This window comes from Pseudomonas sp. LS1212, assembly GCF_024741815.1.
Taxonomy (GTDB): Bacteria; Pseudomonadota; Gammaproteobacteria; order Pseudomonadales; family Pseudomonadaceae; genus Aquipseudomonas.
Window position 1 is genome coordinate 4,616,912 of sequence record NZ_CP102951.1, and the last position, 113,933, is coordinate 4,730,844.

Consider the following 113,933-nt stretch of genomic DNA (forward strand, 5'->3'; position numbering starts at 1 on the left):
TCGGTCGACCAGCACGTAATAGGCGTTAAACAAGCCGTCGCCTTTCTCTCGAATGACATCACCGCCGTAGGAAATTTCGATCAGCTCCCCCGGGAGCAAATGTCCGGGCCCTATGGTCAAGCTTCCAACAGGTTGAGCCTCCGTTGAGGTCAGCCCCCAGTAGAATTCGACCCGATCTTGCAGGCGGATATCGTCCCAGCGCGGCACTGTGGCGTCCACCCGATCGAAATGGGCATCCAGATACGCCTGTGTCACCCCTTGGCTGATAACCTCGGGATCGAACTCCAGCACCAGGCCGGGGTTATCGCCATTGGGTGCTCGGTGGTCAATATTGACCTTGATCGCGTGCGAGTCGGTAGGGTTACCGTTGTTCAGCGTCACTCTGTAGTTCAGAGAATGGATGCCGGGGGTATTGAAAAGGGTCGACTCAATGGTGCCGATGAAAGGAAAGTCGACGTCAGGAAGGAATGGCGCGTCCAGGTAATAGGTTTCGACGACTCCCCCTCTCCAGAGAAACTCGATAGTCGTGCGATCGCCTGGATCGTTTTCGTAATTCAGCCATGCTTCTGTGATTTCCACCCGCAAAGGCTGCCCCTGAAACGTCACCGGAATCAGATAGGCGTCTTCTTCGGGTAGTAACTCTAGTGCGTCCGGCACTTTCGGTGCATCCAGCAAATCGTCCGTGGGTCCTGCACTTCGCGATCGGGGTTTTCTCTGTGACATGTCAGCTCTCCGTGAGTAAACCGGCCAATGGCCGTCGACCTTCCGATGTGGTCACTGACCACTGAAAGAGTTACACGAGGTATTAAAAGCTCAAGCCACAGAGGCCGATACTGTCAGAAATGATAGGTCTCCCCTTCAACGCCCCCGCAATCCGACCGGCGGCACGAAGACAAACAGGTAAGCCCTAGAGCGCAGGCAATTTCCAGTCAATCGGCGTCAGCCCATTCTGTTCGAGGAACTTGTTGGCCCGGCTGAAATGCCCGTTACCGATAAAGCCGCGATAGGCCGACAGTGGCGACGGATGCACCGAGGTCAGCACCAGATGCTTGGTCGCATCGATCAGCTTCTGCTTGCTCTGGGCATGTGCCCCCCACAACAGGAAGACCGTACTGGACTGATGCTCACTGACGGTCTCGATGACACGGTCGGTGAAGTGCTGCCAGCCTTTATTGGCATGAGAGGCGGCAGTGGCCCGCTCCACGGTCATGGTGGTATTGAGCAGCAGCACGCCCTGCTCGGCCCAGGACTGCAGGCAACCATGGGTCGCGATGTCGATGTTCAGGTCGCGCTTGAGCTCTTTATAGATATTGAGCAGCGACGGCGGCGTGGCGGTGCCCGGCTGGACCGAGAAGCACAAGCCATGGGCCTGGCCCGGGCCGTGGTAAGGGTCCTGCCCCAGAATCACCACTTTGACCTTATCCAGCGGCGTCGAATTGAGCGCGTTGAAAATCAGCGGTCCCGGCGGGAAGATCTCCTTGCCGGCGGCATACTCCTGGCGCAGGAAGTCACGCAACTCAGTCATGTAGGGTTGGTCGAACTCGGCACGCAGCGCATGTTTCCAGCTCGGTTCAAGTTTGATGCGGTCGTCGTCAGTGGTCATGGGGTCACCCGTAAAACAATGCGCGGACACTAGGAAAGCTCGCGGTGCTTGTCAATTGATCCGACCGATAACCAACATATTCTCTGACAGCGTACATACTTGGTAGCCACTAGCCGATAGGGGGCCACGATGAACCTGGAATTCGAAGAACTCACCGGTGTCGACGGTGCACGCATTGGTGTTGCCACGCTGGATGTCGAAAAATCGCTCAACGCCCTTTCGCTGCCAATGATCGAGGTGCTGAGCGAGCAGCTCCAGGCCTGGGCCCTGAGCCCTGAGATTGTCTGCGTATTGCTGCGCGGCAAAGGCGACAAGGCCTTTTGTGCCGGCGGCGATGTGCGCAGCCTGATCGAAGCCTGCCGCCACCACCCTGGTAACGTCCCGCCGCTGGCCGCCCACTTCTTCGCCGCCGAATATCGCCTCGACTACAGCCTGCACACCTACCCCAAGCCGTTGATCTGCTGGGGCCACGGCTATGTACTGGGCGGCGGCATGGGGTTGTTGCAGGGCGCCAGCATTCGCATCGTCACCCCCAGCAGCCGGCTGGCCATGCCGGAGATCAGCATTGGTTTGTACCCGGATGTCGGGGCCAGCTGGTTTCTGACGCGCATGCCGGGCAAGTTGGGCCTGTTCCTGGGGCTGACCGGTGCCCACATCAATGCCCGCGATGCGCTGGACCTGGGCCTGGCGGATCGATTTCTGCGTGAAGACCAGCAAGCGAACCTGATCGAAGGCTTGTTGCAATTGAACTGGCAGGAACAGACCGCCATGCAACTCAACAGCCTGCTCAAGGCCCTTGCGCAAGAAGCGCAGCCGCTGTTGCCCGAAGCCCAGTGGCTGCCTCGCAGGCAGCAGATCGACAACCTGCTCGATGTCAGCGACCCGGTCTGTGCCTGGCGCGCCATCGCGCGCCTGCAGCAAAACAGCGACGCCACCTTGAGCCGCGCCGCGCGCACCCTCGTCGAAGGCTGTCCGCTGACCGCCCATCTGGTCTGGCAACAGATTGTCCGCGCCCGGTATCTGTCCCTGGCCCAGGTGTTCCAGATGGAATACACCATGAGCCTCAACTGCTGCCGCCACCCGGAATTCAGCGAGGGGGTGCGCGCACGACTGATCGACAAGGACAACAAGCCGCGTTGGCATTGGCCGGACATTGCCAGCATTCCCGAGGCCGTGGTTCAAGCGCACTTCGCCAAAGCCTGGGAGGGCCGCCATCCGTTGGCGGATTTATCGGCGTATTGAGGGTCGAATGCTGGCCGGCACCTGCTTTTACCAGTGCTGGCCGCGGTCCAGACGACCGTCGCGGTTGCGGTCGTAGCTTCGCCGGCCGTGGTCCGGGCGACCATCGTGGTTGCGGTCGTAGCGATGCCGGCCGTAGTCCGGGCGACCATCGTGGTCGCGATCAAAATTATGCCGCGATGGCCCATGGCGGTAACGTGGGTCATACCCTCGCCCCGGGTAATGCTTGTAACCCGGCCCCGGTGCCGGACGGTAATAGTGAGGCGTCGGACGGTAATGCGGCGTATGCCGGTAGTAGTGAGAGGGTGGTGCGTAGTAGTAGCGTGGCTGAGGCGCTACATAATAGCCATGGTTGTAGGGGTAATAAGAGCGATACCCCGGATAGTCATAACGATCGGCGCTATAGACTTCGGCTCGGTAGTAGCCGGAACCTCCATACGGTGCACAAGCAGTCGTCAGCAAACCCAGCAACACTATCAGCAAAAGTCGGCGATACATGGCGGCCTCCTGGACCGCGAAACTGCCCATCCCAGCGGCGCTGGTCGGCGTCGATCAGTAGGTGCTCATCGACATAGGATCAGACATTGAAAAGGGTGTGCGGTGCCCTTTCCGAAATGATTTGATACAAGCAGCCATGGATCCAATTTGAGGGCACCGCTGTCGCCCTCCTCCACAATTCCCTTATAGAAGATGCAGTTATTTTCCAGCCACCCCACTAGAATACCGCCACCAGGAATCTGCCAACGGACTCGCTATGCCGCTTCGTTTCGCGCTGTTCTCGCAACGGTCTCTCGTTATCGCTGTACCTGAACCTGCTGATCTGCGCGCTGGTGACGCTGGTGGTGCTGTGGCTGCTCAATGGCGTGATTGGCCGCTTTCAGTCGCGCCTCGAAGCGCTGGCGACCCAGGACAGCCTCACCGGCCTGCCCAACCGCCGTGGTTTCGATCTGCTTGCCGCACAAGCATTGAACGAAGCACAGCGCGAGCCCAAGCCGCTGATGACGCTCATGCTCGACCTGGACCATTTCAAGGAGCTCAACGATACCTACGGCCACCTGGCCGGCGATGAAGTGTTGCGCAGCTATTCGCGGGTGCTGGAAAATTGCCTGCGCGACTCCGACATCATTTGCCGCTGGGGCGGTGAAGAGTTCATTGTGTTGCTCAAGAATACCGACAGCCACAACGCCCGGATGATCGCCGAAAAAATTCGCCGGCAAACCGAGCAGCAAATCTTTACCCATGCCGGCAAGGACATGCACGTGACCACCAGTATCGGCTTGACCACACTGCAGCCCGGCGACACCCTGGACAACCTGCTCACCCGCGCCGACCATGCGCTGTATCGGGCCAAACAAAGCGGACGCAACTGCGTCTGCGTCAACATGCCGAAGTCTCACTATGAATGACACCGCCCTCTGCCCCGCCTGTGGCGCCAGTAACAGCTGCACCCTGGCCGACCCGCGCACCGCCGCCCAGCCTTGCTGGTGCTATGGCGTGAGCATCGATCCGGATGTCCTGCAAGCCTTGCCCGCCGATCTGCGCGACCAGGCCTGCCTGTGCTCGCGCTGCGCCCGGGTCGAGGCGCAGCTGCAGGCAGCTGCCAAAGGGGCATCGATCCCGTAAGCTAGCGGCCCCATTTTTTGTCAGCCAACGTCCATGCGCGTCGACCGTTTTCTCAGCAACCTGCCCCGCTTCAACCGCAAGCAAGTACGCTTGCTGTTGGTGGCGCGGCGCGTGCGCGTCGACGGCATTGCCATCAGCGACCCTCATCACGAGGTGCGTGAGTTCAGCCGGGTCGAATGCGACGACGAAGTGCTGCAAGAGGGTCGCCCCGCGCGCTACTTCATGCTGCACAAGCCCATGGGCTGTGTCAGCGCCACGGTCGACCCCCAGCACCCGACCGTGCTCGACCTGATCGACGAGCCGGATAAGCAGGACTTGCACATCGCCGGTCGCCTGGATTTCAACACCTCAGGCCTGATGCTGATCACCAACGACGGCCAGTGGTCGCGACGCCTGACCCAGCCGCAGACAAAACTGCCGAAGATTTACTACGTCGAGACCGAGCAGGACATCGGCCTGGAGTACATAAAAAAATTTCGCGAAGGTTTTTATTTCGCCTTCGAAAACCTGACTACCCTGCCCGCCGAACTGACCCTGCTCGGCCCGCGCCGCGCACGCCTGAGCATCGTCGAAGGGCGCTACCACCAGGTCAAAAGAATGTTCGGGTTCTTTAATAACAAGGTCTTACGGCTGCATCGCGAGAGCATGGGCCCGCTGCGTCTGGACAGCGACCTGGCGCCGGGCTCCTACCGCGCCCTGACGCTTGAAGAGGTCGCGCGAATGTGAGCGCCTGACCGCCTGGCAGAAACCTTTGCCCGAATTAACTTGCAGGTTCTGCCCGACCCTGCTTGAATCAAATCGCGAGTCCGGATGTGACTTGCGAGTCACCCATGCATTCTAAGAAACCTTTTGTCGACCATCGGTGCCTTGAAGCTACCGAGGCTCGGCAAATCGCCCGCCTATAACAAAACTCGTCGACCAGACTCCAGCGGATCGACAAGGGCCCTCTCTTCAGGCGTATGCCTACCTGTCATAAAGAACGTGCAAGCTTGGTTGCGCGAATACCCGCTTTCGCCAGGAGTCGATGACATGAGGCCAGAAATTGCTGTGCTTGATATACAAGGTCAGTATCGGGTTTACACGGAGTTCTATCGGGCAGACGCCGCAGAAAAAACCATCATTCTGGTTAACGGCTCAATGGCCACTACCGCATCCTTCGCACAGACCGTGCGCAATCTTCATCCGCAGTTCAATGTGGTGGCCTACGATCAGCCCTACGCTGGCAAGTCCAGAGTGCACAACAGCAACGAACGGTTGCTGACCAAGGAAGAGGAAGGCCAGATCCTGGTGGAACTGATCGACCACTTCGCCGCCGACCACGTCATGTCCTTTTCCTGGGGCGGTGCCTGCACCCTCCTGGCCCTGGCACACAAGCCACGGCGCCTGAAAAAGGCCGTGATCAGCTCGTTCTCGCCGGTGATCAACGAACCGATGCGCGACTACCTCGAAAAAGGCGTGCGCTACCTCAGCGCCTGCGATGGCTATCGAGTCGGCAACCTGGTCAACGACACCATCGGCAAGCACCTGCCGTCGCTGTTCAAGCGCTTCAACTTCCGCCATGTCAGCAGCCTGGCCGACCACGAATACAAGCAGATGCACTTCCACATCAATTCGGTGCTGGAGCATGACTTGGGCAATGCCCTGCATGGCGCCAAGGTCGTCGACATTCCGGTGCTGTTCATGAATGGCGAATGGGACGAATACACCTCCGTCGAGGATGCCCAGCTTTTCGCCAAGCATGTGCGCAACAGCCACTTTTCCACCATCAGGAGTGCCGGCCACTTCCTTGATATGGAAAACAAGTCCGCTTGCCGCGACAGCCGTAACGTACTGCTGGATTTCCTCAAACCCGCTGCCAAGGAAACCCGTGTTCGTTACCAGCACATCCAGGGCCAACATGCACTGGCTATCTGACGTAAATGGTTGCCTGTAGCACAGCTCTCTGCATCGACGCCTGACCGGCACAAGGAAGATGCAGCACCTGGCGCTACCGGCAACCCGCATCATTGTTTGATCGCAACAAGAAACGCTTCAAATCGGGCCTGACATCTGGTACAAAGTCAGCCGTTGCACGCGGGTGTCGTATAATGGCATTACTCCAGCTTCCCAAGCTGATAACGAGGGTTCGATTCCCTTCACCCGCTCCAGCTTCCCCTCCTCTCTCGATGCGATAAAGAACGAATGGCCTGATGGCCTTTTTTTTCGTGTGGAGAAAATCCTGTAACGAATGCAGCCTTGTGCCTTGGTCATGTGGGCGATAGTCTTCGCTGGTCGCTGACTTATTCAGCGATCGGGCGTCGCGGCCCGAACCAATAGGCGCACAAGCGCCCCCATTACGATTGCAGGCGCTTTTTCAATGCCCGCATTTTCGTTCAATGGTGGCTGTGCGTGGGAGACCTTCGGGTCTGCCGGGTTCCTATTGTCCGGTCCGCGAACCTGCGCACAGCTGCCACCCTCCATCGTTTCGCGGCGATCAGTGGTAGCTCCTCATCAATAGGAGATACATCATGATAAAAATCGTTCCAGATCCACCTCCAACCGATAGCAACACTTCTGCGTCCAAGCCCGCTGGCACCCTCATCAAAACCGTCAACACCCCTTTCGGCACCTGCGATGCCGGCCACGAGCCGCTGTTCGCCGTATGCGCCGGAATCAATGCCGAAGATGCACTGGTGCATGCCTCACTGCTGCTCAAATCTGCAGGTGATTGCGCCTCCAAAGCGTTGGACAGTGAGGGTGGTACTGAAGAAGGACTGCTCTGGTCCACGATGCATTCCATCGAAGCGGCCAAGGCTTTGGTAGATGCAGTGGTGGATGGTGCTGAGGTTCACAAAACCTAAACCAACCCCCTCGTTCCCGCGTGCCGTAAAGGAAAAGCGTGGGAACGAGGAATGAGATTTAGCCAATGAACCAACATATCGATTCAGACTTCGACGACTAGCTGATCGCTACGCTAAATGTTTCCGGATTGAGCCTCACCAGCTCATCCAGAGCACCATTAGTGTCGAAGCCCGCACGGATGAGTCCCGCGAATTGCTCCATCGCCCAAAATGAAACATTCCTGCTCAGTGCGCCCTGCATGAAGTTGTTGGCTACCCCGTGAACCTCCCCGGTACTCGCTTGCACGCTTAGCTGGGCAAATATGGCCAGTGCCTGCTTCCCTTCTGTGGATTCGTCAATTTCAAATAGCGTCAGAAACGCCACTCCCAGCGAGCCGGCTATGTGAAGCTCGGGGCGCTCCCAATATCTGTCTATACCGCCTTGCTTTTCGGCCCTTTCGATCTGCTTACGAATTTTGTTCGGAATCGTCGCTGCCGCCTTGTACCGGTTGTAATACTCTCGGTTCGCGAGACTCGCAGCATCCCGGACGACCTTCCACATGATGAACCACAGCTGGGAAACACTGTACGTGTGCAACCCGAAACGCACGGTGGCCCGGATTTTTTCAATATCCTCATAGTCGAGGTCGTGGCTGTAAACCCTGCACTGCTCCATCAGATATCGAAGCACGTCTCCCACTGCATAATCGAGCCAGAGATTGGTCATTGCTTCGGAGTCTGTGAGCTGTCGCTCGGTGATGGTCTCCAGAGCCTCAGCGCCTCTGCCCAGCGACTCATCAGCAGGGAGGAAGAATTGGAGTGAGCTCGGTATAGCTTGCAGTTTTTCATCTTGGAGATAGTAGGTGCCCGATCTCGCTGCTTCCGGATCGTCGAAAATGACACCTCCCCTGAAGAGGCGCGTCAGATATGACGTGCCCTCCCAAGGTGCCAGCGCCTCGCAGTCGTCTTCAGTAAACGTGCCATGAGCGAGCCGCGGTGTGATCAGAGCGTCGATGGCAAGGAGGATAAAGCATTGATCATCTGTTAGATCAGCATATGAGATCGACGCGGTGCGCATGTAGTCGATCCGGGTAGCCAGCTGATTCTGCAGCTCAACCTCCGCCACCCGACGCCGTTCAAGCTCCTCTAGCCGCAGGATCTCTGAGCACGCCTCACAGGGTGCCTCTGAAAGCTGGAACTGCTTTTTGACGTCAGTCCGACTGGTAATTAATATCGGGCCTTCACACTTGCGGCAGGCTTGATTCTCATCGAATGCATGGCAAAACGTCCAGACATACTTGGCAATCAGGCCGGACTGTGTGACTTCGCGAAATGGGACAAGCTCGCTCACTTTTTCCAAATACCCACCATCTTCATTCATCGCCCAGTAGCGCGTAGCCAGCGCTATTTCTTCCGGGTCTTGAGTCTGAAACTCCAGCCTAACTGTCATTTACGACACCTCTCAATATGCTGCGCCCACCCACAGGACTGGGCTGGGCTTCTTCGGGAAAACGGACAATGCAAGCGAAGCCAGGCCGGTCGCGATACCCTACCGCGCCGTAAGCGGCCATCGAGTTGATCAAGAGAAGTGGCAGAAACCATGGCGTCGACTGTGCCCGATTAGTAGTTCGGGGTAAGCCAGCCATTTCCTTTAAAGCATGCGGATAATTCTGTCAGGCCCTAGTCGCTGCCAGGGAAGATCGATCAGCAGCGCTCGAAGCAGCGCGGGACTCAACTGCGTACCCTGTTGGTGGCCGGGCCAGACGAATCGGCCTTTGTGCAGGCGGCGTGCAGCCAGCCAAATTCCTAGGCCGTCGTGAACCAGCACTTTCATACGGTTATCACGGCGATGGGCAAAGAGGTAAGCGCAGTGCGGCTGCCCCGCACCAAAGACCGCCACGACGCGGGCCAGCGCCGTTTCAGTGCCAATGCGCATGCCAGTTGGCTCGGTGGCGATCCAGATGGAGTCGATGCGGAATCATTGCGTCAATCCGTGAACGAATCACCACAACGATCATCACGTCTGGTGTTTAGATCTTGACGCTGCCAGCCCTGCATGCTAACGAGTGCTATACTTCTTTCGGATTGCATGAAGTGTGCAACGTTCCCCACGGGCACAGATACCGACTGCAAATCCAAGTGAACAGCTGCAAGACATGGGAGGTCTACAGCAAACACGAGATGGGAGGTGTGGCATGAATCGACACTATTACATCAGTGACAATCTCGACGATCTTGAAGCCCTTGAAAATGAATTGGAAGCCAACGGCATCAATAGCGAACAAATTCATGTGCTCAGTGAACAAGTTGCTGATGTTGAAGAACATCACCTCCACGAAGTTAACTCGTTAATGAAACAAGATGTTGTTCACTCTGGCGAGATTGGTGCGGTGGTCGGTGTGCCACTCGCGGCGTTGGTCCTTGGCGGCGCCTATTGGCTGGGCTGGACCGAATCCGCCGCAGGCTGGGTGCCTTTTATCTTCCTTGCCATTATTATATTTGGCTTCTGCATCTGGGAAGGCGGTTTTTTGGGTATCCAGATACCGAACGCTCACTTCCGCAATTTCAAAAAGATTGTAGAAGAAGGCAAACATATCTTCTTCGTGGATGTTGAGCCGAATCAGGAATCGGTATTGGACCGGGTAATCGAACATCATCCAATGCTGAAGATCGCCGGCACGGGAACGGCAGCCCCCCACTGGACTGTAGCCTGGCTGCACAAATGGCATCAGTTCAAGCGAACGATATAAAGCCATTGATTGCGGGTTAGCCCCTGGAGGCTTTAGGCCATCTGGAAGTTTATTATTGGCCGAAGAAAATTACCCGACTGAGGAACACATAGTCCGCCTCGGTGGCCATCAGTCCGACGAGCACCAGTAAACACAAAGGTGGCACCAATATGGCGTAGACCATGGCCAACCGTTCCCAGGCCATATGCATGAAGATAGAGACAATCAAACCTGCCTTCAACAACATGAACGTGATAATCAGGGACCACCTGAGGTAGCCTTGGAAGTGAAAATAGTCGACAAGATACGAAAGCGTGCTGAGGACGAATAACAGCCCCCAAATTTTAAGGTACAAACTGATTGGATGTTGCTGACCCTGAGCATGCGCCATCATCAGTGTTCCTCTTCAGCTCAGACCTACCACAAATAGAAGAAAGCAAAAATAAACACCCACACCAAATCCACGAAGTGCCAGTAAAGCCCGGCTATCTCGACGTTCTGATAATTTCCGGAGCGCTCATAATCTCCCCGCAATACTTTCAGCGCCACAATTCCGAGGTAGATGACGCCGAGTGACACATGCAGTCCGTGGAAACCGGTAATCATGAAAAAGCTGGCACCAAATTGTGCCGCCCCCATGGGGTTCCCCCAGGGACGCACCCCTTCTGAGATGAGCTTGCTCCATTCAAATGCCTGCATACCGACGAAGGTTGCACCCAAGGCAGCGGTCGCCAGCATCAGGGCAGCGGTTTTCGCGCGATCACGGCGATAGGCGAAATTGACTGCCATGGCCATGGTGCCGCTGCTACTGATCAGCACAAAGGTCATGATGGCGATCAGAATAAGTGGAATTTCACTGCCGCCGATCGTCAATGCGAACACTTCACTGGGGTTCGGCCAGGAGGCGGTGATGGTCATGCGTACCGACATGTAGCCGGTTAAAAAACAGGTGAATATAAAAGTATCGCTGAGCAGGAATATCCACATCATCGCCTTGCCCCAGGGGACCTGCTTGAAAACCTCTCTATCCGAGGCCCAGTCGCTGGCGATGCCCTGCCATCCCGGTGCAGGGGGCGAGCTTGGTGGATTGGATGAACTGGGCTCGCCTGGGGCTGATGGGTGCGATGCCATGGCTTTTCACCTCAGGCCGCAGAATCTGGCGATGGCTTCATAGGTTTCCGGCGTGCTGGTCAGCAGAGCGAATAGCACGAACCAAAGACCCAGTAGGTAATGCCAATAGATTGCACAAAGCTCTACGCTGCCACTGAGTTGCGGCAACGGCACGCGATGCAGGAATTTAGCGACGGTTCTGCTCCAGGCTATCAGCCCGCCCAGCAGGTGGAGCCCATGCAGGCCGGTCAACAGGTAGAAGAAACTGTTGGCCGGATTGCCGGCGACAAAGTAGCCCCAGGCGACAAATTGCTGCCAGATCCAGAGTTGCCCCGTCAGAAAGGCAATTGCAAATAGGCCCCCCAATGCAAAGCCAATGACAGTTGCGCCCAGTCGACCTTGTCGGGCGGCCATACGCGACCACTGCAGTGCGATGCAACTGAATACCAGAAAAGCCGAATTCAGCCATAGCTGCCAAAGATTGGCTAACGGCGCCAAGGGCTCTGTCAGGGGTTGCCAGTCGGCCATTTGTGAGCGGGCGATAAAGGCGATCAGGAAGAGAAAGAATAACGAGCTCACCACAACCAGAAACAAGCGCAGGCCCAATCTTGCGGTTTGGCTTCTATCGGCAGCCTGAATACCCTCAGGGTAGCGACTCCAACTGCCGCCTGGGTCATTGCCGTCGGCGTTTCTCAATAGCAGCCTGTTCATGTTTTAACGTCCGCTATCCTGGTTCCGGCGCTGAGTTGCCGCATTTGCTCCAGCTCCTCGGCGGAGACCGTTTGCGGAACGAAATCCTGTTCTATCCCCGGCACACTGTAGTCATAGGCCCAGCGATGCACGACCGGCAGCTTCGCTCCCCAGTTACCGTGTATCGGCGGGGTGTTCGGCGTTTGCCATTCCAGACTGGCCGCGCCCCAGGGGTTACTGCCTGCGGGCTTGCCTTTAAATACACTCCAGGCCAGGTTGAACAGGAACAGCAGTTGGGAAACGCCGACGGTCAATGCGACCACCGTAATGAAGGCATTCAACTCTTGCGCCGACTGCGGGATGAACTCGTAGCCTTGATAGGCGTAGTAGCGACGGGGCATGCCCAGGAAACCCAGGTAATGCATAGGGAAGTAGATGAGGTAAGTGCCCAGAAACGTAATCCAGAAATGCAACTTGCCCAGCGTGTCGTTCAGCATGCGTCCGGTTACTTTCGGGAACCAATGATAAATGGCGCCGAACACCACCAGTATCGGTGCAACGCCCATGACCATATGAAAATGGGCTACGACGAAATAGGTGTCCGATAGCGGAATATCCACGATCACATTGCCGAGAAACAACCCGGTCAGACCGCCGACCAGGAAGGTGACGATAAAGGCCAGGGCAAACAGCATCGGCACGGTCAGATGGATGTCGCCCCGCCACAGGGTCAGCACCCAGTTGTAGACTTTCAGTGCGGTCGGCACCGCGATGATCAAGGTGGTGATGGCGAAGAAGAAGCCAAAGTACGGGTTCATTCCGCTGACATACATATGGTGTGCCCAGACCACAAAGCTGAGTACGCCAATCGCAATAATGGCCCACACCATCATTCGGTAGCCGAAGATATTTTTACGAGCATGCGTGCTGATCAAGTCGGAGACCAGACCAAACGCGGGGAGAGCAACGATGTAGACTTCCGGGTGGCCGAAGAACCAGAATAGATGCTGGAATAATATTGGGCTGCCACCTTGGTGATCGAGCTGCTGCCCCAGCGAGATGATCGCCGGCATAAAGAAGCTGGTGCCCAACAGTTTGTCAAACAGCATCATGACCGCACTGACAAACAACGCCGGGAAGGCCAGCAAGGCCATAATCGAGGCCATGAAGATTCCCCATACGGAGAGCGGCATGCGAAACAATGTCATGCCGTGCGTGCGCGCCTGCAACACCGTGGTAACGTAGTTCAACCCGCCCATGGTGGTTGCGACAATAAAAATCGCCAGTGAGACGAGCATCAGTACGATGCCCCACTCGGTCCCCGGTGTCCCCTGAGTAATGGACTGTGGCGGATAGAGCGTCCAGCCCGAACCGGTGGGGCCGCCAGGGACAAAGAAACTGGCGAGCAACACCAGTACCGATAGCAGGTAGAACCAGTAACTCAGCATGTTCACATAGGGGAAGACCATGTCGCGGGCGCCCACCATCAGTGGGATCAGATAGTTGCCGAAGCCACCCAGAAACAAGGCCGTCAGCAAATAAATGACCATGATCATGCCGTGCATGGTCATCGCCTGATAGTAAGTACTGGCGTCCATGAACTCCAAACTACCGGGGAAGCCTATCTGCATGCGCATCAAGCCGGACAGCACCACGGCTATAAGACCCACGAATATAGCCGTCAAGGAATATTGAATGGCTATAACCTTGTGGTCCTGACTCCAGATATATTTGGTCAGGAAACTTTTGGGTTCGTGCAGTGCTTCTGTTTCGGCTTGCTCCGCATAGGCCATCACGTCATCCTCCTGCTGAAGTTTCGGTGTATTTCTGGCTGCTTTACGGCTACTTTCCTGGCTCCCCCTTGTTCGCATCAGCGTCGGCATTGGCTTTGGATTTAATAAAAGCGATCAGTGCGTTCAACTCCTTCTCGCTCGGAGCATAGGCCGGCATGACAGCTGCATAGCCCTTGACGATTACGGCACTGGGATTAAGAACCGAATCTTTTATATAGCCCTCATCGACCTTTATGCTCGTACCGTCGGCAAGGGTTTCTGTCGTGCCATACAGGCCCTGCCAGGTGGGGCCGACACCCTTGCTGCCATCGACACTGTGGCAGGCCAGACAGCCGAGCGACTCGGCCAACCGCTGTCCCTGCGCCGCCAGGTCGTCCGACGCTTGGCTGGCAGAAAGCTCATCCTCTTGCCGCGCGGCACCCAGTGATTTGATCAGGGCGACGATCGCACCCAGTTCATCTTCAGTGAGAGTATAGGCCACCATGACCGGCGGGTAGCCCTGTACCAGTCGGGCCTTCGGATCGAGGATCGACTCTTTCAGGTAGGCGTCATCGACCAGCACACTGGTGCCATCGGCAAGCGGTTCAGTGCGGCCGTACAGCCCCTTCCATCCCGGGCCGAGACTGGCACTGCCATCCTGGCTATGGCAGGCATTGCAGCCGAGGTTTTCGACCAACAGGCGGCCTTTTTCCAGCACGCTGTCCCCACTGGGCTTGGCAGCTGTCGTTAATGTCTGCGCAAAAGTCGGTTGGCTGTTCAGCCATTGATTGAAGGCGCCCTGTTCTTCCACGATCATATGGCCGCGCATGTTGTAATGACCTACGCCACAATATTCAGCGCAAAGGACTTCATATTTTCCGGTTTTAGTTGGCGTGAACCAAAAGTACGACACCATCCCTGGCACCATATCCATCTTGCTGCGAATTTGCGGCACATAGAAATTGTGCAGCACATCTTTAGAACGCAGTAATACTTTCACCGGCTGATCGAGCGGAAGGCGAATTTCATTGTTTTTTATAAGCACATCGTCCTGGCCAGCAGGATCCTTGGGATCAAGGCCCAGGGGGTTGGCGGAATCAACAAACCTGATATCCGATTTGCCCAGCTTCCCGTCCTGGCCAGGAAAACGAAAGGCCCATTGCCACTGCTGGGCGATCACTTCAAGCTCATAAGCATTATTCGGCACCCGGATGAAATCACTGTAGACAACCAGACCTGGCGCCAACATCCCGACGATACCTACCGAGGTAACGATAATTAACCATAATTCCAATTTTTTGTTTTCTGGTTGGTAGGCCGCCCTGGCACCCTCCTTGTGACGATAACGCATCACGGCGACCGCCATAAATACCGTGATGGCGATGAAAAATATTCCGCTAATGATCAGGGAGATGAACAGAGTGGTGTCTATTGACCCCCAGTTGGAAGCTGCCGGTGTCGCATGCCAGGGCGCTAATATATGGAACAGCACTGATGCAATAACGATTAGTATTAAGATAATTGCTATTGCCATTTTCTCTTCATCCTATTCCTGTTACTCATTGGCTATGCAAAAGCATCGCCACTAAACAGCATAGATTGAGAAGGCCAAGGCGCAGGGGCGGGCCGCCGAGCAAGGGAGGAAGGTTGGCAAGCGAGGCCCGGTTGCCAGCTATACTCAATTTCTGATTACGGACGGCAGAGATCGGCCAGAAGCGGCCCCAAAAGACGAACCCTGCCCATGCGTACTGGTCAGATAAGTGATGGCATTGAGAAGAGACAAGAGCTACAAAATCCAGCAGTCCACAACGGAGGTTTCGTCATGAGTACCTTGACGATCGAAGGCTGGTGCAAAGTCAGCGGCGCTCAAAAGTCCACCCCGGTGGGTGAAATCCATTTTTTCGTCGATGGCCCCCTCCAGCTGCGTCTGGAGCAGGCTGAAGAACGCCTACAGAAGACCCATGAGCGTGAGGCCATGGTCGATGTCGACATGAGCTCTTTGGATTTGATCATGCCAGAGGGATACGGCCCCTTGTCCGACTGCCAAATGCGCGTCTATTTGCACGACGAGCGCGGTCAGTTCCATTTGGTCGGGCATCGAGCGAGCGATGGAAGCTTGATCTATAGCAACGCGGTTTTGATTGATCAGCTGCTTCAGTAGCTACTAGGTGATTCTCGCCCCCTCGTTCCCACGCGTGGGAACGAGGGGCGGGCAAGGTCGATCAGGCAATCAGATCGGCAGTTTTCAGGCTGCTCACCCCGAGCAACTGGATTTCGAACTCAGCGGCCACGTCGGCGTCGGTGCTTCCGTACAGCATGCCGTTGGCGAACCGCAATTGCCCTGCCGCATTGCCGCTGAACACACTCGAACCGATAAACTTGAAGGCGTCGTTGAGTGTGGTCGCCAGGTTGGCGTCCAGGGTCGACAGATCGATCTTGTCGCTTTCGCCGGTTTTGAAATCGCCCAGCACATCGCGCAGGGCGCCAATAGGCTACCTTTACGCGATCTTCAACGCGAGAGGGCAGAACGCGTATTTTCGCCGGGGATGTGTTCTGCCGGGGAGATCGGCACAGGCGCCTTCAAACCTACAGGTCGCGCGTTTTCTGGAACGGGCTTGCCCGGTCTTCAGCCTTGCACTACTTCGCCCATTCGCGAATCTGCTCCAGACTCGCCGTCATCCCGCCACACACCACCACCAGCACATTCCGGTACCCAGCCAATTCCGGATTACGCTCATAAACCAGCGACAAACTCGCCCCACACGCCGGCTCGACCAATACACGGTGGTCCGCCAGAAACTGTTCACAGGCTGACAACGCCTCCCGGTCCGACACAACCGCACACTTGATCGGACAGGTTTGAGTGAGGTTGAACGCCTGTTCACAAACCTGCTTGGCCCCCAGTGAAGTTGCCACACTGGTGATCGCCGCCAGTTCGATCCGCTGCCCCGCCTTTACCGACTGAGCGAGTGAGGAGGCCCCTTCGGTCTCGACCGCAATCACCGGCACATGCCCCCAGCCATTGCGTTTGAGCCCTTCGACCATGCCTGCCAGCAAGCCACCACCACCCACCGAGAGCACCACCGCATCAGGTACGAACAGACCGGCCTGTGCCACCTCATCGATCAGTGTGGCATGGCCTTCCCACAGCAGGGGATTATCGAAGGGATGAAGAAAGGCATCGTCGGCCGTCAGCAACGATTGCGCATGGGCATTGGCTTCCATCCAGCTTGCGCCATGCACGATGACCTCGGCGTTTTCCTGGCGTATCAGCTCTTTGGCGCGCTCTGTCGTGGTATGCGGCACGACTACCGTGACAGGTATGAACAAGCGTCGCCCGGCATAGGCAACAGCGATACCGGCATTGCCTCCCGAAGAGGAAACGAAGCGCTTCTTGCCTTGCCTGGCGTAGACCTCGCAAGCCGCCCCTATGCCGCGGATCTTGAACGACCCGCAGGGTTGCAAGGCATCGAATTTGAGCCAGATGTTCTGCCCCGTGTGAAGACCGAGCGGGCGAGATTCGAGCAGCGGTGTATCGATGTGCAGTGGCATTGGATTTCCATATTCCGAGGGTGTGGCCTGACTGTGAACCATAAGCTGACAGGCCCGGCTTGGCTACAACTGCGTAGTGCTACGCCGCAGCAACCCCGGCAGTGCGTGATCGGATCTACTTTTTTCATAGGCCACCATACGGTTGTTTTTGTGATTCGCAGGCGCCGCAAAACGCTCGGCCCGTGGGGTCCCAAGCTAAGGGACCAGGGGTTGGGTTGGCTTGTCGTGGGAGGTACTGTTTATTGTGTATGGGCGTACCGGGCGGGCAAGAAAACGCAACAACTCGTCCGGACGGTTGGTGAATATCCCGTCTACTCCGGCGGCCATGACCTTCTGGAAATCCACTGGATCGTCCACGGTGTACACATGCACCAACAAACCCTTGTCATGGCTGAGTCGGTTCATCCACGGTTGCGCCAGGTCCGCGTAGCTTTGCTCGCCGCCGTGCACCAATGCAGCCGAGGGTCCGGTGCCGATCGCACCGATAGCTTTTGCAGCGTCGAGCCAGCCCTCGAACTGGAGGCGGTCGACCGGTTGGCTGTTACCCACACTGGCTTCCCTTTATCCGCATGCCGCAATCCTCGTCAGCGTCGTACCGAAACCCAGCATAGTCACCAGCGAAGATGACATACCGGTTGCATGGTAAAGTCGCGCCCTGCCCACTGACCCGATCGCGACTGACGAAAAAACCATGGAACTCGACCCATTCGATGCTGGCCTGTGTGCCTGGCCTGAGCTGAAAACCACCTGCAATTGCACGGGGCTGCTGGTGGGTAACGGCGCCAGCCGTGCAGTGTGGCGCAATTTCGCCTACGACTCGCTGTTCGAACGAGCCCAGCGGGTGCGCAACAAGCCCCTGGGCCAGACTGACCTGGCGCTGTTCAAGTCCATGGGCACGAACAATTTCGAGCAGGTGCTCAGCGCCCTCAACACCACGGTCAAGGTCAACGCCGCGCTGGCGATCAGTTCGTCCTCGCCGCTCAATCGTTACTACGCGATCAAGGAAGCACTGATCCATGCGGTGCGCAGCGTGCACATCCCCTGGAAGCTGGTGCAGCCGACCACCCTGCAAACGCTCAATGATGAACTGCGCAATTACCGCAGCATCTACTCGACCAACTACGACCTGCTCAACTACTGGGCGATCATGCACAACCCGGAGGGGTTCAAGGACCTGTTCTGGGCCGACAACGGTTTCGATGTCAGCAACACCGTCACCCAGGGGACTCGCATCCTGTACCTGCACGGTGGCCTGCACCTGATCAAGAACCTCGACGGCAGCACCCGCAGACGCAGCGCGACGGGCAGTCCCTTGCTCGACGGTTTCGCCATCAACACCCCGGGCGACGTGCCATTGTTTGTCAGCGAAGGCAATGCGCAAGACAAGCTCAGTGCTATCCGCGATTCGGACTACCTGACCTGGTGCTACGGCGAACTGGCCAGCCATGACGGTGCCTTGTGCATCTTCGGCCACAGCCTGGGTGCCGAGGATCAGCACATCATCCACGCGATCGAGCAAGCCGGTATCAAGACCCTGGCGATTTCGGTCTTCCCGCTCAGCGAAGCATCGATCATCAGCCAGAAGCAGCACTATGCACGGCTCTTCATCGGCCAGGGTGTACGACTGGAGTTCTTTGACTCAACGACCCACCCGCTGGGGGCGGCCGAATTGAATGTGCCGGTGGAGTTGCTGGGGCCGAGCAAGCGCAAGCGCTCGCGATGACTCGCTCTTAGCGATCTCCACTCTGCGTGGGAACGAGTTGTATCAAGCCGTAGGTGGGGTAATCCGATAGGCGCAGCGGCGCGAATTGCTGAGCATGTGCTCGACCCGCTCCACCCGCGCCTGCAGTGCTTGCTCGAACACTGACAGTTCCGCGCGACAGAATCCCTGGCACGCCGTGGCAGCGGCACAGATCGGGCAATGGTTTTCGACCAACAGCAGGCTGCCATCGGGCTGCTCGCTGAACTCGGCCATATACCCTTCGCGCGTGCGTATGGCCACCAGGCGGGCGACACGCTCGCGCAGGTCTGTGGCATCCTCGAGTTCGCGCACATAAAGATCGCGACTCTGTTGTTCACGCACATCGATCAAACGGTCGATGGCCTGCGGACCGAACGTCAACCGTACCGTCTCCAGCAGTTGCACGGTCAATTCCGAATGGCTGTCTGGAAATCGCGCATGCCCGGCCGGCGTAAGCTGCCAGAGTTGCACGGGGCGCCCTACCCCTCGCGTTTGCGAGTGCGCCTGGACCAGGCCGCTGGCGGCCAGTTTGATAAACTGCTGACGTGCAGCTTCGGCCGTGGTACCCAATACCCCAGCGGCATCGGCGGCCTGCTGTGGGCCACGGGTCTTGAGCAAGTGCAGAAGGCGCTCGGAAGTCGACTGGGCGGACTCCCTGGAGTTTTCCAAGTTGTTTGTTGACAAAATATTCGGCCCTGGATTCGCGCTCTGCTACTCGATGATCCAGTTGGTCTTTGCCCAGCACCTTTGGCCCCGCGCCATGGCGCTGGTTTCCGCCATGTGGGGGGTTGCGACCCTGGTTGGCCCTGCCGTGGGTGGCGTCTTCGCCGAAATGGAGGCCTGGCGGGCAGCGTTCGGCAGCCTGGTCCCGGTCACCCTGGCCTATCTGCTGTTGACCTGGTCAATCCTGCCAGACCGTGACCCGGCACTGGAGCAAACCGGCAAGCTACCGATCGTGCAGCTTTTTTTGCTGGCCGCGGCCGTGTTGGCCATCTGCGCCGGCAGCGTCTCGTCGCAGCCGGTCTGGAACGGTGCCGGTATCGCTGTCGCAGGTCTGTTGGTGTACCTGCTGATTCGCTGTGAATCGGCCAGCGAAATCCGCCTGCTGCCACGCGATGCCTTGCGCCCAGGCGCACCGCTTTTTACGCTGTACGCCACCATCGGCTTGCTGATCATTGGCATGACCGGCGAAATTTTCGTGCCCTACTTCCTCCAGACCCTGCACGGGCAGACACCGTTGATCTCCGGCTACCTGGCCGCGCTGATGGCGGCGGGCTGGACCTTCTCGGAAGTCATCAGCTCCGGCTGGAGGGAAAACGGCATGCGTCGGGCGATCATCAGCGGCCCGCTGATCGTGTTGATCGGCCTGCTGCTGTTGATGTTCACCACACCCCTCAACAGCGCTGGCGACTGGCTGATCCTCGGCCCGCTGTGCCTTGGCCTGACCCTGGTTGGCTTCGGTATCGGCCTCGGTTGGCCGCACCTGCTGACCCGTGTGCTGGAGGTTGCCCCGCCACAGGATCAGGATGCCGCTGCCTCCTCGATCACCACCGTGCAGTTGTTCGCCACTGCCGTAGGCGCCGCACTGGCCGGCATGATCGCCAACCTCGCCGGGCTTAACGACCCCGCCGGCCTGGAAGGCACCGCCAATGCCGCGCGCTGGTTGTTCGCCGCCTTCGCCCTGGCGCCGTTGCTGGCGATCCTCACCGCCCTGCGCGCAGCGACGATTACAGCGCACAACACCTGAGCGATACAAACTGTACGGATCACTCTGTCGCCAGCTGTAACAGCGCAAATGCCGGGGCTGTGGCTCAATGAGGACTCTTCTCTGTTTTTGCCAAGGCTTCTGGTATGTCTACCCGCGAAAACACCGGCATGGCCCTGGGCCTGCTCGGCGTGATCATTTTCAGCCTGACCCTGCCCATGACCCGCATCGTGGTGCAGGAACTCCATCCCCTGCTCAACGGCCTTGGCCGGGCCTTGCTCGCGGCGATTCCGGCCGCCGCCCTGTTGCTCTGGCGCCGGGAAAAGTGGCCGACCTGGGCGCAGATCAAAGGCCTGAGCCTGGTCGCTCTCGGGGTAATCCTGGGCTTTCCGGTTCTGTCGGCCTGGGCCATGCAGACCCTGCCGGCCTCCCATGGCGCGCTGGTCAACGGCCTGCAGCCGCTGTGCGTGGCGATCTATGCCGCCTGGTTGTCCCATGAACGCCCATCCAGGGCCTTTTGGGCCTGCGCCGCCCTGGGCAGTGCACTGGTGTTGGCCTATGCCATGATCAGCGGGGCCGGCAGTATCCAGGCCGGAGACCTGTTGATGCTGGCGGCCATTGCCGTAGGCGGTCTGGGTTATGCCGAGGGCGGTCGGCTGGCGCGGGAGATGGGCGGCTGGCAGGTCATCTGTTGGGCGCTGGTGCTGTCCACCCCCTTGCTGATCGGCCCGGTGATCTACCTGGCCCTGCAACATCAAGGCCCGGTGTCCATGCGTACCTGGTGGGCGTTCGGCTATGTCTCGATGTTTTCGCAGTTCATTGGCTTCTTCGCTTGGTACGCCGGTCTGGCCTTGGGTGGAATTGCTCGCGTCAGTCAGGTCCAGTTGCTGCAGATCTTTTTCACCATCGCCTTTTCAGCCCTGTTCTTTGGCGAACACGTTGAACCGATTACCTGGTTATTCGCCGCCGGCGTCATCATGACCGTGGTGCTGGGGCGCAAGACCGGCGTGCGGCCCGCGCACGGCAGGACCTTGCTGCCCAAGGCCTGAACAAGCGCAGGCGACAGCCGGCCGGACCTTCATGATGCAAGTTCCGCCTCAACCGCCGGGCGCTGAATCACCGGTTTGAGTGCAGCTCGGCGCAAATCGGAACCGGCACTCGGTAACTTGACCTCAGGGTTTGGCATGCCACTGGGAGACAATTCATGGGTCATCTCGAATTCAGCCCGCACCGACCAGCCACAGGCTTCATTGGTGCATTGCAAGTAGGCAATGCGCAAAAAAATATGCCGCCCTTCACTGGTACGAATGCGCATGCGACTCAGGCAATGTGGGCAAACCAACTTATAGGTACTCACGCCTGCACCTCTTTACTTAAGCTGTCGTGCAAGAACATCGCTTCTCTACAATTCGTATATCCCTGGCAACTTTTCATCCGCTGGGTGCTCTCCTGTAAGCTAATGAACGACACAAAGAAGGAAATTTCCTTCCCTCGTTTAAGAAAAAACAACATTGCGATATATGTACCGATTGGTAGTGTTCAATATTGCAAAAAGTATCTACGCGAATCGAGTAAATATTTGCGACAAAGTACATCAATACATACGGGTAATACTCATTATGAGTAGCAAAGGATCTGCTGCAGTGCTGGCTCGATTGAAGCTAATCACCGACTCAAAGACCGATATGGCCTTGTCCATAATCCTTGGAATCAGCCCACAGACATTGAGTAGCTGGAAAGGACGCGAAAGCATTCCTTATGCAATTTGCATAGACATCGCTGAACAACACGGCATTTCTCTTGATTGGCTGTTGACCGGAACGGGCCCAAGGCTGCGCGAAGATCATCAAGCCTCATCGCCCATTGCTCCCGACAATGCATCCTGGGAAATCGAACTGTTGAACCAGCTGCGCGCCTTGAGCGAAGTCGACAAGCATTCGATCCAGCTGGCGGTTCAGGAGAAAAAGCGCATCCTCGACCTTGAACGCCGGCTGGAAGCCTTGACCAGCGCCTTGGCCCTGCGCACCCCATCGGCCTGAATGACTTGCTCATCGCCCGCCTCTCAAGCGCTGGAAAACTTCCCGCAGATCGGCACCGTCCAGCCAGACCATGACTTTGATGCTGATGGGAATGACCACCACGGCGCCGACAAAGGCCGCTACACCGCTGGAAAGAAACGACGCCATCGATAGCACCAGCGGCGTGAACAGATATCCCACCCCCGCTGATAACAGCAGCGATCCCATGCGCTGCCAGGCTTTGAGGCTTTGTCGGGTACTGGCCACCAACCAGGCGCCAAGCAAGGCACCAAACAATGCATCGCCATTGATCAACGGAATGAAGGAAGCCAACCCCAACCCAAGATAAAGGCTGGAGATACTGGTAGAGGCAGGCTCAGTCACGACCACACACTCCTGAGATTGCCGTAGTCGATCGGACCCGGCGACGCACCCCGTTCGGCTGGCAGTCGACAACCCGCAGATGCTGCTCAAGCTCCCTGCGAACCGAAGCGTCGATTGCTTTGCTATAGCAACTGAACAAAGAAGAACTCCGGTTTTCAGACCCACCGGACAGATCTTCCAGGCGTGCGTAGCCTTTGCCTCGCAATACGGCACGCCATTTACCAAACTCCCGGTTGACCCGCTCAGCAGCACCGATGGCGGCGACCGCCAGCCGGGCATCACTGATGTCGTCGATACTGCCTAACCTTGCGCGCAGTTCGTCGAGATCAATCCGTGGCCAAAAAGGATCTGGATTGATCGCTCGAAGCTGACCGTAGGCAGGATCGGGATAATTGTCATGCAGCGATTCCATGCGCGAGTTTCCTATCTTCAAGGCACAGTGGTTGGAGAAAACGGCCTTCGATGTGGGCCGCAAAGTGTCCCTTCAGGCATGGGGCAACACCCCTTGCTCAAACGCTTTGAGCAAGGCCGCGGAACGTGTAGACACGGAGAATTTTTGACGGATGTTGCCGAAGTGAAAGTTCACGGTCGCTTCTGTGCAACCGAGAATTCGGCCAATTTCCCAAGAGGTTTTGCCTTGGGCGTACCAGCGCAATACTTCTTGCTCTCGCAGCGTTAAACGAACGGTCGTTAGGTGACCATCGTCCCTGATTGGTTGTGACATCGTTTCCGGCTCCCTGTGAATCGCTCACAGGGAAAGTACTCAGGGCGCGGCGAGCGGACAACGAGAGCGGGTTGTAGGCAGTGAGGCGACAATTGCGCCCCATCCGCAGGTGTTCAGCCGAGCAAACCATCAGCCTTGAGCAGGGTTTCCAGGCAATGCTCCTCAATGGCGTAGAAGTCCTTGAGTGCCTGGATCTTCACCAACAGGGCCGATGGATCCTGTGGCTCGGCGCGCTTGACCGCCAGGATCATCTTGTTCTTGTTGGTATGTTCCAGCGAGATGAACTCGAATACCTTGGTCTCATAGCCACAGGCTTCCAGGTACAGCGCACGGAGGCTGTCGGTCACCATTTCCGCCTGCTGGCCCAGGTGCAGGCCATACTGCAGCATCGGCTTGAGCAGGCCCGGGCTCTGGATCTGCTGGCGAATCTGTTTGTGGCAGCACGGCGAACACATGATGATTGCCGCGCCGCAGCGAATACCGGTATGGATGGCATAGTCGGTGGCAATGTCGCACGCATGCAGGGCGATCATCACGTCGATTTCGGCTGGCACCACCGTGCGCACATCCCCGTGCTCGAACACCAGGCCTGGGTGTTCCAGCCGGGCCGCAGCGTTGTTGCACAGGGTGACCATGTCTTCACGCAACTCGACCCCGGTAACCTGCGCCTCGCGCTGCAGGCTGTTGCGCAGGTAGTCATGAATGGCAAAGGTCAGGTAGCCCTTGCCCGATCCGAAGTCGGCCACGCGCACCGGCTGCCCCTGGGCCAGCGCCGAAGTGCTCAGAGCGTGGGAAAACACCTCGATGAATTTGTTGATCTGCTTCCACTTGCGCGACATGGCCGGGATCAGTTCGTGCTGCTTGTTGGTCACGCCCAGATCGGTCAGAAACGGTCGACTCAGTTCCAGGTAACGCTTTTTCTCCCGATCATGCCCGGCCGCCGGTGCTTCAGGGGTCTGCTGCGGCACATTGCGGTGCAGCATCGGCTTGCCCTTCTTGCTGAATTCCAGTTGCACCTCGTCGGTCAGGGTCAACAAATGGGCGTTGCGAAATGACTCGGGCAATAGCTCGGCAATCAACGCCTGCGCCTCGGGCACCGGCAGGTTGCGCGTTATATCGCGGGTCTTGTAGCGGTACACGAAGGACAGACACGCCTGGTCCTTCACAGTGAGCGGCTTGATAATCACCCGCTGCAGCTCCGCCTCACTACCGATATGGCGGGCCAGCACCAGCTTGATGAAGGCGTTCTGTTGCAGGCTGGTCTCGAGCAGCGCCAGAAACTGCACGCGGTGATCCGGTGCAGGTTTGGCAGAGATGGCGGTAGCGGACATGCGAAGGGTGCCTCAGGAATGCGGGGCGATCGCGGGGATCGCAATGGGCGCCATTTTAAGGGGTATGAAGGCCGAGGGCACGGGCAATTTCGCATACACACCTACTCCGCCTCGCTGACGAAGATCAGCATGCCGGTGCTGCCAACGGTGTGGTGCAGGTTCTGTTCGAGAAATTGTCGGCGGGCCAGGTTGGATGCACTCCCTCGATTCCCGTGACAACGGTGGTGGAGAGGCCCGTACGACCCCTAATGCCCGGCACTTGAGGCATAATCGGTCGCCGCCGCTGGACCATGTCGGCCCAATCCGCTAAAAGACTGCCCCAGCAAATTACAACAATAGCCGCCCCCCCAACTTCGGCTGAACAGTATTGACCGTAGGTACTGTTGCAAGCCTTGAGAGTCGAATTCATGAATAAGCTGTGTTTGCTGGGCCTGCTCGTCGGCCTGGCCAGTCACCCGGCCTTGGCCGACACCCCTGCCGAGCTGTTGAAGAACAAGAACGCATTCATCAGCGACCTGATGCAGCAGATGACGCTCGATGAAAAGATCGGGCAACTGCGCTTGATCAGCATCGGCCCGGAAATGCCCCAGCCGCAGATTCTGAAGGAAATCGCTGCCGGCCGGATCGGTGGCACGTTCAACTCCATCACACGTGCTGAAAACCGTCCGCTGCAGGACGCCGCGATCAAGAACAGCCGCCTGAAGATCCCGATGTTCTTCGCCTACGACGTGATCCACGGCCACCGGACCATCTTCCCGATCCCCCTGGCGCTGGCTTCGAGCTGGGACATGGACGCCATTGCCCTGACCGGCCGCACCTCGGCAATCGAAGCCAGTGCCGATGGCATCGACATGACCTTCGCGCCCATGGTCGACATTTCCCGCGACCCACGCTGGGGCCGCACCAGCGAAGGCTTCGGCGAAGACACCTACATGGTTTCGCGCATCGCCAAAGTCATGGTCAATGCCCTCCAGGATCAGACCGCCAGCTCGCCGACCAGTCTGATGGCCAGCGTCAAGCACTTTGCCTTGTACGGCGGCGTCGAAGGCGGCCGCGACTACAACACGGTCGACATGAGCCCCACGCGCATGTATCAGGTCTACCTGCCGCCCTACCGCGCCGCCATCGACGCCGGTGCCGGCGGGGTGATGGTCGCGTTGAACTCGGTCAACGGGGTGCCGGCCACCTCCAATACCTGGCTGATGCAGGACCTGCTGCGCAAGGACTGGGGCTTCAAGGGTGTGACCGTGAGCGACCACGGTGCGATCACCGAGCTGGTCCGTCATGGTGTTGCCCGCGATGGCCGCGAGGCGGCGAAACTGGCGATCAAGGCCGGCATCGACCTGAGCATGAACGACTCGTTGTATGGCCAGGAGCTGCCCGGCCTGCTGAAGTCTGGCGAGATCAGTCAGAGCGATATCGACAATGCCGTGCGTGAGGTCCTGGGCGCCAAGTACGACATGGGCCTGTTCGAGAACCCCTACCGACGCATCGGCATCGCCAGCGAAGACCCTGCCGACACCAATGCCGAAGGTCGCCTGCACCGTGATGCGGCCCGCGCCGTGGCGCGCAAGAGCCTGGTGTTGTTGAAGAACGAGAACCAGACCCTGCCGCTGAAGAAGCAGGGCACCATTGCCGTGGTCGGCCCGCTGGCCGATGCCCAGATCGATATGATGGGCAGCTGGGCCGCTGCGGGCGTTCCTGCCCAGTCCGTGACCTTGAACGACGGCATTCGCAAGGCAGTCGGCGAAAGGGCACGGGTCATCTATGCCAAAGGCGCCAACCTCACCCACGATAAGGCCATCATCGAGTACCTGAACTTCCTCAACTTCGATCGCCCCGAGGTGGTGATTGACCCACGCCCGGCCAAGGTGATGATCGACGAAGCTGTCGCGGCCGCCAAACAGGCGGACGTCATCGTGGCGGCGGTCGGCGAATCGCGCGGCATGTCCCATGAGTCGTCGAGTCGTACCACGCTGGAGATCCCGGCCAGCCAGCGTGACCTGATCACGGCGCTGAAAGCCACGGGCAAGCCGCTGGTGGTGGTGTTGATGAACGGTCGTCCGCTGTCGCTGAGTTGGGAGCAGGAACAGGCCGATGCCATGCTGGAAACCTGGTTCAGTGGCACCGAAGGTGGCAACGCGATTGCCGACGTTCTGTTCGGCGACTACAACCCGTCCGGCAAACTGGCGATTACCTTCCCGCGTTCGGTCGGGCAAATTCCGACCTACTACAACCATCTGAGCATCGGTCGGCCGTTTACCCCGGGCAAGCCGGGCAACTACACCTCGCAGTACTTCGAGGAGCCCAATGGCCCGCTGTATCCGTTCGGCTACGGCTTGAGTTACACCGACTTCAGCCTGTCGGAGCTGACGCTGTCGAGCCGATCGTTGAAAATGGGCGATAAACTCGACGCCAGCATCCGGGTGAAAAACACCGGCAAGCGTGAAGGCGAAACCGTGGTGCAGTTGTACATTCAGGACGTGACGGCCTCCATGAGCCGCCCGGTCAAGGAGTTGAAGAACTTCCAGAAAATCATGCTCAAGCCCGGTGAAGAGAAAATTGTTCACTTCACCATCGATGAGGAAGATTTGAAGTTCTACAACACCCAGCTCAAGTTCGCTGCCGAGCCAGGTGAATTCAATGTACAGGTGGGCCTGGATTCCCAGGCAGTGAAGCAGCAGAGTTTCGAGTTGCTTTAATTGAATGCTGCTGGCAAACCCGCTCCTTCCGTCCACTGTGGGAGCTGGCTTGCCAGCGATGCTGGCGACGCGGTCTGTCTACACCAGCGAGGTGATGCCATCGCTGGCAAGCCAGCTCCCACAATTACAAAGTGCTATGGTATCCGCCCCGAACTTCTCCGACCCTGTGCCCATGCACCTCCCCACCCGCCCCCTGCGCCTGACCCTGATCGTTCTGCTGATCCTTGCCGGCACCCTGGTCGCAGCCGGCTGGGCGATGCGCCAGGCCGAACACCGGGCAATGATCGAGGATGCCGCACGGGCCAATGAACAATTGGCGCTGTACGCCAATTCCCTGCACACCCTGATCGAACGCTACCGCGCCCTGCCTGCGGTCCTGGCACTGGACCCGGAACTGGTCGAGGCCTTGCGCGGTCCGGTCAGCCCTGTCACCCAGAATGCGTTGAACCGCAAGCTGGAACGCATCAACGGCGCGGCCAAGTCATCGACCCTGGAGCTGCTCGACCGCACCGGGCTTGCGGTGGCTGCCAGCAACTGGCAATCGCCCAGCAGCTATGTGGGGCAGAACTACGGCTTTCGCCCCTACTTCAAGCAAACCCAAAGCCAGGGCACCGGCCGTTTCTACGCCGTGGGGGTGACCAGTGGCATCCCTGGCTACTTTCTCTCGAGCGCCGTGAGCGATGAGAAAGGTGCGTTTCTCGGAGCCATGGTGGTCAAGCTGGAGTTCCCGGAACTGGAGCGTGAATGGCGTCAGGGCAGTGATGTGCTGCTGGTCAGCGATGCTCGCGGCATTGTTTTCATCGCCAACCGGGATGGCTGGCGTTATCGCGAACTGCAGCCATTGTCGGCCAAGGACCGCGCCGAACTGGCCGCCACCCGGCAATACGACAAACAGCCGCTGACGCCCTTGCAGCACCAGTCCTTGAAGCCGTTCGCCGACAATAGTCACCTGGTTCGCGTGCAGGCTCCCGAGGGCGAGGCAGAGTATTTGTGGGAGTCGCTCCCACTCGCGACCGAAGGCTGGACGCTGCACCTGCTGCGCCGTCCGTTAATGGCCGCTGAAGATGGCCGCAATGCTGCAATGGCGGCGGCCGCCATCTGGCTGAGCCTGGTGTTCCTGTTGCTGTTTCTCAACCAGCGCTGGCGCCTGGCCCGCCTGCGTCAGCGCAGTCGTGAGGAACTTGAACGCCTGGTCGAAGAGCGCACCCGGGATCTGCGAACCGCTCAGGAAGGCCTGGTGCAGTCTGCCAAGCTCGCCGCATTGGGACAGATGTCCGCCGCGCTGGCCCATGAAATCAACCAACCCCTGACCACCCAGCGCATGCAACTGGCGACCCTGCGCCTGCTGCTCGATCATGGCCGGCTCGAGGAAGCCCGCCAGGCGTTGATTCCGCTGGAACAGATGCTGACCCGCATGGCGGCCCTGACCGGCCATCTCAAGACCTTCGCCCGCAAAAGCCCGAGTGGCCTGCGCGAACGGTTGGACCTGGCCTCGGTGGTCGATCAGGCCCTGCAGCTGCTCGACCCGCGCATTCGCAGTGAAGTCGTCAGCACCGCCCTGCACCTGACCCGGCCGGCCTGGGTTCGCGGCGATGCCATTCGCCTGGAGCAAGTGCTGATCAACCTGCTGCGCAATGCCCTGGATGCCATGCGCGAAAAACCGCTCAAACGCCTGGTCATCCACCTCGATGCCGATCAGGCGCAATGGCGTCTGAGCGTGGCCGATACCGGCGGCGGGATCGCCGAAGAACACCTGGCCAACGTCTTCGACCCGTTTTTTACCACCAAACCTGTGGGTGACGGCCTGGGCCTTGGCTTGGCCGTATCCTATGGGATCGTCCAAGAGCTGGGCGGCCGACTGCTTGCCGACAATTGCGCCGATGGCGCTCTCTTTACCTTGATCCTGCCCGTCGACTCGGAGACCTCATGTTGAACACCGTAATAGTCGTCGATGATGAAGCCAGTATCCGCAGCGCCGTGGAGCAATGGCTGAGCCTGTCGGGTTTCGAGGTGCAATTGTTCAGCCGCGCCGAAGATTGCCTGGCGCAGTTGCCCCGGCATTTTCCCGGTGTGGTTATCAGCGATGTACGCATGCCCGGCATGGACGGGCTGGAGCTGCTGCAAAAACTGCAGCACGATGACCCCGACCTGCCAGTCATCCTGCTCACCGGCCATGGCGACGTGCCAATGGCCGTGGAGGCCATGCGCATCGGCGCCTATGACTTTCTCGAGAAGCCCTTCAGCCCGGAAAGCCTGCTGAGCAGCCTGCGCCGCGCCCTGGAAAAGCGCCGGCTGATCCTGGAAAACCGAAGCTTGCATGAGCAGGCCGATATCAAGGCCAAGCTCGATGCGACCTTGCTCGGCGTCTCGCCAAGCCTGCAAACCTTGCGCCGTCAGGTACAAGAGCTGGCGCCGCTGCCGGTCAATGTGCTGATTCGTGGTGAAACCGGCAGCGGCAAGGAACGGGTCGCCCGTTGCCTGCATGATTTCGGCCCGCGCGCCGACAAGCCATTCGTTGCGCTCAATTGCGCGGCCATTCCGGAGCAATTGTTCGAGGCCGAGTTGTTCGGCCATGAAAGCGGCGCCTTCACCGGTGCCCAGGGCAAACGCATCGGCAAGCTGGAATACGCCGATGGCGGCACTGTGTTTCTCGATGAGATCGAAAGTATGCCACTGGCCCAGCAAGCCAAGTTGCTGCGCGTGCTGCAGGAAAAGAAGCTCGAACGCCTGGGCGCCAACCAGAGCATTTCGGTCGACTTGCGGATCATCGCCGCAACCAAGCCCGACCTGCTGGAACTGGCCCGTGTCGGGCGGTTTCGCGAAGACCTGGCCTATCGCCTGAACGTTGCCGAATTGCGCCTGCCACCCCTGCGTGAACGGCGCGAAGACATCGCCCAGTTGTTCGAGCACTTTGCCCGCAGCGCCGCCGAGCGCCTGGGTCGCAGCGCCCCGCCGCTCAGTGGCGCGCAGTTGGGGCACCTGCTCAGTCACGACTGGCCGGGCAATGTTCGTGAACTGGCCAATGCCGCCGAGCGCCATGCGCTGGGCCTGGGCGAACCTGCGCCGGAACTGGCCGAAGTCGGCCATTCCCTGGCGGCCCAGCAGGAAGCCTTCGAGGCCCAATGCCTGCGCTCGGCGCTGAGCCGGCACAACGGCGACATCAAGGCGGTGCTCAATGAACTGCAGTTGCCCAGGCGCACCCTGAACGAAAAGATGCAACGCCATGGCTTGTTGCGCGAAGACTTCCTGAAAGACGCCTGAAACTCACCGCCATCGGCAACTTTCCGCTTATCAATACCCTGCTGATAAGCGGATTTCCGCTCATGCTTTCCGTAAAACCCCTCTAGTACGGGCGTTTCAGTTCTGGCACAGGTCCTGCTATAGCCCTGTCAGGCTGCGTTTCGACGCGCTCCACAAAAACAACTAGAAGGATCCATCATGGATAACTCCACTACCCTGCCTGCCGGGGCGGCGGCTACACCTGCCGTTGAAAGAACCACATCGAGTCGACTCAAATCGATTTTCAGCGGTTCAGTCGGCAACATGGTCGAATGGTACGACTGGTACGTCTACGCAGCATTCTCCCTTTACTTCGCCAAAGTCTTCTTCCCCAAAGGCGACACCACCGCGCAGTTGCTCAATACCGCCGCGATTTTCGCCGTGGGTTTCCTGATGCGCCCGATCGGTGGCTGGCTGATGGGCCTGTACGCCGACCGCAAGGGGCGCAAGGCCGCGCTGATGGTCTCGGTACTGATGATGTGCTTCGGCTCGTTGATCATCGCCCTGACTCCGGGCTATGAAACCATTGGCGTCGGCGCACCGATCATGCTGGTCCTGGCCCGCTTGCTCCAGGGCTTGTCGGTAGGCGGCGAATACGGCACCTCGGCCACCTACCTCAGCGAGATGGCAACCAAGGAACGCCGCGGCTTCTTCTCCAGTTTCCAGTACGTGACGCTGATCTCCGGCCAGCTCATCGCCCTGGGCGTGTTGATCGTCCTGCAACAGACCCTGACCACCGAACAGCTGCATTCCTGGGGCTGGCGTATCCCGTTCGCCATCGGCGCACTGTGTGCCGTGGTCGCGCTGTACCTGCGTCGCGGCATGGAAGAAACCGAGTCCTTTACCAAGAAAAAGGAAAAGCCCAAAGAGAGCCTGATGCGCACCCTGATGCGTCATCCCAAGGAACTGATGACCGTGGTCGGCCTGACCATGGGCGGCACCCTGGCCTTCTACACCTACACCACCTATATGCAGAAGTACCTGGTGAACACGGTCGGCATGAGCATTTCCGACTCCACCACCATTTCGGCGGCCACCCTGTTCCTGTTCATGTGCCTGCAACCGGTCATCGGCACGCTTTCGGACAAGATCGGCCGGCGTCCGATCCTGATCGCCTTCGGCGTGCTCGGCACGATTTGCACCGTACCGATCCTGACTACCCTGCACACTATCGAAACCTGGTGGGGCGCGTTCTTCCTGATCATGGCCGCGCTGATCATCGTCAGCGGTTACACCTCGATCAACGCGGTGGTCAAGGCCGAGCTGTTCCCCACCGAAATCCGCGCACTGGGTGTCGGCCTGCCCTATGCACTGACCGTGTCGATCTTCGGCGGTACCGCTGAATACATCGCACTGTGGTTCAAGAGCATCGGCATGGAGACCGGTTACTACTGGTACGTCACTGCCTGCATCGCCTGTTCGCTGCTGGTGTATGTGTTCATGAAAGACACCCAGAAGCATTCGCGGATCGAGACTGACTGATCCCACAAGCAACAAACGAAAGGGGCAGTGCCAGAGATGGCCTGCCCCTTTTTTTGCACTTTTTAATCAATTGAAACGCCAGGCAATGCCTTGCACACTACGCGCCTGTTCAACGCGATGGCCCGTCGGGGCGGGAAGGAATTCGGTAATGGCTGAGGATAAGTACTACTACGAACCTGCGCAGGGCCATGGCTTGCCCCATGACCCGTTCAACGCGATCGTCGGTCCGCGGCCCATTGGCTGGATCTCCTCGCACGACGGCGAAGGCCGCCTGAACCTGGCGCCCTACAGTTTCTTCAATGCGTTCAATTACATTCCACCGATCATTGGTTTCTCCAGTGTCGGCCGCAAGGACAGCCTGAACAACATCGAACAAACCGGCGAGTTCGTCTGGAACCTGGCAACCCGTCCGCTGGCCGATGCCATGAACCAGAGCTGCGCAGCCGTGGCCCCGGATGTCGACGAGTTCGCCCTCAGTGGCCTGACGGCCGTACCCTCAAGGGTTACCTCGGTACCCCGGGTGCTGGAAAGCCCGGTCTCGTTCGAGTGCAAGGTGACGCAGATCATTCAGCTGCAACGCGCCGACCAGGAGAAGGTACCGAGCTGGCTGGTGCTCGGCGAAGTGGTTGCGGTGCATATCGCCAGATCGCTGCTCAAGGACGGTATCTACGATACGGCTGCCGCCGAGCCGATCCTGCGTGGCGGTGGCCCGGCCGACTATTTCCAGTTGGGCGAGTTGTTCAAGATGACGCGCCCGCACGTGAGTAAATAACTCACCAGACCAGCGCACCCTCCTCGGAAACGTTGACCAGTTTCGCCAGCTCTTCGCTGGCAGCCTGGTCAGCTTCGAATGCCTTCTTGAAGGTCTGTCCTTCCAGCACCTTGTGAAAGCGCGGCGCGCCACCGGCTCCGAGCGCCTTGACGGCAATCGCCGCGCTATAACCGCCCTCGACCGGAACAACTGCTGAAACCGCTTCGTACTGCTCGAACTCTCTACGTGCCATGTCACTTATCCAGGCAATTGATCAATGGCCGCCATTCTAACGTGACGAACGCTCGCCCGAGACATCGCTGAAGGTATGCAGGTCCAACTCCTGGACCAGTTCGCTGAAGACCTGCATGGCAGGCGAGCCGAAATAGGCGGTCATGGCGCCTTCATCGGTCCAAAAACCACTGACCAGCCAGAGATCGTCATCGCGAAAGCCCGTCGCAGTTCAGCCGCGAGTACAGTCGTTTGTATGGCGCGCCGCCGCTGCGCGATTTGGCGCGATCGAGCGCGGCAGCGGTCGCAAAACGCATCAAGCCGTCAGAACACGACACGCCTCAGGCGCGATGGTGACCGAGACCGGGTGCCCAACGCTCAACCCGATATCCTGGCAAGGCGTGCTCAACGCCGTCAGCGAGACCCCGGAACAATCAATGGTGGTTTCGATGGTCGCGCCGATATCGCGTACGAAGGTCACTGTGCCCAGCAGACGATTACCCGCTGAAGCCTGCGCCGAGGACAGTTGCAGGTCCTCCGGGCGAACCAGCATCTTGATCCTGGAACCTGCCTGAATGCTGCTGCAGATCGGCACCTCGAGCGCATCGCCGCCCGGCAGGCTGACCCGGCCATTGCCCAGGGCCGTGGCCGGGAAGATATTCCCGGTACCGATGAAATCGGCGACGAATTCGTTGGCCGGGTTGCGATAGATCTCGATCGGTGTCCCGACCTGCTGCACCCGATGATTGCCCAGCACCACGACGATGTCGGCCATGGTCATGGCTTCACGCTGATCATGGGTGACCAGAATGGTGGTGATGTTGAGTCGCTGCTGCAGCTGGCGTATTTCCACCTGCATGGATTCGCGCAACTTGGCATCGAGCGCCGACAGCGGCTCATCGAGCAGCAGGATTTTCGGGTGCGAAGCGATCGCCCGGGCAATCGCCACCCGTTGACGCTGGCCACCGGAAAGCTTGGCGACCGGACGATCGACCATCTGCTGCAACTGGATCATCTGCAGCAACTCAGTGACCCGCGCCTTCTGATCCGCCTTGCTGACGCCGCGCAGCTTCAATGGATAGGCGATGTTCTCGCCCACCGTCATATGTGGAAACAACGCCAGCGACTGGAAGACCATGCCGAAGTTGCGCTCGTGCGCCGGGGTGTTGCCAATGTCTTCGCCATCCAGGCGGATCTCGCCGTCGCTGAGGGTTTCCAGCCCCGCGATCATGCGCAGCAAGGTGGTCTTGCCGCAGCCCGATGGGCCGAGAAAGCACACCAGCTTGCCCTCTGGCAGGTGCAGGTTGACGTCCGTTACCGCGCAGGCCGAGCCATAGTGTTTCTCGACGTTTTCCAGAATAAGTCCGGTCATTTTACTTAGCCTCACAAAATCAGAACGAAACGCCACCTTCGCCAACCAGCTTCTCCAACGCCCAGATCAGGACGAAGTCGATCAGCACGATCAGCACGGCGAACGAGAACACAGTCGGGTCCAGCGATGAAACGGTGCGGCTGTACATCCAGATCGGCACGGTCATCACATCGATGGTGTAGAGGAAATAGGTCACGGTGAACTCGTTGAACGAGACGATGAACGCCAACAGCATCCCGGCCAGAATCCCGGATTTCATCAACGGCACAACCACATCAACAATGGCCCGCAGCGGTGATGCGCCGAGCATCTGCGCAGCCTCTTCGACTTCGGTGCCGATGGACATCATCGCCGCCGTGCAGTTTTTGACCACGAAAGGCAGCGCCAGAATGACGTGGGCAATCACCAGCCGCGAGGTGGTCATATGGAAGGGCAAGCTGTCGAATACCAGCAGCAGCGCCAGGCCCAGCACCACCATCGGGAACACCAGTGGCAACGACATCAGTTGCAGCGCCATGGCCTTGCCGCGAAATTCACAGCGGGTCAGCGCGTACGCCGCGGGCACGGCGATCAGTGTCGCCAATACCATGGTCAGGCAGGACACCAGCAGGCTGGTGCTCATCGCCTGGCCCAGGCTCGAGACGTCACTGCTGTCCGGTGATACGAAGGTTTTCCAGGCCGCTTCGTACCACTGCAGGCTGTAGCTGCTTGGCGGAAAGTCCAGGTTCGAGGCGCCACTGAACGACATGACGATCATCGTCAGGATCGGCAGCACCGCCAACAGCAGGATGAACCCTGAAAGGATGCCGGCGAAACGACCGGTATCACCGGGCAGGGTCGGCTGGAAACGGAACAGGCTTTTCGATCGGCTGCTCATTGCGAAGCCTCCAGCATGCGGCGGCGACGGCCAGTGATGTATTCGGAGAAGGTCATGATCAGCAGGGTGGTGACGATCAGCACCACGCCGGCAGCCGAGGCCGCGGGCCAGTTCATCAGCGGTGCGATCTGGTCATGGACCATCACCGCCAGCATCGGCACGCGCCGGCCACCGAGCAGCAATGGCACGACGAAGCTGCTGGCGTTATAGGCGAACACCAGGGTCGCGCCGGTAATGATTCCCGGCAGACTCATTGGCAGCACGACCTGACGGAACACCTGCAAGCGGCTGGCGCCCAGGGTCGCGGCGGCCTCCTCGAAGCTGCGCGATACGCCACGCATGGCGCTGGCAATCGGCAATACCGCCAGCGGGAACGCGGTCTGGACCAGGCCCATCAAAACACCGTTCTGGTTGTACAGCATCATCACTGGCCGCTTGATCAGGCCGAGCCCCATCAGCGCCTGATTGAGCATCCCGGCCGGGCCGAGAATCACCAGCCAGCCGTAGCTTTGCAGCAGCAGGTTGACCAGCAGCGGCAACAGCACGGCGGCGAGGAATACCCGCCGCAGCAGCGGCGATTGCAAACGCGACATGGTGTAAGCCACCGGAATGGCCAACAGCACGGCGATCACTGCGCTGATCAAGGCCAGACGCAGGGTCAGCAGCAAGGATTTCAGGTAATAGGGTTCGAGCAGCTGCGCATAGCTGGCCAGGCTGAACCCGGTCCATTCCGCGCCCTTGGTACCGACGCTCATGCGCAGTACCAGCAAGCTGGCTGCGATCAGCACGGCGAGAAACAACATCGACGGCGAGAGGAAAAACCAGGCGCGCGCCGTCGGCGAAATCGCCCGGGCCGGGCGCACGGGCGCCTCGCCGACCGAGCGGGTCAGATTGGGATGCTGCATATCGGTTATCTCGGTAAAACTGAAGATCCCAGCCCTGTACAACACCATTTGGCAGTGCACAGGGCTCCATGGCCGCCTACATCAGGAAGAGAAGATTTCTGTGTAGCGGCGAATCCACTGATCGTGGACGCTCGCCAGGAAGGCGTTGTCGTGCATGATCGCCTTGTCGGCAATCTGCTCGGGCGTGAGGATGTAAGGGCTCTTGCGCGCTTCGGCGGAGATGATCGCCTTGGCGTTGACCGGGCCGTTGAAAATGTCTTCGGCCATCTTGCCCTGCACCAGTGGGTCGAGGGAGTGGTCGATGAAGGCATAGGTCAGGTCGGTGTCGCCCGGGCGATTTTTCGGCATGACCGAGAGCATCAGGTCGGTGTAGAAACCTTCCTTCATGCCGAAGGTCGCGCCCAGGCCGTAATTCGGGTCACGGATCTGTTTCGGGAAGAAGGCCGGTGCGTACAGGCCACCCATATCCAGCGAGCCGGTGCGGAACAGCTCGGCAATCTGGTTGGGGTTTTCGCCCAGGGTCATGACCCGATCCTTGAGCTCTTCGAGCTTTTTGAAGCCAGGCTCGATGTTGTGTTCGTCACCACCGGCCAGCTTGGCGGCGATGATGATCAGGTCCATGGCCTCGGTCCAGTTCGGTGGCGGCAGGAACAGGTTGCTGGCCAGGTCCTGATCCCACAGTGCGGCGTAGCTGGTCGGCACTTCTTTGACGGTGCGGGTGCTGTAGATCAGGCTGTTGCACCAGAGCAGATAGCCGATGCCATGGCCATTGGCGCCGGTCCGGTATTTCTCCGGCACGTCGACCAGGTTGGGAATGCGGTTGAGGTCGGGCTTTTCCAGCAGGCCGGCACTGGCCAGGCCTTCTGCGCCGACGCCAGCCAGGGTGATGATGTCGTATTGTGGGCGATCGCCCCCGGCCTTCAGCTTGGCGACCATCTCCGAGGTGCTGCCGGTACGGTCGGCGATGACCTTGGCGCCGGTCTTGGCTTCGAAGGTCGCGGCGATATTGCGCAGTGCAGCCAGCCCCGTGTCATCGGACCAGGTCAGCAGGCGCAGGGTTTTGCCCTGGAATTTGGTGTCGCTGGCCTTGGCGTGGATGAAAGGCATGGACATGGAAGCTGCGACAACCGAAGCCACGCCCACGGTTTTGATGAACTGCCTTCTGTTCAGATCATGCTGGCCCATTACGGACTCCTGTTTATTTTTGTAAGTATTTGGATCGCATCACTGCCCCAGGGCTTGATGCAGGCTCCGAATCCAGCGGCTTGTGCTGCTCGGTGCATGCATCCTGAGGCGGGTGGTAAAGCGCAACAATCGAAAGTTTGTCATCGAAGCCATGCGCCAAACGCATGCCTCGTTGTGAGGCATGCGTGACCCATTGCAGCTCGTCCTAGACAGCTCGGATAACGTGTTTGATTTCCTGGAAAGCCTGCAGGCCCCACGGGCCCAGCTCGCGGCCGATGCTGCTCTGCTTGTAGCCGCCCCAGGCCGCCTGCGGGAAAATCACCTGCGGCGCGTTGATCCACACCAGCCCCGCCTGGAGCGCATTGGCGACGCGCTCAGCGTTCGCCACGTCGCCGCCGACCACGCTGGCCACCAGGCCGAACTCGCTGTCGTTGGCCCGCGCGATCGCTTCGGCTTCGCTGCCGAAACGGCGTACGCAAAGCACCGGGCCAAAGATCTCCTCACACCACAGTGCACTGTCCAGGGGCACGTCGGTGAAGACCGCAGGCCGTAAAAAATATCCGTGTGGCGTGTTCTCGGGGCGCTGACCGCCGCATACCAGGCGCGCACCAGCGTTCAGGCCGCGATCGATATGCCCCAGCACCCGCTGATATTGAGCCTGGTTGACCAGCGCCCCCATCTCGGTGCCGTCGGCGAATGGATCGCCGACCTTGATCGATTCGGCGCGGGCCTTGAGTCGCTCGAGGAAGGATTCGAACAGCGCGTCGGCGACCAGGACCCGGCTGGTCGCCGAACACATCTGCCCGGCATTGAAGAATCCGCCACCGCTGGCCAGCTCCACGGCCAGATCGAGGTCGGCGTCTTCAAGCACCAGCAAGGAGGACTTGCCGCCCAGTTCCAGGCTCACGCCCTTCACGGTTTCCGCGGCGCGCTGCATGACCTGGACACCGACCGCATTGCTGCCGGTAAAGGAAATCCTGGCGATCCGAGGGTCCGCTGCCAGCGGCGCGCCAACGGCCAGGCCTGTGCCGCAGACCAGGTTGAACACGCCCTTGGGCAGGCCGCATTGCGCGATGATTGCCGCCAGTTCCAACTCGGGCAGGGGTGTTACTTCCGACGGCTTGAGCACCACGCAGCAGCCGGCGGCCAGTGCGGGTGCAAGTTTCCAGGCGGTGGTGACCATGGGGAAGTTCCATGGCACGATCAAACCGACCACACCACAGGGTTCGCGGCGCAAGCGAGCGGTAAAGTCTTCACTGGGCAGGGCTACGGGGCTGTCCTGTTTGGCATCCAACGCTTCAGCCAGCTCGGCGTAGTAAGCAAAGGTGGCGATGACGTCATCGACATCGATCGCCGCCTCGAAAAGCGGCTTGCCGTTGTTGCTCGATTGCAGCTCGATCAACCGCTCGCGGCGTGCCTGGACGCCGCTGGCAATGGCTCGCAAGTAGCCCGCGCGCTCTGCGCCAGTGGTTGCCGACCAACCGGCAAACGCCTGTTGCGCGGCAGCCACGGCCTGGCCCACCACTTCATGATCGGCACCGGCGACCAGCGCCAGGGGCTGTTCGGTGCTCGGATTGACCACGTTCAACGGCTGGTTGCCCTGCAACCAGGTACCGTCGATATAGATGCCGGGCAGGACCTGGGGGAGATTCAGCATGCCGACACCCCTTTCATCCAGGTGGCCTGGTCAATTTCGATCAAGGTCGGCAGAGTCCGGTCGCAGGCCTGGCGCAAGGCCGCCCGCAGCGCTTCGACACCGTCCACCGCCTCGGCCGCGCAACCCAGTGCCTTGGCCACACCGATAAAGTCCGGGGTGTAGATATCCACGCCTACCGGCTCGATGGCGCGGTTGACCATGTACTTCTTGATTTCTTCGTAGCCCTGGTTGTTCCACAGCAGGACGATGACCGGAATCTTCGCCTCCACCGCACTGGCCAGTTCCGGCAAGGTGAACTGCAGGCCGCCGTCACCGATCAGGCAGACCACCGGGCCACGCTCCTTGCGCTCCGGGCTGCGCCCCAGCCAGGCGCCAATGGCGGCAGGCAAGGCGTAACCAAGGGTGCCGTAACCGGTCGAGGCGTTGAACCAACGACGTGGGTGCTCAAGCTCCAGGGTCACGTTGCCGGTGTAGACTGGTTGGGTCGAGTCGCCGACCAGCACCGCTTCGGGCAATTCCTGCAGGATGGTTTGCAGGAAAACCGTCTGGCCACGCATGTTCTCGTCGAAGGTTGCCTGCACTTTCTTGCGCAAGGCCGCTGCCCGCGTAGCGCCCCAGTCGGCACGGCGTGCCGGCAGCGTCAGGCCGGCCAGGGCAGTGAGCAGCGCCTCGGTGGCGACTTCGGCGTCGGCCACCAGGGCGACTTTCGGCGGGTAGTTGCGCACGGTCTGGTCCGGGTCGATATCGATGCGCAGCAAGGTGCCGGGAATTTCGAAGCCACCGGCGAAGGTCACGTCATAGTCGGTCTCGCCCAGCTCGGTACCGATCGCCAGCACCACGTCGGCTTCGCGGACCAGTTTGCGGGTTGCCACCAGCGATTGTGTCGAGCCGATCAGCAAGGGGTGCGCCGACGGCAGCATGCCCTTGGCATTGATGGTCAGGGCGACCGGCGCCTGCAGTTGCTCGGCCAGGCGGGTCAAAGCGGCGGCGGCATCGATCGAGCCGCCACCGGCCAGGATCAATGGACGCTGTGCGCCGGCGAGCAGGCTGGCCATCTGGGCGACAGCGGCCGGTGCTGCACCGGCACGGGCCACGTTGACCGGCTCGCTGGCGAGCAGGTGATCGGCCTGTTCAACCAGCACATCCAGCGGGATTTCAATGTGCACCGGGCGTGGACGCGCGCCCTGGAATACGGCAAATGCCCGTGCCAGCACCACCGGCAGGTCATCGGCGCTCATCAGGGTGTGGGAGAACGCCGCGACACCGGCCACCAGGGCGCCCTGGGCCGGCAGCTCGTGGAGCTTGCCGCGTCCGCCGCCCAATTGGTTGCGCGACTGCACGCTGGAGATCACCAGCATCGGGATCGAGTCGGCATAGGCCTGGCCCATGGCTGTGGTGATGTTGGTCATGCCTGGGCCGGTGATGATGAAGCACACGCCGGGCTTGCCACTGGTGCGTGCATAACCGTCAGCCATGAACCCGGCGCCTTGCTCGTGGCGTGGCGTGACATGCTCGATCGTCGAACGGGCAAGCCCGCGATACAGCTCGACGGTATGCACGCCAGGAATGCCAAACACTTGGTCGACACCATAACGCTCGAGGAGTTTTACCAGTACTTCGCCGCAAGTAGCCATGTTCAATTGCCTGTCTTTTATGCTGGAACTGCAGGTTCTCCCGCCGGCTGTACGGGCCGGAGAACATTACAGATGAGGCTTGATTGAACCCCCAGACGGCTACACCCACAATGCAAAAATTGTCATACTAGCCATGTCCTGAAGTCATGCGTGAGCCGCCATGAAGCGTTTGCCCCCCTTGCCTGCCCTGCACACCTTTCTTGTCACCGCCCAGTGCTGCAACTTCACCAGGGCGGCGCAGCAACTACATATCACCCAAGGAGCGGTGAGCCGACAGATCGCCGGCCTGGAGGATCATCTGGGTTATGCGTTGTTCGTGCGCCAGGCACGCGGCTTGAGCTTGACGCCCCAGGGGCGCGATCTGTTTCCGCGTATCCAGCAGGTGTTCACGCTGATCGACGAGGCCGTCGAGCAAGTGGGCGCCAAGCGCGAGGCGCTGCAACTCAAGGCGCCAACCTGTGTGATGCGCTGGTTGCTGCCACGATTGATGCAATGGCAGGCACAGCGTCCGGATGTACCGGTGGAGCTGACCACTACCGTGCAACACAGCGTGGATTTCCGACGAGAGGAGTTTGATGCCGCGGTGGTGTATGGCCCGCCACCCAATCACGGGGTGACCTTCCAGCACTTGTTCGACGAGCAACTGACGCCGGTCTGCTCACCACAATTGCTCTCGGGTCCCGTGCCCCTGCAGAACCTCGCCGATCTGGACCGACACATGCTCCTGCACCCCACCCGCGATCAACGCGACTGGGAAACCTGGCTGAAGGTCGCTGGCGTGTCGCTGGCCAATATCAGCAAGGGTCAGCATTTCGAAACGCTGGACCTGGCCATGTCGGTGGCCTCTCAGGGGACAGGCGTGGCGATCGGTGACTGGGCGTTGATTGCCGAGGATTTGGCGAACAGGCGACTGGTGATGCCGTTCGAATTGAAGGTGCCGACAGGGCAGGCCTACTACCTGGTGCAGCCGCAACGCGCAGTGCCGTCACCGGAACTGCGCGAGCTGATCGATTGGTTGTGCGCCCAGGCCGCCGACCGGCAGGCCTGACGCTGTCTATGTATCCTCGTTGCTCCTCGTTCCCACGCGTGGGAATGCCTGGGGCGACGCTCTGCGTCGCGCTCACAAGGCTCGACCACTCGATGATCAACCCTGGCAACACGACCGGCCCGCAATTATCGCCTATGCTTTAAACACGGTCTCATCCAGCTTGCTGGAGGTCAGCACTATGTTCCTTAAAACAAGAAAGTGTGCCGTCATCTGTGCCATTTCAGCGGTCATCGGCCTTTACGCCGCAGCGGCTTACCGGGCCGAACAGGCGCGCAACACACCTCACCAGCACGCCACATGCGGCCTGGCCCATTGCCCGCCGCAAACGGCGACGCTCAACGCGCTCAGGTGAGTGTGCCGGCTTGAATAGAACTCTTAGCTAGCTATCAAGTACACTGATGGGCACCAACCAATGCCCATCAGGCCTGCCCGTGACCGATCTGAGCCAAACCAAACCCGCTGTACGCAGCGTGCTGATTGCCCTGATGCTGGCAATCTTCCTCGGTGCACTGGACCAGACCATCGTCGCCGTGTCGATGCCGGCCATTTCGGCCCAGTTCCAGGATGTCGGCCTGCTGGCCTGGGTGATCTCCGGCTACATGGTGGCCATGACCGTGGCCGTTCCGATCTACGGCAAACTCGGCGACCTCTATGGTCGCCGTTGGATGATGCTGTTCGGCATGGGGCTGTTCACCCTGGCGTCGGCCTTCTGTGCGATGGCGCAGACCATGGAGCAACTGGTGCTGGCGCGGATCATCCAGGGTATCGGTGCCGGCGGCATGATCTCGGTAAGCCAGGCGATCATTGGCGACATCATCCCGCCGCGCGAGCGCGGCCGTTATCAAGGCTACTTCAGTGGCATGTATGCGCTGGCCAGTGTCGCCGGCCCGGTACTGGGCGGCTACCTGACCGAGTACCTGTCCTGGCGCTGGGTATTCTGGATCAACCTGCCGCTGGGGCTGGCCTCCTGGTGGATCGCAAGGCACAGCCTGCGCGGCCTGCCCATCCCCCAGCGCAAACCGATGATCGACTATTTCGGCACCGTGCTGCTGATTCTCGGCTTGAGTGCCCTGTTGCTGGGTATCACCGAGATCGGCCAGGGTCGCCCTTGGCATGCCCCCGAGGTGTCGGTGCTGCTGTTGACCGCGCTGATCACCTTGACCCTGTTCGCCTGGTATGAGCAACGCGTGCCGGAGCCGCTGCTACCCATGCAATTGTTTGCCAACCGCACCGCCACGTTGTGCTGGTGCACGGTATTTTTCACCAGCTTCCAGGCCATTTCCCTGAGCGTGATCATGCCCCTGCGCTACCAGAGCATCACCGGTGAAGGTTCGGACAGTGCCGCATTGCACCTGTTGCCGCTGGCGATGGGGCTGCCGATCGGCGCTTATTTCGCCGGGAGGCTGACATCGCTGACGGGCCGGTTCAAGCCGCAGATTCTGGCGGGCGCCCTGCTGATGCCGTTTTTCATCGTTGGCATGGCCTTCAGCCCGCCCCAGTCGATGCTGCTCAGCAGCCTGTTCATGTTGCTGACGGGGATCGCCTCGGGCGTGCAGTTCCCGACTTCGCTGGTCGGCACGCAAAATGCGGTCGAGCAAAAAGACATCGGCGTCGCCACCAGCACCACCAACCTGTTTCGCTCGCTGGGGGGTGCCATGGGTGTGGCCTGCATGTCGGCCCTGTTGCTGACGATGCTGCAGGATTCAAGCCTGGCGCACATGAGCGTGGCCAGCCTGAGCGGTGAAGGTGCCTCGGGCAACGCATTGCTCCAGGGGCTCGACGCTGCCACGGGCGAGGTGCAACTGGCCCTGCGCAGCGAGCTGACGATCACCTTCCGTCACCTGCTGCTGGGAAGCGCCGCCATCTCGCTGCTCGGCCTCTGCGCCGCGCTGGCGCTGCCCAACAAGATCCTGCGCGGACGCGAGGACAAGGCCACTTGAGTCAGTGTCAGCGGCGCCGCTGGCCCCAGGCCACCGCCAGGCCGCTCAGGCAGATCACTGCGATCCCGAGAATGCCGTAAACATCTGGGGTGTGATCGAAAATCAGGTAGCCGAACATCAAGGCGAACAGAATCTGGCCATAACTGAACGGGGCCAGCATGGCCGGCGCGGCATGGCGAAAGGCCTGGGTCAGCAGCATGTGCCCCAGCATGCCGCAGGTGCCCAGCCCTACCATGAACAGGGCATGCCCCCATGTCGGGGTCGTCCAGAAAAACGGCAACAACGCCGTCATGATCAGGCTGTTGAGGATACCGGTGAGAAAGTTGCTGGTGGTCGGGCTGTCGACGCCACTGAGTTTGCGCGTGAGCAATTGATAAAAGCCGAAACACAGCGCCGAACACAGCGGCAGAAGAATCGCCGGAGTAAACAGGGCGCCCCCGGGGCGCACGACGATCAACACGCCGACAAACCCCGCCAGCACGGCCAGCCATTGATTGCGGGTAACCCGTTCGCCGAGCAAGGGCACCGACAACGCCGTCACCAGCAAGGGGGCGAGGAAGTTGACCGCCGTTGCCTCGGCCAACGGGATGTAGCGCAGCCCTGTGGTGAAGAACAGGCTGGTGCCGATCAGGCACAGCGCGCGGGCCAATTGCAGCCCCGGTCGGCGCGTGCGGATCACTGCACTGAGGCCGGTCTGTGGCACGAACACCACCAGCATCAGCAGGGTATGCACGACATAACGGGCCCAGACCACCATGACGATGGGGTAGAACGCCGAGAGGTATTTGGACAAGGCGTCATGACTGGAAAACAGCAAAACCGCCAGACAGATCAACGCGATGCCCATGATCGGTTGCTCGGTCTTTTTCAGCAGGGGGTTGCGCACCGTCATGCACACACTCGCAAGGAAGGCGTTGAAAAATAATTAGCAAACTAACTATCAAGGCAAACCATAGCAGCGGATACTCACAAAATCGGCTGCGGCACCGATTCTGACCCGATGGTCACCTCGACACAACTGGACTTAAACACTCATTTGCGCAAGGCGGGGCTCAGGCGCAGCATATCCAGCCCGGCATCGACCCAGCTTTCTGCCTGCTCATGCAAGGAAAAACTGTCCGGAACCAGCAGCCACTGCGCCAGCATGCCGTCAATAAAAGCATGCAGGGTAATCGCCGCGCGAACGGTGTCCAGGTTCTCGGGCAACTGCCCCCGGTTCACTGCGTTGTTCAAGGACAGCTCAATGCGCACATTGCACTCCAGCATTGCCGTTTGTCGCTGACGCCTCAGATCACACATTTCATCGGTGAATTCGCACTTATGAAACAGAATCTCGTTTACCCGTCGCACCTTCGGGTCCAGCTCCACCTGCTGAAGCAACTGAATCAGCAATGTGCGCATGCAACCCAGCGGGTCAAGCTCGTCCTGGTTCTCACTGGCCCGCGCCAAGGCATCCAGCGGCTCATGCAAACTGTCGAGCATGGCCTGGAACAGATCGGCCTTGTTGCTGAAGTGCCAATAGATGGCCCCACGCGTCACCCCCGCCATCGCGGCAATGTCGGCCAGGGTGGTTCGTGCCACGCCACGCTCATGGAAGGCCCTTTGCGCTGCCTCGAGAATCTGGTTTCGGGTTTCCTGGGCTTCCTCTTTGGTGCGACGAACCATGGCAGTACAACCTCAATCAGGATCACTCCAGTGGGCAGTTCTCCCCACTGAGTACAGGGCCGGGCGGCGTTTGTGGTGCCTTGTCCCGGGTCTGGAGTCTAGGCCTTGCCGTCATGAGCGCATGCAGCAAGGTATTTACAAACAACCATGAATGTAAGTATATTCGTTAGTAAGCTACTTATCCATTCGAATTTTTTTTACCATTTCCATTATTCTTGAGCGTCGTCCGCGCTTCTGACCGAGGATCTTCATGCAATTCAAGCCAGCTGTTACCGCTCTGGTTTCCGCCGTCGCCCTGGCTGCTCTGCTCAGCGGCTGTAAAAAGGAAGAAGCGGCAACTGTCGCGCACACTCCTCAGGTCGGCGTCGTAACCCTCCAAACCCAGGCCTATACCCTGACCTCGGACCTGCCAGGCCGGACCACGCCCTACCGCATCGCGGAAGTGCGCCCGCAGGTCAATGGCATCATCCTCAAGCGTCTGTTTACCGAAGGCGGCGAGGTCAAGGCCGGTCAGCAGCTCTACCAGATCGACCCGGCGGTTTACGAGTCGACCCTGGCCAGTGCACAAGCCAGCCTGCAATCGACCAAGTCACTGTCCGAGCGCTATAAACAGCTGGTTGCCGAACAAGCTGTGAGCCGCCAGGAATACGACGACGCACAAGCCAAACGTTTGCAAGCTGAAGCGACCCTCAAGGCTGCACAGATCGACCTGCGCTACACCAAGGTCCTGGCACCGCTCAACGGTCGCATCGGCCGCTCGGCTGTCACCGAAGGCGCACTGGTCAATAACGGCCAGACCAACGCCATGGCGGTCATCCAGCAACTCGACCCCATCTATGTCGATGTGACTCAATCCTCGGCAGAACTGCTGAAACTGCGCCGCGAACTCGAAAGCGGCCAGCTGCAAAAGGTCGGCAGCAATGCAGCCAAGGTCAAACTGACCCTGGAAGACGGCAGCAGTTACCCGCACGAAGGCAAACTGGAGTTTTCCGAAGTGTCAGTGGACGAAACCACAGGTTCGGTCACGCTGCGGGCAATCTTCCCCAACCCTGATCACAACCTGCTGCCCGGCATGTTCGTTCACGCCCGCCTCCAGGCTGGCGTCAACAGCGCCGCGATCCTGGCCCCGCAACAAGGCGTGACCCGCGACCTCAAGGGTGCACCAACAGCCTTGGTGGTGAACCAGGAGAACAAGGTGGAGTTGCGTCAACTCAAGGCCAGCCGCACCGTCGGCAACCAGTGGCTGATCGAAGAAGGCCTGAACGCGGGCGATCGCCTGATCACCGAAGGGTTGCAGTTCGTCAAGCCTGGCGTCGAGGTCGTTGTTACCGAGGCGACCAACGTCAAACCGTCCAAGCCGGCTGCAACCACTGCCATGGCCCATGCTCCTGCGGCTGAAAAAGTCGCTGGCGGCAAAGGGGAGTAAACAATGTCGAAATTCTTTATCGACCGTCCGATCTTCGCCTGGGTAATTGCCCTGGTGATCATGTTGGTCGGGGCACTTTCGATCCTGAAATTGCCGATCAACCAGTACCCGAGCATCGCGCCTCCGGCCATCGCCATTGCCGTGACCTACCCGGGCGCGTCGGCGCAGACGGTGCAGGACACCGTGGTCCAGGTGATCGAGCAACAGCTCAACGGGATCGACAACCTGCGTTACGTGTCGTCGGAAAGCAACTCCGACGGCAGCATGACCATCACCGCGACCTTCGAGCAGGGCACCAACCCTGATACGGCCCAGGTCCAGGTCCAGAACAAGCTGAACCTGGCCACCCCGCTGCTGCCGCAAGAAGTGCAGCAACAGGGTATCCGCGTCACCAAGGCCGTGAAGAACTTCCTGATGGTGATCGGCCTGGTGTCCGAAGACGGCAGCATGACCAAGGACGACCTGGCCAACTACATCGTTTCGAACATGCAGGACCCGATCTCGCGAACTGCCGGCGTCGGTGACTTCCAGGTGTTCGGTGCCCAGTACGCCATGCGTATCTGGCTCGACCCGGCCCAGCTGAACAAGTACCAGTTGACCCCGGTCGACGTGAAAGCTGCCGTCGCGGCACAGAACGTCCAGGTCTCTTCCGGCCAATTGGGTGGCCTGCCCGCCCTGCCCGGCCAGCAGCTCAATGCCACCATCATTGGCAAGACCCGCCTGCAGACCGCCGAGCAGTTCGAAAAGATTCTGCTCAAGGTCAACCGCGATGGTTCGCAAGTACGCCTCAAGGATGTCGCCAAGGTTGCCCTGGGTGGCGAGAACTACAGCGTCAGCGCCCAGTTCAACGGCAAGCCGGCCTCGGGCCTGGCGATCAAGCTGGCCACCGGCGCCAACGCCCTGGACACCGCCAAGGCGCTGCGCAAGACCATCAGCGACCTTGAACCCTTCTTCCCCGAAGGCATGAAAGCGGTATTCCCGTACGACACCACGCCTGTGGTGACCGAGTCGATTTCCGGCGTGATCCAAACGCTGGTCGAAGCGATCGTACTGGTGTTCCTGGTGATGTACCTGTTCCTGCAGAACTTCCGCGCCACGGTGATCACCACTATGACGGTGCCGGTGGTACTGCTCGGCACCTTCGGGATCCTGGCGGCCTTTGGCTTCAGCATCAACACCCTGACCATGTTCGGCATGGTGCTGGCCATCGGCTTGCTGGTGGACGATGCCATCGTAGTGGTGGAAAACGTCGAGCGGGTCATGGCCGAGGAAGGCCTGTCACCCAAGGAGGCGACCAGGAAGTCCATGGGCCAGATCCAGGGCGCACTGGTCGGTATCGCCCTGGTACTGTCCGCCGTACTGTTGCCCATGGCGTTCTTCGGTGGCTCGACCGGGGTGATCTACAAACAGTTCTCGATCACCATCGTCTCGGCCATGACGCTGTCGGTACTGGTCGCACTGATTTTCACCCCGGCCCTGTGCGCGACCATGCTCAAGGCGATTCCCAAGGGTGAACATCACACGCCAAAACGCGGCTTCTTTGGCTGGTTCAACCGCAATTTCGATCGCAGCGTACAAAGTTATGAGCGCGGCGTGGGCAATATGCTGCGGCACAAGGCGCCGTACCTGCTGGCCTATGTGATCATCATTGTCGGCATGATCTGGCTGTTCGCGCGCATTCCGACGGCGTTCCTGCCCGAGGAAGACCAGGGTGTAGTCTTTGCCCAGGTGCAGACACCGGCAGGTTCCACCGCCGAGCGCACCCAGGTCGTGGTCGACGAAATGCGCAGCTATCTGCTCGAAGAAGAAGGCGATACCGTCGCCTACGTGTTCACCGTGAACGGCTTCAACTTCGCCGGTCGCGGCCAGAGCTCGGGCATGGCCTTCATCATGCTCAAGCCATGGGAGGAGCGTTCGGCAGAGAACAGCGTATTCAACCTGGCCACCCGCGCCCAGCAGCACTTCTCCACCTTCCGCGACGCCAAGGTTTTCGCGTTCGCGCCCCCGGCAGTACTGGAACTGGGTAACGCCACCGGTTTCGACGTGTTCCTGCAGGACCGCGCCGGGGTTGGTCACGACAAGTTGATGGAAGCTCGCAATCAGTTCCTCGGCATGGCGGCCCAGAGCAAAGTGCTGACCGCAGTGCGACCCAACGGCCTGAACGACGAGCCGCAATATCAACTGACCGTCGATGACGAACGCGCCAGTGCCCTGGGCGTGACCATCGCCGACATCAACAACACCCTGTCCATTGCCCTGGGTGCCAGCTACGTCAACGACTTCATCGACCGCGGTCGAGTCAAGAAGGTCTATATCCAGGGCCAGCCCGGCGCCCGCATGAACCCTGAAGACCTGAAGCAGTGGTACGTGCGCAACAGCAATGGCGAAATGGTCCCGTTCGCCTCCTTCGCGACCGGCCAGTGGATCTACGGTGCACCGAAGCTGTCGCGTTACAACGGCGTCGAAGCGATGGAGATCCTCGGTGCCCCCGCCCCTGGCTACAGTACCGGTGAGGCCATGGCGGAAGTCGAGGCCCTGGCCGCGAAACTGCCGGCCGGCATTGGTTACTCCTGGACCGGCCTGTCGTATGAAGAACGGCTGTCCGGCTCCCAGGCACCGGCCTTGTATGCGTTGTCGCTGCTGATGGTGTTCCTCTGCCTGGCTGCGCTGTATGAAAGCTGGTCGATTCCGGTTGCGGTCATGCTGGTGGTGCCGCTGGGGATCATCGGTGCACTGTTGGCGACCAGCCTGCGTGGCTTGTCCAATGACGTGTACTTCCAGGTCGGCCTGTTGACGACGATCGGCCTGGCGGCGAAGAACGCGATTCTGATCGTCGAATTCGCCAAGGAACTGCACGAGCAGGGTCGCAGCCTGATCGACGCGGCCATCGAGGCCTGCCGCATGCGTCTGCGCCCGATCATCATGACGTCGCTGGCGTTCATTCTCGGCGTGGTGCCACTGGCGATTTCCACCGGCGCAGGTTCCGGTAGCCAACATGCCATCGGTACCGGTGTAATTGGCGGTATGCTGACCGCCACGGTACTGGCGATCTTCTGGGTACCCCTGTTCTTCGTGAGCGTGTCGTCGCTGTTCGGCAGCAAGAAGCCCGAGGCTGAAGAAGCGACAGACACTCCTGAAACTCCAAGCTATGAGGCTGGGAAATGAGCAAGTCCTTACTGTCCCTGGCGGTAGCCGCGTTTATTCTGGGCGGCTGCTCGCTGATTCCTGACTACCAGCGGCCTGAAGCGCCGGTAGCGACACAATGGCCTGTCGGGCCGGCCTACGAGCCGTCCCAGGCAGCCGGTGTTGCGGCCGCAGAGCAAGGCTGGCGCCAGTTCTTTCATGATCCGGCGCTGCAAAAACTGATCGAGACGTCCCTGGTAAACAACCGCGACCTGCGCGTCTCGGCGCTCAACATTGATGCCTACCGGGCGCAGTACCGCATCCAGCGTGCGGACCTGTTCCCGGCGGTGTCGGCCGATGGCAGCGGCAGCCGCCAGCGGGTGCCGGCCGATATGTCGCAAACCGGGCAGTCGGCGATCACCAGCCAGTATTCGGCAACCCTGGGCGTAAGCGCCTATGAACTCGACCTGTTCGGTCGCATTCGCAGCCTGAGCGAGCAGGCGCTGGAAGTCTATCTGTCGAGCGAAGAGGCCCGTCGCTCCACGCAGATCAGTCTGGTTGCCAGCGTCGCCAATGCCTACTTCACCTGGCAGGCCGACCAGGCCCAGTACAAGCTGGCCCAGGAAACCCTGAAAACCTTTGAAGAAAGCTACAAGCTGACGGCACGCAGCAGTGAGGTCGGCGTGGCTTCGGCACTGGACCTGAGCCAGTCACGCACGTCAGTCGAAAACGCCAAGGCCCAACTGGCGAAATACAAACGCCTGGTCGCCCAGGACCTGAACTTCCTGGTCCTGCTGGTCGGCACCGGCCTGCCGGACAACCTGCCCGCAAGCCAACCACTCGACGCCGACCTGCTCAGCGACATACCGGCCGGCCTGCCATCGGACCTGCTGCAGCGTCGCCCGGACATTCTCGAAGCCGAGCATTTGCTCAAGGCCCAGAATGCCAATATCGGTGCCGCCCGCGCAGCGTTCTTCCCCAGCATCAGCCTGACGGCCAATGCCGGGACACTGAGTTCGGATCTGGACGGCCTGTTCAAGGGTGGCTCGGGTACCTGGTTGTTCCAGCCGCAGATCAGCCTGCCGATTTTCAACGCCGGAGCGCTGAAGGCGAGCCTGGATTACTCGAAGATCCAGAAAGACATCAATATCGCCAAGTACGAGAAGGCTATCCAGACGGCTTTCCAGGAAGTCTCCGATGGCCTGGCGGCGCGGCTGACGTTCAACGATCAGTTGCAGGCGCAGCGTGATCTGGTCAGTGCCAACCAGGATTACTACCGCCTGGCCGAACGTCGCTACCGTATCGGGGTCGACAGTAACCTGACCTTCCTCGATGCCCAGCGCCAGCTGTTCAGTTCTCAGCAGACGTTGATCACTGATCGTCTTTCGCAGTTGGTCAGCGAGGTCAATTTGTACAAGGCGCTGGGTGGCGGCTGGTACGAACAGACCGGGCAAGCAAAACAGGCCACGGCCGAGCAGCCTAAAGGCTGATCGAGTCGGCAGTGAATCGAAGCCCACCTCATGGTGGGCTTTTTTATGCAATGAATTCAGTGCGCAACAAAATTAACGAAATAGTTAGTGTGCGTTTATCGCCCAATTCCATCCTGGGCGAATTGATTCAACAAGGCTCCAGCAAGCACCATCGCCCGTACAGAAACCCAAGCGTCTGAACTGCGACCCCTCTCACCGTCGCAGTGGTTTGCTGCAGCCCGAAAACCATCAGAGACCACAACAATAATGAAAAAAATCCCCCTGAGCCCCCTCATGTCACTGGCATTGGTGGGCGCTACCCTCCCCGCTTTCGCCGCCGAATCGGGCTTTGTCAAAGACGCCAAGGTCAACCTCAACCTGCGCAACTTCTACATCAACCGCAACTTCGTCAACCCGACCAACCCACAAGGCAAAGCCGAGGAATGGACCCAGAGCTTCATCCTTGACGCCAAGTCAGGCTTCACCCAAGGCTTCGCAGGATTTGGCGTGGATGTGCTGGGCTTGTACTCGCTCAAGCTCGACGGCGGACGCGGCACGACCAACACCCAATTGCTGCCGGTACATGACGATGGTCGCCCTGCCGACGATTTCGGCCGGCTGGGTGTCGCCCTCAAAGCGAAGGTCTCGAAAACCGAATTGAAAGTCGGTGAATGGATGCCCGTGCTGCCGATTCTGCGTTCCGACGACGGCCGCTCGTTGCCGCAAACCTTCCGTGGCGGCCAGGTCACCTCCCAGGAAATCGATGGCCTGACGCTCTACGGCGGTCAATTTCGCGCCAACAGCCCGCGCAACGATGCGAGCATGGAAGACATGTCGATGACCGGCAGAGCTGCCTTTACCTCTGATCGGTTCAACTTCGTCGGCGGCGAATATGCCTTCAACGACAAGCGCACCCTGATTGGCTTGTGGAACGCCGAACTGCAAGACATCTACAGCCAGCAATATGTCAACCTGGTGCACAGCCAGCCGCTGGGCGACTGGACCTTGGGCGCCAACCTCGGCTATTTCATCGGCAAGGAAGATGGCAGCGAACGTGCAGGCGAGCTGGACAACAAGACCGCCTCGGCGCTGCTCTCGGCCAAGTACGGCAGCAATACCTTCTACGTCGGCCTGCAAAAGGTGAGCGGCGACAACGCCTGGATGCGCGTCAACGGCACCAGCGGCGGCACTCTGGCCAACGACAGCTACAACTCGAGCTTCGACAATGCCAAGGAACGCTCCTGGCAAGTGCGGCACGACTTCAACTTCGCAGGCGTCGGCATTCCCGGCCTGACCTTGATGAACCGCTATATCAGCGGCGACGATGTGCACACCGGCGTCATCACCGACGGCAAGGAGTGGGCGCGTGAATCGGAACTGGCTTATGTGGTGCAGTCCGGCGCCTTGAAGAGCTTGTCACTGAAGTGGCGCAACTCGACCATGCGCCGCGACTTCAGCAACAATGAGTTTGATGAGAATCGGCTGATTATCAGTTATCCGATCAGTATTCTTTGAAACCCGGCTGACGCTATCGCGGGCAAGCCCGCTCCCACAGGGATCGCGGTGGACTTGTGGGAGCGGGCTTGCCCGCGATGGAGCGCAAAAGCGCTCCCAATGTTTCTCAACCCCGCGACTCAACCCCCAACTCATCCCACACCGACTCTGCCAGGTGGAACGTCGCATTGGCCGCTGGAATGCCGCAGTAAATCGCACTCTGCATCAACACCTCCTTGATCTCTTCACGGGTCACGCCGTTGTTGGCGGCCGCGCGCAGGTGCAGCTTCAGTTCATCATTGCGGTTCATGCCGATCAGCATGGCGATGGTGATCAGGCTGCGGGTGTGCCGCGGTAAACCAGGACGAGTCCAGATATCGCCCCAGGCGTGCCGGGTGATCATTTCCTGGAACTCGCTGTTGAACTCGGTGAGGTTGTTCAGGCTGCGATCGACATGCGCATCGCCCAATACCGCCCGACGCACCTTCATCCCCTCGGCATAACGTTCTTTTTCGTCCACGGACAACTCCTCAACACGCCTGCAAAAAGTCGATGACACGACGGCTGAACGGCTCGCCGACTTCAACGTTGGACAAGTGCGCGGCGCGGAACTCGGCGTACTCGGCGCCGTCGATACGCTCCTGAATGAACAACCCGCCCTCCGGTGGCGTGACTGCATCTTCACTACCGGAGATGACCAGGGTCGGCACCGAAATCGCGCCCAGCTGATCGCGGAAATCCGCATCGCGCACAGCACCGCAGTTGGCGGCATAGCCTTGTGGCGAAGTGGCAGCGAGCATGTCGGTGATGCGTTTGGCCTGGGCCGGGTTTGCCTGGGCATAGGCAGGCGTGAACCAGCGGGCGATCGACGCATCGCGCAAGCCGACCATGGCTGCCTGGCCGTCGCGCAGGACCATTTCGATCCGTGGGTTCCAGACATCCGGGGTGCCGATCTTGGCAGCGGTGTTGCAGACGATCAGTTTGCGCAGACGATCCCCGGCGTTGATACCCAGCCATTGCCCGATCAGGCCGCCCATGGACAGGCCGCAGAAATAAGCGCGCTCGATATGCAAGGCGTCGAGCAGCGCCAGCACGTCGCGCCCCAGCTGTTCGATGCTGTAAGGACCCTCGGTCACCAGCGACTTGCCGTGCCCACGGGTGTCATAACGCAATACCCGGAAGTGCTGGGTGAACGCCTCGATCTGGGTATCCCACATATGCAGGTCGGTGCCCAGCGAGTTCGACAACACCAGCACCGGCGCATCGGCCGGGCCATCGAGCTGATAATTCAATTCGCCATCGACTAGTTGTACGCTTCCCACAGCAGCCTCCTTCAGGCACTCAATTCGGTATGTTCAGCTACAGCCCGCTCGACCCAGCGCTGGGCCTGGCCGAGATAATGGGCAGGATCGAGCAGACGATCGAGTTCGTCTGCCGAGAGTTCGGCGGTGACCTTGGGTTCATCGCCCAATACCGCGCGCAGATGACGCTGTTCGGCCACGGCTCGCTTGCAGCAGTGCTCAAGCAGATGATGCGCGGCATCGCGCCCCAGGCGTTGCGCCAGCACAATGCTGACGGCTTCGGCCAGGACCAGACCCTGGGTCAGATCGAGGTTGCGGCGCATGCGCATCGCGTCGACTTCCATCCCCTCGGCCAACAACAATGCCTGCTGCAACGCCCCGGAAACCAGGCAGCAGATTTCCGGCAACGTTTCCCATTCGGCGTGCCACAGGCCGAGGCTGCGCTCGTGCTCCTGAGGCATGGCGCTGAACATCGTCGCCAGCAGGCCCGGCACCCGGGTCGCTGCACCGATCAACACGGCGGCGCCCACCGGATTGCGCTTGTGCGGCATGGTCGATGAACCACCTTTGCCCGGTGCCGCCGGCTCGAACACTTCAGCCGCCTCGGTCTGCATCAACAGGCTGACATCGCGCCCCAGCTTGCCCAGGCTACCGGCGACAAGGCCCAGTACCGAGGCGAACTCGACCAAACGATCACGCTGGGTGTGCCAGGGTTGCTCCGGCAGGGCCAATTGCAATTCGTTCGCCAGCGCCTGCGCTACCGGCCAGGCTTGACTGCCCAAGGCCGCCAGCGTGCCGGAGGCGCCACCGAACTGAAGGCTCAGCAAGCGCGGCTTGAGCTCGCGCAGGCGTTGGCGGCTGCGGCTGACCGCACCCAGCCAGCCGGCGATTTTCATTCCCAGCGTGACGGGGGTCGCATGCTGCAACCAGGTACGCCCAGCCAGCGGCGTGCCTTCGTGAAGCTTGGCCTGACGCGCCAGGGCTGCGCCAAGACGAGCCAGATCGGACTCGATCAAGCCCAGCGCGTCGCGCAATTGCAGGACGAGCCCGGTGTCCATGACATCCTGGCTTGTAGCGCCCAGGTGCACATAGCGTTCAGCTTCTGCATCACTGCGGGCAATCTGTTTGCCCAAGGCCTTGACCAATGGGATCGCCGAGTTGCCCGCTGTGGCGATGGCTTCGCCCAGCGCTTGAAAGTCATAGAGATCGGCCTTGCAGGCAGCTTCGATCGACCCCACCGCCGCTGACGGAATCACCCCGACACTGGCCTCGGCACGCGCCAGTGCGGCTTCGAAATCGAGCATGCCCTGGACGCGCCCCTTATCGGAGAACACATCTCGCATGTTGCGGGCAGTGAAGTAAGCATCGAACAACTGATTGCCCGGTCTTTGGCTCATAGGAAATCCTTAAGGCGCGCGTCGAGAATGGCCCGCGCGAAATGATCGATGATCATGATGCAGGTAGGCATTGGGCCATTATGACCTTCACGTAGATCATTAGAGTCTAGACACCCTCAATAACAATCCCGCACCGCAAAACAATTACCCAAAACACAGATGACCTTGCGTGGAGGACAACCATGTTCCGGGTAAGGGTTCAAGCAGGTGGCACCGGTTGCGGTGCCACTTTTTCAAACGCGTTCGATCGCCAGCGCCAGGCCCTGGCCTACGCCGACGCACATGGTCGCCAGGCCTTTCTTGCCGCCGGTTTTCTCCAGCTGATGCAACGCCGTGAGGATCAGGCGAGCGCCACTCATGCCCAGCGGGTGCCCCAGGGCGATGGCGCCGCCGTTGGGATTGACCTGTGGTGCATCATCGGCCAGACCCAGCTCACGCAGTACGGCCAGGCCTTGACTGGCGAAGGCTTCGTTGAGTTCGATCACGTCGAAATCAGCAACCGCCAGGCCCAGGCGTTCAGTCAGTTTGCGTACCGCCGGAACCGGGCCGATACCCATGACCCGTGGTGCTACGCCGGCACTGGCCATACCGAGCACGCGCGCGCGCGGGGTCAGGCCATGTTTTTTGACCGCTTCGGCCGAGGCCAGGATCATGGCCGCTGCGCCGTCGTTGACGCCCGAAGCGTTGCCCGCGGTGACGGTCTTGTCCGGGCCGTTGACCGGCTTGAGCTTGCTCAGGGTTTCCAGGCTGGTATCGGCCCGTGGGTGTTCGTCCTGCTCGACCACGGTCTCGCCTTTCTTGTGGGCGATGCGCACCGGCACGATTTCTTCGGCGAAGAACCCGGCGGCCTGCGCCGCAGCTGTGCGCTGCTGGCTGCGCAGGGCGAAGGCGTCCTGGTCGGCACGGGAGATCCTGTAGTCGTCGGCAACATTGTCGGCAGTCTGCGGCATGGCATCGACTCCGTACTGGGCTTTCATCAAGGGGTTGATGAAACGCCAGCCGATGGTGGTGTCTTCCAGCTTCATGTTGCGCGAAAACGCCGCGTCCGCCTTGCCCATCACAAATGGCGCCCGCGACATCGACTCGACGCCGCCGGCAATTGCCAGCTCCATCTCACCGCTGGCAATGGCGCGGAAGGCGGTACCCACCGCATCCATGCCCGACGCACAGAGACGGTTCAGGGTGACGCCCGGAATGCTTTCCGGCAAGCCGGCCAGCAGCAGCGCCATGCGCGCCACGTTGCGGTTGTCTTCGCCGGCCTGGTTGGCGCAGCCGAGGAATACCTCGTCCACCTGGTCCCAGTGCACCGACGGGTTGCGCTCGATCAGGGCCTTGATCGGCGCGGCGGCCAGGTCATCGGCCCGGACGCTGGACAGGCCACCGCCAAAGCGGCCGATCGGGGTGCGAATCGCATCGCAGATATAGACGTCACGCATCAGGCTTCTCCTGGCGCTTGGCCGTGAGCGGCCGCGGTACGTGCTTCCAGATCGCGCAAGGCAGTCAGTTCGACGTCGGTCGGCTCGGCGGTTTCGGTCACGTTGTCGGCGAAGCGGATTGCCCAGCCGGTGGCCGCGACGATCTGCTCGCGGGTCACGCCAGGGTGAATGGCGGTGACCACAAACTCATTGGTGCCGGCTTCCGGCTCCATGATGCACAGGTCAGTGATGATCCCGACCGGGCCTGCGCCCGGCAAGCCCAGACGCTTGCGCGAATCGCCGCCTTCGCCATGACCGACCGAGGTGATGAAGTCCAGCTTGTCGACAAATGCACGGTTGGACTGCTTGAGGATGATCAACACGGTTTTCGCGGAGCCGGCAATTTCCGGCGCCCCGCCTGCACCCGGCAGACGAACCTTCGGATTGTGGTAGTCGCCGACCACTGTGGTGTTGATGTTGCCGAAGCGGTCGACCTGGGCGGCACCGAGAAAGCCCACGTCGATACGGCCACCTTGCAGCCAGTAACGGAAAATCTCGCCAGTCGGCACCACGGTGTCGGCGGTTTCCGCCAGTTCACCGTCACCGATCGACAGCGGCAGCACAGTCGGCTTGGCACCGATCGGGCCGGATTCGTAAATCAGGACCACGTCTGGCGACGATGTCAGACGGGCCAGGTTGGCGGCCTTGGAGGGCAGGCCGATGCCGACGAAGCAGACAGAACCGTTTTTCAGGCGACGGGCCGCAGCCACGGTCATCATTTCATTGGTGGAGTAGTTCATTATTGAGCCTCCGAAGCGCTGGCCAATTTTGCCTTGAATGCGTTGAAATCAGCGGTGCCACGGATGTACTCGTCGATCCACGCGGTGAAGGTCTCACGGTTGCGGGCGATCGGGTCCCAGGCCTGATAGAAACGGTTGTCACGCTCGGAGTAGCCGTGCGCGTAAGAAGGATGGGCACCACCAGGAACCAGGCAGACTGCCGTCAGGGCCCAGGTCGGCAGCACGCAGGCGTTCATCGGTGCCTGCAGATCATCGACGATTTCCTCGACGGTGACGATGCAACGCTTGGCCGCCAATGCCGCTTCTTTCTGTACGCCGAGAATTCCCCACAGCAGCACGTTACCCTTGCGGTCGGCCTTCTGCGCATGGATGACAGTCACGTCCGGGCGTACCGACGGCACCGCAGCCAGTACTTCGCCGGTGAATGGGCACGTGACGGTCTTGATCAGCGGGTTGACCTTCGGCAGGTCGGAACCGGCATAAGCGCGCAGCACCGCGAAGGGAAGGCCCGAAGCGCCGGCAACATAAGCGTTGGCGAGGTCGGCATGGCTGTGTTCTTCGATTTCCATGGCGTGCGGCCACTGCTTCTCGACCGCATCACGCAGACGGTGCAGCGAACCTACCCCAGGGTTGCCGCCCCAGGAGAAGATCAACTTGCTGGCGCAGCCGGCACCGATCAATTGGTCATAGATCAGATCAGGAGTCATGCGCACCAGCGTCAGATTCTTCTTGCCCTGACGAATGATTTCATGACCCGCAGCCGTCGGGATCAAGTGCGTGAAGCCTTCGAGTGCAACGGCATCGCCATCGTTGACGAATTGCTTCACTGCTTCGTGGAGCGAGAGAATTTCAGCCATGGGAGACTCCTTGATTCACTGAGCCGATTGTCGGAGGTTGGGGCGCATTTATTGCCCAGGAATGACTGCAGATTAAGCCGGGCATCCCTCGCGTACAATCCGATAATCGAGTATCCGTTCGATTATCGAACCAATTGTTGTCAAGCTACCCTTCATCTCCCTCGGTGAAAAAAAGGCCCTGTCCCTGGCCGGGACAGAGCCTTTTGGCGTTGCCTGGATTCAGGAGAGTCAGGCGAACAACTGCGCACTGAGATCGCCACTCGCACTGAGCATGATCGGCAAAAAACGCTGCTCAAGTTCGCTGCGGCTGACCCGCCCGGCATGGGTACTGACGTTCAGCGCCGCCAGTACCTGGCCCGACGCGTCGTAAACGGGCACCGCGATAGAGCGCAAACCCTGCTCGAGCTCCTGATCGACAATGCACCAGCCTTGCTGCCGGACCTGTTGCAGGCATTCGAGCAGTGCCACCGGATCACTGATGGTACGGCTGGTCTTGGGTTGAAGGTCGGCGTGTTCGAGGTATTCATGCAAGGTGGCATCGTCCAGCGCTGCCAGCAGGATCCGCCCCATGGACGTGCAATAGGCCGGCAACCGTCCACCCACCGAAAGGTCGACCGAGATCAATCGTTGGGTCGTCGCCGAGCGGGCAATATAGAGGATGTCGTCGCCCTCCAGAGTGGCCATGTTGCAGGCTTCATGCAGTTGTTCGCTCATACGGTCCAGGTACGGCTGAGCCGAAACCGCCAGTGGCGTCGAGGACAGGTACGCATGCCCGAGGGTCAACACTTTGGGCAGCAGCGAATAGGTGCGTCCATCGGTGGTGGCATAACCCAGTTTGATCAGGGTATGCAGGCAACGGCGTACCGCAGCTCGGGGAATCTCGGTACGGTGGCTGATCTGGGCGATGGTCAGGTGGCGCTTGCGCTCCTGGAAAGCCTGCACCACTGCCAGGCCTCGGGCCAGCGAGGTCATGAAGTCCGGGTCACCGGTCAATGCCTGGATCCTCTTGGCCGGAGACGCCACAATGGGCGGTGCCAACGAGGTGAATGAATTGCGCAGTTGATCGTTCATTCCAGGTCCTTTATTCCGTAGATCTTTACTCATGGCTCACGCTGCCCTCTCGAGGGAACACGCCTATGTGGTCCGATTATCGAACCATCGACCGATAATCGCAATTGACCATTGCCACCGATGCTTATACCTTTCCCGCGCCACAATGTGGCTTCTTGGAGATCTTGGTCAGGTACCCACCAAAGAAGTCCCAGGCACGGCCTTGCCCACGAAGCGAGGCCGTTTTTCTCTATTCTGGACGAACCTGTTTCAACTTTCCGCCGATGCTGAAAGCGGACGTTCCCCAATAGGCTCACGCTTTCGGCATGTCGATGTAACAATCCCCACACATAAAGTTGACCTGACTGAAGTGTCCGGCGATAGTCTTATTTCATTCAATTGCTATAATCATTGTCAGTGACCAATTCGCTCCCATGAAGAACGGATCCTGTCACACCCGCAAATGTCCTCAAGGTTGGCCGAACGCCCACTTTGCATTTGCCAGTTACATGAGAACTGTAGCTACGACAGCTGTAAATCTCTGGTGCCGTGGCCGCGTGCTCCTACCGTTCCCGATTGACCGCTGCAAGCCTCCAGGCTGGTACTCCACGCAGCTGACTCGCCAGAACAGAAGTGCATTGCGTTTTACACCAGAATCCACCACTACTTTATTAGGTAACAAAGTGACGAAAGATGAACTGCGCGCGGAACTTGAGCGCCAGGAACAACGTTACAAGGAAGTCTACGGCGGGGAAGTCACCACCTACGCCGCGCAACCTGATCCGGAACGCAAGCCATGGCGTAAAAGAGCCAGTGTCCAGGACCAGGCTTTTGTCCAGGAACTGCAGAAGATGGAAAAGGATCTCAAGGCAGAGCAACAGCCTTAAGCGACTTCCCGAAGAATAGAAGCAGCCACACCTGGCTCGACACAACGCATCGCCCGACCTTTTGCGGGCGAGCACGGGCGCGGCATTTCTTGAGAAATGCCGGATAAATATTGGCTGTCGAAAAGTTCAGTAACTGAATCACACAAATTTCAAACAGTCGTTTGAAATATTTCGTGCGCCGATTTTGATAACATCTTCACCGCCGTTGCCTTCAAAATTCTGCAATTTAGCTGCCGTTCAAGCATTCCGACTGCAGTGGCAGGCGCTGTCAACCCACGATTTCCGGGTATTACCGATCAGCAGCAAGTGCATTGATTTCTAGGGTTTTCTGGCATAATCGCGCCCCCTTATGACCGGGTCAGAAAACCTTCATGATCGATTTATTCAGCGGACTTGATGCTTGGGTGCTGGTGAGCTTGCTGCTCGCCCTGGCCTTTGTCCTCACCTTCGAGTTCATCAACGGCTTTCATGACACCGCTAACGCGGTTGCCACAGTCATCTATACCAAAGCCATGCCGCCACATCTGGCCGTGTTCTTTTCGGGTGTCTTCAACTTTCTCGGGGTTCTGCTCGGCGGGGTCGGCGTGGCGTACGCCATCGTGCACCTGCTGCCGGTCGAACTGCTGATCAATGTGAACACCGGTCATGGTCTGGCAATGGTGTTCTCCTTGCTTGCCGCGGCCATCACCTGGAACCTCGGCACCTGGTACTTTGGTATTCCAGCGTCCAGCTCGCACACCCTGATCGGCTCGATCCTCGGCGTCGGCCTGGCCAATGCCCTGATCAACGACATCCCGTTGGGCGATGGCGTCAATTGGCAGAAGGCAATCGATATTGCCACTTCGCTGGTACTCTCGCCAATGGCGGGTTTCCTGGTGGCTGGCCTGGTGCTGATCAGCCTTAAATGGTGGCGTCCGCTGTCCAAGATGCACAAGACACCGGAGCAACGCCGCAGTATCGACGACAAAAAGCACCCGCCGTTCTGGAACCGCCTGGTATTGGTCATCTCGGCCATGGCCGTCAGCTTCGTGCACGGCTCCAACGACGGCCAGAAAGGCATCGGCCTGATCATGCTGGTGCTGATCGGTATCGTTCCGAGCCAGTTCGTGCTGGACCTGAACAGTACGACCTACCAGATCGAGCGGACTCGCGATGCAACCGTGCACCTGAGCCAGTTCTATGAGCGCAACAGCAGCACGCTGGGCGAGTTCCTGGCCCTGGGCAAGGCGAAAAGCAGCGACCTGCCTGAACAGTTCAGCTGCAACCCGCAACAGACCGAGCCCACCATCGCGGCCCTGTCGAACACCCTTAAAGGGGTTTCGGACTACCACTCGCTGCCGTCGGAAAAGCGCATCGAAGTGCGCCGCTACCTGCTCTGCCTGGATGACACCGCGAAGAAGGTCGGCAAGCTGCCTACCCTGCACGCACGTGAAAAGGCTGACCTGAACAAGCTGCGCAAGGACCTCACAGCCACCACCGAGTACGCCCCTTTCTGGGTGATCCTCGCCGTGGCGCTGGCCCTCGGCATCGGCACCATGGTTGGCTGGAAGCGTGTGGTATTGACCATTGGCGAGAAGATCGGCAAACAAGGCATGACCTACGCCCAGGGGATGTCGGCGCAGATCACCGCAGCCTGCGCCATTGGCCTTGCCAACATATTCAGCCTGCCGGTTTCGACCACGCACGTCCTTTCCTCGGGCGTAGCGGGCACCATGGTGGCGAACAAGAGCGGCCTGCAAGGCGGCACCATCAGGACCATCCTGCTGGCCTGGGTACTGACCCTGCCGACCTCGATGGCTCTGGCGGCCGGCTTGTTCTGGCTGGCGTCCAAAGCCCTGGCTTGATCGACCCGCTCATGAAAAAGGCGCCCCAGGGCGCCTTTTTCATGAGCAGAGCAACCCGCCTAGCGGCGTTTGCTGCCGCCGAGCAACGAACCCATCAACCCCCGGACCAACTGCCGCCCCAACTGATTGGCCGCCTGGCGCATGGCCGACTTCAGTGCCTGCCCGGCCACGCTGCCGAGAAACTCACCGGCTTTGTCGCTCAGGCTCTCACCGGCGGGGGTGGTTGTGTCTGGCGCAACGACCTGAGGGTCACCCACCTTGCGCGCCGCGAGCATTTCATAGGCCGATTCACGGTCGATCGGCTTATCGTAGCGCCCGGCCAGGGGCGACTGGCTGATCAAGGCCGCGCGTTCGGCCTGGCCGAGCGGCCCGATTCGCGACTGCGGCGGCGCTATCAGCACGCGCTGGACCATGGCTGGAGTGCCCTTGTCCTGCAATGTCCCCACCAACGCCTCACCAATCCCCAGTTCAGTCAGCACCGTCAGCGCATCGAACGCCGGGTTGGGCCGAAAGCCGTCAGCGACGGCCTTCAAGGACTTCTGCTCCTTGGCGGTGAAGGCGCGCAGGCCATGCTGGATACGCAAACCGAGCTGAGCCAGCACATCGTCCGGCAGATCGCCCGGAGACTGGGTGACGAAATAAACCCCGACCCCCTTGGAGCGAATCAACCGCACCACCTGCTCCAATCGCTCTTGCAGGGCCTTGGGCGTGTCGGCAAAGAGCAGGTGCGCCTCATCGAAGAACAGCGCCAACAGCGGTTTTTCCGCATCGCCGCGTTCCGGCAACTGCTCGAACAACTCAGCCAGCAGCCAGAGCAGGAAGGTCGCATACACCTTGGGCGCTTCATGCACCAGGCGACTGGCATCGAGCAGGTGAATCCGCCCACGCCCTTCTGCCGTGGGGTGCAGAATGTCTTCCAACTGCAGGGCCGGCTCGCCAAACAACGCTTCGGCCCCCTGCTGCTCCAGGGTTGCCAGCCGCCGCAGCAGGGCCTGGCTGGAACCTGTGGTCATCAAGGCACTGTCTTCACCCAACAGCTGCGGATTGTCCTTGAGGTGATTGAGCAGCGCCTTCAAATCCTTCAGGTCGAGCAGCAAAAGCCCTTCACTGTCTGCAACCTTGAATGCGGCATAGAGTGCCGCTTGCTGGCTGTCGCTCAACTCCAGCAGGCTGCCGAGCAAAAGCGGCCCCATTTCGCTGATGGTTGTTCGTAGAGGATGACCGGACTCGCCGTGTATATCCCACAAGGTCACCGGATAGGCCTGCGTTCTGTGATCGAGCCAGGGCATTCCGGCAATCCGCTCGGCGACCTTGCCCTGCGGGTTGCCTACCGCCCCCAGCCCGCACAGGTCACCTTTGATATCAGCGGCAAACACCGCCACACCCGCATCGCTGAAGGCTTCGGCCAAGCGTTGCAAGGTCACGGTTTTACCGGTCCCGGTAGCACCTGCCACCAGGCCATGACGGTTGGCCAGGCGCATTTCCTGGAAAATCGGCTGGCCGCCCAGGTCGGCACCGAGAACAAGTTGCGAAGAATCAGGCATTTTTTCACCCTTGGTTAAGCTTTGGCTCGAGTCTGTCGATACCAGTATAGGTAACAGGATTGTTCCGAATGACCGGTCAGATAAACCCCAAAGGGACGGGGGACTATCAGTTGTCAGCCTGTCATTTCATGTGAACAACTCTTGTGGGCAACCGGAATACAAGACCTTGGCGGACACAACACGTTATGAATAAAAACCTCCGTTTCAGCCACAAGATTCTGCTTGCGGCGTCCCTTATCGTAGTAGTCGCCTTCGCGCTATTCACGTTGTACAACGACTATCTTCAGCGTAATGCCATTGGCGAAGACCTGGATAACTATCTCAATGAAATGGGCGACGTCACTTCGACCAACATCAAGAACTGGTTCGACGGGCGCATTCTGCTGATCGAAAACCTTTCACAAAACGTCGCCTTGAACCCAGACCTGGCCAATGTCAGCGACCTGCTCGAACAAAAAGCCCTGGCCACAAGTTTCCTGGGTGTCTACCTGGGCGCAACCGATGGCAAGTTCCTCATTCGCCCCGACAGCAAGATGCCCGATGGATATGACCCGCGTGTTCGTCCCTGGTACAAGAGCGGCCAATCCAACAATGGGCCGGCATTGACCGAACCTTATATCGACATGGCGTCCAACAAGCTGGTGATTTCCATCGTTGCGGCAACCAGCAAGGGTGGTCAGAACGCTGGCGTGGTCGGGGGCGATCTGAGCCTCGATGCACTCACTGAAATCATCAATTCGCTGAATTTCGGCGGGATGGGCTACGCCTTCCTGGTCAGCGCCGATGGCAAGGTATTGGTCCATCCGGACAAGAACCTGGTGATGAAGTCACTGAGCGACGTCTACCCACAGAACACTCCGCGGATCAGCGGCGATCGCAGCGAAATCGAAGTGGACGGCAAGACTCGCATCCTGGCGTTCAGCCCGGTCAAGGGCCTGCCTTCGGTAAACTGGTACATCGGCCTGTCTATAGACAAGGACAAGGCCTACTCGATGCTCAGTGAATTCCGTGCCTCGGCTGTCATCGCCACCGTGATAGCCCTGGTGTTCATTATTACGTTGCTCGGCATGCTGATCCGCCTGCTGATGCAACCGCTGCACACCATGAGCCGGGCCATGGAAGACATCGCCGAGGGTGAAGGCGACTTGACCAAGCGCCTGACCATCCACACCCAGGATGAATTCGGCATTCTCGGCACAGCTTTCAACCGTTTCGTCGAACGGATTCATGGCTCGATCCGCGAAGTCTCGTCGGCCACCGAGCAAGTCAACGAAGTCGCCCTGCGCGTGGTCAGTGCGTCCAACTCCTCGATGCTCAACTCCGACGAACAGGCCAACCGGACCAACAGCGTGGCCGCAGCGATCAACCAACTGGGCGCCGCCGCCCAGGAAATCGCCCATAACGCCGCACAGGCTTCACAACACGCAAGCTCGGCCCGCCATCTGGCCGAAGAAGGCCAGCAGGTGGTCGATCGCAGCATCCAGGCGATGAACCGGCTGTCGGACCTGATCTGTACGTCAAGCGCTCACATCGAGACGCTTAACAGCAAAACCGTGAATATCGGCCAGATCCTCGAAGTCATCACCAGTATCTCTCAGCAAACCAATCTGCTGGCGCTCAACGCGGCGATCGAAGCCGCTCGCGCCGGCGAGGCCGGCCGCGGTTTTGCCGTCGTCGCCGACGAAGTCCGCAACCTGGCCCATCGCACCCAGGAATCGGCTCAGCAGGTGCAGAGCATGATCGAAGAGCTGCAGGTCGGCGCGCGCGAGTCGGTCAGCACCATGGGTGAGAGCCAGCGCCACAGCCAGGACAGTGTGTCGATCGCCAACCAGGCGGGCGAACGCCTGGGCAGCGTGACCCAGCGTATCGGCGAGATCGATGGCATGAACCAGTCGGTGGCGACCGCGACCGAGGAGCAGACGGCGGTGGTTGACTCGATCAACATGGATATCAACGAAATCAACACGCTCAATCAGGAGGGTGTAGAAAACCTGCAGTCCACCTTGCGTGCCTGTTCGGATCTTGAGCAGCAGGCTGCTCGGCTGAAGCAGCTGGTGGGTAGTTTCAGGATCTGATTGAGTCAGTCAGGGCCTCATCGCTGGCAAGCCAGCTCCTACAGGGTACGCGGTGTCCTTTGTAGGAGCTGGCTTGCCAGCGAAGAGGCCCGGATAGTCAACCAAGAAGCCCCAGCCGGTACGCACCATCGATCGAACAACTATCCTTCATAGAGGTCTACCTTAAAGGACAAGGTACTTCGGAGGGACGCTGATCGTGCATATTGCCGACATCACCATGTTCTATGCCCCTGCCAGTGGCGGCGTGCGTACTTACCTTGATGCCAAACATCGTCGCCTGGGAATCATCCCAGGTGTTCGCCACAGCCTGCTGATTCCGGGCGCCAATCACAGTCGACAAAACGGTATTTATCAAGTTCCGGCGCCTGCCCTGCCGTTTGGCAATGGCTATCGCTTTCCCCTGCGCCTGGCACCGTGGCGAAACGTCCTGCAAGATCTGCAACCGGATCTGATCGAAGTCGGCGACCCCTACCTCACCGCCTGGGCTGCGCTCGACGCCCGCCGACAACTCGATGTGCCTGTCATCGGCTTCTATCATTCGGACCTGCCGTTGCTGTTCAGCAACCGCATGGGCAATTGGTTCACACCGAACGTGGAAGCCTATGTGAGCAAACTGTATGGCAACTTCGACCGGGTCCTGGCCCCCAGCCAGGTCATGGCCGACAAGTTGCGCGGCCTGGGTATCAAGAACGTCCATGTGCAGCGCCTGGGCGTCGATCTCAATACCTTCAACCCGAGCCTGCGCGATGCAAACCTGAAAGCCGAGTTGGGCATCGACGACGATACCCAACTGCTGATCTTCGCCGGCCGCGGCTCCAGGGAAAAGAACATACCGGTCCTGCTCGACTGCATGACGCGGCTCGGCCGGCACTATCATTTGTTGCTGGTAGGCTCGCATATGCCTGGCGGCGTCCCCACCAATGTCACCGTGATCGACCATTTCTGCCCAGCCCAGGAGATCGCCCGGCTGCTGGCCAGTGCCGACGCCCTGCTGCATGCAGGCGTCCAGGAAACCTTCGGCCTGGTCATACTCGAAGCCATGGCCAGTGGCATTCCGGTGGTTGCCACGGCGGCCGGGGCGTTCCCGGAAATCGTCGGTGAAGGCTGCGGTATTCTTTGCACACCGAACGACAGCCTGGCCATGGCCCGTGCGGTGCGTGAGCTATTCAGCCAGGCCCCCCGTGACTTCGGCCAGCAGGCGCGCCGTCACGTCGAACAGAAATATTCCTGGGACACGGTGGTCAGTGGCCTGCTCGAGCACTACCGCGCCGTGCTGGGCAGCAACCTGTCGATGCCTGTCCATGCTTGAAGACACCTGCGCACCACGCAGCCTGCTGCTGGTGCTGCATGACGTCGCACCACAGACCTGGGCGGACTATCACCCCTTTGTCGAAGCAGTCGATGCCCTCGGTTCGATCCCCATGACCTTGCTGGTGGTTCCCGACTTCCATAAATGCAATGCAGTGGATAGAGATGGCTGTTTCCGGCACATGCTGGATCGGCGCCTGGCACAGGGTGATGAACTGGCCCTGCATGGCTACTACCACGTCGATGACAGCCCGGCGCCGCGCACTGCCCGGGATTTTTTCATGCGCCGCGTGTACACCCGGGAGGGCGAGTTCTACGCGCTCGACCAGCAGCAGGCACTGAACCGACTCCTTGCCGGTATCGAGGTTTTTCATCGCCATGACTGGCCTCTGGAGGGGTTTGTCGCCCCAGCCTGGCTGATGAGCGAAGGTACTCGCCAGGCACTGCGTTCATTGCCCTTGCACTACACCAGCGACCCGCAACACCTGTATCGACTGCCTGATTTCTCCTGCTTCGAGGCTCCCGGTCTGGTCTGGAGCACCCGCAGCGCCTGGCGCCGTGGGGTCTCCAGGCTGCTCAACGAGCGGTACGCAACGCGTTTGCAACACGCACCCACGATCCGCCTTGGACTGCATCCTGTGGATATGCGCCATGGCTTTTCCCGCAACTATTGGTTCAAGACCTTGCAGCAACTGTTGCATGACGGGCGCGAGCCAATGACCAAGGCTGCCTGGCTGGCCAGCCAGGACCGTAGTGGCGGCCCAGGAGCATGAGCCGGATTGCCTGGCTGTTGTTTGCCCTGCTGGCGGCGGTGCTGATCCCATTGCTGCTGGGCGGCAGAGAGATGCTGGTGCGGCTGCAAGCCTATCCACTGCCTATGTTGATGCAGCTGTTCGCCATGATCGGGGCCTGCTGGGTCATCAATGCCGCGCGCCTGCGCCTGCTGCTGGGCGATCAGGTCAGTCGCCTGAGCCGCCTGAAGAGCTTCGCCGTGATCCTGGCCACCGAGTTCGCTATCTGCGCGACCCCGGGCGGCAGCGGCGGCCCTCTGACCTTGATGGCCACGCTGGGACGCAGCGGCATACAGCCAGCACGCAGCAGTGCGGTATTTGCCATGGATCAGCTCAGCGACCTGGTGTTTTTCTTCTGCGCACTGCTCGGCATCCTGCTCTATGCCCTGTTTCAAAACCTCGATGATTACCTGGAGTGGATGCTGGTCGTCAGCGCCTTGCTGGTGCTTGTCGGCTTGAGCCTGTGCCTGGGGCTGGCACGCTTTCACCGTCAACTGTTGCGGATCAATGGACGATTACTGTCCCGACTGAATGTGCAACCGGCAACACGCCTGCGCTGGGCACGCAAGCTCCTGCTTTTTCTCGCCGCCTTTGCCGATACCTGCAAGCTGCCCTGGAGGACCCTCGCTGGAGTTTTCCTGCTGACATGCCTGCATTGGGGGCTGCGTTACAGCGTGTTGTACCTGGCACTGAGGGGGCTGGGCGTGGATCTGCAATGGGCCTGGAGTTTTCTGATCCAGATGCTTTCGCTCAGCGCCGGGCAATTCAGCCTGCTGCCTGGCGGTGCCGGCGCCGCCGAACTGACGTCGGCTGCACTGCTGGCGCCCATGGTGGGCAAGTCCACCGCCGCGGCGGCCATTCTGATCTGGCGAGCCGTGACCTACTACTTTTATCTGATCGCCGGTGGGCCGGTATTTCTGCTGATGGTCGGGCGCCCCTTGCTGCGCAAATTCATGCGGCTCAAGCAGGCTTAGGTTTATCGCCAGTCGCAGCCATTGACGGGCTTTCATTGCGAAAGCCCGGCCTGGCACTGTCAGTTGAACACGACAGTCTTGTTGCCGTGAACCAGCACACGGTCTTCCAGGTGATAGCGCAGCCCTCGGGCCAACACCATCTTCTCCACATCACGACCGAAGCGAACCATATCTTCGATGCTGTCGCTGTGGCTGACGCGAACCACATCCTGCTCGATGATGGGGCCTGCATCCAACTCTTCGGTCACATAGTGACAGGTTGCACCGATCAACTTCACCCCACGCAACGAAGCCTGGTGATACGGCTTGGCGCCGACAAACGACGGCAGAAAGCTGTGGTGAATGTTGATGACCTGGTGGGCATATTCTTCGCACAGCTGCGGTGGCAGGATCTGCATGTAGCGCGCCAGCACTACCACATCGGCCTGATGGTGCTTGACCAGGCGCGAGACTTCGGCGAACGCCGGCTGTTTGTCCTTCGGATCGACAGGCACATGGTAGTACGGGATGCCATGCCACTCGACCATGCTGCGCAGGTCATCGTGGTTGGAAATCACGCAGGCAATTTCGCAATCGAGTTCGTCGCTGTGCCAGCGGTGCAGCAAGTCGGCAAGGCAATGGGACTCGCGACTGGCCATCAACACCACGCGCTTCTTCTGGTCGGTATCGGTGATGCGCCAGACCATGGAGAACTCTTTGGCAATCGGCTCGAACGCTTCACGAAACTGCTCGATGCCAAAAGGCAGCGTGTCGGCACGAATCTCGTGACGCATGAAAAACCAACCACTGAGGTCGTCGGAGTGATGGCTCGCTTCGGTAATCCAGCCGTTGTAGGAAGCCAGGAAATTACTGACTTTGGCAACAATGCCGACACGGTCGGGGCACGCTATCACCAGCCGATAAGTGCGCATGGGGGAGACTCCAGAACTTCGCAAAGGCAGCTATTCTAGCGATTGCTTGAAAAAACTGCAGTACTCCTCGCAGGCTTCATCATCGGCCCGCGCTCAACCCGGCCGACATTCCGGCAAAACCGGGTCGGGCTCCATGTACTCAACACCTCACGGCCCCCGCGCCCAAGCCGCTCAATGCTGTTTGTCCGGAGCACGGCTTAATATCTAACTCTCGCCACGCAGTGTCGGGTTAAGATTTAAAGTAATTTGTCGGTAGTGGGTATTTAATGTTTACTTGATCAAACTGTCTGACTATTATTGCGGCACTGTCTCCCTGCCAACCCATTCATCATAAGGTAGTGCTCATGTCCCTGATCAACGAATACCGCGCCACAGAAGAAGCCATCAAAGAACTGCAAGCACGTTTGAAGAATCTGTCCCAAGACGACAAACTGCAAACCGAGCTGGAATTCGAAGGCAAACTGCGTACCCTGATGGGCGAATATCAAAAATCCCTGCGCGACATCATCGCGCTGCTGGATCCGGAAGCCAAAGTATCCAAGGCTCCACGCGGCGCCGTGAAAACTACCGGCACCAAGCGTGCCCGCAAGGTTAAACAGTACAAGAACCCACACAACGGTGAAGTCATCGAAACCAAAGGTGGCAACCACAAGACGCTGAAAGAGTGGAAAGCCAAGTGGGGCGGTGATGTGGTAGAAAGCTGGGCTACCCTGCTGGGCTAATTACCCGCAAGCTCATTGTTTAAATGCAACGAAAAAAAACGCCAGCTTGCTGGCGTTTTTTTTGTGGCTGCCGGACGCTCCCGGTCAAAGCCCCAGCTGCAAGGAAAGGCTCTGGGCATGGGCCCGCCATTGCTGCAGAATCTCCCGCTGCCCACTCGATGCATCGGCCCAAAAGGCTTCCAGTGCCTGATTGAAACTCTCCAGCGTATTGGGCGCCCCCATTGCCACGTTTGTCAGACGCTGCTGACAGAATTCTCGCCAACGCTGTTGTTCCGCCTCACTCAACGTATCGGAAAAGTTACGTGCGCGATATCGAAACAATAATTCCGGCAAACGATCATCATCGAACATCCACTGTGAACCCACCAATTGCTGTGGCTCTGCCAGCCTCACTTGCTCACATAAACGGCGGTCCCGGTCTCCGAGAAACCCGTCGTATAACTGCTGTTCCGGATCCTCACTCGGGGCAAAGTCTTCGCTGGAATAAAGGGCCTGCACTTTATCCTGCCAACGTGATTGCGCTTCAGCGAGCCGCAGTGCTTGAGCCTGATAATGCGCCATGTCCAAGTCCAACCGCTGTTGATCTTCACGGCGCAACACGTTTAACGGCGCCAACACTGGACACCGATTGACATGAATTAACTTGAGCGGCACCGGCAGTTGCCCTTGCGCCAAATCCTCACGTCGACTGTATAAACGCTGACGCAAAATATCAGCGTCCTCTTCGAGTAATGGATGAGGATCCAAGTGCAGGTCGCAGACAATCAATGCATTGCGATTACGCGGATGCCAGGCCAAGGGTAATACCACACCCAAATAGTTACGCGCAGCAGAAAACCGCCCGGAAATATGCACCAGTGGCTGCAAAAGCCTGATCTGGTCGAGCACTTTCTGCTTGCTGCGCGACTGAAACAACCAGTCATACAGTTTGGGTTGTTTGTCACGAATCAAACGGGCCAGGCCGATCGTGGCACGTACATCGGACAAGGCATCGTGGGCTTGTCCATGGTCAATGCCATTGGCGGCTGTCAGCAGCTCCAGCTTGAGGCTCGCACGCCCCTCTACCTGCGGCCAGTTGATGCCTTGCGGGCGCAATGCATAGGCGGTACGAACGACATCGATCAGGTCCCAGCGACTGTTACCGCCTTGCCATTCGCGGGCGTAGGGGTCGAAGAAGTTTCGATACAGGCTGTAACGAGTCACTTCGTCGTCGAAACGCAAGGTGTTGTAGCCTGCACCGCAAGTGCCAGGCCTGGCCAATTGGGCATGAATGCGGGTCATGAAATCCGCTTCGCTCAATCCTTGTTCGGCCAGGCGCTGGGGGGTAATCCCCGTGATCAGGCAGGCTGCCGGATGCGGCAGGATGTCGTCGCTGGGCCGGCAATAGAGGTTGACCGGCTCATCGATTTCGTTGAGATCGAGATCGGTGCGAATACCGGCGACCTGCAAGGGCCGGTCGCTGCGCGGATCGATTCCGGTGGTTTCGTAGTCGTACCAGAAAATACTGGAGCTCACGAGGCTATGTCCTGTGCTGGAGATCGCGTGAGTCTACATCAGGCCCGGCGCGTTCGAAGGATATGACATACCCTCAATGTGTCGGGTTGCTCGTGCGACCTGTCCATCTCTGATAAAGGGTCAGGGACTGCAATGCTACTCAAACCACTGGACACCCGCTTTCAGATCGAGACCCCGGAAGGTATCGATCTGGTACTGCGCCCGGCCGGGCTGGTGGCGCGAGCCCTGGCTTTCACCCTGGACCTGGGAATTCGCGGCCTGCTGCTCGGCGGCCTGTTGCTGATACTGAGCCAATTCGGCCAGGTGGGCATGGGGCTGGGCGCGATCCTTCTGTTCGTTCTGAACTGGTGGTACATGGTGTTGTTCGAAGTACTGAATCAGGGCCGCTCACCCGGTAAGCAAATGATGGGGCTGCGCGTTGTCCAGGATGACGGCACGCCCGTCGGCTGGTCGTCTTCGCTGATCCGCAACCTGTTGCGCTTCGTCGATATGCTGCCGTTCGGTTATTGCCTGGGCGCCATCAGCTGCCTGCAGCATCCGGCCTTCAAGCGAATGGGCGACCTGGCCGGAGGAACCCTGGTGATTTATCGCGACCCGCCCCTGCATCGTCCCGTGCTACCGGATGTACCGGCCCTGCATCCACCCTTTGCCCTGACCTTGACCGAGCAACGTGCCGTGCTGGGCTTTGCCGAGCGCCATGGGGAGTTGTCCGCCGAGCGTGCCCGGGAACTGGCAGGCATCCTTGCCCCAGCCTTGAACGTGGCCCCCGACCGTGCAGTGGCGCAACTCAATGGCATTGCTCGTGGCCTGTTGGGGCCGCCATGAAACAGAGCCACTTCGAAGAGCAGCATGGGCAGGCCTGGCAGGCCTTTGCTCAACTGCTCGATAGCCTGGAACGCAACGACGCCAGCCCCACGGCCTGCGAAACCTTCGCCGCGCAATATCGCCACCTGTGCCAGCACCTGGCCCTGGCCCAGGAGCGTGGTTACAGCAGCCACCTGGTCGACACCCTGCAGCATCTGGCCATGCGCGGTCATCAACAATTCTATCGCCATCGCAGCCACCTGGGTGCCAGCACACTGCAGTTTGTGCTGGCCGGGTTTCCCTGCCTGGTGCGGGCCCAATGGCGTTTCGTGGCGTTGGCCGGCCTGTTGTTCTTCGGCAGCCTGCTGATCACCGCAATGCTGGTCTATCTGTTCCCCGACCTGGTCTATAGCGTGATCACCCCGCAACAGGTGGTCGAGATGGAGTCGATGTACGATCCCGACCAGAGCCGACTCGGCCGGCTGGCCGAACGCCAGTCCAGCGAGGACTGGATGATGTTCGGCTACTACATCATGAATAACATCGGCATCGCCTTTCAAACCTTCGCCAGTGGGTTGCTGCTGGGTGTGGGCAGTCTTTTTTACCTGCTCTTCAACGGCCTGATGATCGGAGCGGTCGCCGGTCATCTTACGGAAATCGGCTACGGGCCAGGCTTCTGGCCATTCGTCATTGGCCACGGCGCCTTCGAACTAAGCGCTATCGCCCTGGCCGGGGCGGCAGGCCTGAAACTGGGCTGGGCCGTCCTGGCGCCCGGCCAGCTGTCTCGCGGCGAAGCATTGCGAGGCGCGGCCATTGTCTGCGTGCAGTTGATCTATGGAGTATTGATATTCCTCTTGATCGCCGCTTTCATCGAGGCGTACTGGTCATCGAAGACGGCGATCCAGGCACCGCTCAAATATGCGGTGGGTGCCGGATTGTGGTTGCTGGTCGGCACTTATCTTGGCTTTGCCGGAAGAATGCCGCATGCGCCTGACTGAAGCCCGTGTAGTCATCGGCCCGCGAACGCCCTGGGAAGCAATGGACCTGGGTGTGCTGCTGGCCCAGCGTCACCGCCACCTGCTGATGCTCAGCTGGGCGGCCGTGAGCCTGCCAATCTTTGCCTTGCTCTGCGTGTTGCTCTGGGACTTCCCTTCCCTCGTACTCCTGCTGTTCTGGTGGTTGAAGCCGGCCTTCGAGCGTTTGTCGCTCTACATTCTGTCCCAGACCTTGTTCGGCGAACCGCCAAGTCTGGGCCAGGCGCTACGCCAATGGCCGTCTTTGCTCAAACCGCAACTGCTGGCCAGCCTGACTTGGCGTCGCTTTAGCCTCAGTCGCAGTTTCAGCCTGCCGGTGATACAACTCGAGAAACTGGCCGGCCAAGCCCGACTGCACCGCCTGGCGGTCCTGCGTAAACGCAACCTGGGGGCGGCGCGCTGGCTGACCGTGCTCGGAATGGCCCTGGAAATCGTCCTGTGGCTGGGCTCGATGACCCTGCTCTACCTGCTGCTGCCACAACAGATCGCTCTGGACTGGGACTGGCAACAATTACTGGAAATTGCCGATGGCAACTGGCTTTGGCTCGAGCATCTGACCAATGCCTTCTATGCCCTGATCCTGGTTTTCTGGGGGCCGATCTATGTCGCCTGTGGCTTCAGCCTCTACCTGAACCGGCGCACCACCCTGGAGGCGTGGGACATCGAACTGGTTCTTCGTGGGCTGCGCCAGCGCCTGAACGGCCTGGCGGTGCTCCTGGTCACTGTTTCACTGTCGATGGGCCTGGCGCCGTGGAGCTGGGCCACACTGCCGGTTGATTCCCCGCAAAGCCCTCGCTTGCAACAGCAAGCCCTGGACAGCCAGACCGCGCACCGGGAAATCAATGCGATCATAGACAAACCACCGTTTCGCAACAGCGAAACGGTCACCCGTTGGCGCCTCGACCATGAACCGAAGACAGGCGGCAGGCCCAGGTTCCTTGGTCAATGGTTCGAACATCTGGACAGTCACGCCCTGGCCCTGGTTGCGCGGACACTGGAAGGGCTGCTCTGGAGCGCCCTGATCGGATTGCTGGCTCTGCTTGCCTGGCGCTACCGCCAGTGGATCGAAACCTTCGTCGGCAGGCGGCCTGCGGCCAAACCCACAGCCAGCCCCGCTCCACGGCAACTGTTCGGCTTGCAGGTTTCTGCGCAAAGCCTGCCCGACGACGTCGCCGGCCATGCCGAACAACTCTGGCAAAACCACCCCCGCGAAGCCCTCGGCCTGCTCTACCGGGCACTGCTGAGCCGTCTGCTCAGCGACTACCGGCTGCCAATCAAACAGGCCGATACCGAAGCTGAGGTGCTGCAACAGGTCCTCGGTCTCGGGCAGCCGGCCCTCAGCGACTTCAGCTCACGCCTGACCCGACACTGGCAGGCACTGGCCTATGGGCATCGACTACCGGATGCGCACGTGCAACACGATCTTTGCGATGGCTGGCGACAGCTCTTCGACACCGGAGCAAGGCGATGATCCGGCGCCCGGCGGTAGTGCTCGGCCTGCTGTTGTGCCTGGCCATCGGTTTGTTCGCCACGTACCTGTATCGGCATCTGCAGCCCTACCAGGCCATCATCGAGCACGGCCCCTCACCCGAGGCGCAAAACAACCCGTACCTGGCAGCCGAACAGTTCATGCGTCAGCGTGGGCTCGTGGTGGCGCGGGCCGACGGGCTGGATGTATTGCCGCAACTGCCGCCCGCACGCAGCAGCCTGCTGTTGCTCGGCAATCGCCAGCAAATGGCCCCGGGTCAGGTCGAACAGTTGTTGCATTGGGTAGTGGCCGGCGGGCGACTGCTGTTCGTCGCCGAGGCGCTGTGGGATGAGGACCGCGGCGCAAGTGGCGACCTGCTGCTCGATCGCTTGAACCTGCGCCAATACCTCAGCGCGGACTTGCCGCAGGCGTCCGCTGAGCCAGAACAGACATTCCCGCGCCTGACCCAGTTCTATCCGAAAAACGAACAGGCGCCCGCCTACTTCAGCTTCGACCCGGACTACCATCTTGAAGACCCCGACAAACAGGCCTCGTCCAGGGCCAGCAGCGGTGTATCTACCCACATGATGCAACTGCCCTATGGCCTGGGCCTGATCACCGTCGTCACGGACAGCGAACTCTGGCACAACCGGGCCATCGGCCGGTATGACAATGCCTGGCTGCTCTGGTATTTGAATCAGGGCCGTAAGGTGACGCTGGTGATGCGGGCCGAACACGAGGATCTGCTGACCCTGCTGTTGCGCCATTTCCCCCAGGCCCTGGCCGCCTTGCTGATGCTGATCGTGCTGCTCGTCTGGCGCCTGGCCATGCGTCAGGGGCCGGTCCGGCAGCCGCCTCCGCTGGCCAGACGCCAATTGCAGGAACACTTGAGCGCCAGCGCCGATTTCCTGCTGCGTCACAACGGCCAGGCAACACTCATTCAAGCCCTGCAGCAGGACATCCTGCGCCGTGCCCGGCACCGCCATCCCGGCTTCGAAAGGCTTGGCGAGGCCGAGCAGCGCCAGGTACTGGCCCGATTGACGCAACAGCCGGCCCAAGCCATCGGCCAAGCCTTGAGCCCACCCCTCGAACATCGCCTTTCCAGTACTGACTTCAGCCATCAGGTTGCCCACCTGCAATCCCTCAGGAATGCCCTATGAGCGACGCCCCACGCGAACCCGACGCCCCGTCCGACTCCATCGCGCCCCAGGAGCATGTGGCCCAGCAACGCCAGCGCGCTTCGCGGTTGGCCCAGGCCTTGCGCCAGGAGTTGCAAAAGGTGCTGATCGGACAGTCGGCAATCATTGACGATGTCTTGACCGCCCTGATAGCCGGTGGGCATGTACTGCTCGAAGGCGTTCCCGGCCTGGGCAAAACCTTGTTGGTCAGGGCCCTGGCCCGCTCCTTCGGCGGCGACTTCGCCCGCATTCAATTCACGCCGGACCTCATGCCCAGCGATGTCACCGGGCATGCGATCTACGACCGGCAGAGCGAACAGTTCAAGTTACGCAAGGGACCGCTATTCACCCACTTGCTGCTGGCCGACGAAATCAATCGGGCACCGGCCAAGACCCAGGCCGCCCTGCTCGAAGCCATGCAAGAGCGCCAGGTCACGCTGGAAGGTCGCGCGCTGCCGATTGCCAAGCCGTTCATGGTTTTGGCCACCCAGAACCCGATCGAACAGGAAGGCACCTACCCCTTGCCCGAAAGCGAACTCGACCGCTTCATGTTGAAGCTGCGCATGGACTACCCCGACGCCGAGCAAGAACTGGAAATGGTGCGCCAGGTCACCCGCTCGGCCCGTGCCGACATGCTCGACGTACAATCGCCGCGCATTGTCCTGCAAGCCAAGGATGTCATTGCCCTGCAACGCATCGCCAGCGAGCTGCCGCTCGATGGGCAAGTGCTCGACTATGCGGTGCAACTGGCCCGGGCCACGCGCACCTGGCCGGGGTTGTCGATCGGCGCCGGCCCCCGCGCCTCCATTGCACTGGCTCGCTGTGCACGGGCCAGGGCCTTGCTGCGCGGTGGAGAGTTCGTGCTTCCCGATGACGTCAAGGCCTGTGCGCTGGCGGTACTGCGCCACCGGGTACGACTGGCGCCGGAACTGGATATCGAAGGCCTTTCGGTCGATCAGGTGCTCACGCAATTGCTCGACCAGGTTCCGGCCCCCCGAGCATGAGGTCGCCTACGGCATGAAACCGTCCCGCCTGCTGATTCACTGGATAGCAGTCCTGTGCCTGCTGGCCACCCTGCTTGGCAGCCTCATGGCGCTCGAGGTGCCTGTGCCCACGTACAGCGATGCAATCGCTTGGGGACTGTTGCTGGGGCTGTTTCTGCTCGGCCTGCTCGATGCTGTCCTGCTGTTGCGCCTGCCCTCGCCTGCGCTGCAACGGCAATTACCCGGTAGCCTGGCGCTTGGCCGGGTCAATGAAGTCAGGGTCGATATTCACCACGAATATCGCAAACCGCTGCGTCTGACATTCTTCGATCATGTGCCGGAGGGTCTGGGCTTTGAATGTCTGCCGCAATCGATCGAACTGCAACCAGGCCAGGACGGCCAACTGGGCTACCGGCTGCGACCGCTGCGACGCGGGGCGTTCGCCTTCGCCCGCGCCGAGATTGCTCTGCCCAGCCCGCTGGGGCTCTGGATCGCTCGACGCTGCCTGCCGCTGGCCGACAGCACGCGGGTCTACCCGGACTTCGCCCGGCTCTACAAGGCGCAATTGCTGGCGGTGGACAACTGGCTGAGCCAACTGGGCGTACGTCAGCAGCAGCGCCGCGGCCAGGGCATGGAGTTTCATCAACTACGCGAGTTCCGCGAAGGTGACAGCCTGCGCCAGATCGACTGGAAGGCCACGGCCAGGCAACGTACGCCGATTGCACGGGAATACCAGGACGAACGCGACCAGCAGATCATGTTCCTGATCGACTGCGGCCGACGCATGCGCAGTCTGGATGGCGAGCTTTCACATTTCGACCACGCACTCAATGCCTGCCTGCTGCTCAGTTATATCGCCTTGCGCCAGGGTGATGCCGTGGGGCTGGCGACCCTTGCCAGCGATCAACCGCGTTACCTGGCACCCGTCAAGGGACCCAGCCAGCTCAAGGTGCTGCTCAATGCCGTGCATGACCTGGACAGCAGCCCACGGGCAACCGACTTCAGCGCGGCTGCCAGCCAGATCCTGGTCCGGCAGAAGCGCCGCGCATTGGTGATCCTGATCACCAACCTGCGCGATGACGACGATGATGAGCTGCTGTCGGCAGCCCGACGCATAGGTCGCCAGCACCGGGTGCTGATCGTGAGCCTGCGCGAAAACGTTCTCGATACCCTGCGGCACATGCCGGTGCAAACGGCTCGGGAAGCGCTCGCCTACTGCGGCGCCATCGACTATCTGAATGCCCGCGATGCCCTGCACGATCACTTCGAGGCACAGGACATCGCCGTGCTCGATTGCCGTGCTGGCGAATTGGAGGCCGGGTTGATATCGCGGTATCTGGGCTGGAAAAAGGCCGGTACGCTCTAGGCCGGTACGCGCTGGGGTGTCAGGCTGAAGCGCTCAGCGGATAGAAACTGAAATAGCGGCGCAAGGCACCGACCAGTTGCTCATACTCCTTGGGCGCCTGCAGCAACATGAAACCTGAATCGTAGTGACCCGGAGTGGCATCTTCATGGCACCAGAGGCAGCTGGCGGTCAGGTCTATCGTCTGCACCGCACCTCCACGGGCAGGGATTTTCAGTTGCAATTCGAAGTCCGGCCCGACCAGCAACGGAAGGTTGCTGATCAGCATCAACCCGTCTTCCGAGACATTACCCAAGTAGCCGATCTGCTGATCGGTAAAGCGGTTGAAAACCTTGAGGAAGTAAGGGAGCTGATGGCGCTCGATGTGACGTTCGGTAAACATGCTGATATCGCTGTCGATGACCCTTGAGTAGGGTCGCACTAGTGCTGCGGGTGTAAAGCCGCTCACTAACAAGCCTAGCGCAAACTGGCGACCGAGCCACAAAACCGCCTCGATTCTTTAGTACTATTCAGAGCGGTACCGGCCGGGCAATCGCGGCTTGACCGGTGCGATGGCGCCCCAATTGCTCAAGCGTCTGCAGGCGTGCCCGTGAGCGAAACGCGTACTCGCTGTCAGGGTACTGACTGATGATGAACTGATAGGTCTGGGCAGCGTCGAGATAGTATTTCTGGCGCTCCAGGCACAACCCGCGCAACATCGACACTTGCGGCTGTATATAAGGTCGCGCCCGGCTGGTGCGCTCGACCTGGGACAGTTCGAGCATGACGCGTTCGCAATTGCCCCGGTCATAAGAACGGTAGGCATTGTTCAGATGATGGTCCATCGACCAACGGGTGCAGCCGACGACACTGGCCGCCAGGGCTAAAACGATCAAGACTCGCATGGGTATCTCCTGTGCTCTGCAGTGTATCGACCTGAACGGGGAAATCTTCAAGAGCAATTGCCGGGCTGCTGCAGGACGATCGATGAGCAGTTTCCTTGAATCGGGCAATTGCAAGGTAGTGAAGAGGAACAATGACTACAGACTTATTGAGGAGTAGCCTCGGCTGCGATCCAATAGAGGAGTCAGTGCATGACCGTCCGTCGTACCAAAATCGTCGCTACCCTTGGCCCTGCCAGTAACTCGCCGGAAGTTCTCGAACAGTTGATCCTGGCCGGACTTGATGTTGCCCGTCTGAACTTTTCCCACGGCACGCCCGAAGAGCACAAGGCGCGCGCCCGCCTGGTCCGGGACACAGCTGCCAAGCATGGCCGCCATGTCGCGCTGCTCGGTGACCTGCAAGGCCCGAAAATCCGTATCGCCAAGTTCACCGACAAACGGATTGAACTGAAAGTCGGCGACCGCTTCACCTTCTCGACCACTCACCCGCTGACGGCCGGGACCCAGGACATCGTCGGCATCGACTATCCGGATCTGGTCAAGGATTGCGGTGTCGGTGACGAACTGCTGCTCGACGACGGCCGCGTGGTCATGCGCGTGGAAACCGCCACCGCCGATGCACTGCACTGCTCGGTACTGATTGGCGGCCCGCTGTCGGACCACAAAGGCATCAACCGCCGTGGTGGCGGCCTGACCGCTCCGGCACTGACCGAAAAAGACAAGGCTGACATCAAGCTGGCCGCGGAAATGGAACTGGACTACCTCGCCGTGTCCTTCCCCCGCGATGCGTCCGACATGGAATACGCCCGTCGCCTGCGTGACGAAGCCGGCGGTACCGCCTGGCTGGTGGCCAAGATCGAGCGTGCCGAAGCCGTGGCCGACGACGAAACCCTGGATGGCCTGATCCGCGCCAGTGATGCGGTCATGGTGGCCCGTGGCGACCTGGGCGTGGAAATCGGCGACGCCGAGCTGGTCGGCATCCAGAAGAAAATCATTCTGCATGCCCGCCGCCACAACAAGGCAGTGATCACCGCGACCCAGATGATGGAGTCGATGATCCAGAACCCGATGCCAACTCGTGCCGAAGTGTCCGACGTGGCCAACGCCGTGCTCGACTACACCGACGCGGTAATGCTTTCGGCCGAAAGCGCCGCAGGTTCCTACCCTATCGAAGCGGTCCAGGCCATGGCACGGATCTGCGTCGGCGCTGAAAAGCACCCGACCAGCAAACTGTCCAGCCACCGCATGGGCACCACCTTCAGCCGTTGCGACGAAAGCATCGCGCTGGCGGCCATGTACACCGCCAACCACTTCCCGGGCGTGAAAGCGATCATCGCCTTGACCGAAAGCGGCTACACACCGCTGATCATGTCGCGGATCCGCTCCTCGATCCCGATCTTCGCCTTCTCCCCGCACCGCGAAACCCAGGCGCGCGTCGCCATGTTCCGTGGCGTCTACACCGTGCCATTCGACCCTGCCGCCCTGCCGGCGGACAAGGTCAGCCAGGCCGCCGTGGACGAGCTGCTCAAGCGTGGCGTGGTTCAGCAAGGTGACTGGGTGATCCTGACCAAGGGTGACAGCTATCACACCATTGGCGGCACCAACGGCATGAAGATCCTGCATGTCGGTGATCCGCTGGTGTAAATCGGCTGGTCATTGCGGCCTCATCGCTGGCACGCGATAGGGCCAACACAAAGCCCCGCAGTTCACGCTGCGGGGCTTTTTCATTTATTGAATAACGCTGAACTAACCGCGACCAACAAACACATCGGCAAACAGTTGATTTCGTGGCAACCCCGCCAGAAACAAGCGCCTGGAAAAACTCTCGACACTGCCCGGCGATCCACAGACCAGCGCCAGGGTTTGCCGCGAGAGCAGGCGCATGGCCTGCAATGCCGCCGGCAATTGGGCCGGCCCCAGCAGTTCGACCTGAAGTTGCGGATGACCGGCCGCCAGTTCGGCCAATGGCCCGGACAAATAATGTTCGCCCCCATCGCTGGCCAGATGCACCAGCCGAATCGGGCCTTGATGCTCCTGGCGCAGTGCTTCTCGAAGAATACCCCACAGCGGCGCCAGCCCGGTCCCGGCAGCCAGGAGCCAGAGCGGCCGGGTTTGCCAGTCTGGATCATAATGCAGGGCACCACCGCGCAACTCGCCCAGGCGCAGGCAATCGCCGGGCTGCAAGAGGCGTGCGGCATCGCTGAAGGCACCGGGGTGCCGGCAATCGAGGTGAAACTCGAGCAAGCGGTCTTCCCCGGGCAGGCTGGCCAACGAGTAGGGACGCGCCACGCCGCTCTCGGTCCAGAGCACCATATGTTGGCCAGCCTGGTAGCGCAGTGGCCGCTCGGGTAGCAGACGCAGACGAAGTACCTGCCGGCTCAACCAATCACACTCGATCACCTGGGCGGGCACCCCGTCCTGCCGCGGATCGAAGACCGCGACGGTCAAGTCGCTTTCTACCTTGCACTGGCACGCCAGACGCCAGCCCTGCTCACGCTTTTGTTCGGTCAGCGCGGTTGGGTTGATGTCCAACGGTTCGCCCAGCAGGCAGCGCACCAGGCAGGCATGGCAGCTCCCCGACCGGCAACTGTAGGGCACGGCCAAGCCCGCCTCGTTCAAGGCGTCGAGCAAATTGCTGCCACTGGCCACCGTCCAGCATCGCTGACCTGCGGTCAATTCAGGCATCGACGTTTTCCCAGGCCGCGGCGCAGCGATTGCGTCCGCCGCGCTTGGCCTTGTAGAGCGCTTGATCGGCGCGGTGCAAGGCGTCGTCCAGGTCATCGTCAGGCGCAAGCAAGGTCATGCCCACCGAGAGGCTGAGGTGCGACACCACACGACCTACCGGCTCTGCAGTGGCAAAGGCCAGGCGCAGCCGCTCGCAACACGCCCCCAGGCGGTCGCCATCGCAATCGGGTAACAACAGCACGAACTCTTCACCTCCATATCGGGCCAGCACGTCTCCCTCTCGCAGGCAGGCCAGTGCCACCGCCGCAAACGCCTGCAGCACCTGATCACCGGCGGCATGGCCATAATGATCATTGATACGCTTGAAGTGGTCCAGGTCGATCAGCGCCAGACCATGCAGGACACCCGGCGCCATCATCTCGAGTTCACGTCCGGCCAGGCGCAGGAAATGCCGACGATTGAACAACCCGGTCAACTCGTCGGTGGCGACCAGGTCTTCGAGTTGGCGCATCATCCCGCGGAGGGTGTCCTGGTGTGCCTGCAAGGCAAACCGCCGCTGCCGCATGCGCTGGCGCGACGCCTGCACATAGCTGGCATACAGGTAGAGCCATACCAGCACCACGAACAGAGCGAAGACTTGAATGGCCGCCAGCCCGGGGTCAGGCATCCGGCCATGCCAGGCATCGAGCAGATTCAGCGCGGCGAAGCTGCAGAAAACCAGCACGGCACACCGCATGAAAACGTGAAGCTTGAGGTGAAACAATCCAAACATCAGGATCAGCACATAGATCATCAGGAACGTGCCGCGCGCGTCATCGAGATTGGCGAGCAGCCAGGTCTGCCATGCCAGCGCCAGCAACACCTGAAACTCAGTCAGGCTGGGATCGGCGAAACGTTGATTGCGCCCGCTGACAAAAAACCAGTACAAGCCGACCTGGCTGGCGATCAACAGGACAGTACTTATCAGCGCAGTGGCCAGCGAGGCACGGAAATAACCGTTGAGAAAAGCCACCCACGCCAGCAGTAAAACCGGCACATAGGTGCCCGCAGCCAGGAGGAAGCGTTTGAGTAGCAGTCGTTGCAGGGCTGTTCCGGTCACTCGTCGACTCACCGTGCTTTATGGGATGACGTCCCGTACTGGCGCGTATGGCAAGTTGCCACTTTAGTGCTCTGCCTCAAAAATGACTATTCAATTGTCACGTACTTGCACAACTCGTGCACCGCCACCAGCAAAAATGGTGCCTGCCCATGGCAGACCTTCGTTTGACCAGTGACGCGTGTGCCGGCGCCTGATGCACGGTATACTGCCGCGCCTTTTTTGCGTCGGCTGTCACAGGTCGGCGCGCCTTGAAAGGACTTTTCGACGAGTCGGCTCGACCTTGTTGGAATACCTTAATGAATGTTCCCGTCTTTAAGAGGAGCGCGCCGCATGACCGTGATCAAGCAAGACGACCTGATTCAGAGCGTTGCCGACGCCCTGCAGTTCATTTCCTACTACCACCCCGTGGATTTCATTCAGGCCATGCACGAGGCCTATCTGCGTGAAGAGTCGCCGGCCGCGCGCGACTCCATCGCCCAGATCCTGATCAACTCGCGCATGTGTGCCACCGGCCATCGTCCGATCTGCCAGGACACCGGTATCGTCACCGTGTTTGTCCGCGTCGGCATGGACGTCCGCTGGGATGGCGCGACCATGGGCCTCGATGACATGATCAACGAAGGCGTGCGTCGTGCCTACAACCTACCGGAAAACGTCCTGCGCGCTTCTATCCTGGCCGACCCGGCAGGCGCGCGCAAAAACACCAAGGACAACACCCCGGCAGTCATCCACTACTCTATCGTTCCCGGCAACACCGTGGAAGTGGACGTGGCAGCCAAGGGCGGCGGTTCCGAGAACAAGTCGAAAATGGCCATGCTCAACCCGTCCGACTCGATCGTCGACTGGGTTCTGAAGACCGTTCCGACCATGGGCGCCGGCTGGTGCCCACCGGGCATGCTCGGCATCGGCATCGGCGGCACCGCCGAAAAAGCCGCGGTCATGGCCAAGGAAGTGTTGATGGAATCCATCGACATCCATGAGCTCAAGGCCCGTGGCCCGTCCAACCGTATCGAAGAAATGCGTCTGGAGCTGTTCGAGAAGGTCAACCAGCTGGGCATCGGCGCCCAGGGCCTGGGTGGCCTGACCACCGTGCTCGACGTCAAGATCATGGACTACCCGACCCACGCCGCGTCCCTGCCGGTGTGCATGATCCCCAACTGCGCCGCGACCCGTCACGCACACTTCGTGCTCGACGGTTCGGGCCCGGCCGAACTGGAAGCGCCATCGCTGGACGCCTACCCGGAAATCGTCTGGGAAGCCGGCCCTTCGGCCCGTCGTGTCAACCTCGACACCCTGACGCCTGAAGAAGTGCAAAGCTGGAAGCCGGGCGAGACCATCCTGCTCAACGGCAAGATGCTCACCGGCCGCGATGCGGCGCACAAGCGCATGGTCGAGATGCTGAACAAGGGTGAAACCCTGCCGGTAGACCTCAAGGGTCGCTTCATCTACTACGTCGGCCCGGTCGATCCGGTACGTGAAGAGGTGGTTGGCCCGGCAGGCCCGACCACCGCGACGCGGATGGACAAGTTCACTCGCCAGATCCTCGATCAAACCGGCCTGCTGGGCATGATCGGAAAATCCGAGCGTGGCCCGACCGCCATCGACGCGATCAAGGACTACAAGGCGGTCTACCTGATGGCCGTTGGTGGCGCCGCCTACCTGGTTGCGCAAGCGATCAAGAAGTCCCGCGTCGTGGCCTTCGCCGAACTGGGCATGGAAGCGATCTACGAGTTCGACGTCAAGGACATGCCGGTGACCGTTGCGGTCGACAGCAAGGGTGAATCGGTGCACATCACCGGGCCTGCAATCTGGCAACAGAAGATCAGCGAAAGCCTGGCGGTGGAAGTGAAGTAATCACTTCACCTCGCACATGAAAAAGGCGGCCGGGTTATCCCTGCCGCCTTTTTTTTGCCTACGTGAGGGCAGACGGCCGCAATCGGCTTGCCCGCTACCGGGCAGGATCTCAGTCGCGCCGATCCAACAGATTGACCACCAGGCGATCCAGCCAACCCCAGAGTCGTTGCTGCACCCTTCGCCAGAAGGGACGGGCCTGCCAATCGTCGAGGTCGATGGGGCGGCTCTGGGCAAAGTCTTGCTCGAAACTGGCCACCACCGCCCGGGTCAGGGCCGGGTCCAGTGCTTCAAGGTTGGCTTCAAGGTTGAAGCGCAAATTCCAGTGGTCGAAATTGCACGAGCCGATACTGACCCAATCGTCGATCAGGACCATTTTCAGGTGCAGGAAGCACGGCTGATATTCAAAGATCTGCACTCCTGCGCGAAGCAGGCGCGGGTAATAGCGATGACCGGCGTAGCGCACCGAGGGGTGATCGGTACGCGGGCCGGTCAGCAGCAAGCGCACTTCGATGCCCCGGGCGGCGGCGCGACGCAGTGAGCGACGCACCTTCCAGGTCGGCAAAAAGTAAGGGGTGGCCAACCAGATACGCTGTTTGCCACTGTTCAGGGCGCGGACCAGTGACTGCAGGATATCGCGGTGCTGCCGGGCGTCGGCATAGGCCACCCGGCCCAGGCCCTCGCCGGTCACCGGCACCCGGGGCAGGCGCGGCAGACCGAAATGCGTCGCCGGCTTCCATGCGGTGCGGCGCAGGTTGGCCCGCCACTGGCGGTCGAAAAGCATTTGCCAATCGGCCACCAGCGGGCCTTCCGTCGCGACCATCACTTCATGCCACTCACTGACCTCTTCACCGGGACGCCAGAATTGATCGGTGACACCGGTGCCGCCGACTACTGCCCACTCCTGGTCGACCAGGAGCAACTTGCGGTGATCGCGATAGAGATTGCGCAGGCCCCGACGCCAGCTTATCCGGTTGTAGACGCGCAGCTCCACGCCAGCCTCAAGCAGCTGGTGGCGCAGGCTCAGGGTAAAGGCCAGGGCACCATAATCATCGAACAGGCAGCGTACCTGAACACCGCGCTCGGCTGCCTGTACCAATGCCTGGATCATCGCTTCGGCACAGGCCCCGGCTTCAACCAGGTAGAGTTCCAGGTCCACCTGATGGCGGGCACGGACAATGGCGGTGAGCATGCGCGGAAAAAAATCGGGACCGTCGATCAACAGCTCGAAACGGTTGCCCGCGCGCCAGGGGAAGACCGCCCCGGCCATCTCAGCGCGCCGTGAAAATCAGCACCGCACCCACCGGCACCGACAGGCTGATCGCCTTCAACCCGGCGAACTTGCGCAATGTGGCCAGCCCCGGGGCCAAATCGAAATCTTCGGCACGCAACACCAACGGCTCCAGGGTGACCACCTGGAAACGGCGGTCATCGAGCCGGGTTGCCAACAATTGGGCGTTATAGGTTTGCTCTTTGCCATGCAGGGTCACCTTCAGTGGCAGGCGCAGCTCCAGTTGGGCACCGGGGGCCAGGTCGTTGATCGGCTGCAGATCGAGTTGAGCACGGATCACGGCCTCGGGGAAGGTATCGACCTGGAACAGGTCTTTGCGCATCCGCTCATCGCGCAATGGAATGCCACTGCTGACCGACTCCATCTCAACCTGAACCTCGGCCACCCCCTTGCGATCGACCTTGCCGTGCAGGACCAGAAAGCGCTGAACTTCTGCAACATCGGCATTTTTGGTGGTCACGAACGACAACCGGGATGACTCGTTGTCCAGATACCAATTGGCCTGGGCGGGCAAGGCAATGGCCCCGAGCAGGGCCAGTAGAAGGCGCGTCGACCTGTGCATGCGAATTCCTGTAACACATTTGCCAGCAACCTTACCCGGCTGCCCCGGCCACTGGCAAACTTCCTGCAATTCAAGGCAGCAAACGGCAGCCCTGTCGCGGGCCTATCCAGGCGGCGCTGTTGCTCTGCCCCAGGCCCCTGGCGGTCACGCGCTTGTGCTCCGGCTCATCGAGCAACCCACTCAGCGGCAGGTATTGCTTCACATAACCCAGGCAGTACTCGGTCGAATGGTTCATGACGTAACGACACGAGCAAAACTCCTTGGCGCTGTAGGCACTGAGAATACCGGGAAATGCCTGCAACGCCAGGCGCTCATGCCAGATCAGCGCCACGACGGCCAGTACCAGCAGCAGCCCCAGGCGCCTCATGGCCTGCCCTCGGCAAACGCACTCAACGCTCGTTTGAGCAATTCGTTGTGCCGGTAGCTGCCATCGCGATCATCCCCATAGCGCACGATCACCAGTTTCTCGTCAGGTAAAACGTAAAGGGCCTGACCCCAATGGCCCAACGCGGCGAATGTTCCCGCGGGCGCATCGGGCCAAGGCCTGGGCCTACCGGCAAGCGGTTGGTTCAGCCACCAATGACCACCCGGCGTTGCCTCTCCGGGCTCGGCCGTGGCATGGGTAAAGGGCGTGCGATTGAAGGCAATCCAGGCGGCAGGCAGCAACTGCCGCTGCTGCCAGCGACCCTCGCGCAGCATCAGCAGCCCGATCCGGGCCAGATCGCGCGCACTCATGTAGACATAAGACGAGGCCACCAGCGTACCGCTGGCATCGGCCTCCCACACTGCACTGCCAATACCCAGCGGCTCGAACAACGCCTGCCAGGGGTAGTCGGCATACAGGCTGCCGAGCATGCCCCGCAGGGCGGCACTGAGCACATTGCTGTCGCCGCTGGAGTAGCGAAAAGACTGGCCCGGTTCACTGTAGAGCGTGTGCGCCGCCGTGAATCCCGCCATGTCGGCGCGCCCTCGGGTATAGAGCATGGCCACCACCGACGAATTCAGGGGAGCAAATTCATAGTCCTCCTGCCAATCGAGGCCCGAAGCCCAGTGCAGCAAGTGTTCGATGCGAACCTGCGGGTGCTCGTTGAACGGCTGGTAGTAGTGCGCAACCGGATCCTGCAAGCTGAAGCGTCCCTGGCCAAAGGCCACGCCCAGCACGGTGGCCAGCAGGCTTTTACTGATCGACCAGGTCAGGTGGGCGGTACTTGCGGTGGTTGGCGCTGCATAGCGTTCGTAGATCAGGTGGCCGTCGTGGATCACCAACAGGGCGTCGGTGCGAATGCCCTGGCGGGTGACGTCGTCGCGAGGTGGGAAGGCGTAGCTTTCCAGCGCTTGCAGGGCTGGGCTGGGGGGCACGGGTTCGACCAGCCAGTCTTTGCCAGGCCAGGTTTCGGCACAGATATGACCAGTCCAGAAGAGTGCGAATGCAATAGACAATATCGAGCACTTGCCCATTGTTGGAGCTCAGGCCGTTGGATTGGACAGGCTAGCAGGGGTAGGTGACGGTTGTGTTGCCATTCAGGACCTCATCGCGGGCAAGCGGAACGCCGCCCGGCCAGCTCCCACAAGTACCGTGTCGGAACCCGATTATTGTGGGAGCTGGCCGGGCGGCGTTCCGCTTGCCAGCGATAAGGTCCAAAGGACCTTCAAAGCAGTACTCACAACCCCAAGGTCTGCCACGCCTTGGCCAACCGCTTCGCTCGCGCCGCACCGGCGATTTCCAGCACGCTCTGATCCCGCTGCCACAACGCTGCCCACTCGGGTGGCCCGTTGGCGAACGCTTCGTTCAATTCATCCTTGAGCATGGAAAACTGCGCGAACAGGCCACCCAGCAGAAGATGACCGACGGGCGCATCGGCGCATTGCCGGCACCCCTCGGCGCAGCCGCCCAGCAAACCGATCAGCCGCAACTGCAACGCCTGCGGCCAGCCAGACTCCTGCCCCACGCCATACAACCATGCGCACAGGGCACTGAGTACATAAAGGTCTTCCAGGGTGCGGAAGGGTTTGACATACGCATCCCAGCCATCCCCGGCCAGGCGTTCGCACAAGGCATTGTCCAGGAACAGTCGAGCATGTCCGATATCAGGCATCAACGGCAGGACGGGCAAGGCCTCGAGTCGCACCCCCGGCTCACCGGGGTAAACCACGGCCAGGCTGAGCTTCGGGCTGGTACCGGGCAACTCGCAGCGGGCCGCCACCAGCATCCAGTCGGCGGCGCTGCCGGCCGTGACGAAATCCTTGCGCCCGCTCAAGCGCAAATCATCGATCCGGGTCTGCATGTCGGCGGGCCGCACACTGCGCTGCTCGGTTGCGCACAGGGCGCCAAGGCTGGCCGGCGCGCTGGGCCAAAGCACCCGCAGCGCGGCCTGGTAGCCAATCAGGAATGCCAGGCCCGGCGTGGTCATCGCCCGGCCACCGAGTACCGCCAACTCGAATGGCGTAACTGCTCCCAGTTTCTGCAAAAGCGCGGCGTAGGTATCGGCCAGGTTCGACGAAACAGACTGTCGTTCGCGGTAGTTAAGGCGTTCTAGCCAGGACATCGAAGGGCTCCTCGGGGGCTGTCATACAAGCATCACCGAAACTTCACGGTGATGACACTGGGGCTACATAGGCTGAGATTGCACAACAAAGCTGACCGGCCGCAACCCCATGACTGGCTGATGGAGACTCGCAATGACTCGGATCGCTCGCTCTGGCGACAACAGCACTGAACGCCGTCTACAAGCCGAACGCCTGGTCGGCCCGGATGCCCTGCACGAAGCCCAGGCCCTGCGCTTCAGTGTATTCAGCAGTGAATTCAACGCCAGGCTCAAGGGCGCAGAACAGGGCCTGGACATGGATGATTACGATGCGCACTGTAGTCACATCGGTGTGCGCGACCTCAACACCGGTCGTCTGGTTGCCACCACCCGCCTGCTCGACCACCAGGCCGCTCATGGCCTGGGGCGCTTCTACAGCGAAGAAGAGTTCAGCCTGCATGGTCTCGGCCATCTGCAAGGGCCGATCCTGGAAATCGGTCGCACCTGCGTCGACCCGGCCTACCGCAACGGTGGCACCATAACCGTGCTCTGGGGCGAACTGGCCGAAGTCCTCAACCAGGGCCGCTATAGCTACCTGATGGGTTGCGCCAGCATTCCGATGCAGGATGGCGGGGTTCAGGCCCATGCGATCATGCAACGGCTGCGCGAACGCTACCTGTGCACCGAGCACCTGCGCGCCGAGCCGAAAAAACCCTTGCCGACCCTCGCCATCCCCGGCAATGTCATTGCCGAGTTGCCGCCCCTGCTCAAGGCCTACATGCGCCTGGGCGCGAAGATTTGCGGCGAGCCTTGCTGGGACGAAGACTTCCAGGTCGCCGACGTGTTCATCCTGCTCAAGCGCGACGAACTTTGCCCACGGTATGCCCGTCACTTCAAGGCGGCAGTCTGATGCGTCGCGTACGCGTCTATGCACGCGTGCTGCGAGTGCTGCTGGTGGTTGCGCTGGGCTTGCTGATGGCCGGCGTGTTCAGTCTCTACGAACGCCTCGGTATCGAGCACTGCATGGAGCGTCGACAACGCTGGTCGCGCTTCTTCATGACCCGGCTGAGCCGCGCCCTGCCCTTCAAGGTCACCGTTCACGGCACTCTGCCCGGCCAACCCATGCTGTGGGTCAGCAATCATGTGTCCTGGACCGACATCCCGCTGCTGGGGATGCTCACACCCTTGTCGTTTTTGTCCAAGGCCGAAGTCCGTACCTGGCCGATTGCCGGCTGGCTCGCGCTCAAGGCCGGCACCTTGTTCATCCGTCGTGGCTCGGGCGACAGCCAATTGATCCGCAAACAGATGAGCCAGCACCTGGCACAAGAACGCCCACTGCTGATCTTCCCTGAAGGCACCACTAGCGACGGCCGCAACCTGCGCACCTTCCATGGTCGTCTGCTGGCCAGCGCCATCGATACCCAAACGCCATTGCAGCCGGTTGCCCTGCGTTATGTGCGCAATGGCCAGCCTGACCCGATTGCGCCCTTCATCGGCGACGACGACCTGCTCTCGCATCTGCTGCGCCTGTTCGCCAACGATCAAGCCGAGGTGCACGTCCACCTGCTCGCCCCCATCGCCAGCTGTGGCCAGGAGCGTGCCGCCCTGGCCTTCAAGGCCCAGCAAGCGGTGCACGGTGCGCTGTTCGGGGAAAGTGAGCAAGCGATGCCGGTGCGTCCGGCCAAGGCTGCTGCCTAAGCAGCCTTCAGCGCCGTCCGGGCGAAGGCCTGCAGCTCTGGATAGAACGCCCGGAAGTCATCATTCAGGGGTTGGTAGAGTTTATCCACGACTTGCAAGGCACCGCTCATGCCTTCAGGTCGTGACAGGCGTCGAGCGATGCCGTTGAAGACCTGCTCCAACACCTCGAAATCGCGATAGGAACCCAACCAGTCATCGGCGGCCATGTACGGCGCAATCTGCGCCAACCTGCCCGGCAGCGCCGGCTCGGCCGCCAGTACCCGATAGACCTGGGCAGTGAACTGCTGCAATGGCTGGTCGGCGTAGTCCTGCCAGTGCCGCGCCAGGCAGTGGTCGAAAAACACATCGAGAATGATCCCGGCGTAACGACGCCGTTCGCTGGGAAAGCGCGCCAGGGCACTCAAGACCAGTGGATGACTGTCGGTAAATGCATCGATGCGCCGGTGCAGCGCAATGGCGGCCTCCAACTGCGCGGGAAAACGCCCGTCCAGGCGGCCTTTGACGAAATCGCCATACAGGCTGCCCAACAATTGCTGGGGTTGCTGACCACCCAGATGTAGATGCGCGAGATAGTTCATGGGCTCAGCATATCACTGCCCGCCCATATCGTTATAACTCGATATAGCGATTTACGCTGACGACAGAACCTATTCATATTTGTGTATCGCGAAATACCGATATATATTTCGCCCCATCGCGATATAACGTTATAGCCACCCCCGAGCCCTGCCATGCCTCTAGATCTCGACGAAATAATAAAAGCCCTGGCCCACCCAGTACGGCGAGAAATCCTCAGCTGGTTGAAAGACCCTGAGCGGCAATTCCCCGATCAATACCACCCCACCGAGCAAGGCGTCTGTGCCGGCCAGATCGATCAACGCTGCGGGCTTTCGCAGTCGACGGTCTCTGCCCACCTGGCCACCTTGCAGCGGGCCGGCTTGATCACCAGCCAGAAAATTGGCCAGTGGCATTTTTTCAAACGCAACGAGGAAACCATCCAGCAATTCCTCCGGCAAATGAGCCAAGAGCTCTGACAAGGACACCTCATGCCACTCTCATTTCTCATCCTGGGCCTGACCAGCGTACCGCTGGCGGCCGCCGCACTGGCTGTGGTGGCGTTGATCGTGACCCTGTTTACCTTCAGCCAGGGCGGCAAGTCCGAACTGGCCCCTGTAACCAACTGATACTGACGAGGCTTACCGCATGACGACTCTCTTCGATCCGATCACCCTTGGCGACCTCAAATTGCCGAACCGTATCATCATGGCCCCCCTGACCCGCTGCCGCGCCGACGAGGGCCGCGTACCCAATGCCTTGATGGCCGAGTACTACGTACAGCGCGCCAGTGCCGGGCTGATCCTCAGCGAGGCCACTTCGGTCACGCCCATGGGTGTCGGCTACCCGGACACCCCCGGCATCTGGTCCAACGACCAAGTGCGCGGCTGGACCAACGTGACCCGGGCAGTGCATGCCGCCGGCGGGCGAATCTTCCTGCAACTGTGGCACGTGGGGCGTATCTCGCATCCGACCTACCTGAACGGTGAAAGCCCAGTCGCGCCAAGCGCTATCCAGCCCAAGGGCCATGTCAGCCTGGTTCGACCGCTGTCTGACTACCCAACGCCCCGTGCGCTGGAAACGGACGAGATCGCCGAGATCGTCGATGCCTATCGCCAGGGCGCGGAAAACGCCAAGGCCGCCGGCTTCGATGGTGTCGAGATTCACGGTGCCAACGGCTACCTGCTCGACCAGTTCCTGCAGAGCAGCACCAACCAGCGCACCGACGCCTACGGCGGCTCGCTGGAAAACCGTGCACGTTTGATGCTGGAAGTCACCGAAGCCGTGATTGAAGTCTGGGGCGCCAACCGTGTCGGCATGCACCTGGCACCTCGCGCCGATGCTCACGACATGGGCGATGACAACCGCGCCGAGACCTTCACTTACGTAGCGCGCGAGCTGGGCAAGCGTGGCATTGCCTTCATCTGCTCGCGTGAAAAAGAGGGAGACGACAGTATCGGCCCGCTGATCAAGCAAGCCTTTGGTGGCCCTTACATCGTCAATGAACGCTTCGGCAAAGCCAGCGCCAACGCCTCCCTGGCCAGCGGCAAGGCCGATGCAGTGGCCTTCGGCATTCCGTTCATCGCCAACCCTGATTTGCCTGCACGCCTGCTCACCGATGCGCCGCTGAACGAGCCCCATCCAGAGACGTTCTACGGTAAGGGGCCGGTGGGTTATATCGACTATCCGCGTCTGTAAGTGTTACCAGGGACTCCCTCGGAGCTCTTGAGATCTTGCGTCCGCTATGCGGCCGAGCGCAGCCTTCGGCAGCGGCTACAGGTGCTCGGCTCACCACGGTCGGCGTAGCCGCTGCCGCCAGGCTGCGCTGGAGCCCCACAGGGGCTCCCGACGATCTTGAAATCCTGCGCCGCTATACCTCAAGGCCGCGCATTGAGCTGGCGCTGCAGGTTCTGGATCTGAGTCTGCAACGTGCTGATGTTACGCGTCACCTGACCGCGAAACGCGTCGAACTCGGCAGTATTGGGACCGCTCGAAGACGCGACTGCCGGACGATTCTCCTGCTCGCTCTTGAGCACGAGAAGGTCCTGCTCCAGACGATCGATTGCCGCGCTCGGGTCGCCTTGCTTTTTCAACGCCGAAATATCGGCCGACAGGCTCTTGAGTTCGGCATCGACCTTGCCCTGATCAGCCTGCGCAGCCTTCAACGCCGAGAGTTCACCGCTCAGGCTTTTGAGCTCGGACTGCAATTGCGCATTGGCGGCCTGTTGCTCGGACCGTAATTGCGCATTGGCGGCCTGCTGCTCGGCGGCCTTGGCAAGGATCTGCTCCAGGCGCTTGTCCAGGCCACTTTGCTGGCCGACGACGCCCTGCTGCTGTTTACTTTGCTCCAACAGCTTCGATTCAAGCTGCCTGATCTGCAACTTCAGTGCCTCGCTGCCGCTGTTGGCGGTGGACTCGGTCGCCACCACCTTGCCGGTGATCGCCTGAATGCGCCCTGCGGCTTCCTCACTGATGCGGGCGAAGCTTTCCTGGGTCGCCACCAACTGCTGCTCCATCAGCGAAATCTGCTGAAAGCTCCACCAACCCAGACCGGCCAGGGCAATGGATAGCGCGCCGACCAATGCCCACAGTGGTCCGGTGCTCGGGCCTTTGACCTTGACCACCGGCGTGGTGCGCGAATACACCGTCGTGCGCTCGCGGGCACCCTTGCTGGGGGCAAAATCATCATCGTCGCGCGTCCTGGCGCTCAGGCTGGGCACATCGTCGAAGTCGTCACGAATATCGTTACGCATGGGAAACCTTCTGAACCGCCATGATGGCAAAGTAATACAAAGTATAAACCGCTTGAACCGCGCACTGATCGACCACGAACAGCAAATACGGTTCCTTGGCTATTTTTTCGCCGGGGCCTGGACCTTCCACCAGGCGCAAAATTCATCCAGCGCCGACCACAGACTCACCTTCGGTTCATAGTCGAGCGTATAACGGGCACGACTGATGTCCAGGGTGAAATCCTTGCTCATCACCTGCATGCCCAACCGCGACAGTGTTGGCTGTGGCCGCCCCGGCCAGAGCAGGCACGCACCTTCATTGAGGGCCGCAACGCAATAGGCCAGGCCGAAGGAGCGATAACGCGTGACCTGCGGCAATTCCATCTGGCGCATTACATAGTTGACGGCGTCCCACAGCGGCACCGGCGTGCCATTGCTGATGTTGTAGGCCTTGCCCAAGGCCCCCTCGCCGGCCAGCAAGGCACTGAGCAAGGCCTCGTTGAGGTTTTGCATGCTGGTGAAATCGACCTTGTTCAGGCCATTGCCGATGATCGCCAGGCGGCCCTTGCCCTGCATTTGCAGCAGACGCGGAAAAATACTCATGTCACCGGCACCGGTCACGAAGCGCGGGCGCAGGGCAATCACCTCCAGACCGAACTCCCCGGCACCGAAGACCTTCTGTTCGGCCAGGTACTTGGTCGTGGCGTAGTGATCGTGAAAGCGCTTGGGTACCTGGTCTTCCTTGATGCCAAGGTGCGAGCGACCGTCAAAATAGATCGACGGCGAAGACAGGTGCACCAGGCGCCGAACCTGTTCTTTCAGGCAGGCTTCCACCACGTTTTCGGTGACGACCACGTTGCCCTGGTGAAAATCCTGGTAGCGCCCCCAGTTACCGACGGCACCGGCACAATGCACGACCGCCGCGACGCCCTGGCACAAGCGCCGCGCCAGCTCCGGATCGGTCAGATCGCCCTGAACGAACTGCGCACCACGCCGCACCAAATGCTCGACGCCTTCGGCACGACGCCCGTTGACCCGGACATCGAAGCCCTGCTCCAGGGCGAAACGCGCAAAGCGCCCGCCGATGAAGCCGCTTGCGCCGGTGACCAGAATTCTCATTTACCGCTCCGCTTTGATTGTTTTTCACACTCGGGCAAGACGCCGCCCCCTACTGCAGCGGCACCAGCCACTGGGCCGCCGTGTGGGCCAGGTGCTCGGTCAGTTGCCCCAGCAATTGACCGCCGTTGCGCCAATGATGCCAGTACAACGGCACATCGATCGGCTTGTCCGGCAAAACTTCGACCAGTCGACCGGCCTTGAGCTGGTCGCGCACCTGCAATTCAGGCACCAGCCCCCAGCCCAGTCCAGCTTCAGTCAGACGAATGAAGCCCTCGGAGGAAGGGCAAAGATGATGCTGGAACCCACCTTCGATGCCCAATGAAGCCAGGTAACGATGCTGCAGGAAATCATCCGGGCCAAACACCAGTGCCGGTACGCGCGCCAATTGGGCGGCATTGAACCCGTTCGGGAAATGTCGCGCAATGAATTCCGGGCTGGCCAGGGCCCGATAACGCATGGCCCCGAGCAATTGGCTGCGGGCGCCTGCCACCGGCCGCTCGCTGGCGCAGACGCAAGCCGCCACTTCGCCCGCGCGCATGCGCTTGAGCCCGACCTCCTGATCCTCCACCACCAGGTCCAACAGCAAGTGCTGCTGCGCACAGAAATCGCCGACCGCCGCAGCCCACCAGGTCGCCAGGCTGTCGGCATTCAGGGCGATCCGCAGTCGCTCCGGCAGGCCTTCCTCATCCAGCGCCGGCACCTGGCTCTGCAGGTCTCGCTCGAGCAGACGCACCTGTTGCACATGGTTGAGCAGGCGCCGGCCGATTTCGGTCGGGCTCGGTGGCGTGGCGCGTATCAGCACCGGTTGACCGACCCTGGCCTCGAGCAGTTTGATCCGCTGGGAAATCGCCGACTGCGACAACCCCAGCACCTGGGCCGCCCGCTCGAATCCGGCTTGCTCGATCACCGCCGCGAGGGCGGACAACAGCTTGTAGTCGAACATTACTTTTCCTAATGAGCGATCAGCATTATTTGTTTTTCTTATACAGGTGCGCCCCCCAGAATAGCCAGCATCATCTTTCATCACGCCGGCGCACGACCCTCGCTGCGCCTGCGTTACCGGAGCGACCTCACATGTGGCAAAGCTACCTCAACGGCCTGTTGGTGGCCTTCGGCCTGATCATGGCAATCGGCACGCAGAATGCGTTCGTGCTGGCGCAAAGCCTGCGTCGTGAACATCACCTGCCGGTCGCGGCATTGTGTGTGTTCTGCGATGCGGTACTGGTTGCCCTCGGTGTGTTCGGCCTGGCCACGATTTTGGCCAAGAACCCGACGTTGCTGGCGGTCGCACGCTGGGGCGGCGCGGTCTTTTTGATCTGGTATGGCAGCCTCGCGCTGCGGCGGGCCTGCTCCAGGCAGAGCCTGCAACAGGGCGAAGGCCAGGGCCAGAAATCCCGGCGCGCGGTGCTGCTCAGTGCGCTGGCGGTGACGCTGCTCAACCCCCACGTGTATCTCGATACGGTGCTGTTGATCGGCTCGCTCGGCGCCCAGCAAAGCGTACCGGGCGCGTATGTGTTCGGTGCGGCGAGCGCCTCGCTGCTGTGGTTCTTCACCCTGGCGCTGGGTGCCGCCTGGCTGGCTCCCTGGCTGGCCCGTCCCGGCACCTGGCGGCTGCTCGACCTGATGGTGGCGGTCATGATGTTCAGCGTGGCGGCACAGCTGATTCTGAACTGATAGCCCATTCATCCGCCAACTGCAAAGGCTCTGGAACCTCTTTTCCACACAGTTGTTGCGTGGTTATGCCTGTGCCCCGGTGCTATGATCCAGACCCTGCGGCGCAAAGAGTACAGACTCTCCGTCGCATATCCGGCCGCCCGTGATCGGCCTTGCGCTCACCGCACCTGACCTGATTAGGAGAATTACCATGGCTTTTGAATTGCCGCCGCTGCCTTACGCTCACGATGCCCTGCAGCCGCACATCTCCAAGGAAACCTTGGAATATCACCACGACAAGCACCACAACACCTATGTCGTGAACCTGAACAACCTGGTGCCAGGCACCGAGTTCGAAGGCAAGACTCTGGAAGAAATCGTCAAGACTTCCTCGGGCGGCATCTTCAACAACGCCGCTCAGGTCTGGAACCACACCTTCTACTGGAACTGCATGGCGCCAAACGCTGGCGGCCAACCTACCGGTGCCCTGGCTGAAGCCATCAATGCTGCATTCGGTTCCTTCGACAAGTTCAAGGATGAGTTCAGCAAAACCTCGATCGGCACCTTCGGTTCCGGTTGGGGCTGGCTGGTGAAAAAAGCTGACGGTTCCCTGGCCCTGGCCAGCACCATCGGCGCCGGCAACCCGCTGACCAGCGGCGACACTCCGCTGCTGACTTGCGACGTCTGGGAGCACGCCTACTACATCGACTACCGCAACCTGCGTCCGAAGTATGTAGAAGCTTTCTGGAACCTGGTGAACTGGAAATTCGTCGCTGAGCAGTTCGAAGGCAAGAACTTCGTCGCCTAAGCGAAGCTAAACAAAAAAACCCGGCCTGGCCGGGTTTTTTTTCGACAGTACCACCGGCCCTGGCCCTTGCCGCGGCGCGATATCACGCTAACATCAACCATTCAGGATAATTGTTGAACAGCGCTCAAGTAGAAGGGATGAACGACCGACACAGTACAGGAAGGAGAAACCTGCATTTCGCGCAGGCGGCGGGCGAGCCTTCCTATGCTTGATTGTCCCTTTGACTGACAACACGGGATTGCCAATACTGCTGGCAACTTGACGCTACGAGCATGGATTAAGGAATACCCCTTTGAAGCTGGAACTCAAAAACAGCTTGTCGGTTAAGTTGCTCAGGGTCGTGCTGCTTTCGGCACTGGTGGTCGGCGTGGTGCTCAGTTGTGCACAAATCGTGTTTGATGCGTATAAAACCCGTCAGGCCGTTGCCAATGATGCCGAACGCATCCTCGACATGTTTCGCGACCCTTCGACCCAGGCGGTCTACAGCCTGGACCGGGAAATGGGCATGCAGGTCATCGAAGGCCTGTTCCAGGACGAGGCCGTCCGCATGGCCTCCATTGGCCACCCCAATGAAACCATGCTCGCGGAAAAATCCCGCGCCCCCCTGCAGTTGTCGACCCGTTGGCTGACCGACCTGATTCTGGGTGAAGAACGCACCTATACCACTCAATTGGTCGGACGCGGCCCGTACAGCGAATACTACGGCGACCTGAGCATCACCCTCGACACCGCCACCTATGGCCAGGACTTTATCGTCAGCTCGGTGATCATTTTCATTTCCGGGGTGCTGCGGGCCCTGGCCATGGCCCTGGTGCTCTACCTGGTCTATCACTGGCTACTGACCAAGCCCTTGTCGAAAATCATCGAACATCTCACTCAAATCAACCCGGACCGCCCCAGCCAGCACCAGTTACCCTTGCTCAAGGGGCATGAAAAGAACGAACTGGGCATCTGGATCAATACCGCCAATCAGTTGCTGGCCTCCATCGAACGCAATACGCACTTGCGCCATGAGGCTGAAAACAGCCTGCTACGCATGGCCCAGTACGATTTCCTCACCGGGTTGCCAAACCGCCAGCAACTGCAGCAACAACTGGACAAGATCCTGATCGATGCCGGCCGCCTGCAGCGACGCGTGGCCGTGCTCTGCGTGGGCCTGGATGACTTCAAGGGTATCAACGAGCAATTCAGCTACCAGACCGGCGATCAACTGCTGCTGGCCCTGGCCGATCGGCTGCGCGCCCACAGCGGGCGCCTTGGGGCATTGGCAAGATTGGGCGGCGACCAGTTCGCGCTGGTCCAGGCCGACATCGAGCAGCCCTACGAAGCCGCAGAACTTGCCCAAAGCATCCTCGATGACCTGGAAGCGCCCTTCGCACTCGATCATCAGGAAATCCGCCTGCGGGCCACCATCGGCATCACCCTGTTCCCGGAAGATGGCGACAGCACCGAGAAGCTGCTGCAAAAAGCCGAACAGACCATGACCCTGGCCAAGACCCGTTCGCGCAACCGCTATCAGTTCTATATCGCCAGCGTCGACAGTGAAATGCGCCGCCGCCGCGAGCTGGAAAAGGACCTGCGAGAGGCCTTGAATCGCAACCAGCTATACCTGGTCTATCAGCCACAGATCAGTTATCGCGATCATCGCGTGGTCGGTGTCGAAGCCTTGATTCGCTGGCAACATCCCGAGCTCGGCATGGTCCCGCCGGACCAGTTCATTCCACTGGCCGAGCAGAATGGCAGCATCATCGCCATCGGCGAATGGGTGCTCGACCAGGCCTGCCGGCAACTGCGCGAATGGCATGACCAGGGGTTCAGCGAACTGCGCATGGCGGTCAACCTGTCCACGGTGCAATTGCACCACAGCGAACTGCCACGGGTGGTCAACAATCTGTTGCAGGTCTATCGCCTGCCGCCACGCAGCCTGGAACTTGAGGTCACCGAGACCGGCCTGATGGAAGACATCAGCACCGCTGCCCAGCATCTGCTTAGCCTGCGGCGTTCCGGTGCGCTGATTGCCATCGATGACTTCGGCACCGGCTATTCCTCCTTGAGCTACCTCAAGTCGCTGCCACTGGACAAAATCAAGATCGACAAGAGCTTCGTCCAGGACCTGATCGACGATGACGACGATGCCACTATCGTGCGGGCCATCATCCAGCTCGGCAAAAGCCTGGGCATGCAAGTGATCGCTGAAGGCGTGGAAACCCTGGAACAAGAGGCCTACATCATTTCCGAGGGCTGCCATGAAGGTCAGGGCTACCTCTACAGCAAGCCACTGCAGACCCGCGAATTGAGCGCCTTCCTCAGGCAGGCAGAGCGCAGCAGGGCCTCTTTGATCTGACCTATCGCCGCCCTGCGCCGCAAATCCACGACCGACACCGCGCCACCCACACAAAGATTTACGACACTACCTCTTTACAGAAAATGCATATCTTTCGCATTATGTTGCTGTTTCGCGTGTGCAAGCACACCTGTTCAATCTCTCGACGCAGGATTTCGCCATGATTCGTATGCCTCTGGCCACCGCCAGTCTGCTGGCCATTGCCATTTCACTCGCCGGCTGTGGCGATAGCAAGGACAAGGATGCTGCCGCGCAAGCACCAACCCCGGCCGCCAGCACGTCCGCTGCCACCCCGGCGACCGGCGCACTCGACGAAGCGGCGGCCAAGGCCGTTGTCGCACACTATGCCGACATCGTCTTTGCCGTTTACAGCGATGCGCACTCCACCGCGAAAACCCTGCAGACCGCTATCGACGCGTTCCTGGCCAAGCCGAACGACAACACCCTGAAAGCCGCCAAGGCCGCCTGGGTTGCCGCGCGCGCACCTTACCTGCAGAGCGAAGTATTCCGTTTCGGCAACACCATCGTCGACGACTGGGAAGGTCAGCTCAACGCCTGGCCGCTGGACGAAGGCTTGATCGACTACGTCGACAAGAGCTACGAGCACGCCCTGGGCAACCCTGGCGCTACTGCCAACATCATCGCCAACACGCAAGTGCAGGTCGGTGAAGACAAGGTCGACGTCAAAGAGATCACCCCGGAAAAACTGGCCAGCCTCAATGAGCTGGGCGGCTCCGAAGCCAACGTCGCCACTGGCTACCACGCCATCGAATTCCTGCTGTGGGGCCAGGACCTGAACGGTACCGGCCCGGGCGCCGGCGCTCGTCCTGCCTCGGACTACCTGGAAGGCGCCGGCGCCACCGGTGGTCACAACGACCGTCGCCGTGCCTACCTCAAGGCCGTGACCCAACTGCTGGTCAACGACCTGGAAGAGATGGTCGGCAACTGGAAGCCGAACGTAGCTGACAACTATCGCGCCACCCTGGAAAAGGAACCGGCTGAAGCCGGCCTGCGCAAAATGCTGTTCGGCATGGGCAGCCTGTCGCTCGGCGAACTGGCCGGCGAGCGCATGAAAGTCTCCCTGGAAGCCAACTCTCCGGAAGACGAACACGATTGCTTCAGCGACAACACCCACTATTCGCAGTTCTACGATGCCAAGGGCATTCGTAACGTCTACCTGGGCGAATACACCCGCGTCGACGGCACCAGGATGACCGGCGCCAGCCTGTCCTCCCTGGTGGCGAAAATCGACTCGGCTGCCGACACCGCCTTGAAGGCCGATCTGGAAGCTACCGAAGCCAAGATGCAGGTAATCGTCGATCACGCCAAAAAAGGTGAGCACTACGACCAACTGATCGCCGCAGGCAACACGGCCGGCAATCAGATCGTGCGTGATGCCATCGCCTCGCTGGTCAAGCAGACCGGCTCGATCGAGCAGGCTGCGGGCAAACTGGGAATCACCGACCTGAACCCGGACAATGCCGATCACGAGTTCTGATCAGCAGTGTCCTGAAAAGGCGGCCTTCGGGTCGCCTTTTTTATGCCCGCCACACAAACGCAAATCCCTCTTATTCAAAAAACCCCAAGCCTGCTAAGCTTGCACGCCCGAATTTGCTCGCCCATTCAGGATTTTCAATGTCCTCGCTGCCTTTTCGCTTGTTTGCGCTACTGTTGGCCCTGGGCCTGACAGCCTGTGATGATGCCCCGCGTTTTACCCAGGCCGAGCCAGGTGAGGCGCTTGCGGGGGGCAGTTCCACGTTCGACAAGCGTGACCGCAAGGCCTTTTCCATGCCCTCGGCCAACCTCTCGCTGGAGGGGCGCCTGAACTTCAATGTCGGCGACAGCTTCTTCCACAATCCCTGGGTGATCGCTCCGGCGACCACCACCGCACGTGATGGCCTGGGCCCGCTGTTCAATAGCAACACCTGCGAGAACTGCCACATCAAGGACGGCCGCGGTCATCCACCCACGGCCCACTCGGCCAACGCCACGTCCATGCTGGTGCGCCTGTCGATCCCCAATGAGCCCGCCTACGCCCAGGCCATCAAGCAAATGGGCGTCGTACCCGAACCTGTCTACGGAGGGCAGTTGCAGGACATGGCCGTGCCGGGCGTCGCTCCCGAAGGCAAGGTGCGGGTCGGCTACACGCCACAGACAGTGACGTTCAAGGACGGCACCCAGGTCGAGCTGCGCCGGCCACAGTTGCAGATCACGCGGCTCGGCTATGGCCCGATGCACCCCAACACCCGTTTCTCTGCCCGCGTCGCCCCGCCGATGATCGGCCTGGGCCTGCTCGAAGCGATTCCAGAGGCCGCCATCCTCGCCAATGCCGACCCTGATGATCGCAATGGCGATGGCATCAAGGGCCGCGCCAACCGGGTCTGGGACGACGCCCAGAGCAAGACGGTGCTCGGCCGCTTCGGCTGGAAAGCCGGCCAGCCGACCCTCAATCAACAGAACGTCCACGCCTTTTCCGGTGACCTGGGGCTCACTACCAGGCTGCGCACTGTCGATGATTGCAGCTGGGCCCAGACCGCCTGCCTGGCCGCACCCAACGGCAATGGCCCGCAGGGTGAACCGGAAGTCAGCGACAACATCCTGCGACTGGTGCTGTTCTACACCCGCAATATCGCTGTGCCGGTGCGCAAGGATATCGATTCGGCCCAGGTACTGGCCGGCAAGAACCTGTTCTACCAGGCCGGTTGCCAGAGCTGTCATACCCCGCAGTTCACTACCGCGGTGGACACCGCCGAGCCGGAACAGGCCAATCAGCTGATTCGCCCCTACAGCGATTTGCTCCTGCACGACATGGGCCCGGGCCTGGCAGACAACCGCACAGAATTCCTGGCCAGTGGTCAAGACTGGCGAACCCCGCCGTTGTGGGGCATCGGCCTGACCGAAACGGTCAGTGGCCACACTCAGTTTCTCCATGACGGCCGTGCCCGCAACCTCCTCGAAGCCGTGCTCTGGCATGGCGGCGAAGCGCAGGCGGCACAACGACATGTACTGACTTTCGATGCCGAGCAGCGCGCTGAGCTGCTGGCGTTCTTGAACTCACTCTAGAGAAAGGAGCCGGACATGTTCCGCCCCAAGCTGTTACTCACCAGCCTTGCTGCCCTTGTGCTGGGTGCCTGCTCGCCGCAGGACCCTCAGGCCGTGACCTGCGCCGCAATCGCCAAGCAGGTGATCCTGCCGACCTACAGCCGCTGGGTCGAAGCCGATCGGCAACTGGCGGTCAGCGCCCTGGCATTCTGCGAAGGCAAGGCAAGCCTGGAGACGGCCCGTGCCGACTTCCTCCATGCGCAAAAAGCCTGGGCCGAGTTGCAGCCCCTGCTGATCGGCCCATTGGCCGAAGGCAACCGCGCCTGGCAGGTACAGTTCTGGCCGGACAAGAAGAACCTGGTCGGCCGTCAGGTCGAGCAATTGGTCAGCAGCGACAAACCGACCGATGCCGCGTCCCTGGCCAAGTCCAGCGTAGTGGTGCAAGGCCTGTCCGCCTATGAGTACATCCTCTTCGACAGCAGGATCGACATGGCCGACAGCGCGCAAAAAGCCCGTTACTGCCCGCTGCTGATTGCCATCGGCGAACGCCAGAAGACGTTGGCCGAAGAGATCCTCGAGCGCTGGAACAGCAACGACGGCGTGCTCGCGCAGATGACCAAGTTCCCCAACCAGCGCTACGCCGACTCCCATGAGGCCATTGCCGATTTGCTGCGGGCCCAGGTCACTGCACTCGATACGCTGAAGAAAAAGCTCGGCACGCCAATGGGCCGTCAAAGCAAGGGGGTTGCCCAGCCGTACCAGGCGGACGCCTGGCGCAGCCAGTCTTCGCTCAAGAGCCTGGAAGCCAGCCTGACCGCGGCGCAAACCGTCTGGGTCGGTGTCGATGACAAAGGGCTGCGTGGCTTGCTGCCCAAAGAGCAGAAACCTTTGGCCGACAAGATCGATGCCGCCTATACCGCGTCACTGAAGCTGTTCCACGACAACCAGCGCACGCTTACCGACCTGCTGAACGACGAAGCCGGCCGCCAGCAGCTCAACGAAATCTACGACAGCCTCAATGTCGTCCATCGCCTGCACGAGGGCGAACTGGCCAAGGCACTCGGGATTCAGCTTGGTTTCAATGCGAACGATGGTGATTGATCATGCTCCGACGCCAGGCCCTCGCTCTCGGTAGCGTGCTGCTGAGTGCCGTCACACTGGGTGGCTGGACCCTCTTTCGCGGCAAGGACAGCAGCCCCCTGCTGCTCTCGGCCCGGGACGACAGTGACGGCCAGCACTACGCCGTCGGCTACCGCCTGGACGGCACGCAGGTGTTCGCCACCCGGGTTGGCCAGCGTTGCCATGACATCATCAATCACCCCGAACAGCCGATCGCATTGTTCGTCGCCAGGCGGCCCGGCACCGAAAGCTACCTGATCGACCTGCGTGACGGTCGGTTGCTGCAGACAGTTGCCTCGCAGCCCAATCGGCACTTCTATGGCCATGCCGTGATCCACAAGCACGGCCAGTGGCTGTACGCCACCGAGAACGACACCACCGAACCTGGCCGTGGCGTGCTCGGCGTCTACCGGTTCGAGGGTGAGCGGCTGAGCTACAGCGGCGAAATCAGTACCCACGGCATCGGGCCGCATCAGGTGTCCTGGCTGCCCGACGGTGAAACCCTGGTGGTGGCCAACGGCGGTATCCGCACCGAAGCCGAAAGCCGCGTGGAAATGAACCTGGATGCCATGCAGCCGAGCCTGGTGCTGATGCGGCGCGATGGAACTTTGCTGAGCAAGGAAACCCTAAAACAGCAGATGAACAGCGTGCGCCATCTGGCCGTGGCCAACGACGGTACCGTGGTCGCCGGCCAACAGTTCATGGGCGATGCGCATGAAACTGCCGAGTTGCTGGCGATCAAACGCCCCGGCGAAGCTTTCCAGCCCTTCCCGGTCGCCGACCAGCAACTGCAGGCCATGAATCACTACACCGCCAGCGTGGCCATCCACAGTGAACTGCGGCTGGTGGCGTTGACCGCGCCAAGGGCCAATCGCTTTTTCATCTGGGATCTGGACACTGCTTCAGTGCGTCTGGATGCGCCACTGCCCGATTGTGCCGGAGTCGGCGCAGTGAAGGATGGCTTTGTCGTGACGTCTGGCCAGGGCCGCTGCCGCTTCTACGATTGCCGGCAGAAAGCGCTGCTGGCCAAACCGTTGGAGTTGCCGGCAGGGCTCTGGGACAACCATCTTCATCTGGTTTGAAATACACGCTGGGAAACGGACTTCTCGGCCGTCATTAAACGAGTAATATTCGGGAATGTCGCGCCTTGCGCGCCTGCTTAGAACCGACTTCCAAGGAACTGGAAATATGCTGCGCCGTCGCATGCTGATCATGTTAGGTGTTGTCTTGCTGATCGTGCTGGTACTGGGGAGTTACAAAGCCTTTTCCATCTACCAGCAAGCCCAGCAGTTTTCCGTGCCCAAGCCGCCCATCAGCGTGGCGGCCGCCCCGGCCACCGAACGCGCCTGGCAGAATCGCCTGCCCGCCGTGGGCAGTCTCAAGGCCCTGCAGGGCATCAACCTGAGCCTCGAAGTCGCCGGCACGGTCAAGGCCGTACAGTTCGAGTCAGGGCAGAAGGTCAAACTCGGCCAACCCCTGCTGCAACTCGACAGCGATGTGGAAACCGCCTTACTTGGCACTGCGCTGGCCGACCTGGGCCTGGCCCAGGTCGATTACGGGCGTGGCAGCCAGCTGGTCGGCAGCCAGGCGATCTCCAAGGGCGAGTTCGACCGTCTCACCGCGCAGTTGGCCAGGATCAAGGCTATCGTCGCCCAACTCAAGGCTTCACTGGCCAAGAAAAGCATCGTTGCGCCCTTCTCCGGAACCATCGGCATCCGCCAGGTCGATGTCGGCGACTACCTGGCCAGTGGCACGGTCATCGCGACGCTGCAGGACCTGAGCAGCCTCTACGCCGATTTCTTTGTACCGGAGCAATCCATTCCGAAACTGGCGCTCGGGCAAAAAGTGCTGGTCAGCGTTGCCGCCTACCCGGGACAGGATTTCGAAGGCAGCATCAGTGCGATCAACCCCAAGGTCGAAGACACCACCCGCAACGTGATGGTACGCGCCACTCTGGCCAACCCGGACGGCAAGCTGCTACCAGGCATGTTTGCCAACCTGCAGGTGGTGCTGCCCAATCCAAGGAACGAAGTCGTGGTCCCCGAAAGCGCCATCACCTACACCCTTTACGGTAATTCGGTGTACGTGGTCGCGCAGAAGAAGGCCGAGGACGGTCAACCCCAGCTGGATGCGGCCGGCCAACCCACGCTGATCGCCGAGCGCCGCTTCGTCGAGACCGGCGAGCGCCGGGACGGCATGGTTGTGATCAGCAAAGGCCTCAAAAGTGGTGAGCAAGTGGTCACTGCCGGCCAGCTCAAGCTCACCCAGGGCGCCGTGATTGCCATCAGTCCCGACAAGACCATTCAAGCCGAGCAGAACAGCCGGCCCGCGCGCTGACTGATCAAGGACCTCCCCATGGCTTTTACAGATCCGTTCATCCGCCGTCCGGTACTGGCCACCGTCATCAGCCTGTTGATCGTCCTGCTGGGCTTTCAGGCCTACAACAAGCTGACCATCCGCCAGTATCCGCAAATGGAAAATGCCCTGATCACGGTCACCACTGCGTACCCCGGCGCCAACGCTGAAACCATCCAGGGCTACATCACTCAACCGATGCAGCAAAGCCTGGCCAGCGCCGAAGGCATCGACTACATGACCTCGGTCAGTCGCCAGAACTTCTCGGTGATCTCGATCTATGCCCGCATCGGCGGGGACAGCGACCGTTTGTTCACCGAGCTGCTGGCCAAGGCCAACGAGGTCAAGAACAAGCTGCCACAGGACGCCGAAGACCCGGTGCTGAGCAAGGAAGCGGCTGACGCCTCGGCGCTGATGTACATGAGTTTCTACAGCAGCGACCTGAGCAACCCGCAGATCACCGACTATCTCTCCAGGGTCATCCAGCCCAAGCTCGCTACCTTGCCGGGCATGGCCGAGGCCGAGATTCTCGGCAACCAGGTGTTCGCCATGCGTATCTGGCTCGACCCGGTCAAATTGGCCGGTTACGGCCTGAGCGCCAACGACGTCAATGACGCCGTGCGTCGCTATAACTTCCTGTCCGCCGCCGGCGAGGTAAAGGGCGAATACATTGTCACCAGCATCAACGCCAATACCGAATTGAAGTCGGCCGAAGCCTTCGCCGCGATCCCGCTCAAGACCGTCGGTGACAGCCGCGTGCTGCTCGGCGACGTGGCGCGGGTACAGATGGGTGCGGAAAACTACGACACCGTCAGCTCGTTCGACGGCATCCCGTCGGTGTATATCGGCATCAAGGGCACCCCGGGCGCCAACCCGCTGGATGTGATCAAGGAAGTGCGGCAGATCATGCCCGAGCTGGTAGCTCAGCTGCCGCCGAACCTGAAGGCGTCGATTGCCTACGATGCCACGCTGTTCATCCGGGCCTCGATCAACGAAGTGGTCAAGACCCTGATCGAGGCGGTACTCATCGTCATCGTCGTTGTCTTCCTGTTCCTGGGTGCATTGCGCTCGGTGCTGATCCCGGTGGTGACCATTCCGCTGTCGATGATCGGCGTGCTGTTTTTCATGCAGATAATGGGTTATTCGATCAACCTGCTCACGCTGCTGGCCATGGTGCTGGCGATCGGCCTGGTGGTCGACGATGCGATTGTCGTGGTGGAGAACATCCACCGGCATATCGAAGAAGGCAAGACGCCGCTGGACGCTGCTCTGGAAGGCGCACGGGAGATCGCCATGCCGGTGGTGTCGATGACCATCACCCTGGCGGCGGTCTACGCGCCCATCGGTTTTCTCGAGGGCCTGACCGGGGCACTGTTCAAGGAGTTCGCCCTGACCCTGGCCGGTGCCGTGGTGATCTCCGGCATCGTGGCGCTGACCCTGTCGCCGATGATGTGCGCCCTGCTCCTTCGTCATGAGGAGAACCCGAGCGGGCTGGCGCATCGGCTCGACATGCTTTTCGAGCGGCTCAAGCTTCGCTACCAGCACATCCTCCACGGCACCCTCAATACTCGTCCGGTAGTACTGGTGTTTGCAGCGCTGGTGCTCTGCCTGATTCCGGTGCTGTTGATGTTCACCCGCTCGGAACTGGCCCCGGACGAAGACCAGGGCGTCATCTTCATGATGGCAACCGCACCGCAGCCGACCAACCTGGATTACCTGAGCGCTTACACCGATGAATTCACCACGATCTTCAAGGAGTTCCCGGAGTACTACTCCTCGTTCCAGATCAACGGTTTCAACGGCGTGCAGTCAGGCATCGGCGGTTTCCTGCTCAAACCCTGGGACGAGCGTGGGCGCACGCAAATGGAACTGTTGCCACAGGTTCAGGCCAAACTCGACAGCATCAGCGGCCTGCAAATATTCGGCTTCAACCTGCCGTCGTTGCCCGGGACCGGCGAAGGCATGCCCTTCGCGTTCGTGATCAACACGCCGAACGACTACGAGTCGTTGCTCGAGGTCGCCGAACGGATCAAGGCCCGCGCCGAGGCTTCGGGCAAATTCGCTTTTCTCGACATCGACCTGGCCTTCGACAAGCCTGAGGTGGTAGTGGATATCGACCGGGCCAAGGCCGCGCAAATGGGCGTATCCATGGATGCCCTCGGCGGCACCCTGGCCACCCTGCTCGGCGAGGCCGAAATCAACCGGTTCACCATCGAAGGGCGCAGCTACAAGGTGATCGCCCAGGTCGAGCAGCCCTTCCGCGACAATCCGGGCTGGCTGAGCCATTACTACGTACGCAACAACAACAACGAAATGCTGCCGCTGTCGACGCTGATCACGGTCAGCGACCGGGCCAGGCCGCGCCAACTGAACCAGTTCCAGCAGCTCAACTCAGCGATTATCCAGGGTGTGCCGAAGGTCAGCATGGGCGAGGCGATCGAAACCGTGCGCAGCATCGCCGCCGAAGAGGCGCCGGCCGGTTTTGCCTTCGATTACGCCGGTACTGCACGCCAGTTCGTTCAGGAAGGCAGTGCGTTGTGGGTAACCTTCGGCCTGGCCCTGGCCATTATCTTCCTGGTGCTGGCGGCGCAATTCGAAAGCTTCCGCGACCCGCTGGTGATATTGGTGACGGTGCCGCTATCGATTTGCGGCGCATTGATCCCACTGTTCCTGGGCCTTTCGAGCATGAACATCTACACCCAGGTCGGCCTGGTCACGCTCATCGGCTTGATCAGCAAGCATGGCATCCTGATCGTCGAGTTCGCCAATCAACTGCGCCACCAGAAAGGCCTTTCGCCGCGCGAGGCGGTCGAAGAAGCCGCTGCAATCCGGCTGCGCCCGGTGTTGATGACGACTGCGGCCATGGTGTTCGGGATGGTGCCGCTGATTATCGCCACCGGTGCCGGGGCTGTCAGCCGCTTCGACATCGGCACAGTGATCGCCACAGGCATGTCCGTGGGTACCCTGTTCACCCTGTTCGTGCTGCCATGCGTCTATACCCTGCTGGCCAAGCCCGATGCCCCCGTCGTTACCCAGCCGGCCTTGACGCCATAACGCAAAAAGCCTCGTCATTGACGAGGCTTTTCAGGTTCCAGCGCAGGCTTGTCTCAGCCTTGCGGCCTCATCCCTTGAGTGAGTCCAAACATCAGCAGCAACAGATCCTGATCAGGTTTGACCGCCACCTGGACCTTGGCTGCGCGTGGCAGAGGGCAATGACCGGCCCCCTGCTCAGCGCTCAGTACGACAGGCCCGGGCTCTTCCCAGGCCGCGAGGGCTGCAGTCGCGACAGCCAACGCTGCGAGCAGAAACAGACCTCTAGCTATTTCTAGTTTCATTGCTCTAAACCTTTGACAGCGCCGCCAAACACCTTCTGATAAAAATAGAGCAGCTTTTTCCAGTCTGCCTGGCTCCAAGACGAATGGCGACGCAATTGCTTGAGGTCGTTGCGTGCGGCACGCTGGCGGCTGATGCGGCGTCGGCATTTTTCCAGGTCCAGCAGGGCGACTTCGGCGCGCGCCGCCTCCCCTTCGCCAACAACCCGAACGAAAACGTGCTTGCTGTACAGGCAGCCATGCTGCCAATGCCCCCGGTGCATGCGCGCCAGGTTCTCGGCCAGGTCCTTGAGTATCTGGTCGTGCACGGCCTCGCCATGGCGCTCACGACCGCCACCGGCATAAAAGTCATCGATCTCTTCGAAATCATCCAGCGCGGCGGTCACCAGCAAGCCACGCCATTGATGATCGGCGTCGTGCGCGACGCCACAGAAAACCATATCCGGCACCCGCACGTTCAATGCCTGGAACCCCAACAAGGCATCGCGCTCGCGCAATACCGTGGGACGACCGAACGGATGCAGCACGGTGCGGTAGATGTGCCCGATCTGACGCTTGGCATAGAGCAACTGGCCATCATCGCTGCGCAGTCTTTGCACGCCGCTTTCCCCACCCCGACGCTGATTGGGCTCTTCAACCCATTCACCACGCTGGCGCCAGAAATAGTCGAAGCGACTTTCGCCCGCAGACCCGCCTGCAAAATGTACAGCCATTCCCGTTTTACCCCTTACGCAACAAGTACACTCGCCACATGGCGTAGAGCGGTAAAAAATCCAATCGTTCCTGGATCTGGAAACCGGCTTGTACGAACTCCTTCTCGACAGTAGCTGCAGGTAACACAAAACGATTCTGGTAACTTTCCTGCCCAACGCCCTGACCGCGGCGCCGCTCCAGTTTTTTGCGTCTCCAGGCCTTGAAGTTGCCATCCACCCAGAGAGAAACAATCACACTGTCGCGGGTAACCCGATGGAATTCCTTCAATAATGTCATCCGATGCGCCGCCTCACCGATGTGGTGCATCAGGCGCATGGAGAAAATGCTATCCACCGCGTTGTCTGGCAAATCAATCGCAAAGGCAGATGTTTGCAAGGGTCGTACCCGTTCGACGATTTCGGGCGGTTGCGACTTGCAGGCAATCTCCAGCATGTCGGCCGAGTTGTCTGCGCCGATGATCACCCGGTTGGCTTTTTCTGCCAGCAAAGGCCAGAAACGCCCCGCACCGCAGGGCAGGTCGAGTACCAAACCAGGCTCACCGGCCAACTCCAGGGCACGCCTTGCCAGTTGTTCGTCACGTCGATGGGATAGCTTGCGCGACAGGCCGTCCTGATGCTTGCGCAAATACTCCCGAGCATGTTGCTGGTCGTACTTGTTGGAAAATTCGAGCTTGATGGGGCTACTCACGATGCATCTCCTGAATCATTGCCCGCTACCTTAATCAGGCAGACGTCATCGTCAGGTCATGCATATGTGAAAAAATCGTCACGCCATTGGCGAAATGTTTCCAGGTTTGACGGGGTCAGGACAGTGGCTCGGGGCCATGTTTCAGGCCCGACTCACGCCTTCGCCAACACCACTTGGAAACGACAACCATGGGGCGCCATCGGTGACAGCGTGACAGTCCAACCCTGGTCATCACAGATCCGCTGCACCAGCGACAGACCCAACCCCAATCCCTCTCCACGCTTTTCATTGCCGCGAACGAATGGCTGGAACATGGCTTCGCGTTTTTCCTCGGGGATCCCCACCCCGCTGTCTTCGACGGTGAAACCCTGGGGCTCGATGTCCAATCGGATAAAGCCCTTGTCGGTATAGTGGGCCGCATTGCGCAGCAGGTTGCCCATGACAGCCTGCAGGAACGTCGTGTTATAGCGTGCGTCCGAGGTCAGGCCCGGTTGGAAAATCAACCGCAAGCCTTTTTTCTCGATGGGCTCGCGCCACAACGCGAGCAGTTCGTCGGCGATCTCGTTCAGCGTTGAATGAGAGGCCATGTCGACCTCATCATGCTGGGCCCGGGCAAGCATGAGGAATGTCTGCACCAGCTCGCGCATTTCTTCGCAGGCCCGGGCAATCCGCTCGACCTGCAAGCGAGCGCGCTGATCGAGTTGCGGGTTTTCCAGCAGCAGTTCGCAGGAACTGGCCAGTACCATCAACGGCGTGCGCAACTCGTGACTGACATCGCTGGTGAACAACCGCTCCCGGTTCAAGGCATCGCGCAGACGCCCCAGGGTGGCGTCGAACGCCACCGCCAGTTCACCGACCTCGTCGGCTGCATAGTCCGGCGCCAGTGGCGGCGCCAGCCCCAGCAACTGATCGCGGTGGCGCACTTGCTGGCTCAAGCGTACCACCGGCGCCATGACCCGCCGCGCCAGGACCCAGCCGAGAAATACCGCCAATGCCAGGCTGAGGATGAAGCCTACCACCACCACCGCGAACAAGACGCGCTCGCGCTCTTCGAAATCACTCTGGTCCTGCAGCAGCACATAATGGCGACCATCGACCACTTCGACCATGGCGTGGTACGAAAGTCGGTCGCGGAATACTTCATGAAAACCAGGGGTCAAGTGACGCAGGTCCTTCGGCAAGTCGAAATCGCCTCTGCCGCCACTGAAGTAGAACAGCTGCCCGGGCTTGGGACGATGGCTCCAGTCACCGACGCTGTCCATCAACAGCAACCCCTGCAGGTCGCCGCCCAGGCCTGCGGAAATCAGTTTTTCCTCGACCAGGTGGACGGTGGCGACAATCCCCACCGCAAAGGCGCCGGCGACCAAAGCACTCATCAAG

General features: G+C 60.3%; 105 protein-coding genes, 1 tRNA gene and 4 pseudogenes (2 of these 110 running past the window's edge). 54 read left to right on the plus strand and 56 right to left on the minus strand.

The window, feature by feature from the left end; genetic code table 11:
• Together NVV94_RS21450 and ung are read right to left on the minus strand one after the other, a co-directional pair.
• A protein-coding gene (locus NVV94_RS21450) for a hypothetical protein (protein ID WP_258444359.1) crosses the window boundary here: on the minus strand, nt 1-675 show its beginning. The gene continues 1,212 nt to the left of window position 1, outside the view; the window shows 675 of its 1,887 coding nt (coding positions 1-675); its start codon is at nt 673-675; its stop codon lies off the left edge, out of view.
• 232 nt (nt 676-907) lie between these two features.
• A complete protein-coding gene (gene ung / locus NVV94_RS21455; protein ID WP_258444360.1) occupies nt 908-1,603 on the minus strand; it encodes a uracil-DNA glycosylase in 696 nt (231 codons plus the stop codon).
• Nucleotides 1,604-1,732: 129 nt separating this feature from the next.
• On the opposite strand from ung, the gene NVV94_RS21460 reads away from it, so the two are divergent.
• On the plus strand, nt 1,733-2,845 hold the full coding sequence (locus NVV94_RS21460; protein ID WP_258444361.1) for an enoyl-CoA hydratase/isomerase family protein: 1,113 nt from the start codon (nt 1,733-1,735) through the stop codon (nt 2,843-2,845).
• A 27-nt stretch (nt 2,846-2,872) separates the two neighbouring features.
• Here NVV94_RS21460 and NVV94_RS21465 read toward each other — a convergent pair whose 3' ends face one another.
• Nucleotides 2,873-3,340, minus strand: a complete 468-nt coding sequence (locus NVV94_RS21465; RefSeq protein ID WP_258444362.1) for a hypothetical protein — start codon at nt 3,338-3,340, stop codon at nt 2,873-2,875.
• 299 nt (nt 3,341-3,639) lie between these two features.
• Here NVV94_RS21465 and NVV94_RS21470 point away from each other — a divergent pair.
• The 6 genes and pseudogenes from NVV94_RS21470 to NVV94_RS21495 form a co-directional block, all read left to right on the plus strand.
• A pseudogene (locus NVV94_RS21470) lies at nt 3,640-4,248 on the plus strand (GGDEF domain-containing protein); the annotation flags it as partial.
• Nucleotides 4,241-4,465: a cysteine-rich CWC family protein gene (locus NVV94_RS21475; RefSeq protein WP_258444363.1), complete on the plus strand. Its 225-nt coding sequence runs from the start codon at nt 4,241-4,243 to the stop codon at nt 4,463-4,465. The pseudogene NVV94_RS21470 and the gene NVV94_RS21475, both read left to right, overlap by 8 nt.
• Nucleotides 4,466-4,498: 33 nt before the next feature.
• Nucleotides 4,499-5,191, plus strand: coding sequence for a pseudouridine synthase (locus tag NVV94_RS21480; RefSeq protein WP_258444364.1), 693 nt, complete (start codon nt 4,499-4,501; stop codon nt 5,189-5,191).
• A gap of 303 nt (nt 5,192-5,494) precedes the next feature.
• On the plus strand, nt 5,495-6,379 hold the full coding sequence (locus tag NVV94_RS21485) for an alpha/beta fold hydrolase (protein WP_258444365.1): 885 nt from the start codon (nt 5,495-5,497) through the stop codon (nt 6,377-6,379).
• A gap of 159 nt (nt 6,380-6,538) precedes the next feature.
• A tRNA-Gly gene (locus NVV94_RS21490) sits at nt 6,539-6,612 on the plus strand.
• Nucleotides 6,613-6,972: 360 nt separating this feature from the next.
• Complete coding sequence (locus NVV94_RS21495; RefSeq protein ID WP_258444366.1) at nt 6,973-7,305, plus strand: DUF3077 domain-containing protein; 333 nt, start codon at nt 6,973-6,975, stop codon at nt 7,303-7,305.
• Nucleotides 7,306-7,402: 97 nt separating this feature from the next.
• Here NVV94_RS21495 and NVV94_RS21500 read toward each other — a convergent pair whose 3' ends face one another.
• Nucleotides 7,403-8,734 carry a hypothetical protein gene (locus NVV94_RS21500; protein ID WP_258444367.1) on the minus strand — a complete coding sequence of 444 codons (1,332 nt, stop codon included), beginning with the start codon at nt 8,732-8,734 and terminating at the stop codon, nt 7,403-7,405.
• Nucleotides 8,735-8,935: 201 nt separating this feature from the next.
• Nucleotides 8,936-9,220 (minus strand): IS66 family insertion sequence element accessory protein TnpB, encoded by a 285-nt coding sequence (tnpB, locus tag NVV94_RS21505; RefSeq protein ID WP_258444368.1) that lies wholly within the window; start codon nt 9,218-9,220, stop codon nt 8,936-8,938.
• A gap of 259 nt (nt 9,221-9,479) precedes the next feature.
• Between tnpB and NVV94_RS21510 the strand changes: the two genes are divergently transcribed.
• Nucleotides 9,480-10,034, plus strand: a complete 555-nt coding sequence (locus NVV94_RS21510) for a magnesium transporter (protein WP_258444369.1) — start codon at nt 9,480-9,482, stop codon at nt 10,032-10,034.
• Between the two features lie 52 nt (nt 10,035-10,086).
• On the opposite strand, the gene NVV94_RS21515 is transcribed toward NVV94_RS21510, so the two are convergent.
• Genes NVV94_RS21515 through NVV94_RS21535 form a run of 5 tightly spaced genes read right to left on the minus strand, consistent with a single transcriptional unit; the run spans nt 10,087 to nt 15,119 of the window.
• A complete protein-coding gene (locus NVV94_RS21515; RefSeq protein ID WP_258447774.1) occupies nt 10,087-10,404 on the minus strand; it encodes a cytochrome C oxidase subunit IV family protein in 318 nt (105 codons plus the stop codon).
• A 26-nt stretch (nt 10,405-10,430) separates the two neighbouring features.
• On the minus strand, nt 10,431-11,144 hold the full coding sequence (locus NVV94_RS21520; protein ID WP_258444370.1) for a heme-copper oxidase subunit III family protein: 714 nt from the start codon (nt 11,142-11,144) through the stop codon (nt 10,431-10,433).
• Between the two features lie 6 nt (nt 11,145-11,150).
• Nucleotides 11,151-11,834: a cytochrome c oxidase subunit 3 gene (locus tag NVV94_RS21525; protein ID WP_258444371.1), complete on the minus strand. Its 684-nt coding sequence runs from the start codon at nt 11,832-11,834 to the stop codon at nt 11,151-11,153.
• The gene (gene ctaD, locus NVV94_RS21530; protein WP_258447775.1) at nt 11,831-13,606 is read right to left on the minus strand and encodes a cytochrome c oxidase subunit I; all 1,776 of its coding nucleotides are present in this window, start codon (nt 13,604-13,606) and stop codon (nt 11,831-11,833) included. Before ctaD ends, NVV94_RS21525 begins: the two co-directional genes overlap by 4 nt.
• A gap of 49 nt (nt 13,607-13,655) precedes the next feature.
• Entirely contained in the window at nt 13,656-15,119 is a 1,464-nt protein-coding gene (locus NVV94_RS21535; protein WP_258444372.1) for a cytochrome c oxidase subunit II, read from the minus strand.
• 288 nt (nt 15,120-15,407) lie between these two features.
• Here NVV94_RS21535 and NVV94_RS21540 point away from each other — a divergent pair, with 288 nt between their 5' ends.
• Nucleotides 15,408-15,746, plus strand: coding sequence for a hypothetical protein (locus NVV94_RS21540; protein ID WP_258447776.1), 339 nt, complete (start codon nt 15,408-15,410; stop codon nt 15,744-15,746).
• A gap of 61 nt (nt 15,747-15,807) precedes the next feature.
• On the opposite strand, the gene NVV94_RS21545 is transcribed toward NVV94_RS21540, so the two are convergent.
• The 3 genes and pseudogenes from NVV94_RS21545 to NVV94_RS21555 form a co-directional block, all read right to left on the minus strand.
• On the minus strand, nt 15,808-16,056 hold the full coding sequence (locus tag NVV94_RS21545) for a hypothetical protein (RefSeq protein WP_258444373.1): 249 nt from the start codon (nt 16,054-16,056) through the stop codon (nt 15,808-15,810).
• Nucleotides 16,057-16,222: 166 nt separating this feature from the next.
• Entirely contained in the window at nt 16,223-17,137 is a 915-nt protein-coding gene (locus NVV94_RS21550; RefSeq protein WP_258444374.1) for a pyridoxal-phosphate dependent enzyme, read from the minus strand.
• 195 nt (nt 17,138-17,332) lie between these two features.
• A pseudogene (locus NVV94_RS21555) lies at nt 17,333-17,647 on the minus strand (glycerophosphodiester phosphodiesterase family protein); the annotation flags it as partial.
• Nucleotides 17,648-17,828: 181 nt separating this feature from the next.
• Between NVV94_RS21555 and NVV94_RS21560 the strand changes: the two are divergent.
• A complete protein-coding gene (locus NVV94_RS21560) occupies nt 17,829-18,860 on the plus strand; it encodes a DUF4917 family protein (RefSeq protein ID WP_258444375.1) in 1,032 nt (343 codons plus the stop codon).
• 42 nt (nt 18,861-18,902) lie between these two features.
• Here NVV94_RS21560 and NVV94_RS21565 read toward each other — a convergent pair whose 3' ends face one another.
• Complete coding sequence (locus tag NVV94_RS21565) at nt 18,903-19,562, minus strand: metalloregulator ArsR/SmtB family transcription factor (protein WP_258444376.1); 660 nt, start codon at nt 19,560-19,562, stop codon at nt 18,903-18,905.
• On the opposite strand from NVV94_RS21565, the gene NVV94_RS21570 reads away from it, so the two are divergent.
• Together NVV94_RS21570 and NVV94_RS21575 are read left to right on the plus strand one after the other, a co-directional pair.
• Nucleotides 19,549-20,625, plus strand: a complete 1,077-nt coding sequence (locus tag NVV94_RS21570) for an MFS transporter (RefSeq protein WP_258444377.1) — start codon at nt 19,549-19,551, stop codon at nt 20,623-20,625. The two genes, NVV94_RS21565 and NVV94_RS21570, sit on opposite strands and share 14 nt — an antisense overlap.
• A 104-nt stretch (nt 20,626-20,729) precedes the next feature.
• A complete protein-coding gene (locus NVV94_RS21575) occupies nt 20,730-21,632 on the plus strand; it encodes a DMT family transporter (protein WP_258444378.1) in 903 nt (300 codons plus the stop codon).
• A gap of 29 nt (nt 21,633-21,661) precedes the next feature.
• Here NVV94_RS21575 and NVV94_RS21580 read toward each other — a convergent pair whose 3' ends face one another.
• Nucleotides 21,662-21,940 (minus strand): ogr/Delta-like zinc finger family protein, encoded by a 279-nt coding sequence (locus NVV94_RS21580; RefSeq protein WP_258444379.1) that lies wholly within the window; start codon nt 21,938-21,940, stop codon nt 21,662-21,664.
• A 262-nt stretch (nt 21,941-22,202) separates the two neighbouring features.
• Between NVV94_RS21580 and NVV94_RS21585 the strand changes: the two genes are divergently transcribed.
• Complete coding sequence (locus NVV94_RS21585) at nt 22,203-22,622, plus strand: helix-turn-helix domain containing protein (protein WP_258447777.1); 420 nt, start codon at nt 22,203-22,205, stop codon at nt 22,620-22,622.
• 9 nt (nt 22,623-22,631) lie between these two features.
• Here the strand turns inward: NVV94_RS21585 and NVV94_RS21590 are convergent, their stop codons facing one another.
• The 4 genes from NVV94_RS21590 to NVV94_RS21605 all read right to left on the minus strand — a co-directional run bounded on the left by NVV94_RS21590 (nt 22,632) and on the right by NVV94_RS21605 (nt 25,040).
• Nucleotides 22,632-22,991 carry a putative holin gene (locus NVV94_RS21590; RefSeq protein WP_408733427.1) on the minus strand — a complete coding sequence of 120 codons (360 nt, stop codon included), beginning with the start codon at nt 22,989-22,991 and terminating at the stop codon, nt 22,632-22,634.
• Nucleotides 22,978-23,397 (minus strand): head completion/stabilization protein, encoded by a 420-nt coding sequence (locus tag NVV94_RS21595; protein ID WP_258444381.1) that lies wholly within the window; start codon nt 23,395-23,397, stop codon nt 22,978-22,980. Before NVV94_RS21595 ends, NVV94_RS21590 begins: the two co-directional genes overlap by 14 nt.
• Nucleotides 23,398-23,469: 72 nt before the next feature.
• The gene (locus NVV94_RS21600; protein ID WP_258444382.1) at nt 23,470-23,709 is read right to left on the minus strand and encodes a response regulator transcription factor; all 240 of its coding nucleotides are present in this window, start codon (nt 23,707-23,709) and stop codon (nt 23,470-23,472) included.
• A 113-nt stretch (nt 23,710-23,822) separates the two neighbouring features.
• A complete protein-coding gene (locus NVV94_RS21605) occupies nt 23,823-25,040 on the minus strand; it encodes an SAM-dependent methyltransferase (protein WP_258444383.1) in 1,218 nt (405 codons plus the stop codon).
• 407 nt (nt 25,041-25,447) lie between these two features.
• Between NVV94_RS21605 and bglX the strand changes: the two genes are divergently transcribed.
• From bglX to NVV94_RS21630, 5 genes are all read left to right on the plus strand, one after another.
• A complete protein-coding gene (gene bglX / locus NVV94_RS21610; protein ID WP_258444384.1) occupies nt 25,448-27,742 on the plus strand; it encodes a beta-glucosidase BglX in 2,295 nt (764 codons plus the stop codon).
• Between the two features lie 172 nt (nt 27,743-27,914).
• The gene (locus NVV94_RS21615; RefSeq protein ID WP_258444385.1) at nt 27,915-29,675 is read left to right on the plus strand and encodes an ATP-binding protein; all 1,761 of its coding nucleotides are present in this window, start codon (nt 27,915-27,917) and stop codon (nt 29,673-29,675) included.
• Nucleotides 29,669-31,003: a sigma-54 dependent transcriptional regulator gene (locus tag NVV94_RS21620; protein ID WP_258444386.1), complete on the plus strand. Its 1,335-nt coding sequence runs from the start codon at nt 29,669-29,671 to the stop codon at nt 31,001-31,003. Before NVV94_RS21615 ends, NVV94_RS21620 begins: the two co-directional genes overlap by 7 nt.
• A 177-nt stretch (nt 31,004-31,180) precedes the next feature.
• Nucleotides 31,181-32,503: an MFS transporter gene (locus NVV94_RS21625; protein WP_258444387.1), complete on the plus strand. Its 1,323-nt coding sequence runs from the start codon at nt 31,181-31,183 to the stop codon at nt 32,501-32,503.
• A 148-nt stretch (nt 32,504-32,651) separates the two neighbouring features.
• Entirely contained in the window at nt 32,652-33,275 is a 624-nt protein-coding gene (locus NVV94_RS21630) for a flavin reductase family protein (RefSeq protein WP_258444388.1), read from the plus strand.
• Nucleotide 33,276: 1 nt separating this feature from the next.
• Here the strand turns inward: NVV94_RS21630 and NVV94_RS21635 are convergent, their stop codons facing one another.
• The 8 genes and pseudogenes from NVV94_RS21635 to NVV94_RS21675 all read right to left on the minus strand — a co-directional run bounded on the left by NVV94_RS21635 (nt 33,277) and on the right by NVV94_RS21675 (nt 41,115).
• Nucleotides 33,277-33,507 carry a hypothetical protein gene (locus tag NVV94_RS21635; protein WP_258444389.1) on the minus strand — a complete coding sequence of 77 codons (231 nt, stop codon included), beginning with the start codon at nt 33,505-33,507 and terminating at the stop codon, nt 33,277-33,279.
• A gap of 36 nt (nt 33,508-33,543) precedes the next feature.
• Nucleotides 33,544-33,699: pseudogene (locus NVV94_RS21640) on the minus strand (antibiotic biosynthesis monooxygenase); the annotation flags it as partial.
• Between the two features lie 102 nt (nt 33,700-33,801).
• A complete protein-coding gene (locus NVV94_RS21650) occupies nt 33,802-34,857 on the minus strand; it encodes an ABC transporter ATP-binding protein (RefSeq protein WP_258444390.1) in 1,056 nt (351 codons plus the stop codon).
• A gap of 19 nt (nt 34,858-34,876) precedes the next feature.
• Nucleotides 34,877-35,734 (minus strand): ABC transporter permease, encoded by an 858-nt coding sequence (locus NVV94_RS21655; RefSeq protein WP_258444391.1) that lies wholly within the window; start codon nt 35,732-35,734, stop codon nt 34,877-34,879.
• Nucleotides 35,731-36,639, minus strand: coding sequence for an ABC transporter permease (locus tag NVV94_RS21660; RefSeq protein ID WP_258444392.1), 909 nt, complete (start codon nt 36,637-36,639; stop codon nt 35,731-35,733). Before NVV94_RS21660 ends, NVV94_RS21655 begins: the two co-directional genes overlap by 4 nt.
• A gap of 81 nt (nt 36,640-36,720) precedes the next feature.
• Nucleotides 36,721-37,824, minus strand: coding sequence for an extracellular solute-binding protein (locus tag NVV94_RS21665; protein WP_258444393.1), 1,104 nt, complete (start codon nt 37,822-37,824; stop codon nt 36,721-36,723).
• Nucleotides 37,825-38,029: 205 nt separating this feature from the next.
• On the minus strand, nt 38,030-39,481 hold the full coding sequence (locus NVV94_RS21670; protein WP_258444394.1) for an aldehyde dehydrogenase family protein: 1,452 nt from the start codon (nt 39,479-39,481) through the stop codon (nt 38,030-38,032).
• Nucleotides 39,475-41,115 (minus strand): 5-guanidino-2-oxopentanoate decarboxylase, encoded by a 1,641-nt coding sequence (locus tag NVV94_RS21675; protein ID WP_258444395.1) that lies wholly within the window; start codon nt 41,113-41,115, stop codon nt 39,475-39,477. Before NVV94_RS21675 ends, NVV94_RS21670 begins: the two co-directional genes overlap by 7 nt.
• Nucleotides 41,116-41,275: 160 nt before the next feature.
• Here NVV94_RS21675 and NVV94_RS21680 point away from each other — a divergent pair, with 160 nt between their 5' ends.
• Entirely contained in the window at nt 41,276-42,163 is an 888-nt protein-coding gene (locus NVV94_RS21680) for a LysR substrate-binding domain-containing protein (protein WP_258444396.1), read from the plus strand.
• A gap of 398 nt (nt 42,164-42,561) precedes the next feature.
• Nucleotides 42,562-44,103, plus strand: a complete 1,542-nt coding sequence (locus NVV94_RS21685) for an MDR family MFS transporter (protein ID WP_408733428.1) — start codon at nt 42,562-42,564, stop codon at nt 44,101-44,103.
• 7 nt (nt 44,104-44,110) lie between these two features.
• On the opposite strand, the gene NVV94_RS21690 is transcribed toward NVV94_RS21685, so the two are convergent.
• Nucleotides 44,111-44,995, minus strand: a complete 885-nt coding sequence (locus tag NVV94_RS21690) for a DMT family transporter (protein WP_258444398.1) — start codon at nt 44,993-44,995, stop codon at nt 44,111-44,113.
• A gap of 140 nt (nt 44,996-45,135) precedes the next feature.
• The gene (locus NVV94_RS21695) at nt 45,136-45,768 is read right to left on the minus strand and encodes a TetR family transcriptional regulator (protein ID WP_258444399.1); all 633 of its coding nucleotides are present in this window, start codon (nt 45,766-45,768) and stop codon (nt 45,136-45,138) included.
• Between the two features lie 250 nt (nt 45,769-46,018).
• Between NVV94_RS21695 and NVV94_RS21700 the strand changes: the two genes are divergently transcribed.
• From NVV94_RS21700 to NVV94_RS21715, 4 genes are all read left to right on the plus strand, one after another.
• Nucleotides 46,019-47,194 (plus strand): efflux RND transporter periplasmic adaptor subunit, encoded by a 1,176-nt coding sequence (locus NVV94_RS21700; protein WP_258444400.1) that lies wholly within the window; start codon nt 46,019-46,021, stop codon nt 47,192-47,194.
• 3 nt (nt 47,195-47,197) lie between these two features.
• On the plus strand, nt 47,198-50,359 hold the full coding sequence (locus NVV94_RS21705) for an efflux RND transporter permease subunit (protein WP_258444401.1): 3,162 nt from the start codon (nt 47,198-47,200) through the stop codon (nt 50,357-50,359).
• Nucleotides 50,356-51,807 (plus strand): AdeC/AdeK/OprM family multidrug efflux complex outer membrane factor, encoded by a 1,452-nt coding sequence (locus tag NVV94_RS21710; protein ID WP_258444402.1) that lies wholly within the window; start codon nt 50,356-50,358, stop codon nt 51,805-51,807. The genes NVV94_RS21705 and NVV94_RS21710 overlap by 4 nt, the downstream gene beginning before the upstream one ends.
• Nucleotides 51,808-52,080: 273 nt before the next feature.
• Nucleotides 52,081-53,301, plus strand: coding sequence for an OprD family porin (locus tag NVV94_RS21715; protein WP_258444403.1), 1,221 nt, complete (start codon nt 52,081-52,083; stop codon nt 53,299-53,301).
• Between the two features lie 106 nt (nt 53,302-53,407).
• Here the strand turns inward: NVV94_RS21715 and pcaC are convergent, their stop codons facing one another.
• The 7 genes from pcaC to pcaR all read right to left on the minus strand — a co-directional run bounded on the left by pcaC (nt 53,408) and on the right by pcaR (nt 60,121).
• Nucleotides 53,408-53,800 carry a 4-carboxymuconolactone decarboxylase gene (gene pcaC, locus NVV94_RS21720; protein ID WP_258444404.1) on the minus strand — a complete coding sequence of 131 codons (393 nt, stop codon included), beginning with the start codon at nt 53,798-53,800 and terminating at the stop codon, nt 53,408-53,410.
• Between the two features lie 10 nt (nt 53,801-53,810).
• A complete protein-coding gene (gene pcaD / locus NVV94_RS21725; RefSeq protein ID WP_258444405.1) occupies nt 53,811-54,602 on the minus strand; it encodes a 3-oxoadipate enol-lactonase in 792 nt (263 codons plus the stop codon).
• 11 nt (nt 54,603-54,613) lie between these two features.
• Nucleotides 54,614-55,978 (minus strand): 3-carboxy-cis,cis-muconate cycloisomerase, encoded by a 1,365-nt coding sequence (locus NVV94_RS21730; RefSeq protein WP_258444406.1) that lies wholly within the window; start codon nt 55,976-55,978, stop codon nt 54,614-54,616.
• Nucleotides 55,979-56,211: 233 nt separating this feature from the next.
• A complete protein-coding gene (gene pcaF / locus NVV94_RS21735; RefSeq protein ID WP_258447778.1) occupies nt 56,212-57,417 on the minus strand; it encodes a 3-oxoadipyl-CoA thiolase in 1,206 nt (401 codons plus the stop codon).
• Nucleotides 57,414-58,196, minus strand: coding sequence for a CoA-transferase subunit beta (locus NVV94_RS21740; protein ID WP_258447780.1), 783 nt, complete (start codon nt 58,194-58,196; stop codon nt 57,414-57,416). The genes pcaF and NVV94_RS21740 overlap by 4 nt, the downstream gene beginning before the upstream one ends.
• Nucleotides 58,193-59,050, minus strand: coding sequence for a CoA transferase subunit A (locus NVV94_RS21745; protein ID WP_258444407.1), 858 nt, complete (start codon nt 59,048-59,050; stop codon nt 58,193-58,195). The genes NVV94_RS21740 and NVV94_RS21745 overlap by 4 nt, the downstream gene beginning before the upstream one ends.
• A 228-nt stretch (nt 59,051-59,278) precedes the next feature.
• A complete protein-coding gene (gene pcaR, locus NVV94_RS21750; RefSeq protein ID WP_258444408.1) occupies nt 59,279-60,121 on the minus strand; it encodes a pca regulon transcriptional regulator PcaR in 843 nt (280 codons plus the stop codon).
• 662 nt (nt 60,122-60,783) lie between these two features.
• On the opposite strand from pcaR, the gene NVV94_RS21755 reads away from it, so the two are divergent.
• Nucleotides 60,784-60,987, plus strand: coding sequence for a hypothetical protein (locus NVV94_RS21755; protein WP_258444409.1), 204 nt, complete (start codon nt 60,784-60,786; stop codon nt 60,985-60,987).
• Nucleotides 60,988-61,358: 371 nt separating this feature from the next.
• Entirely contained in the window at nt 61,359-62,831 is a 1,473-nt protein-coding gene (locus NVV94_RS21760) for an inorganic phosphate transporter (protein ID WP_258444410.1), read from the plus strand.
• Between the two features lie 59 nt (nt 62,832-62,890).
• Here NVV94_RS21760 and NVV94_RS21765 read toward each other — a convergent pair whose 3' ends face one another.
• Entirely contained in the window at nt 62,891-64,375 is a 1,485-nt protein-coding gene (locus NVV94_RS21765; protein ID WP_258444411.1) for a DUF853 domain-containing protein, read from the minus strand.
• A 329-nt stretch (nt 64,376-64,704) separates the two neighbouring features.
• On the opposite strand from NVV94_RS21765, the pseudogene NVV94_RS27020 reads away from it, so the two are divergent.
• The 5 genes and pseudogenes from NVV94_RS27020 to NVV94_RS21785 form a co-directional block, all read left to right on the plus strand.
• Nucleotides 64,705-65,544: pseudogene (locus tag NVV94_RS27020) on the plus strand (cache domain-containing protein); the annotation flags it as partial.
• Nucleotides 65,545-65,685: 141 nt separating this feature from the next.
• Nucleotides 65,686-66,450 (plus strand): methyl-accepting chemotaxis protein, encoded by a 765-nt coding sequence (locus NVV94_RS27025; RefSeq protein ID WP_408733522.1) that lies wholly within the window; start codon nt 65,686-65,688, stop codon nt 66,448-66,450.
• 196 nt (nt 66,451-66,646) lie between these two features.
• Nucleotides 66,647-67,759 (plus strand): glycosyltransferase family 1 protein, encoded by a 1,113-nt coding sequence (locus NVV94_RS21775; RefSeq protein WP_258444413.1) that lies wholly within the window; start codon nt 66,647-66,649, stop codon nt 67,757-67,759.
• Nucleotides 67,752-68,531: a polysaccharide deacetylase family protein gene (locus tag NVV94_RS21780; protein ID WP_258444414.1), complete on the plus strand. Its 780-nt coding sequence runs from the start codon at nt 67,752-67,754 to the stop codon at nt 68,529-68,531. The genes NVV94_RS21775 and NVV94_RS21780 overlap by 8 nt, the downstream gene beginning before the upstream one ends.
• On the plus strand, nt 68,528-69,523 hold the full coding sequence (locus tag NVV94_RS21785; protein WP_258444415.1) for a lysylphosphatidylglycerol synthase transmembrane domain-containing protein: 996 nt from the start codon (nt 68,528-68,530) through the stop codon (nt 69,521-69,523). Before NVV94_RS21780 ends, NVV94_RS21785 begins: the two co-directional genes overlap by 4 nt.
• 59 nt (nt 69,524-69,582) lie before the next feature.
• Here the strand turns inward: NVV94_RS21785 and purU are convergent, their stop codons facing one another.
• Nucleotides 69,583-70,434: a formyltetrahydrofolate deformylase gene (gene purU / locus NVV94_RS21790; RefSeq protein WP_258444416.1), complete on the minus strand. Its 852-nt coding sequence runs from the start codon at nt 70,432-70,434 to the stop codon at nt 69,583-69,585.
• Nucleotides 70,435-70,778: 344 nt separating this feature from the next.
• Between purU and mvaT the strand changes: the two genes are divergently transcribed.
• On the plus strand, nt 70,779-71,156 hold the full coding sequence (gene mvaT / locus NVV94_RS21795) for a histone-like nucleoid-structuring protein MvaT (protein ID WP_258444417.1): 378 nt from the start codon (nt 70,779-70,781) through the stop codon (nt 71,154-71,156).
• Nucleotides 71,157-71,240: 84 nt separating this feature from the next.
• Here mvaT and sbcB read toward each other — a convergent pair whose 3' ends face one another.
• Entirely contained in the window at nt 71,241-72,671 is a 1,431-nt protein-coding gene (gene sbcB / locus NVV94_RS21800; RefSeq protein WP_258444418.1) for an exodeoxyribonuclease I, read from the minus strand.
• A 132-nt stretch (nt 72,672-72,803) separates the two neighbouring features.
• On the opposite strand from sbcB, the gene NVV94_RS21805 reads away from it, so the two are divergent.
• Genes NVV94_RS21805 through NVV94_RS21830 form a run of 6 tightly spaced genes read left to right on the plus strand, consistent with a single transcriptional unit; the run spans nt 72,804 to nt 79,504 of the window.
• Nucleotides 72,804-73,496, plus strand: coding sequence for an RDD family protein (locus tag NVV94_RS21805; protein WP_258444419.1), 693 nt, complete (start codon nt 72,804-72,806; stop codon nt 73,494-73,496).
• Nucleotides 73,493-74,473, plus strand: a complete 981-nt coding sequence (locus NVV94_RS21810) for a stage II sporulation protein M (protein WP_258444420.1) — start codon at nt 73,493-73,495, stop codon at nt 74,471-74,473. The genes NVV94_RS21805 and NVV94_RS21810 overlap by 4 nt, the downstream gene beginning before the upstream one ends.
• Nucleotides 74,460-75,980 carry a DUF4129 domain-containing protein gene (locus NVV94_RS21815; protein WP_258444421.1) on the plus strand — a complete coding sequence of 507 codons (1,521 nt, stop codon included), beginning with the start codon at nt 74,460-74,462 and terminating at the stop codon, nt 75,978-75,980. Before NVV94_RS21810 ends, NVV94_RS21815 begins: the two co-directional genes overlap by 14 nt.
• Nucleotides 75,977-77,137: a DUF4350 domain-containing protein gene (locus NVV94_RS21820; RefSeq protein WP_258444422.1), complete on the plus strand. Its 1,161-nt coding sequence runs from the start codon at nt 75,977-75,979 to the stop codon at nt 77,135-77,137. The genes NVV94_RS21815 and NVV94_RS21820 overlap by 4 nt, the downstream gene beginning before the upstream one ends.
• Nucleotides 77,134-78,159 (plus strand): MoxR family ATPase, encoded by a 1,026-nt coding sequence (locus NVV94_RS21825; protein ID WP_258444423.1) that lies wholly within the window; start codon nt 77,134-77,136, stop codon nt 78,157-78,159. Before NVV94_RS21820 ends, NVV94_RS21825 begins: the two co-directional genes overlap by 4 nt.
• Nucleotides 78,160-78,172: 13 nt before the next feature.
• Entirely contained in the window at nt 78,173-79,504 is a 1,332-nt protein-coding gene (locus NVV94_RS21830; RefSeq protein WP_258444424.1) for a DUF58 domain-containing protein, read from the plus strand.
• Nucleotides 79,505-79,523: 19 nt separating this feature from the next.
• Here NVV94_RS21830 and NVV94_RS21835 read toward each other — a convergent pair whose 3' ends face one another.
• Together NVV94_RS21835 and NVV94_RS21840 are read right to left on the minus strand one after the other, a co-directional pair.
• A complete protein-coding gene (locus NVV94_RS21835) occupies nt 79,524-79,883 on the minus strand; it encodes a PilZ domain-containing protein (protein WP_258444425.1) in 360 nt (119 codons plus the stop codon).
• A 127-nt stretch (nt 79,884-80,010) separates the two neighbouring features.
• Nucleotides 80,011-80,385: a tetratricopeptide repeat protein gene (locus NVV94_RS21840; RefSeq protein ID WP_258444426.1), complete on the minus strand. Its 375-nt coding sequence runs from the start codon at nt 80,383-80,385 to the stop codon at nt 80,011-80,013.
• A gap of 189 nt (nt 80,386-80,574) precedes the next feature.
• Here NVV94_RS21840 and pyk point away from each other — a divergent pair, with 189 nt between their 5' ends.
• The gene (gene pyk / locus NVV94_RS21845) at nt 80,575-82,026 is read left to right on the plus strand and encodes a pyruvate kinase (protein ID WP_258444427.1); all 1,452 of its coding nucleotides are present in this window, start codon (nt 80,575-80,577) and stop codon (nt 82,024-82,026) included.
• 102 nt (nt 82,027-82,128) lie between these two features.
• Here the strand turns inward: pyk and NVV94_RS21850 are convergent, their stop codons facing one another.
• Nucleotides 82,129-83,067, minus strand: coding sequence for an iron-sulfur-binding ferredoxin reductase (locus NVV94_RS21850; RefSeq protein ID WP_258444428.1), 939 nt, complete (start codon nt 83,065-83,067; stop codon nt 82,129-82,131).
• Nucleotides 83,060-84,166 (minus strand): diguanylate cyclase, encoded by a 1,107-nt coding sequence (locus NVV94_RS21855; RefSeq protein WP_258444429.1) that lies wholly within the window; start codon nt 84,164-84,166, stop codon nt 83,060-83,062. The genes NVV94_RS21850 and NVV94_RS21855 overlap by 8 nt, the downstream gene beginning before the upstream one ends.
• A gap of 330 nt (nt 84,167-84,496) precedes the next feature.
• Here NVV94_RS21855 and NVV94_RS21860 point away from each other — a divergent pair, with 330 nt between their 5' ends.
• The gene (locus tag NVV94_RS21860) at nt 84,497-86,020 is read left to right on the plus strand and encodes a fumarate hydratase (RefSeq protein ID WP_258444430.1); all 1,524 of its coding nucleotides are present in this window, start codon (nt 84,497-84,499) and stop codon (nt 86,018-86,020) included.
• A 109-nt stretch (nt 86,021-86,129) separates the two neighbouring features.
• On the opposite strand, the gene NVV94_RS21865 is transcribed toward NVV94_RS21860, so the two are convergent.
• The 5 genes from NVV94_RS21865 to NVV94_RS21885 form a co-directional block, all read right to left on the minus strand.
• Nucleotides 86,130-87,287, minus strand: coding sequence for a phosphatidylserine/phosphatidylglycerophosphate/cardiolipin synthase family protein (locus tag NVV94_RS21865; RefSeq protein WP_258444431.1), 1,158 nt, complete (start codon nt 87,285-87,287; stop codon nt 86,130-86,132).
• Nucleotide 87,288: 1 nt separating this feature from the next.
• The gene (locus NVV94_RS21870; protein WP_258444432.1) at nt 87,289-87,870 is read right to left on the minus strand and encodes a YceI family protein; all 582 of its coding nucleotides are present in this window, start codon (nt 87,868-87,870) and stop codon (nt 87,289-87,291) included.
• A gap of 70 nt (nt 87,871-87,940) precedes the next feature.
• The gene (locus NVV94_RS21875; RefSeq protein WP_258444433.1) at nt 87,941-88,237 is read right to left on the minus strand and encodes an amidase; all 297 of its coding nucleotides are present in this window, start codon (nt 88,235-88,237) and stop codon (nt 87,941-87,943) included.
• Nucleotides 88,234-89,328, minus strand: a complete 1,095-nt coding sequence (locus NVV94_RS21880; RefSeq protein WP_258444434.1) for a serine hydrolase — start codon at nt 89,326-89,328, stop codon at nt 88,234-88,236. The genes NVV94_RS21875 and NVV94_RS21880 overlap by 4 nt, the downstream gene beginning before the upstream one ends.
• Nucleotides 89,329-89,531: 203 nt before the next feature.
• Nucleotides 89,532-90,416, minus strand: a complete 885-nt coding sequence (locus NVV94_RS21885) for an acyl-CoA dehydrogenase (RefSeq protein WP_258444435.1) — start codon at nt 90,414-90,416, stop codon at nt 89,532-89,534.
• Between the two features lie 133 nt (nt 90,417-90,549).
• On the opposite strand from NVV94_RS21885, the gene olsB reads away from it, so the two are divergent.
• On the plus strand, nt 90,550-91,305 hold the full coding sequence (gene olsB, locus NVV94_RS21890) for an L-ornithine N(alpha)-acyltransferase (RefSeq protein ID WP_258444436.1): 756 nt from the start codon (nt 90,550-90,552) through the stop codon (nt 91,303-91,305).
• Nucleotides 91,305-92,093 carry a lysophospholipid acyltransferase family protein gene (locus NVV94_RS21895; RefSeq protein ID WP_258444437.1) on the plus strand — a complete coding sequence of 263 codons (789 nt, stop codon included), beginning with the start codon at nt 91,305-91,307 and terminating at the stop codon, nt 92,091-92,093. The genes olsB and NVV94_RS21895 overlap by 1 nt, the downstream gene beginning before the upstream one ends.
• Here NVV94_RS21895 and NVV94_RS21900 read toward each other — a convergent pair.
• On the minus strand, nt 92,090-92,671 hold the full coding sequence (locus NVV94_RS21900) for an ACP phosphodiesterase (protein WP_258444438.1): 582 nt from the start codon (nt 92,669-92,671) through the stop codon (nt 92,090-92,092). The two genes, NVV94_RS21895 and NVV94_RS21900, sit on opposite strands and share 4 nt — an antisense overlap.
• A 153-nt stretch (nt 92,672-92,824) precedes the next feature.
• Here NVV94_RS21900 and NVV94_RS21905 point away from each other — a divergent pair, with 153 nt between their 5' ends.
• The 3 genes from NVV94_RS21905 to NVV94_RS21915 are packed head-to-tail and all read left to right on the plus strand — an operon-like array spanning nt 92,825 to nt 94,346.
• Nucleotides 92,825-93,127: a helix-turn-helix transcriptional regulator gene (locus NVV94_RS21905; RefSeq protein WP_258444439.1), complete on the plus strand. Its 303-nt coding sequence runs from the start codon at nt 92,825-92,827 to the stop codon at nt 93,125-93,127.
• Between the two features lie 12 nt (nt 93,128-93,139).
• Nucleotides 93,140-93,277 carry a hypothetical protein gene (locus NVV94_RS21910; protein WP_258447846.1) on the plus strand — a complete coding sequence of 46 codons (138 nt, stop codon included), beginning with the start codon at nt 93,140-93,142 and terminating at the stop codon, nt 93,275-93,277.
• Nucleotides 93,278-93,296: 19 nt separating this feature from the next.
• Nucleotides 93,297-94,346 (plus strand): alkene reductase, encoded by a 1,050-nt coding sequence (locus tag NVV94_RS21915; RefSeq protein ID WP_258444440.1) that lies wholly within the window; start codon nt 93,297-93,299, stop codon nt 94,344-94,346.
• Nucleotides 94,347-94,525: 179 nt separating this feature from the next.
• Here the strand turns inward: NVV94_RS21915 and NVV94_RS21920 are convergent, their stop codons facing one another.
• The 3 genes from NVV94_RS21920 to NVV94_RS21930 all read right to left on the minus strand — a co-directional run bounded on the left by NVV94_RS21920 (nt 94,526) and on the right by NVV94_RS21930 (nt 97,442).
• On the minus strand, nt 94,526-95,401 hold the full coding sequence (locus NVV94_RS21920) for an ATPase (protein WP_258444441.1): 876 nt from the start codon (nt 95,399-95,401) through the stop codon (nt 94,526-94,528).
• Nucleotides 95,402-95,500: 99 nt separating this feature from the next.
• Nucleotides 95,501-96,499: an NAD(P)-dependent oxidoreductase gene (locus NVV94_RS21925; RefSeq protein ID WP_258444442.1), complete on the minus strand. Its 999-nt coding sequence runs from the start codon at nt 96,497-96,499 to the stop codon at nt 95,501-95,503.
• 49 nt (nt 96,500-96,548) lie between these two features.
• The gene (locus NVV94_RS21930) at nt 96,549-97,442 is read right to left on the minus strand and encodes a LysR family transcriptional regulator ArgP (RefSeq protein WP_258444443.1); all 894 of its coding nucleotides are present in this window, start codon (nt 97,440-97,442) and stop codon (nt 96,549-96,551) included.
• A gap of 131 nt (nt 97,443-97,573) precedes the next feature.
• Here NVV94_RS21930 and NVV94_RS21935 point away from each other — a divergent pair, with 131 nt between their 5' ends.
• From NVV94_RS21935 to NVV94_RS21975, 9 genes are all read left to right on the plus strand, one after another.
• On the plus strand, nt 97,574-98,173 hold the full coding sequence (locus tag NVV94_RS21935) for a LysE/ArgO family amino acid transporter (protein WP_258444444.1): 600 nt from the start codon (nt 97,574-97,576) through the stop codon (nt 98,171-98,173).
• Nucleotides 98,174-98,363: 190 nt separating this feature from the next.
• Nucleotides 98,364-98,960: a superoxide dismutase gene (locus NVV94_RS21940; protein ID WP_258444445.1), complete on the plus strand. Its 597-nt coding sequence runs from the start codon at nt 98,364-98,366 to the stop codon at nt 98,958-98,960.
• A 292-nt stretch (nt 98,961-99,252) separates the two neighbouring features.
• Nucleotides 99,253-101,304, plus strand: a complete 2,052-nt coding sequence (locus tag NVV94_RS21945) for a bifunctional diguanylate cyclase/phosphodiesterase (RefSeq protein WP_258444446.1) — start codon at nt 99,253-99,255, stop codon at nt 101,302-101,304.
• 160 nt (nt 101,305-101,464) lie between these two features.
• Nucleotides 101,465-102,802 (plus strand): imelysin family protein, encoded by a 1,338-nt coding sequence (locus NVV94_RS21950; protein ID WP_258444447.1) that lies wholly within the window; start codon nt 101,465-101,467, stop codon nt 102,800-102,802.
• 137 nt (nt 102,803-102,939) lie between these two features.
• Nucleotides 102,940-104,367 carry a di-heme oxidoredictase family protein gene (locus NVV94_RS21955; RefSeq protein ID WP_258444448.1) on the plus strand — a complete coding sequence of 476 codons (1,428 nt, stop codon included), beginning with the start codon at nt 102,940-102,942 and terminating at the stop codon, nt 104,365-104,367.
• A 15-nt stretch (nt 104,368-104,382) separates the two neighbouring features.
• Complete coding sequence (locus NVV94_RS21960) at nt 104,383-105,447, plus strand: imelysin family protein (protein ID WP_258444449.1); 1,065 nt, start codon at nt 104,383-104,385, stop codon at nt 105,445-105,447.
• A 2-nt stretch (nt 105,448-105,449) separates the two neighbouring features.
• Entirely contained in the window at nt 105,450-106,547 is a 1,098-nt protein-coding gene (locus NVV94_RS21965; RefSeq protein ID WP_258444450.1) for a DUF1513 domain-containing protein, read from the plus strand.
• Between the two features lie 106 nt (nt 106,548-106,653).
• Complete coding sequence (locus NVV94_RS21970; RefSeq protein WP_258444451.1) at nt 106,654-107,802, plus strand: efflux RND transporter periplasmic adaptor subunit; 1,149 nt, start codon at nt 106,654-106,656, stop codon at nt 107,800-107,802.
• An 18-nt stretch (nt 107,803-107,820) separates the two neighbouring features.
• A complete protein-coding gene (locus NVV94_RS21975) occupies nt 107,821-110,874 on the plus strand; it encodes a multidrug efflux RND transporter permease subunit (RefSeq protein ID WP_258444452.1) in 3,054 nt (1,017 codons plus the stop codon).
• A 53-nt stretch (nt 110,875-110,927) separates the two neighbouring features.
• Here NVV94_RS21975 and NVV94_RS21980 read toward each other — a convergent pair whose 3' ends face one another.
• From NVV94_RS21980 to NVV94_RS21995, 4 genes are all read right to left on the minus strand, one after another.
• A complete protein-coding gene (locus tag NVV94_RS21980; RefSeq protein WP_258444453.1) occupies nt 110,928-111,155 on the minus strand; it encodes a hypothetical protein in 228 nt (75 codons plus the stop codon).
• On the minus strand, nt 111,152-111,865 hold the full coding sequence (locus NVV94_RS21985; protein WP_258444454.1) for a lipopolysaccharide kinase InaA family protein: 714 nt from the start codon (nt 111,863-111,865) through the stop codon (nt 111,152-111,154). Before NVV94_RS21985 ends, NVV94_RS21980 begins: the two co-directional genes overlap by 4 nt.
• A gap of 7 nt (nt 111,866-111,872) precedes the next feature.
• Nucleotides 111,873-112,553: a class I SAM-dependent methyltransferase gene (locus NVV94_RS21990; protein ID WP_258444455.1), complete on the minus strand. Its 681-nt coding sequence runs from the start codon at nt 112,551-112,553 to the stop codon at nt 111,873-111,875.
• 152 nt (nt 112,554-112,705) lie between these two features.
• Nucleotides 112,706-113,933: the 3' portion of a HAMP domain-containing sensor histidine kinase gene (locus NVV94_RS21995; RefSeq protein ID WP_258444456.1), read on the minus strand. Its footprint extends 47 nt past the window's final position; only the last 1,228 of its 1,275 coding nucleotides appear in the window; the start codon falls outside the window, past its right edge; its stop codon occupies nt 112,706-112,708.

Excerpts from the sequence above, each read along its gene's own strand:
- NVV94_RS21540 (WP_258447776.1), top strand. The coding sequence starts at position 15,408 with ATGAGTACCTTGACGATCGAAGGCTGGTGCAAAGTCAGCGGCGCTCAA.
- NVV94_RS21475 (WP_258444363.1), top strand. The coding sequence starts at position 4,241 with ATGAATGACACCGCCCTCTGCCCCGCCTGTGGCGCCAGTAACAGCTGC.
- NVV94_RS21900 (WP_258444438.1), bottom strand. The coding sequence starts at position 92,671 with ATGAACTATCTCGCGCATCTACATCTGGGTGGTCAGCAACCCCAGCAA.
- NVV94_RS21715 (WP_258444403.1), top strand. The coding sequence starts at position 52,081 with ATGTCACTGGCATTGGTGGGCGCTACCCTCCCCGCTTTCGCCGCCGAA.
- NVV94_RS21815 (WP_258444421.1), top strand. The coding sequence starts at position 74,460 with ATGCGCCTGACTGAAGCCCGTGTAGTCATCGGCCCGCGAACGCCCTGG.
- NVV94_RS21655 (WP_258444391.1), bottom strand. The coding sequence starts at position 35,734 with ATGAGCAGCCGATCGAAAAGCCTGTTCCGTTTCCAGCCGACCCTGCCC.
- NVV94_RS21760 (WP_258444410.1), top strand. The coding sequence starts at position 61,359 with ATGATCGATTTATTCAGCGGACTTGATGCTTGGGTGCTGGTGAGCTTG.
- NVV94_RS21805 (WP_258444419.1), top strand. The coding sequence starts at position 72,804 with ATGCTACTCAAACCACTGGACACCCGCTTTCAGATCGAGACCCCGGAA.
- NVV94_RS21635 (WP_258444389.1), bottom strand. The coding sequence starts at position 33,507 with ATGGCACGTAGAGAGTTCGAGCAGTACGAAGCGGTTTCAGCAGTTGTT.
- NVV94_RS21885 (WP_258444435.1), bottom strand. The coding sequence starts at position 90,416 with ATGTCCTGGCTAGAACGCCTTAACTACCGCGAACGACAGTCTGTTTCG.
- NVV94_RS21850 (WP_258444428.1), bottom strand. The coding sequence starts at position 83,067 with ATGCCTGAATTGACCGCAGGTCAGCGATGCTGGACGGTGGCCAGTGGC.
- NVV94_RS21915 (WP_258444440.1), top strand. The coding sequence starts at position 93,297 with ATGACGACTCTCTTCGATCCGATCACCCTTGGCGACCTCAAATTGCCG.
- NVV94_RS21835 (WP_258444425.1), bottom strand. The coding sequence starts at position 79,883 with ATGTTTACCGAACGTCACATCGAGCGCCATCAGCTCCCTTACTTCCTC.
- NVV94_RS21765 (WP_258444411.1), bottom strand. The coding sequence starts at position 64,375 with ATGCCTGATTCTTCGCAACTTGTTCTCGGTGCCGACCTGGGCGGCCAG.
- NVV94_RS21625 (WP_258444387.1), top strand. The coding sequence starts at position 31,181 with ATGGATAACTCCACTACCCTGCCTGCCGGGGCGGCGGCTACACCTGCC.
- bglX (WP_258444384.1), top strand. The coding sequence starts at position 25,448 with ATGAATAAGCTGTGTTTGCTGGGCCTGCTCGTCGGCCTGGCCAGTCAC.
- olsB (WP_258444436.1), top strand. The coding sequence starts at position 90,550 with ATGACTCGGATCGCTCGCTCTGGCGACAACAGCACTGAACGCCGTCTA.
- NVV94_RS21460 (WP_258444361.1), top strand. The coding sequence starts at position 1,733 with ATGAACCTGGAATTCGAAGAACTCACCGGTGTCGACGGTGCACGCATT.
- NVV94_RS21730 (WP_258444406.1), bottom strand. The coding sequence starts at position 55,978 with ATGAGCCAAAGACCGGGCAATCAGTTGTTCGATGCTTACTTCACTGCC.
- NVV94_RS21560 (WP_258444375.1), top strand. The coding sequence starts at position 17,829 with ATGGAACTCGACCCATTCGATGCTGGCCTGTGTGCCTGGCCTGAGCTG.
- NVV94_RS21955 (WP_258444448.1), top strand. The coding sequence starts at position 102,940 with ATGTCCTCGCTGCCTTTTCGCTTGTTTGCGCTACTGTTGGCCCTGGGC.
- NVV94_RS21630 (WP_258444388.1), top strand. The coding sequence starts at position 32,652 with ATGGCTGAGGATAAGTACTACTACGAACCTGCGCAGGGCCATGGCTTG.
- NVV94_RS21695 (WP_258444399.1), bottom strand. The coding sequence starts at position 45,768 with ATGGTTCGTCGCACCAAAGAGGAAGCCCAGGAAACCCGAAACCAGATT.
- NVV94_RS21620 (WP_258444386.1), top strand. The coding sequence starts at position 29,669 with ATGTTGAACACCGTAATAGTCGTCGATGATGAAGCCAGTATCCGCAGC.
- NVV94_RS21685 (WP_408733428.1), top strand. The coding sequence starts at position 42,562 with ATGGGCACCAACCAATGCCCATCAGGCCTGCCCGTGACCGATCTGAGC.
- NVV94_RS21940 (WP_258444445.1), top strand. The coding sequence starts at position 98,364 with ATGGCTTTTGAATTGCCGCCGCTGCCTTACGCTCACGATGCCCTGCAG.
- NVV94_RS21985 (WP_258444454.1), bottom strand. The coding sequence starts at position 111,865 with ATGGCTGTACATTTTGCAGGCGGGTCTGCGGGCGAAAGTCGCTTCGAC.
- NVV94_RS21930 (WP_258444443.1), bottom strand. The coding sequence starts at position 97,442 with ATGTTCGACTACAAGCTGTTGTCCGCCCTCGCGGCGGTGATCGAGCAA.
- NVV94_RS21905 (WP_258444439.1), top strand. The coding sequence starts at position 92,825 with ATGCCTCTAGATCTCGACGAAATAATAAAAGCCCTGGCCCACCCAGTA.
- NVV94_RS21820 (WP_258444422.1), top strand. The coding sequence starts at position 75,977 with ATGATCCGGCGCCCGGCGGTAGTGCTCGGCCTGCTGTTGTGCCTGGCC.
- NVV94_RS21515 (WP_258447774.1), bottom strand. The coding sequence starts at position 10,404 with ATGGCGCATGCTCAGGGTCAGCAACATCCAATCAGTTTGTACCTTAAA.
- NVV94_RS27025 (WP_408733522.1), top strand. The coding sequence starts at position 65,686 with ATGCTCAACTCCGACGAACAGGCCAACCGGACCAACAGCGTGGCCGCA.
- NVV94_RS21495 (WP_258444366.1), top strand. The coding sequence starts at position 6,973 with ATGATAAAAATCGTTCCAGATCCACCTCCAACCGATAGCAACACTTCT.
- NVV94_RS21865 (WP_258444431.1), bottom strand. The coding sequence starts at position 87,287 with ATGGCCGGGGCGGTCTTCCCCTGGCGCGCGGGCAACCGTTTCGAGCTG.
- NVV94_RS21975 (WP_258444452.1), top strand. The coding sequence starts at position 107,821 with ATGGCTTTTACAGATCCGTTCATCCGCCGTCCGGTACTGGCCACCGTC.
- purU (WP_258444416.1), bottom strand. The coding sequence starts at position 70,434 with ATGCGCACTTATCGGCTGGTGATAGCGTGCCCCGACCGTGTCGGCATT.
- NVV94_RS21860 (WP_258444430.1), top strand. The coding sequence starts at position 84,497 with ATGACCGTGATCAAGCAAGACGACCTGATTCAGAGCGTTGCCGACGCC.
- NVV94_RS21785 (WP_258444415.1), top strand. The coding sequence starts at position 68,528 with ATGAGCCGGATTGCCTGGCTGTTGTTTGCCCTGCTGGCGGCGGTGCTG.
- NVV94_RS21675 (WP_258444395.1), bottom strand. The coding sequence starts at position 41,115 with ATGGCTACTTGCGGCGAAGTACTGGTAAAACTCCTCGAGCGTTATGGT.
- NVV94_RS21965 (WP_258444450.1), top strand. The coding sequence starts at position 105,450 with ATGCTCCGACGCCAGGCCCTCGCTCTCGGTAGCGTGCTGCTGAGTGCC.
- NVV94_RS21870 (WP_258444432.1), bottom strand. The coding sequence starts at position 87,870 with ATGCACAGGTCGACGCGCCTTCTACTGGCCCTGCTCGGGGCCATTGCC.
- NVV94_RS21575 (WP_258444378.1), top strand. The coding sequence starts at position 20,730 with ATGTCTACCCGCGAAAACACCGGCATGGCCCTGGGCCTGCTCGGCGTG.
- NVV94_RS21825 (WP_258444423.1), top strand. The coding sequence starts at position 77,134 with ATGAGCGACGCCCCACGCGAACCCGACGCCCCGTCCGACTCCATCGCG.
- NVV94_RS21980 (WP_258444453.1), bottom strand. The coding sequence starts at position 111,155 with ATGAAACTAGAAATAGCTAGAGGTCTGTTTCTGCTCGCAGCGTTGGCT.
- NVV94_RS21880 (WP_258444434.1), bottom strand. The coding sequence starts at position 89,328 with ATGGGCAAGTGCTCGATATTGTCTATTGCATTCGCACTCTTCTGGACT.
- NVV94_RS21780 (WP_258444414.1), top strand. The coding sequence starts at position 67,752 with ATGCTTGAAGACACCTGCGCACCACGCAGCCTGCTGCTGGTGCTGCAT.
- tnpB (WP_258444368.1), bottom strand. The coding sequence starts at position 9,220 with ATGCGCATTGGCACTGAAACGGCGCTGGCCCGCGTCGTGGCGGTCTTT.
- NVV94_RS21600 (WP_258444382.1), bottom strand. The coding sequence starts at position 23,709 with ATGTCACAACCAATCAGGGACGATGGTCACCTAACGACCGTTCGTTTA.
- NVV94_RS21830 (WP_258444424.1), top strand. The coding sequence starts at position 78,173 with ATGAAACCGTCCCGCCTGCTGATTCACTGGATAGCAGTCCTGTGCCTG.
- NVV94_RS21970 (WP_258444451.1), top strand. The coding sequence starts at position 106,654 with ATGCTGCGCCGTCGCATGCTGATCATGTTAGGTGTTGTCTTGCTGATC.
- NVV94_RS21660 (WP_258444392.1), bottom strand. The coding sequence starts at position 36,639 with ATGCAGCATCCCAATCTGACCCGCTCGGTCGGCGAGGCGCCCGTGCGC.
- NVV94_RS21950 (WP_258444447.1), top strand. The coding sequence starts at position 101,465 with ATGATTCGTATGCCTCTGGCCACCGCCAGTCTGCTGGCCATTGCCATT.
- NVV94_RS21840 (WP_258444426.1), bottom strand. The coding sequence starts at position 80,385 with ATGCGAGTCTTGATCGTTTTAGCCCTGGCGGCCAGTGTCGTCGGCTGC.
- NVV94_RS21875 (WP_258444433.1), bottom strand. The coding sequence starts at position 88,237 with ATGAGGCGCCTGGGGCTGCTGCTGGTACTGGCCGTCGTGGCGCTGATC.
- NVV94_RS21745 (WP_258444407.1), bottom strand. The coding sequence starts at position 59,050 with ATGGCTGAAATTCTCTCGCTCCACGAAGCAGTGAAGCAATTCGTCAAC.
- NVV94_RS21690 (WP_258444398.1), bottom strand. The coding sequence starts at position 44,995 with ATGACGGTGCGCAACCCCCTGCTGAAAAAGACCGAGCAACCGATCATG.
- NVV94_RS21510 (WP_258444369.1), top strand. The coding sequence starts at position 9,480 with ATGAATCGACACTATTACATCAGTGACAATCTCGACGATCTTGAAGCC.
- NVV94_RS21520 (WP_258444370.1), bottom strand. The coding sequence starts at position 11,144 with ATGGCATCGCACCCATCAGCCCCAGGCGAGCCCAGTTCATCCAATCCA.
- NVV94_RS21705 (WP_258444401.1), top strand. The coding sequence starts at position 47,198 with ATGTCGAAATTCTTTATCGACCGTCCGATCTTCGCCTGGGTAATTGCC.
- NVV94_RS21595 (WP_258444381.1), bottom strand. The coding sequence starts at position 23,397 with ATGGAATCGCTGCATGACAATTATCCCGATCCTGCCTACGGTCAGCTT.
- NVV94_RS21605 (WP_258444383.1), bottom strand. The coding sequence starts at position 25,040 with ATGTCCGCTACCGCCATCTCTGCCAAACCTGCACCGGATCACCGCGTG.
- NVV94_RS21810 (WP_258444420.1), top strand. The coding sequence starts at position 73,493 with ATGAAACAGAGCCACTTCGAAGAGCAGCATGGGCAGGCCTGGCAGGCC.
- NVV94_RS21700 (WP_258444400.1), top strand. The coding sequence starts at position 46,019 with ATGCAATTCAAGCCAGCTGTTACCGCTCTGGTTTCCGCCGTCGCCCTG.
- NVV94_RS21935 (WP_258444444.1), top strand. The coding sequence starts at position 97,574 with ATGTGGCAAAGCTACCTCAACGGCCTGTTGGTGGCCTTCGGCCTGATC.
- NVV94_RS21910 (WP_258447846.1), top strand. The coding sequence starts at position 93,140 with ATGCCACTCTCATTTCTCATCCTGGGCCTGACCAGCGTACCGCTGGCG.
- NVV94_RS21895 (WP_258444437.1), top strand. The coding sequence starts at position 91,305 with ATGCGTCGCGTACGCGTCTATGCACGCGTGCTGCGAGTGCTGCTGGTG.
- NVV94_RS21670 (WP_258444394.1), bottom strand. The coding sequence starts at position 39,481 with ATGCTGAATCTCCCCCAGGTCCTGCCCGGCATCTATATCGACGGTACC.
- mvaT (WP_258444417.1), top strand. The coding sequence starts at position 70,779 with ATGTCCCTGATCAACGAATACCGCGCCACAGAAGAAGCCATCAAAGAA.
- NVV94_RS21920 (WP_258444441.1), bottom strand. The coding sequence starts at position 95,401 with ATGCGTAACGATATTCGTGACGACTTCGACGATGTGCCCAGCCTGAGC.
- NVV94_RS21665 (WP_258444393.1), bottom strand. The coding sequence starts at position 37,824 with ATGGGCCAGCATGATCTGAACAGAAGGCAGTTCATCAAAACCGTGGGC.
- pcaR (WP_258444408.1), bottom strand. The coding sequence starts at position 60,121 with ATGAACGATCAACTGCGCAATTCATTCACCTCGTTGGCACCGCCCATT.
- pyk (WP_258444427.1), top strand. The coding sequence starts at position 80,575 with ATGACCGTCCGTCGTACCAAAATCGTCGCTACCCTTGGCCCTGCCAGT.
- NVV94_RS21525 (WP_258444371.1), bottom strand. The coding sequence starts at position 11,834 with ATGAACAGGCTGCTATTGAGAAACGCCGACGGCAATGACCCAGGCGGC.
- NVV94_RS21615 (WP_258444385.1), top strand. The coding sequence starts at position 27,915 with ATGCACCTCCCCACCCGCCCCCTGCGCCTGACCCTGATCGTTCTGCTG.
- NVV94_RS21480 (WP_258444364.1), top strand. The coding sequence starts at position 4,499 with ATGCGCGTCGACCGTTTTCTCAGCAACCTGCCCCGCTTCAACCGCAAG.
- NVV94_RS21680 (WP_258444396.1), top strand. The coding sequence starts at position 41,276 with ATGAAGCGTTTGCCCCCCTTGCCTGCCCTGCACACCTTTCTTGTCACC.
- NVV94_RS21710 (WP_258444402.1), top strand. The coding sequence starts at position 50,356 with ATGAGCAAGTCCTTACTGTCCCTGGCGGTAGCCGCGTTTATTCTGGGC.
- NVV94_RS21535 (WP_258444372.1), bottom strand. The coding sequence starts at position 15,119 with ATGGCAATAGCAATTATCTTAATACTAATCGTTATTGCATCAGTGCTG.
- NVV94_RS21585 (WP_258447777.1), top strand. The coding sequence starts at position 22,203 with ATGAGTAGCAAAGGATCTGCTGCAGTGCTGGCTCGATTGAAGCTAATC.
- NVV94_RS21550 (WP_258444374.1), bottom strand. The coding sequence starts at position 17,137 with ATGCCACTGCACATCGATACACCGCTGCTCGAATCTCGCCCGCTCGGT.
- NVV94_RS21465 (WP_258444362.1), bottom strand. The coding sequence starts at position 3,340 with ATGTATCGCCGACTTTTGCTGATAGTGTTGCTGGGTTTGCTGACGACT.
- ung (WP_258444360.1), bottom strand. The coding sequence starts at position 1,603 with ATGACCACTGACGACGACCGCATCAAACTTGAACCGAGCTGGAAACAT.
- NVV94_RS21485 (WP_258444365.1), top strand. The coding sequence starts at position 5,495 with ATGAGGCCAGAAATTGCTGTGCTTGATATACAAGGTCAGTATCGGGTT.
- NVV94_RS21960 (WP_258444449.1), top strand. The coding sequence starts at position 104,383 with ATGTTCCGCCCCAAGCTGTTACTCACCAGCCTTGCTGCCCTTGTGCTG.
- NVV94_RS21650 (WP_258444390.1), bottom strand. The coding sequence starts at position 34,857 with ATGACCGGACTTATTCTGGAAAACGTCGAGAAACACTATGGCTCGGCC.
- NVV94_RS21500 (WP_258444367.1), bottom strand. The coding sequence starts at position 8,734 with ATGACAGTTAGGCTGGAGTTTCAGACTCAAGACCCGGAAGAAATAGCG.
- NVV94_RS21925 (WP_258444442.1), bottom strand. The coding sequence starts at position 96,499 with ATGAGAATTCTGGTCACCGGCGCAAGCGGCTTCATCGGCGGGCGCTTT.
- ctaD (WP_258447775.1), bottom strand. The coding sequence starts at position 13,606 with ATGGCCTATGCGGAGCAAGCCGAAACAGAAGCACTGCACGAACCCAAA.